Source organism: Pararhizobium gei (genome assembly GCF_029223885.1).
Lineage (GTDB): Bacteria > Pseudomonadota > Alphaproteobacteria > Rhizobiales > Rhizobiaceae > Pararhizobium > Pararhizobium gei.
Window position 1 is genome coordinate 1,806,791 of record NZ_CP119409.1, and the last position, 110,321, is coordinate 1,917,111.

The window sequence follows — 110,321 nt, forward strand, 5'->3', positions numbered from 1 at the left end:
GTGCAATTATTCTCAATGAAGCGGCGGCGCGACAGAAACCGCTGATCGTTGCCGCATTTGCCACGCCGAATGTCCGACCAGGGCCACAATCAACACCGCACCGCCGGCCAGCGTCTGCACGGTCGGAACTTCCATGAAGACGATCCAGACCCAGATTGGTGCCAGGATCGTTTCCAGCAGGTAGAACATGCCGACTTCCGGGGCCGAAAGATAACGAGGCCCGGTGGCGAGGCAGAAGAAGGCGAGTGGGATCATCACCAGCCCGTCGAAGATGATCCAGCCGGGGTGGGCGATCTCAAGCCCTGATCCGGGTGACAGGAGATAACCGATCACGCATGGAAAGATGGCTGTGGCCAGCGGCACCAGCCCCATGTCGCGGCCGGAGGCGCGGCTGACGGTAATCGCGGAGGCAAGCAGCAGCGCCGAGCAGACTGCCATGGCGTCGCCGGCAAAATTGCCGCTCGCCAGTCCGTCCTGAACGATGATGCCGACGCCGCCGACCATCGCCGCCATGGTAACAAGCGTTGCATTGGCAGGGCGTTCCGCGAGGAAAACCCAGGACAGCGCGGCTGCAAACATCGGCGTGAAGGCGACGATGAACACCACGTTGGCCGTTGCCGTGTTGAAGACTGACACAAGGAAGGTGATGGAGCCCAGTCCGTAAAACAGACCCGCGACAAGCCCCGCTCTGCCGGGCACCAGCGCAATCTTCTTGCCGAAAATCCGATTGAGCACCAGCCATGCGACAATCGCAACCGAAAAGGTGCAAAGGCTGCGCACGGCCAGCAGCGACCAGACCTCACCCTCCGCCGAGCGGATCAGCGGAATGTCGAACGACAGTGCAAGGCCGCCAATGCCGGTGATGAAAAGGCCGCGGCGGTGGGCGGCGGCGGAAACTGTCTGGATCAAGGTTCAATCCGATTCGGCAGAGGCGCTTTCCTCGGTATAGCGCTCCCAGCCGCGGGCCATAAGGTGCTCCTGCGGCAGAAACTTTGTTTTATAATCCATCTTGCGTGAACCCTTGACCCAATAGCCAAGATAGACATGTGGCAGGCCACGGTCCTGTGCCTTGCGGATATGGTCGAGGATCATGAAGGTGCCAAGTGAACGATGCGCCACGGCAGGGTCGAAATAGGAATAGACCATCGAGAGACCGTCGCCCATCGTGTCGGTCAGGGCCGCCGCGATCAGCGGCCCTCGCGCCGTTCCGATGCCATCGCCTTCCACCTTCAGGCGATACTCTATGATCTTCGTATTGACATGCGTGTCCTCCACCATCATCGCATAATCCAGCACGGACATGTCGGACATGCCGCCTTTCTGGTGGCGGTGATCGAGATAGCGGCGAAACAGGCTGTATTGCTCGCTGGAAGGCTCGGCCGGATATTCGGCCGAGACCACGTCGCTGTTCACGGCAAGAATGCGCCGCATGGAGCGGGTGGGCATGAACTCGCCGGCAACGATACGCACGGATATACAGGCACGGCACGTCTCGCAGGCAGGACGATAGGCAATGTTCTGCGACCGGCGGAAGCCGCCTTGCGTCAGGAGGTCATTGAGTTCCGGCGCCCGTTCGCCCACCATGTGGGTGAAGACCTTCCGTTCCATCTCCTGCGGCAGATAGGGACAGGTCGCCGGTGCAGTCAGATAGAATTGGGGAGCCGGTGTCGTTTGCGTGTTCATATGCTGCGGAAATCGCTCTTCGTGGCCGCGTCGAAACCGTTAGCATGGCGCAAGATTGAAAAAGGTCAATTGCGAGTTTCCCGCAATCTCGCTGCTGCGCAAAAATTTGGCCTTGCCGCCGGGTCAGACACGCGGCGGGCGGTGATACCACCCGCCGACAGCGCTGATCAATAGGCGTCCCGCCGAACCGTCACGGTGCCGATCAGAAGGTCGTGGAGCAGCCGGCCGCGGTCGGTAAACAGGCCGACGAGAAGAACAAGCGGCGTCAGCAGCGCATTGGCGATCCAGAAAATGACGAGGTGCACGATGGCCGTCAGGAAATCCATCGGCCTGCCATCCACACGGGCGATTGCCAGACCCATCATGTTCATGCCGGGCGAAGCCTGTTTCGCGCCGCCGACCGTCAGGCCGAAATACAGCATGGCAAGGCCGGCAAAAAGCACCGGATAGAGCATGAAGCCCAAGCCGAGCGTCAGGATGCCGAGGAAGAAAACGACGACGGCGGCCGGGATCCAGAGAAGAGCGACGATCGCATAGTCGATGACGAACGCAATCACGCGGCGGCTGAGCACGCCTTGATAGGCACGCCAGTCATTGCTCGGAATTCGCAAATTCTCGTCCTGTACACTCATCGACACTCTCCATGTTCAACAGTCTGGGATATGGGAAGTTCGGCCCGAAAATGCAAATGGTGCAGTGTCCCAGCTTCTGATCAACCCCGCTTTGACAGGATCCGAGCCACGTCCATGGCAAAATAGCTGAGGATCCCGTCGCAGCCGGCGCGCTTGAAGGAAAGCAGGGTTTCCAGCATGACGCGCTCCCCGTCGATCCAGCCATTCGCCGCCGCAGCCTTGATTTGCGAATATTCGCCGGAAACCTGGTATGCAAAGACGGGAAGGCCGAAATTTTCCTTCATGCGCCAGCAGATGTCGAGATAGGGCAGGCCGGGCTTTACCATCAGCATGTCGGCGCCTTCCTCGACATCCAGTGCAGCATCCCGCATCGCCTCGGTGCCGTTGGCGGGGTCGATATAATAGGTTTTCTTATCGCCCTTCAGCAGCCCGCCGGTGCCGATCGCTTCGCGGTAGGGACCGTAGAAGGCGGAGGCGAATTTGGTCGCATAGGCCATGATGCTGACATTCTGGTGGCCGGCCGCGTCCAGCGCCTGGCGAATGGCGCCGATGCGCCCGTCCATCATGTCGGACGGCGCGATGATGTCGGCGCCGGCATCAGCCTGAATGATGGCGGCGCGTGCGATCTGCGCGACCGTCTCGTCGTTGACGATGTCGCCATCGCGCAGAATGCCGTCATGGCCGTGGCTGGTGAACGGATCGAGTGCTACGTCGGTGATGACGCCGATATTCGGTACGGCTCGCCTGATCGCCCGTGTCGTCTCGTTAATCAGGTTGTTGGCGGCAAGGCTGTTGGAGCCGGTCTCGTCTCGCAAGGACATGTCGATGTTCGGGAAGGTCGCGATCGCGGGAATGCCGAGATCGGCTGCCTCTTTCGCTGCCTCCACGGCCCTGTCGATGCTCAGTCGGTTGACGCCGGGCATGGCCGCGATCGGCTCGACGATGTTGGATCCCGGAACGATAAAGATCGGCCAGATCAGGTCGTCCACTGTCAGCCGGTTCTCCTGCACCATGCGGCGCGTCCAATCGGCCTTCCGATTGCGGCGCATGCGCCGATGTCCGGTAATGATATCCACAAGGTCAGTCTTATCCGTCATGGCCGCCGTCTTCCGTCAGTTTGGTCGTCTGGTCGCGGTTTACCATGCGAGGCGGCCAAAGGAAAATAGTTGAGATGCGGCATGTTGCCTGCTGCCAGGGACGACATCCTGTGGGCGACGCCTTGTGCTTGCTCCCTCAACCAGCTGTCGGAGACGTGAGACACAATTGTCTTGTGGTTCGGCTGCAATGGGAGCATGCTCAATTCTTCGGCAGTATCTTGTGCGGGCGCTGCCGCTTCGGGGCATTTACCCTGGCCTCAAAAAAGGAGGACGTCTTGTCTTCCACGATTCATCAAGATTTCGTTCGCTCCATCCAACTGAGACCGATCGGTCGAACCGGTCGTCGCGGTTCCGGACGGATAGCGCTTCGCGCATCTTTCCTGGAGCCCAACGAAACGCTTTCCTTTCTGCATCGTCGCCTCAGGCTCTCGGTCAGGACCGACAGCGCACGTCTGCGGGGTATCGGCGTCGGCACGGATCAAGCGTTTTCAGCCATGGACACGCCGCGCCGCACGGCAGCGGGCATCGCAGTCTATAACTGGAAACCGGAGCCGAAGATGCCCCGACAGAGTGTCGTCCCACAATCGGAGGCCGACAGCGTCGTGCGCGACGATGTTTAGGGCTGGACCGCCGTCCATATCTGCCGTGGGGCTTTTCCTGATCCGGTCTTCACTGGTCGTTTCCCTGATTTTCATCGTCATTTTCGCCATGTCGTAACTGCGCGTGCCCACCAGATCGAAAGTACACCATGACCTTGTCCTTCCCGAACAATGCCCGCAGCTATGATGAAACCAAGAGGCGGGTTCGGTTCACCGGCTATGACGGTATGTTCGAAGTGAAATTCTTCGTAGCCGCCGACGTTCTGTCGAAGAATCTTGTTGCCCGCACCTCGGGCGAGCGGGACTATCTCGATGCTTTCGACCGGATGCGCGTCAAGATTCTTGACGTGGCGCAGCGGGCCTATAACAGCAAGCGCCAATCCACGGTGCTGCTGGACCTGTCGAATTTCAGATAGCGTGCCGATGGCGCTTGGCTGTCTTATCGACATTCGGGATCCCAGTCTGGCAAACCGCATCCGCGCCGCCTATCCTGTGCGTCATGGATTCTGATTCTGTAAAAATCCCGAAACTGTCGCTGGCCGAAATCGCTTTCAGTGTGCTGTTGCGTCTGGTGGCGGTCGCATGCTTCTGGTTCGGGTTGAACTATTGGGCTCTGTTAGTCGGCTTTTCGTTCGGGGGAAGCGGCCGTTTCGATCTTTTGTCCGTGCCGTGGCGGGTGGCGGCGACCGCGCTTGCCGTTGTTTATCCGGTTGCAGCCCTTGGACTTTGGCTTCTGGTCTCATGGGGCCCGGTCCTCTGGGTGGTCGCCGCTGCCGCGGAGATTGCCATGTTCGGGGCCTATCCGCAGGTGTTCGGGCAGAAGCCGCTGCTCATCATTTTGCACGGCGCGGTCGCAACGGTGTTCGTGATTTTTCGCGTCGTGATCGCCGTTCAAAAGGCAAGGCGGGCCAAGGCAGCAAGAATTGATTTACCTTGAGACAACGGCTGTGAATCGTAAGGCGCTGTTAAGGCTGTAGTTTAAGTCGAATTTTATACGTATTCGATAGTGTCTGTCTCAAGGCGGGAAGAGAACACACACCGCCAAACAAAACAGTGAGGCAGTCATCATGAACGCTAAAATGAAACCACAGGTCGTTTCCGTCAAAGAACCCCATGAAGATGCGATCCGCTCGCTCTACATGGAATCCCTTCATCTCGTCGAGCGTCTGCACCGTCGCCTGCTCGATGTCATCAAGGACGAATTCGATCGCCAGGGCCGTTCGGACGTCAATGCCGTCCAGGCGCTTCTCCTCTTCAACATCGGCAATTCCGAACTGACGGCAGGCGAACTGCGCTCGCGCGGTTACTATCTCGGCTCGAACGTATCCTACAATGTTAAAAAGCTGGTTGACCTCGGCTTCATCAATCACCAGCGCTCGCGCATCGACCGCCGCTCGGTCCGCATCAGCCTGACGGACGATGGCCAGGAGATCGCCGAAACGGTCGCCAAACTCTATGAGCGCCACATCGGCTCCATCCAGAAAGTCGGCGGTATCGGCACCGACGAGTTCGGCCAGATGAACAAGCTCCTGCAGCGCCTCGACCGCTTCTGGAACGATACCATGCTCTACAAGCTGTAATGTTCGCCATACAGTGCTGACGGGTGCGCGAGGCGCACCCGTCGCGTCCTCTGGTAGAGGAGGGGGCGATCGTCTATTGCACGCGCAATTCTTCGTCCTTGTTCACATATTGCTGGTTGGTAAGACCAGAACCTTCATGTTGCCAGATGAACTCGCCGCGCTCGTCGCCGTCATCGGCTGTGCCTAAGGCCTGCACCGCGACGCGGTCGTCATGTTCAATGATGCCCTCGAAGACATTTTTCGACTCGCTGTTATTGATGCGCTGAAACACGCGCACCGTTGCGGTGTCGCCCTCATTTTTCACGTAGATGGTAAATGCCATGGGTTTTCTCCTTGGTTGGTGATGTCGATCATCATGTCTTCGGATGAATGGGAACGGGCGGTGAAACGGCGACGATCCGGGCCTGCGCCTCGACCATCCTGTTCAGTCCGGAAGGGCTCACGTCGAGCGCCGGAGGAGAGCCCGAAGCGCTGGAGAACAGCCAGTTGAAGTCGAAGCTGTTATCGAGATTCGGGCGCGGCGCGTGGAGGAACGAGACGTCTGCCCAGAACTCGCCGCTGCCGCCGCTCGCCAGAATATCGAGGAAAAAGCCCGGATGGCTGTTGCCAGCGGCCCGCAGCCCCAGCGCGTTGGATGCGGGGACGGGATCCAGAACCCTGCTTTCACCGTCCGACAGGACAAGGACGGGCCGGTAGGCGATCAGGTCGTTGCCGGATGGCCGCTCCAGGAGAAGCTCGATGGCAACAACGTGCTGCGTGGCGCCGGCTGCTTTCAGATCGACGGGAATGACATGCTTTTCCGATCCATTTTCCGAAAAGCACAGGCTGATCGCCAAGGAAGCGAACCGGGCGACATGCGCAGGCGGCCCGGCAAAGCGGACCAACAGGCGGGCGCAGGCTGCTCCGTCCTCGCCCGGGGCAAAGCCGGTGGACACCAGATCGAAATAGGCCCGCTTATAGACATCCGGCACGGGTAAATCGCTGCCGCAGAGAATTGCGGCCGGGGTCTCGAATTCGACGATCCGCAGGCAGTTCTCGGCCGTGTCTGCAGTTCCATCGGAGTGCGGCAGCGTCACTGTCCTGCCCGTCAGCAGAGCTGCGCGCCGATATTGCTCCAGCGGACGCCCGGGACTGTCGAGAAAGCCCGTTGTCAGCACGGCAAGATGCCGATGAACGTGGAGCGGGACCGGTTTCTGAAATGTCGATGAGCAGATCCAGGTGCGACGGGCAACATTGCTTCGGTCGAAGGTCAGCGTGTTCGACGGCGCGTCGAGTTGTCCGAACAAGTCTCGCACTGGAATTTTGACTGGTGCGTCCGGGGTGCTGCCGGCATCCGGCGTGTGGACGAGATCGAAATTTCGCGCCGTCCGCGTCCAGGCGAGAAAGGTTGGTGCGCTCACCAGGGCGCTCAGCGCGGTGGCCCCCTTCGCATCGAGCGTCACAGGGCTCCCTCTGGCCGGAGACCAATCGGCACTGCACATGAGAAGCGGCGTGTTGCTGTTTCCCTGTGCGACGTTCGGTTTGCCGATTGGCCTGGCGAGGACGGAGAGGCAATAGCGGCCCGGGGTCGTCGGCTGGTGGAGAATGATCAAGCTGCGGACCTGATCTCCGCTCCAGCGGGTGACCGCTGCAACCTTTTCCGACGCACCGGCAATGCCGTCGACGGCCTCTTTCAGAATTGTCACCGTGTGGGTATCGCCGGTACTCTCCAGGGTCAGAAGCTCCGTCGCCGCTTCGCCGCTGCCATAGCTCAACATGACCTGTTTGCCGTCTTTCGCACCCGCCATGCGCCGTTCGATCCACCAGCACCGTTCTCCGTCCAGCCGCGCCGGATCTGAAACCGGTTGCGGCACTGTCCAGTTCGGGTCGATATAGCGGCGCATCGAGACGCCAAGAAAATGCTCTTCCAGATCCAGCGTCCGGCCTGTCAGACTGACGGGGGAAAGCCACAGCAGGGAATTCGGAAAAGCGGCACCCGGCGCGTTGGGAGCGTCGAAGGTAAGACCGGCCGGGCCTTCGGCATTGAGCGCCATTTCGAGGGCCACGTCGGCTGGCATGGGGCGATAGCTCAGCCTGGGATCAGGGCCGATTTCCTTCCTCGAATCGAGAATTTCCAAGGTGGCGTCGGCATCGCCGGAGGCAAAACCGTAGCTGAACCCGGTCTTGATTTCCGCTGCGATCCGGTCGGCCAGCCCCCCGCGGGAGAAAGGCGGTTCCTGCAGGATACTGAGCACCGGCGGCGCGGCCGGCGTGGCGTCGTTCGAAATGGCAGCGGCTGTCAACGGAATGAGCGCTCGCTGCTGGGGACGGGTGAGAACCAGACGTGACAACTCGGCCAGCATGGCGACGCGCAGCGTCCACGCCTGCGACGGCAAGGTCCGTTGCCTGGCATCCGTGACCCACGCCTTGACCTCGCGGCGGGAAGCGCTTGCAAGTGCGCCGGCATACCGCGATCGCAGGGTGAAGCGGTGACGAAAATAGGTGGCCGAAGGCGCGTCCCAGTTATGTTGCTCAAGCACGGTGCGGGCGGGCATCGGCGCAAGTCGCTGTGTTACGGTCTGGGCGTCGATGTCCGGGCGATCGAAAAATGCCTCCCGCTCGAAATGCAGGACATCGTCATCCGCACGAACCGGTACGGCCGCATGGGCGGCTTCGTCTGCCGAAAGGTCCGAAAGAGCTGCGATATCATGTGCTTCGGCGGGTGCGATATGATTGTAGATCGGCCTGCCGCTTGGCCGCCAGCGTTGCGTGGTAATGCCGATTTCACCCAGAAGCTGCCATTGCCGCCGCAGGGAATCCGTATTGAGTTCGTTCTTCCCCTTCGCTGTCAGAATATCGTAGCGCCGGGATTGGGCGATCGGCCTGACCTTGATCATCCTTTCAGCGAGCGCGATGGCCGGCTTTGTGGCTTCGCCAGTGGCATCGGGAGCAAGCTCCGGCATGCCGTCGAACATCGTTTCGATGCGCATCGCCGTGCAGGCATAGGCCATAAAGCCCTGCGCGGTCTCTCCCTTGATTGGAATGACGCGTCCGGCATGCTGCCTCAGACCTTCGTGAAGGACCGGTGGATGGTGTCCGTCCGGCTGGAAATGCCGGCCCGGAACCAGCGCGTCGACCGACAGCCGAGCTACCGTTCCGGCAGGAACCTGCACCGTCACCCCGTCGTCAAACATGCCGAACGGCCCAGGCTTGACAGAGAGCGTGATGCGGAACGCGGTCTCGATTTTTTGAAAGACGTGCGTCTTCAGAAGGTCGGGCGTCCAGATCACCCCGGCAGGAATGGACTTCGCTATATCAAGCAGTTTTCCGGAAAGGCTGATGGTGTTGAAGGCGCTGTGCTGCGCCGTAGAGGGGCCTGCCAGCTGATTCTGGATTGCAAGTTGGATCTGGATGGCCTCGACGGCCGGATCCGGCAGCCGGTCGAGAAAACGCGGCAGATTTTCATCGGTGTCTCGCAGCACATAGGCCGTCAGGAGAGCCCGCTTCAGATTGTTTGCCGCCGTCTCGTCGAGCGTGTCTTTCTTCCCGGGGAAACTGCGTTTCAGCAGGCTGCCATTGGAAAACCAGCGGTCGAAATCGAGATAGCCGATGCGCGGCGTATCGATCTGAACATCGACCGTCGAGGAAAGGCCCGCCTTCCAGACCGTATCGTCCGGCGCCAGCAGAAGCAGAGGGGCAGCGGGCTCATAAGGCTTCAGATCGTCCGCCGTCGCAAAGCCCAGCGTCGAGGCTGCGTCTGCCTCGAGAGCCAGGCGGATCCAGCCCTCCGAAATTTCCGTTCCTTGTGCCAACTGAAATGTTCCCGTCAGTTCGCCGCAGATGAAGGAAAAAAGCCGAACGATCTGGCCGGTGGCTGTTTCCCGGCTTTCCAGGCGGAAAGAGATCTCTTTAACGGCGGTGAAATCGAAACCGGACGGGCATTTCAGGCGAATTTTTCCAACACCTGTGTCCACCGGCCCGCTTGGGGCGGCGTTGAACAAACGGGCGACAAGACAAAGCGGTTTGCCCGTGAACGTGACATCCGCCAGCTTCCAGTCCAAAACAACCCCGGGACCGGACGACACGCTGATGCTCCCCCTGCCGTCCCGGTTGCGGAAGAGATCGCACACGCCGGGATGCCCCTCCGCTGCGAGAACCGTTCGCGGATAGTCGTCGCAAAGCGGCAACACCCCCGGAAGAGGCTCTGCTATGCGACGCGGCTGGCTGCCGGGTTCCGTCATCGCGATTTGCCCGATGGCCGTGCGGCGCTGATAGCGGGTCGTCAGGACGAGGCGCGGATCGGGTTTTCCGTCCAGGGCCGGTGCGCCGAAGGATGGTTTGGGCATCCAGGGCAAACCATCCTGCAGATCATCATCCTGCAGATCATAAGGCAGCGTTCCGGCATTCGTCGTTGCAAAGCTGAAGGTCTGGAACGTTCGCCCGTAGGCGAGACGCGGCACTTTGGCAAAACCGGGCAGCGGCAAAGCGCTCGGATCATGGGTTTCATGCGCGTAGAACGGTGTCTGTGCTGCAGGCGTTGCAGCTACAGCCTCGGCGGCGGTCTGCGCGAATGTCTCCGCCGCCAGCGGCAGCCCCTCGTATTCGATAAACATCGGCCCGCGGCCATCGCTGGTACCGGGCAGCAGCGGATGGATCGCAGCCGATGTCCTTTGCTGCGCTTTTGGCGGCGACGACGCGGGCCAGGCGAGATCGGCGAGGCTCGCATGCGCCCATCCATCCGCAGCCGCACCGGCTTCCGCATCCATCCTGCGGATAGCAATGCCGATGCCATTGAAGGCGCGGGCAAAACGCTCCATGTCCTGCCCGTCAATATTGGCCGCGATCTGGATCGGCAGGGGTGCGGGCGCACTGTCCGGGACAAAGCGCACCCCGCCGTGAACGAGATCGTCTATCTCGGCGACTGCGGCTTGATAGCCATCCCTCATGAAATCCGTCAGCTTCTCCCCGTCGACCGTTACAGGAAGCGGGATCGCGACTAGCCTCGTGATAATACCTGCGAAGATCGAGGGTGCGCCTTCGGCGGGGCCGAGCAGACGTTCACCGTAATAGTCCGACTGCCGCACGGCTTCGACCAACTGTCCGGCTTGCGTTGCGACCGACAAAAGCGCCTTGGTGAATTCGCTTGATGCGGCGCGGCGTATCGCCTCGGCTCCGTTGAAGGCGGTGTCCAGCAGGGTCCGATAGCTCTTCAAAGCCTGCAAAAATGCAAGCTCAACGGCGGCGGCGAGCGGCGCGTCGCCGGTGCGTCCGACATGGCCGGCGTAGAGACTGGCAAAAAGTCCGGCAATGGCGGTTTCTCTGGACCCTGCGTCCGCGGTCGCCTCCGTTTCGAAGAGCCGCAGGATGGTCGTCTCCGCCCCGGTCTCGTCCTGCAGCCTTTGCTCGACGTCAGCAAGCGCTTTGCGGAGAATCGATGCGCCGGCGCCCTTTTCGGTGAGGGCTGAAGCCAGCGGGGGACTCAATCTGGTTGGAATACCGTGCTGGAATGAATCCAGAAGCGTGTTCAGCAACTCCGTTTCCAGAGATGCGTTCGGCTTCGACGGGATTCCATGGAGGTGACGCAGGTTTCGGCACAGGCGCTCCCGATTCGCCGCGTCGCTCATATCCTGTCGCTGAAAAACGGCGTTTTGAGCGGAGATCGCGCCTCTCAACATACCGGCGAGGATGCTGATTTCATTGTCCTTATCGGCAAGGCTGTAGTCGATGCCAAGTCTGGCAGGAAGAGCATCGGCAAGGGCAAGAACGAGTGGTGCGAGAACCTCACCCATGGTCGCTGTTTCAGAAACGGGCTTCATGGTCCCGATGGCAAGCATATCGAGCGCCGCGCAAAGCCCGGTCACCGCAAGCCAGGCGGCGGCCGGCGCGTCCAGCACGTCGCCGTCGAGTGCCTCGCTCCATGAAAACAGCGCGTCGTACGCCTCGTCGCCCCAGCTGTTCGTACCGGCGCCGGGACCTGCAAGAACGGCAACCGGCGACATAAGGGATGCAGCGCGCGCTTCGAACCATGTCATGCTGCGCCAAAACGCTTCGGCCTGCGCATCAACCTTCAGGTAACCCTGGGCATCGAGGAACGGGCTTACCGTTTCCGGCGAAAGCGTGAAAGCACCCGGCGCTGGCAGGATCTCGGTGCGGCAAATGATTTCTCCAACGCCGCCGCCCGGGTCATAGGTGAAGTCGCAAAAAGCGCCGTCGGATGTTCGATTTTCTGGAAAAAGAACAGTTGCCGGATCGCCGAAGACCGGCAGGATCGCATAGGAGTGGCTTGGCTCCGTGCCGGCCACTTCGAGAATATGAGTGAGCCCCAGCCGATGAGAAACAGGTGCATTCCAGGAGTGTGCCGCGCGCAGCCTGTAGGTGGCCGGTGCGACGGTTGCTTCTATACTCGTCTCGGTGAGACTGGTGGCCGGTGTAGCCCAGTAGTGGCGGATGCCGGGGTCCGCAGGCGCCGCCATGTCAAGCCATCGTGATACATGTTCCGCTGCATCCGGTGCCGGGGCGTCGGATATCTGCCGCGCGATGGCGGCGGCTGTGTCCACCGCGGTAACGGACCGTGTTTCCCCCTCCGGCTTCACCTCGAAAATGGCGAACCGGACGGCCTGCACAGCCCCTGCAAAGGTCTTGAACAGACTTTTTGCAGCATCTTCGTCCTTTGCCAGTTCTCCCCTTTTTGCCGCCGCTGTTTCGCCGGCGCGGATATCCGCGAGCGTGATGTCGGTCTGGCATTCGAACCCCAGATTGACGGCCAGTCTTTTCAAGGATGGATCGACGGAATGGAAGCTCTCCGGTTCGGCATCGAAGAGGCAGTGAATGATGGGTGTCGTGAGCGCCATTTCAGTTGCTCGCTCTCTGGAGTTGGTCGACAGCTTGCCGGGCTTGTTCGATCCGGGCGTCGAGTTTCGGAGTGGTTGAGGCGCTGACCCCAGTGTTCACGGAGGTCTCGGATTTGCCGCCGCGCAGCTTGTAGTCGACATTGGCGCGGGCCGTGATCTTGAAAAAGCGGGAAATCCGGATGCTGACGGACAGCGTGCCCTGGCCGTTGATATCGCCATTGTCGCGGTAGCTCAGGCGCAACATCAGCGTGATGCCGATCGAGACCATGCCGCAAACCTGCACCTGCCCAGCGATGACCACCACCACGGCGATCGACAGCCCGCCGCCTGGCCCGCCGATCATCTTGCGATAGGTCATCACCCCCGACAGCGTGATGAAAACCTGGCCGACGAAAGGGCCAATGGCAAAGGCAAGGGCTGCAGAGCCGCCAGCGCCCGCCTCGACATTGACCGTCAACTGATTGTCGAAAGGCCGGTATTCCGTGTCGATCTGGATATATCCGGTGCCGCCGATGATGAAGATCGAAAAGATGAATGGACGCTCGAGGGTGGAGAGATTGAAGCGGTTGGCGAGGGCAAAATCGGGAAAGGCCAGCAGCTTGAAGTGATTTTCGATGGAGATGTTCGATATGCCGCTGGTGCCGAAATTGAGCGTCATCGGCGGTATGGCGAAGATATGTTCGATGCCAACGGGAATATTGTCCTGCTTGACGATCTTCAGCCCGCCGACCTCCCGCGGGAACAGGGACGATAGAAAATCCTGAATAAATTTAAAGGAAGGATTGAGGCGGATATCCTTCGGGTCGAATTCGGTCCTCAGCCCGCTTTCGCGGGTGAAGTTGAGGCCGAACTTTTCGAAGCGCACCATGGATTGGCCGGCTACCACCACGTCGATGATCGTGCCGATCCGGCTGAACCCGGTCTGCGTTATCTCTCTCTGATCCTTGGAGGCTTCAAGACGCACCCGGCCGGTAAGATGCATATCGACGAAATCGATCTGGAATATGCCGAGCGAAAAGAGCGTCCAACGCCCGGGCATGGGCACGTCGATATCGATCTGCACCCAGGCGCGGGCTTGTGCCTTGTCGAAATCATGGCTGATGCGGACGGCATCGCTTACGCCCTCGGGTATCTTGCAGGTCTTGAACAGATTTCCGAGATCGATGCCGCCGAGATTGCCGAAGACCTTGCCGATATCGAATCGCGTGAGGTCGGCAGGAACCAGCCGATCGCCGATCTGATTGAAAGGCAGCGTCAGACCCAGCGCCTTCAGGCCGTCGCCCCGGCGATCGAACAGGGCGCTTGCCTCGGTGGTCTGGATGGCATCCTGTATTTCGTCGAAACTGGCGCGAATGCGATCAATATCCGCCTTCATGGCGGCGAGTTCCGGCGCCGAGCTGGCTGCCGAATAGAGCCTGAGAATATTTGACGGGGCAGCCATCAGTCCGCCGTCTCCAAGACCGGCAGCGGCATCGAAAACACGATCGCCATACATGCGGGCGGTTTCCATCGTGCGCGAGAGATCGTTCTGCAGGCCCCGCACGGAATAATCGAAAGCCTTGACGGCCGTCGTCAGTCGGTCTGCCTGAGCGGCCAGATCGCCGCCTGCATTCAGAACCTCCTCGATCTGACGCGTCATGTCGCTGAAGGGCTTGGAGAGGCTTTTCAGTCTTTTAGCCAACAACGCCGCGGCGTCTGTGGAGACGCCTTTGATATAGCTGATGACACTGTCCGCACTTTCGAAAAGAACACCACAGATGTCCGAAATGAACGCGACGCCCTCCAGCGCCGTGTCGTCAAGTTTTCTGATCGCGTCGGCCGTTTCCTTGCCGAGCCCGTCCAACGCTTCGCCGATCTTGGCGACGTCATTCGAACCATTCTCGAACAGGGCCGCAAGCAGCTTTTCCATCGCGGGCCGGATGCACTTGTTGATAACGATGCTGTCGAGAAGCGCCTCGGGGCCGAGGGCCGCCTGCACGGCGCCGAAAACCCCCTTTATCTCATCGAAATAAACGGTCGACGTCTTCCGAAGCTCGGCAATCTGCTGCTGCATCGCCGGCATCCACGTTGCAAGCCACTCGACAGTGGCGCGAACGGTCGGATCGACCGCGTAGCCGATTTTCGTCAGTCCGCTGTCCACGCGATCCGCGAGCTTGGCACGATGGCCGTCGAGTTCCCTTTGGATACGCGCAATGTCGCTGCGAAGATCCTGTGCGGCAGTGTCAGCAAGAGCGGCGGCGAGGTCGAGCAGAGACTGCGCGGAACTGCCGAGGTTTTCGATGCCGGTGGCCAGCGCCGCCTTGAACGCTTTGACTTCCGTTTCAAGAGCGACGGCCCCGGCCTGCGCCAGTGTGTCGATCGTAGCAGCCGCGACCTCGGCCTCGGCAGCGGCGTCCCGAACCGTCGCGATTGCAGCCTCCAGCCCTTCGATTGTCGCCTGCGCCTTATCCTTCAGATCCTGGCTGATGTCGGCGTTGGCAATGTCCGCCCGCACCTTTGCCAATTCGCCGACGCCAGCGGAGGGAGCGAGCTTATCAAGCTCGACCCGTATCGGATCCATCAGGCGGGTGACGGCTGGGTTCAGGAGCATCAGGTCAGCGGGTATTGCAACATGACTGCCGGCGATCGCTCCGAGCGCCTTGGCGATGTGGCCGCCAGCGGCCTGGCTGGCATCGTCCAGTTCGATGGCAAGCCGCTGCCGCGCCTCGTCGACGGCTCCCGATATGTCGCGGCCGATATTGCCGATACAGGCTTGCAACCCCGCATGGAAATTGCTGCGCCTTTCGGCAGACCATGGCTTTTCCCGGTCATAGGCAGCGGCAAAGTCTTCGGTGCGCTTGCGGGCACGCTGAATGATGATGTCGAGGTCCTGCTCGAAATCGAGCAGGACAGCCCGCGCTTTCTCGACATTTTCGCCGAGCTTGCCGATGTCGGCCCCGGCATCCAGAAAAAGCGGCTTCAAATGGCGCTGGATATCCGCGCAGAGCGCATCGATCACCAGCGTCTTCGTAAGATCGGGGTCGTCCTGGATCGGCTTGAGAACAGCGTCGACACCCGCAATCCAGTCGCCAAGCGCCGTGCAGACCAGCATCTCTTTTCGCCGGATCGCCAGAACGGCATCCGACTTCAGTTTTTCGCAGGCGGATTTTTGTAATCCGATAGCCGGGGGCTCTATTTTACTCCAATCCCCGAGTTTCTCTGCAAGCGCGTTGCCTTGCGGCACCAGTATATCGACAACCTGTTTAAGAGCTGGCTCCCACGCCCCGCTCAAGGTTTGCAGTGCATCTTTGGTGCCCTTAGTATCTCCGGACTTGAGCGCCGCGAGAAGCGTTGCGACCTGGTCAGAGAAAGCTGCAGCCGCAGGCGTCGCTGCACCTGTTCCGTCCAGATTCCAGCGGGACAGAGATGTATCCTCGGTTGATTGAGGCGCGCCCAGCTTTTGGGCCTTTTCCAGGATCGTTTTCAGCGGGTTCGGCAATTCGGCATGCTTTGCGTCCGCCTGTGTCGCACGCATAAAACTGACGCTTTCAAGGCCGACATAGACAGGCTTGCCGAACCGTCCGGCATTGATCGCCGTCTTCTGAGCCGCTGGAGCAAGCCGCCAGGTAAAGCGGCGCAGACCCGGCAGGAAGCGACCGATCGATTTGCGACGCTCGCCGTTTTGCGGAGCCGCCGCGGGTGCATCCGCCACGGCAGCGAGCTGTGCTGCTGCCGGCATGTCGGCAAAGTCGATACCCGGCCGCGCATTCCAGGCATCGGTGTCGCCGCCGGCGCCGAAGTCGCAGAAGAAGAACAGGTTATCGGTATCGAGGCACTCCTGCGACACGACGGGTTTTTCGCCATCGCCCTCCGCCACCGTGACGAACGCGACATCGGGCATCGGATAGACTTGCGGGCGCTGTTTTGCACTATGGCGGTTCCACAGTGGAATTTTCCAGCCGTGCTCTCCGACCTCGCTCGCCCAGTTGCTGTCGACATTGATGGTTTTGGAATTGAAGCGCACCCGCTCGAGAAAGCCGGCATGGCGGGTCGTAGCCTTGCTGAAATCCGGATAGGTCCTCTCATGTTGCAGAAATTCGATATATTCGCGCACCTTGCGAAGAATGGGCCGGCGCGACCGCGAGCGATGCGGGTCATCGCCGAATTCAGGTGCGAACTGGGCGGGGATGTTCACGGTCCGCTCGTAGACGACGACGTGCTTGGCGCGGTGCCAGAATGCGCCGATCCTGCCGTTCACCTCCACCTTCTGCCGCTCGATGAAGCCGTTGCGCGTCTCGCTGATGATGGTGACCACGCCCTGAAGGAAACTGGCCTTCTGCACGGCATCACCACCGGTCGGAGACAGAGCAATCGATTCGATCGTTCCGCCAACGCATTCCGGGTTTTTCATCAGTGCATTGAAAAGGTTGACGGATTCCACAGGCCAAAGAGCGCCGCCGCTGATACCCTGCGGGTGGCTGCGCGGTTTGTTCCTATCAGCGCCGGGTTCGCCTCCGCCTGCTCTCGGCCAGAGCCTGCCGTCTTCCGGTTGTTCCAGTTTTTCAAGCGGAGGGCGGTGAAGCGCCGTGCCGCGCAGGGAAAAGGCGGCGCCGCTTGAAAAGCGCGCAGGTGTGAAATCGATTTTGGAACCGGGATCACGCGCCCAGATCTCCAGTCGTTCCGGACGGCGGCTGGCCGCCCGGGAGAGGGCGATCCACCGACTGGCGAGCTTCGACTCGGCTTTTGCGTCCCTTGCCGGCCCGGCGAGCCTGCCCGTCAGCGCCTCGATTTCAGCAACCCGTGCCTGACTGGAGACCGCACCTTCCTTCGATACGTCGATCCCGACGGGCAGACCGTAGAGAAATTCGGCCCGGAGAAAGGCGAGGGCGGCGCCCCGTCCGTATTCGCCCCTTTGCCGGAAAAGTTCGTAACTTGCCGATTCCGGCATGAAATAGCCGCGCTCGACATCGCTGGGACGGATCCAGATTTCGGCGGATGGCGTCAGCCTGAATTCGACGGCGCGCCGCCGCAGTCCGTCTGAGGGATTTTCCGGATCTTTTACATAGGGCCGCAGACTATCGCTCGGATCGTCCTTGCCGGCGGCAAGCAGATCGTGGAGTTCCAGCCGCCCTGGCTTGTCGGCGCTCTCTCCCACCGCCTGCGGCGGAAAGGTGAAATGGTAGTGATCGACGACCTTCCGATACTGCCAGATACGATCGTCGCCGGAATAATAGGCAACGGACGCCGATCCCGCGTCGCCGCGATCGCTGAGCGGCTTATGGACATAGCGAAAGATCGAAAACGGATCTTCAGACAAGACGACGTAAACGCGTTCCCCGGCTTCCGGGGCGCTTTCGTAAATATCCGCCTCGATCCGCCGGTCCTGCTGGTCACCGATGCTTTCCGTCACGGCAAGCCAGTAATTGGTGCCGGAGAGAGGTTTGCCGGCTTTGCCCTGCGCGATGAGAAGCGGAAGAGGGCGGTTCGTCCTGTCTGCACGCGCCACATCCAGGCCGGTCGGCTCTATGTCGCTGACAGGCAGAAAAAGACGAAGCGCGACTGCAACGGGCGCGTCGCCGGTGCGCGCCCGTCTGCCTGTTGCGGAGGTGCTTGCACCTATCCGCAGCCAGGCCGAGAAGTCGTCCGCAGGCTTGCTGTAGGCGTTTTTGCCTGCGTGCTTCTCAAGGTCGGGATCGTCCGCAGCAGCGTTCTGAAATCGTAGCGAGGAAAGACGCCCCGACCATGGTTGCTGCGGCTCGAACTGCTCGACGAGATAGGATGCGAGATGCGTCCGATCCTCGGTCCGCTTCGCCGCCTCCGCCCATTCGCCGTCCCGCGTGAGCACGATTGCCACATCGTTTTTACCTGAAAAGAAGTTCTGGCCACTGGCAATCAAGGCCATACTATTGTCGCCGAGGCCCTTCGTATCGTCCGAGGATGGAATGAGATCGGTAACCCGCGCCAGAGTGAGACGCAAGGGCGGGCGGACAAAGGGAATTTCGGGTTTCCGGTTGCCCCAGATCGCTTCGGCCGCCTCAAGGTCGTAGCCTGCGCGAAATTTCGGTCCGTAGAGCGTAAAGCATATTTTTTGTTTGCCGGCCGCACGCAGGTCGGGAAGAAAAGAGGCCGTGTGCGACGGCTCGTTGACCTGCAGTCCTTGCTGCGCCTGGCGGGATGAACGCGTCGCGGCGCGCAGCATACCAATGCCGCTGCCCGACGGCTTGACCGGTCGGTCGCGAAGGGCTTCGTCATCGGTGAGACTGTTGTGCCAGAGCAGAGTCAGGTCGACTTCAGGCGTCCAATTGCCGGACGTCCAGATATTCTTATCCTCTATGTCCCACGACAGCCGGCAATCGGCGCGCAGGGTATCGCCTGTTTCGACCCACCCGCCGGTCTCCTCGTGTAGCCTGAGGCTCAGCGTCTTTTCATCGCTTTTGATGTCGCCCGATCTGCCCGTCTGTCCGGAGACGGAGACGCGATAGACGAGGACTGGCTTTCGCGCATCGGGTGTTCTCTCGAAACGGAGGCTGAGATCGGTCGTCGAACCCTCCGTCTTCAGCGTCAGCCATGCCGTGGAAGCGGCATCGGCGGAAAACCCGAAACAGTGCAGCATATCCTGCGTGAAAACCCGGGAATCGTCGGGCCAGTACTGTTTGGCCGCTATCTTCACCTCCTTCTGCTGGCCATCGAAGACAGCGAAGTGTCCGTCTTGAACCCTTCCTCGAGCGGCAAATCCAAAGCTTCCGAGCCGTGTGTGGGGAAAACGGTCATCTGCGAAAACGAAGGACGTATCAAGATCTTCGGTCTTGACGGACGGGACTGCATCCCGTCCGATCCATCCACCGACCAGCGTGGTGAACTGCAGGATATCGTCCTTGCCGGGCTCGAAAACGGCGCCAAACGGAAAAGCCGCCGGGTTCGTTTCGTTCTTGCCAGGTCGCGTCGTTCGCCGTGCCGGCAGCGGCAGGTTCAGGTCCAAATAGTATCGCGGGCCTTTTGCCCTGCCGACGACGAGGCCCGAAAAGGTCGTTATATCCCGGAAATATTGGCAAGTGCGGACAAGCGGCCAGCGGAGATCGAGGATCGCGTCGCCGCCGGTCTCCGGAACCTTGTACTGGTCGATCAGAAAGGCGCCGCGAAAGGATACCCAATCCTGGTCAATATCCCCGCCGGCGTCGATCCAGATTGCACAGTCGTTTTCGGCGTTGTCAGCGAACCATTGAACCGCCTTCTTCGGCTCAATTTTGAAGAGGCTCTCATGAATGTCACCGGGCTTTCCCGGATCGCCCTTTGAACTGCCCGGGATCCAGCGGAGAAGCGGTCGCAATGCGCCACCCGCAATTTTTTCCTGGTAGCGAATTTCAACGGTGCCCCGACGCGTCTCCCCATCGAGATCAGAGACCTTGGCGTGGGGTGGCCAGTAAAAATCACCGTAAAGCCGAAAAGCCAGCACCATGCTGCAATCTCCCCAAGGTTGCGACGTAACGGATCACTCGTCATAATGCATATTCTTAATACAACGTAAAGTAAAATTTGATATGTAAAATACACTATAAAATTGCATTGTGCGTGTAATCGGTTGAGGCTGGCTGCAGGCCATCCGTCATGATGGGCGCAGCTTTATACGCATCTGGAAAAGTGCCGGAATCACACAGCCGCGGCGGCATGCGGCGGATTGCTCCGATGGCGCAGCGGTGCGACACGAATCGGCCATATTACTGTGACAGCCACGACGCTCAGATATTCGTCTTCCGGCCTCGGAATATGTCGTTACTCGATGAGCGGGAGCCGGCATTTTTGCCGGTGTAAATATATGGCGAAGCAGAACGACGGGCGCCGATTTGCGTTTGGTTAACCGTATATGTGGTAGCACTGCAGGTGCGTCGCAGGATTGAATGGTAGGGATTTATGTCGAAGAAAAACGGTATTGAAGCTTTGTCGCGCCGCGGCTTTCTGGCCTCGGCCGCAGCCTTTGGCGCAGCGACATGGGCGGGCGGTGCCCTGGCACAGGACGCATTGGATGAAATCATCAATGCACCCCGCCGCGGGATCTGGGACGACCAGTTCGATGCCAAAGCGTCGCGGACTGCCACTGCTGTCGTATCGAACAATCCGACCTTCAGCCCCGACACCGTCTACAATACCCAGGCGGCGATCAGCCAGTATCAGCGGATCGCGTCGGCCGGCGGCTGGCCGCAGGTCAATCCCGGCCAGACGCGTCTCGAACTCGGCATCTCCGACCCGTCCGTGCAGGCTCTTCGCCAGCGCCTGATGATTTCGGGCGATCTGCCGCAATCTGCAGGCATGTCGAACTCGTTCGACTCTTACGTGGATGGCGCGGTCAAGCGCTTCCAAGCCCGGCACGGCCTGCCGTCCGACGGCGTTCTTGGCGAATTTTCGCTGAAGGCCATGAATATTTCGGCCGATATCCGATTGATGCAGTTGAACACCAACCTTGTTCGCCTGCAGTCGATGTCGGGCGATCTTGGCCAGCGCTATGTCATGGTCAACATTCCGGCGGCCAACATCGAAGTGGTCGAGAACGGCCGCGTCGGCCAGCGCCACAAGGCCGTTGTCGGCCGTCTCAGCCGTCCGACCCACATCATCAACTCCAAGATCTACGAAGTTATTCTCAATCCATACTGGACCGCGCCGCGCTCGATCGTCGAGAAGGACATCGTGCCGCTGATGCGCAAGGATCCGGAATACCTCAAGAAGAACGCCATCCGCCTGATCGACGGTCAGGGCAACGAGGTCGCGCCGGAAACGATCGACTGGAACGCCGAGAAGGCGCCGAACCTGACCTTCCGGCAGGATCCGGGCAAGATCAACGCCATGGCCTCGACGAAGATCAACTTCCACAATCCCAACAACGAGTACATGCACGACACGCCGTCGCAGGGCCTATTCAACAAACTGGCACGGTTTGAATCCTCGGGCTGCGTCCGGGTGCAGAATGTACGAGACCTGACGACCTGGCTGCTTCGCGACACGCCCGGCTTTTCCCGCCAGCAGATCGAGGCGACAATTCGTTCGGGCACGAATACGCCGATCAAGCTGGCCGTCGAAGTGCCGGTCTACTTCAAGTACATCACGGCATGGTCTCCGATGGACGGGGTGGTCGAGTTCCGCGACGATATCTACGAGATGGATGGCGAACAGCAATTGGCATTGCAGACGACGTCGGCGATCGAGCCGGTGCAGGACGCCGTCCTGCCGCAGTAACCGCTTTCACGCAATTTGCGAAAGGCCGCGTATTCCTCCGGAGTACGCGGCCTTTCGCATGTCTGGCTGCCGCATTTGGACGGCGCTGACGGGGAAATGGCGCAAATCGCATAGCCCGTATTGCCCTTGCCATGCGAGGACGATAAACACCGTGCCACAGTCTCTCCAGGAGCTTTTGAAATGAGCGTTTCTTCCGCCGCCAACGATGTTTTCTTCAGCCGCAACCTTGCCGACAGTGATCCGGAAATCTTTGGCGCGATCGAAAAGGAGCTGGGCCGCCAGCGCCATGAAATCGAGTTGATCGCATCCGAAAACATCGTCTCGCGCGCCGTTCTCGAGGCGCAGGGCTCGATCATGACCAACAAATATGCCGAGGGCTATCCCGGCAAGCGCTATTACGGTGGCTGCCAGTTTGTTGACATCGCCGAGGAACTGGCCATCGAGCGCGCCAAAAAGCTGTTCGGCGTCAATTTCGCCAACGTCCAGCCGAACTCTGGCAGCCAGATGAACCAGGCGGTGTTTCTCGCGCTTCTGCAGCCGGGCGACACTTTCATGGGTCTCGACCTGAACTCCGGCGGTCACCTGACGCATGGATCGCCGGTCAACATGTCCGGCAAATGGTTCAACGTCGTGTCCTACGGCGTGCGCGAAGGCGACAACCTGCTCGACATGGAGGCGGTTGCCGAGAAGGCCCGCCAGCACAAGCCCAAGCTGATCATCGCCGGGGGCACCGCTTACTCCCGGATCTGGGACTGGAAGCGTTTCCGCGAAATCGCCGATGAAGTCGGCGCCTGGCTGATGGTCGATATGGCGCATATTGCAGGCCTCGTTGCCGGCAACCAGCATCCGTCGCCGTTCCCGCATTGCCATGTCGCCACCACCACGACCCACAAGTCTCTGCGCGGCCCGCGCGGCGGCATGATCCTCACCAATGACGAGGATCTGGCGAAGAAGTTCAACTCGGCCGTCTTCCCGGGCCTGCAGGGTGGTCCACTGATGCATGTGATCGCCGCCAAGGCCGTTGCCTTCGGCGAAGCCCTGAAGCCCGAATTTCAGGATTACGCAGCCCAGATCGTCAAGAACGCCAAGGCCCTGTCCGAAACGCTGGTCTCCGGCGGCCTCGACATCGTTTCCGGCGGCACCGACAATCACTTGATGCTGGTCGACCTGCGCAAGAAGAATGCGACCGGCAAGCGCGCCGAGGCGGCTCTTGGCCGAGCCTACGTCACCTGCAACAAGAACGGCATTCCCTTCGATCCGGAAAAGCCCTTTGTCACCTCCGGTATCCGTCTGGGCACGCCGGCCGGGACCACGCGCGGCTTCAAGGAAGCCGAGTTCAGGGAAATCGGCAATCTCATCGTCGAAGTTCTCGATGGCCTGAAGGTCGCCAATTCGGATGACGGCAATGCCGCTGTCGAATCGGCTGTCCGGCAAAAGGTCGTCGCCCTGACAGATCAGTTCCCGATGTATCCTTACCTGTAAGCGGAACCGCGGATGCGCTGCCCCTATTGCGGATCGGAAGACAGCCAGGTCAAGGACAGCCGCCCGGCCGAGGACGGCAGCGCCATTCGCCGCCGCCGTATCTGTCCCGATTGCGGCGGGCGCTTCACGACCTTCGAGCGGGTGCAGTTGCGGGATCTGATGATCCTCAAGAAGACCGGACGCAAGGCGCCCTTCGACCGGGACAAGCTGTTGCGGTCCTTCGAGATCGCCCTGCGCAAACGGCCGGTCGAGCGTGATCGCATCGAACGTGCGGTTTCCGGTATTGTCCGGAGGCTTGAAAGCTCCGGGGAAACCGAAATTCCGTCGGAAGAGATCGGCATCCAGGTGCTGGAGGCTTTGAAGGGATTGGATGACGTCGCCTTCGTCCGTTACGCTTCGGTTTATCGGGATTTTTCCCATGCCGAAGATTTCGAGAAGGTGATTGCAGAAATCAGCGCCAAGATCGCCAGGGATCCCGGGGTTTGATATCGGCAGAGTTCAGTGGCAAGGCAGCCTTTCTGTTTTCGGAACAAGACGGGGCATAATGACATGGCGGCCAGTGCGGATGACGAACGGTTCATGACCGAGGCGCTTGCCCTCGCGCGTGTCAATCTCGGGGCGACAGGTTCCAATCCCTCTGTCGGCTGCGTGGTTGTCCGTGACGACGGCGAAGGCCCGAAGGTCATTGCAAGCGCGGTTACCGCACCCGGCGGCCGGCCGCATGCGGAAACGCAGGCGCTCGCGCAGGCCGGAGACGCGGCCCGGGGCGCAACGGCCTATGTGACCCTGGAGCCTTGTTCCCACCACGGCAGGACGCCGCCCTGCGCCGAGGCCCTGATTGCCGCTGGCATCGCCCGCGTCGTCGTCTCGGTAACCGACCCGGACGAGCGCGTTTGCGGGCGGGGATTGCAGATGCTGGCCGATGCCGGGATCGAGGTCGTGACCGGCATTCTGGAAAAACAGGGAGAGCGCGCGCTTGAGGCCTACCTCATGCGCAAGCGCAACAACCGGCCCTATGTCACGCTGAAACTTGCCGTTTCCACCGATGGCATGATCGGCTTGAAGGGGCAGGGGCAGGTCGCCATCACCGGCGCGGAGGCCCGGAACGTCGTGCACCGGCTGCGGGCAGAGACGGACGCCATCCTCGTCGGGATCGGCACGGCGATCGCCGACGATCCGGAACTGACCGTGCGCATTGCGGGCCTGGAAGACCGCTCGCCGCTGCGCATCGTCATCGACAGTGATCTGGATCTGCCGCTGTCCTCAAAGCTGATCCAGGGAGCGCGAACGGTACCCGTGCTGCTGGTGAGCGGGACTGAGGACGGTTCCGTCTCCTTTGAAGGCCGCCGCGCAGCGCTGGAAGAGGCCGGGGCGGAGGTGGTGAATTGCAATCCGGCAGCACCCGGCGATCTCCTGACGGCGCTGGCGACGCGCGGCATTTCCTCGCTTCTTGTAGAAGGTGGCGCCCACACGGCGCAGATGTTCCTGAATGCAGGGCTGGTTGATCGCATTCTTCTTTTCACCGGTCAGGTCGCCCTTGGCAAGAACGGGGTGCAATCCCCACTTGACCGCAATCTGGTTCCGCTCGGCTTCGTTCACATGCGCACGGATACTGTCGGCAGCGACCTTCTCGACACCTATGAATATGAAAGAACTTCCTGATGTTTACCGGCATTGTCACGGATATTGGAACCATCGAGACAGTCACGCCGCTCGACGAAGGCGTCAAGCTGCGGATTGCGACGGCCTATGACCCGCAAACGATCGATATCGGCGCCTCCATCGCCTGCTCAGGCGTTTGCCTGACCGTGACGGCACTGCCCGACGGCGGTGCGAATGGTCGGTGGTTTGAGGTCGAGGCCTGGGAAGAGGCGCTGCGGCTCACCACAATCTCTGCCTGGCACCCCGGGCGTCCCGTCAATCTTGAGCGGTCGTTGAAGATCGGCGACGAACTTGGCGGTCACCTTGTGTCCGGTCACGTCGATGGCATGGCGGACATCCTGTCGGTGGAGGCCGAAGGCGAGGCAACCCGCTTCCGGCTGCGCGCGCCGGAGCATCTGGCGAAATTCGTCGCACCGAAAGGGTCCGTCGCTCTTGACGGCACATCATTGACGGTGAATGCGGTTCAGGGGTCGGAATTCGACGTGCTCCTCATCCGCCATTCCCTTGAGGTGACGACCTGGGGCGGACGAAAGGCGGGCGACAGGGTCAATTTCGAAGTTGACACAATGGCGCGCTATGCTGCGCGGCTTGCGGAGTTTCCGGCTCCAAAAGCCGAAATCTGAAGAGTGGCAATGACCGCCCTCCGACACCTGTACGAAAGGAATTTGCCATGAAACTTGTCCGCGATTTCAAGGCTGTGGTGAAAAACGGAAAGATCGCTTACACGTCCGGCCCGGTCGTTCCAATTCCTGTGAAGGTGAAGGCGATAAGACTGCTTCCGAAGGATGGGCCGAAGGGCGAAGACAAGCACATCCAGATCAGCCACAACGGCGATGTGGTTCTTTCCGGATCGGCCGCAGCGGGGGAGTGGGTTTCGTTCGAAAAGCCGCTGCGGCTCGCGGTCGGCAAGCAGATCTTCCGTCTCGTTTCAAAGCCATACAAGGATGGAGATCTGTACGAAGGCGCGGTCGAGATGGAACTGTCGGTTTTTTGATTGGCCGCACACATCGCCGGCCACTTTGCTCACGCCTTTTCTAATAGAATGACTTGCGCGCCGTGATAGACGGTTCGTCGTGCCTCCTTGAATTGCAGCTTTGAGGCCACGCGCAGCGAGGCGAGGTTGGCGGTGTCGATGATGCAGGTTTTCCGGAGAGCCGGAAACTGCTGGTCACCCCAGCGCAAGGCAGCGCCAACGGCCTCGGTGGCGAGCCCCCGGCCGTGCGAGCGGGGAGACAGCGCCCAGCCGGTTTCCATCGTGCCTTCGAGCGAGGGTGTGATGACGCGGTGCAGGTCGTGAAAGCCTGCCTCGCCGATGAACTGGCCCGTCTCCCGATCCTGGAGCGCAAAGAACCCGAAGCCGAAATAGTGCCACATGCCCACCTGCCGCAGAAAGCGCGTCCAGGCCTGCTCCCGTGAGAACGGCGCACCGCCGATGAAGCGTGTTACCTCGGGATCCGCAAAAAGTGCGCTGTAGGCTGTGAAGTCATCGCGGCGGTAGGGACGAAGAATCAGCCGGTCGGTCTCGATCGTTGGAACAGTCTGCATGGTCTGTTGTGTCTCTTATAAGCTCGATGGCACTATTCCATCAGATTCCCGGTTCGCCGTCCCAGTAATTGACTTCGCTTTCCCGTCGGCCAGCGAAACGAAAGCCCGGTACATCTCCTGCAGTGTTCGACTTTGCGAGAAACTTGCCTGAGTCCGGATATTCCACAATATCCGCCCTGGCCTTCGTGGAGATGCACAGATACTTCAACGGCAGGCTGCCTGTGTTGATGAGATGATGCGCGGTCTCTGGTCCGCCCGCCGGCGCGCCGAGCACATCTCCGGCCTTGACCGGGTAACGGTTCAGCCCGAACCGATATTCCCCTTCGCCGCTGACAATGAGGAACAGTTCCTCCTCGACATGGTGATTGTGAAACGGGCAGCCGGACTTGCCCGGCGGAACTTCGCTGTAGCTGATGCCGAGATCCTTGAGGCCGAGCCGCGCGCCGAAGGAGACGTCTTTGGACTCGAAGAACGTGCCTTCCCGCCAGTGGTCGAGCGTGAGCCCTGCCGGATCGACGACCGGTTTTGCAAGTTGTGTCATGTTCTCTCCCTCTTCGATCGGAGTTTGTACAGAGTACACCGCCGCTTGCAAAGGCAAGAGCATCCGGCCGCGAGATGCATTCCACAGGTCCGGCGCCCGCGGCAAATGCAGGCGGCATCGTGAAAAATGCTTGCCAACCGATCCTCGGCATGATTTGACCGCCGCCTGTGCCGGAGCGGTCCGGCCCCCAGTTTTCAGACAGGTGACGAATGTCCGATATCGAAAAGCCACATATCCTGATTGTGGAAGCGCGTTTCTATGACGACATGGCCGATGCGCTTCTCGAAGGCGCGACCTCTGCGCTCAAGGAAGCCGAAGCGACCTATGATGTCGTCACCGTTCCCGGCGCACTGGAGATTCCAGCCGCGATCGCCATGGCGCTCGACGGCGCCGACAATGGCGGCACCGATTATGACGGTTTCGTTGCGCTCGGCATGGTGATCCGGGGCGAAACCTATCATTTCGATATTGTTGCCAATGAGTCGTCACGCGCGCTTATGGATCTCGCCGTCAGCGAAAGCCTCGCGATCGGAAATGGCATTCTGACCGTCGAGAATGATGCGCAGGCCTGGGCGCGCGTCAGGAAGAGCGAGGGCGACAAGGGTGGCTTTGCAGCCCGCGCTGCCCTGACGATGATTGATCTGAAGACCAAGCTGGGCGGCGAACTGTGAGCGATACTCCTTCCAATCCGTCGGCCGAGCAGCCCGTCAAGCAGGCAAACCAGCGCGGTGCTGCCCGTCTCGCCGCCGTGCAGGCGCTCTATCAGATGGATGTCGGCGGCACCGGCGTGCTTGAAATCGTTGCCGAATACGAAACCCACCGGCTCGGTCAGGAAATCGACGGCGATACCTATCTGAAGGCCGATGCCTCTTGGTTTCGCTCGATCGTCGCCGGTGTCGTGCGCGACCAGCGCAAGCTCGATCCCCTGATCGGCACGGCCCTGCAGGACGACTGGGCGCTGTCGCGCATCGATTCCACCGTCCGGGCCATTCTGCGCGCCGGCACATTCGAATTGGTCGAGCGCAAGGATGTCCCCGTGGCCGTCATCGTCACGGAATATGTCGAGATCGCCAAGGCTTTCTTCGAAGACGACGAACCCAAGCTCGTCAACGCCGTTCTCGACAGGATAGCCCGCACGATCAGAACCGACGTCAAGAAATAGGTCTTCCGATGACACTGCAGGCGGGCCGGGCACAGGACATGGATCATGAACTGCGCGGCGCCCGCCGGGACGTCTATCTCCTGACGGCGGCGCAAGCGATCCTCGGAACGATCGGCCCGATCGTCTTTTCAGTCGGCGGCGTTGCCGGATATCAGCTTCTCGGTGCGGACAAATCCCTTGCAACGGCTCCCTTGACCGGCTTCAATGTCGGCGTGGCGCTTGGCGCCGTTTTTGTCGCTGCAGCATCCCGGTTTTTCGGCCGCAAACTGGCGTTCATCGCCGGTGCCGCCCTCGGTGCCGTGGGTGGTATTCTTGCGGCCTACGCACTCTTTCTCGCCGACTTCTGGCTCTTTGCGTTAGGCCTGTGCATTGCAGGCGTTGCCGGGGGTTTTACCCAGAAACTGCGCTTTGCCGCGGCCGACGTGTCTCCGTCCTTCTACAAGCCGCGTGCGATCTCCTGGATCCTCGCCGGCGGGATCGTCTCGGCGGTTCTTGGACCTCAACTGGTTATCCTGACGAAAGACATGCTCGCCCCCGTGCTTTTTGCCGGCGCGTTCCTGGCGCTCATTCCGACCTGCCTTGCCGCCATTCTAATTCTTGCCTTCCTGAAATTGCCCGATCAGCGCGCCGCTGCGTTTCAATCCCAGGCCGGGCCGGTGCGGCCCTTGAGCGAAATCGTCCTGACCCAGCGTTTCCTGACCGGCATGATCTGCGGGATCTCGACCTATGCCCTGATGACCTTCATGATGACCGGCGCCCCGATCGCCATGGTGATCGGCTGTGGTTTCCCGCAGGACCTGGCGACCCTTGGTATCCAATGGCATGTCCTTGCCATGTTTGCCCCGAGCTTTTTCACCGGCATGCTGGTGAGCCGTTTTGGCGCGGAAAAAGTCGTGGCCGCCGGGCTGGTGATTCTGATGGCTTGCGCAGTGGTCGCCCATGCCGGCATCGCCCTTTGGAATTTCTGGGGTTCGCTCATCCTGCTTGGCGCGGGATGGAATTTCGGTTTCATCGGCGCAACCGCGATCGTCGCGTCGAGCTACCGGCCGCAGGAAGCCGACAAGGTGCAGGGTTTTCACGACATCATCCTGTTTGCGACCGTCGCGTTTGCGTCTTTCGGGTCGGGCAAGGTGCTGACGGCCTATGGCTGGGATATGCTGAACGCCGCCGTCTGGCCCGTTGCGATACTTTGCCTGCTGCTCCTGTTTTTCCTGTTTGTCGCGGAAAAGCGACGCCTGGCCTGAGGTTTGCCGAAAACATGCCGGCTTTGCGCCCGTAAGCAACTGCCAACATACAGAAAAACGTGGATTTTTCGCTTTGGGGCGGCTTGACGATCCCGTTTCGCCACCGCACTCTGCCGCCACGTTTGCAGCCCTTGCTTGAGGAGGCAAGGTTTGCAGCGCGGTTTGGGGGCCTGCGAAGCCTGCAGGCTAAACGGAGGAAAGAGCGAAATGACCATATTACTGGGCGTTATTGCATGCGGGTTGCTATCGGTGGTCTATGCCGCCTGGGCAACACGGTCGGTGCTGTCGGCCGATCAGGGCAATGCCCGCATGCAGGAGATTGCAGGCTTCATACGCGAGGGGGCGCAGGCCTATCTCACACGTCAATACATGACCATTGCCATCGTCGGGGCCGTCGTCTTTGTCGGTGCCTGGCTGCTTCTTTCCGTCACGGCTGCACTAGGCTTCCTGATCGGCGCGGTGCTCTCGGGCGCGGCTGGCTTCATCGGCATGCATGTCTCGGTCCGCGCCAATGTGCGCACGGCGCAGGCCTCTTCCGTCAGCCTTGCGGCGGGCCTCGATATTGCCTTCAAGTCCGGCGCGATCACCGGCATGCTGGTCGCCGGTTTGGCGCTGCTGGGCGTCACGATCTACTATCTTGTGCTGACCGCTGGTCTTGGGCTTGCTGAGGGTTCGCGTGAGGTCATCGACGCGCTCGTCTCGCTCGGCTTTGGCGCCTCGCTCATCTCGATATTCGCCCGTCTCGGTGGCGGTATCTTCACAAAGGGTGCCGATGTCGGCGGCGATCTGGTCGGCAAGGTGGAAGCCGGCATTCCGGAAGATGATCCCCGCAACCCCGCCACGATCGCAGACAATGTCGGCGACAATGTCGGCGACTGCGCCGGCATGGCGGCCGACCTGTTCGAGACCTATGCCGTGTCGATCGTTGCCACGATGGTCCTTGCGGCTATCTTCTTCGCCGGCGGCGCCAATCTCGCGCTTGTCATGGCCTATCCGCTCGCCATCTGCGGCGCCTGCATCATCACGTCGATCATCGGTGCATTTTTCGTCAAGCTCGGCGCGAACGGCTCGATCATGGGCGCGCTTTACAAAGGTCTGATCGTCACGGGTCTGCTGTCGATCATCGGGCTTGGCGCTGCCACCTCGCTCACCATCGGCTGGGGCTCGATCGGCGCTGTCGAGGGCAAGGATATCACCGGCACCAACCTGTTCATCTGCGGCATTCTCGGCCTCGTGGTGACAGCGCTGATCGTCGTGATCACCGAATACTACACCGGCACCAACAAGCGGCCAGTGAACTCCATCGCCCAGGCCTCGGTCAGTGGCCATGGCACCAACGTCATCCAGGGGCTTGCGGTCTCGCTGGAGTCTACTGCACTGCCGGCCATCGTCATCGTCGGTGGCATCATCTCGACTTACCAGCTGGCAGGTTTGTTCGGCACCGGCATCGCCGTCACCGCCATGCTCGGCATTGCCGGCATGATCGTGGCGCTCGATGCTTTCGGGCCGGTCACCGACAATGCAGGCGGTATCGCGGAAATGGCCGGCCTTCCGCCGGAAGTCCGCAAATCGACCGACGCGCTGGATGCCGTGGGCAATACGACGAAAGCCGTGACCAAGGGCTACGCGATCGGTTCTGCCGGCCTTGGCGCCCTGGTGCTGTTTGCCGCCTATGCAAACGATCTCAAATATTTCGTCGCCAACGGCGACAAATATCCCTACTACGCCGATGTCGGAACAATCTCCTTCGATCTCTCCAACCCTTATGTCGTCGCCGGCCTGATCTTCGGCGGCCTCATTCCCTATCTTTTCGGCGGCATCGCCATGACAGCTGTTGGACGGGCCGCAAGCGCGGTCGTGGAGGAAGTCCGCCGCCAGTTCCGCGAAAAGCCGGGCATCATGGCGGGAACGGACCGGCCGGATTACGGCCGTGCCGTCGATATGCTGACCAAGGCGGCGATCCGCGAAATGATCGTGCCGTCATTGCTGCCGGTTCTGGCGCCGATCGTGGTCTATTTCGGCGTGCTCCTGATCTCCGGTTCCAAGGCTTCGGCCTTTGCAGCCCTCGGGGCCTCGCTTCTCGGTGTCATCGTCAACGGCATCTTCGTGGCAATATCCATGACCTCGGGCGGCGGCGCCTGGGACAATGCTAAGAAAAGCTTTGAGGATGGTTTTGTCGACAAGGACGGCACGCGTCATATGAAGGGCTCGGAAGCCCACAAGGCCTCCGTCACCGGCGACACGGTTGGCGACCCCTACAAGGACACCGCAGGTCCAGCCGTCAATCCAGCGATCAAGATCACCAATATCGTCGCCTTGCTGCTTTTGGCGGTTCTTGCCTGACAACGGGCCCGCCGGACGCATAGAAAACGAAAAAGCCGCGGGAGATCTGTTCCCGCGGCTTTCCTATGAGGCGAGGCTCGAAACCCTGATTATTTTCCGTAGTCCGAACCATCCGAGAGGATGGAGCGCGCCATGCTCTTGCCGATGCCATTGCCGGACAGCAACTGGCCGAGGAACGTCATCTCCTGGCCGCCTGTCGGTGTCGTCCGGGAGATCATGTCGAAGACCTTGCCGTCTTTCTGCGTGTAATGGGCAAGCTGCGACACGACACCGTCCTTGTCGAAATAGACGGCAAGCACGCTCTGATCGACGATCTGCGGATTCATGAAGGCGACGGGACGCCGACGCTTCTGGGAGATATAGTAAAAGACTTCATTGTCGAAGGTCGCGGTCGTGGACGGCGTTCCGAGCGACAGAAGAACCTGCTCGCGGCTCGATCCCACAGGGACCAGCGCCAGCGTTTCCTGATCGACGACATAACCCTGATTGATGGTCTGCCCGGTGTTCAGGACATCTGCGGTCTTGCAGCCGGTCAGTGCAGTTGCGGAAATAGCTGCAGTAAAAACGACTTTGCTCAGAAATTTCATGTCTGACTTGAAATACCGTCTCGTCAACGACATCTCCCCCAAGGTAACGCCGGCAGATGCGCCATTGCATTTCGTGCCTGCTTCGGTAAACCAGCTTCAGCGATCATGCAATAACAGGATGCGTTGCCTTTCGCATTTTGAAGCGATCAAACTTGGGCTTTATGATGATATTCGGGCTGTTCGGCAAAAAAAATGGCAATGCCGCAATTGTTGCGCGCCAGTACGATCTTTTGACCCGCGCCGCCCGCCGCCCTTTGTTCTACACCGAACTCGAAGTGCCCGACACCGTGATGGGCCGTTTCGAGATGCTGTCGGCCACGCTGATCCTCTATTTCCGCCGGACGCGAAGCGCGGGCAGGGCCGGCCAGGAGATCGCCCAGGAGATCATCGACGCCTTCTTCGAGGATGTGGATCACTCCATACGCGAGCTTGGTATCGGCGATGTCAGCGTCCCGAAGAAGATGAAGAAGCTGGCCTCGATGTTCTACGGCCGGCTGGAAAGCTATGCAGCCGCGCTCGACAGGCAGGATGCGGGCGAACTGGCGGCGGCGCTCCGTCGCAATTTTCATCCCAACGCCGGTGGTCCGTCGCCATCCATGCAGGGTCTTGCAACCTATATGCTGCACGCCGAGGCGGCGCTTGCGGAAAAGGCGGAGGATGTCGTAGAAACCGGCCGGATCGAACTGCCTGAACCGGCCGTTTGACCGGACGCGACGGCAAGAACGCCGCGAGACCAAACCACTTTCTTGGGCGGCGATGTCGCCCGAAAGGACGCTGACGATGAACCTCGATGAAAAACCCGCATTCTCCTTTCCGGTGAAAGTCGGCAATATCTCCGCCAATGCCGTGACGGTTCATCTGGAAGCCAACGCCGCCGAACTGAAGGCGTTGCGCGATCTCTGGAATGTGTCGGAGGTGGTTTCGCTGTCCTCCGATCTGCAGATCGCCCGATGGAAAAAGGATGGCGTCAGGATCAGGGGCAGGGTCGAGGCAACGATCGTACAGGCCTGTGTCGTTACGCTGGAGCCTGTCGAATCAAAGATCGACGAACCGGTCGAGGCGATTTTTGTGCCGGAGGGTTCGCGGTTGGCGCGGATTGCCGCCAATGACGGCGGCGAAATGATTCTCGATCCCGACGGCCCCGATCTTCCCGACATGTTCACCGGCGACACGATCGATGTCGGGGTCGCGGTCACCGAACATGCGGCGCTGGCGATCGATCCCTATCCACGCAAGCCGGGAGCCACATTTGGCGAGCGAATCGAAAGCACGGACAAGGACGATGCCCGCCCCAATCCCTTTGCGGCGCTTAAGGACTGGAAAAAGGACTGAGTGCGGAAATGCATGCCGCACAAATCGGTTGTCTCACCAGCGAAAAACGGTATTTTGCCGCATCCAGCCCGTGGGGGCGGGGTGCCGCTCAGGCTTCCTCTCCTCAAGCGTCATGAAAACACGTGTGTCCTCATCGCTGATCGTCATTGCGCCGGGACAAAACATGCGGTGTGGCAGGAATAAAGGAAAAGACACGCGTGGTCAGAATTTCTCTTGATGTTATGGGCGGCGACTTCGGTCCGCAGGTCGTTATCCCGGCTGCCGCGAAGGCGCTGGAACGGCATCCCGACATTCGCTTCGTCCTCTACGGACTTGAAGACCAATGCGTTCCTGTTCTGGATAAATTTCCAAAACTGAAAGCCGCAAGCAGCTTCCATTCGTCGGAACTGGCGATCGCCATGGACGAGAAGCCGAGCCAGGCTCTGCGCCGCGGCCGAGGCAAGGCGAGCATGTGGCAGGCCATCGATGCGGTCGGCAAGGGAGACGCCGACGTGATCGTGTCGGCGGGCAATACCGGCGCGCTGATGGCGATGTCCGTGATCTGCCTGCGCATGATGGCCGGTATCCAGCGACCGGCCATCGCCGCCATCTGGCCGACGCTGAAGGGTGAAAGCATCGTGCTCGATGTCGGCGCGACGATTGGCGCTGATGCACAGCAGCTGATGGACTTCGCGCTGATGGGCGGTGCCATGGCGCGCGCGCTGTTCGAGCTCGAGCGCCCGACGCTCGGGCTCCTCAATGTCGGCGTCGAAGAGGTCAAGGGCCAGGAAGAGGTCAAGGAGGCCGGGCGACTGATTCGCGAGGCGGGGCTGGACAGCATTGACTATCTCGGTTTCGTCGAGGGCGACGACATCGGTCGCGGCACGGTCGATGTCGTGGTCACCGAGGGGTTCTCCGGCAACATAGCGCTGAAGGCATCCGAAGGAACTGCCCGGCAAATCGCCGAATATCTGCGTGCTGCCATGTCGCGCACCTTGCTTGCGAAAATCGGCTATATTCTCGCCAAGGGGGCCTTCGACCGGCTGCGCGAGAAGATGGATCCCCGAAAAGTGAATGGCGGCGTCTTTCTTGGCCTCAATGGTGTCGTGATCAAGAGTCATGGAGGAGCGGACGCGGAAGGTTTCGCTGCTGCCATTGATGTCGGCTACGACATGGTCCGCAATGGCCTGAAGGCCAAGATTCAGAATGATTTGCAAAAATACCATGCATCGCATCCCTCCCAAGATGACGACAAGGGCATGGCTGACGAGGTTTGAATATCATGATCCGTTCTGTGGTTTGCGGCTTCGGAGCGTCGCTTCCGAAGCGCGTGATGACCAATAGCGAAATGGAAACCAAGGTCGATACATCCGACGAGTGGATTGTACAGCGCACGGGCATTCGCCAGCGCTATATCGCGGGCGAGGGTGAGACGACGGCGTCGCTGGGCGAGGCCGCTGCCCGTGTCGCTCTTCAACGGGCAGGGCTCACGCCGGCCGACCTCGACCTGATCATCGTCGGCACATCGACGCCGGACAACACGTTTCCGGCGACTGCGGTCAACATCCAGAACCGGTTGGGAATGCATCACGGCGCCGCCTTCGACCTTCAGGCGGTCTGTTCCGGCTTCATCTACGCAATGACGACCGCGGACGTCTATATTCGCGGCGGTCTCGCCAAGCGGGTGCTGGTCATCGGCGCGGAAACCTTCTCGCGCATTCTGGACTGGAGCGACCGCACCACGTGCGTTCTTTTCGGCGATGGTGCTGGCGCCGTCATTCTGGAGGCGCAGGAAGGCGAAGGCACGAACCAGGACCGTGGCATCCTGACGACGCATCTGCGCTCGGACGGCGCCCACCGCGAAAAGCTCTACGTCGATGGCGGCCCTTCGACCACGGGAACGGTCGGCCAGTTGCGCATGGAAGGCCGGGAAGTCTTCAAACACGCTGTCGGCATGATCACCGATGTCATTGAAGCAGCCTTTTCGGCCACGGGAACGTCGGCAGAGGATCTCGACTGGCTTGTCCCGCATCAGGCCAATCGCCGCATCATCGAGGGATCCGCAAGGAAGCTCGGCATACCCATGGAAAAAGTGGTGGTGACGGTCGATCTCCACGGCAATACCTCGGCCGCATCGATTCCCCTGGCTCTCGACACCGCAGCCGCTGATGGGCGTATCAAAAAGGGTGATCTGGTTCTTCTGGAGGCCATGGGTGGCGGCTTCACCTGGGGCTCCGTGCTGCTGCGCTGGTAAAGAAAAGCCAAACCAACGCAAACGCTTGACCCGAATGGGCAAGGGCAATACTCTTCCACGCTAATCGATATTTGACAAAATCGGTGGGGGAAGATGAGCGGAAAAACGGTGACACGAGCAGACTTGGCCGAATCGGTTTTCCGCAAGGTCGGGCTTTCGCGCACGGAATCGGCCGAACTGGTGGAAACTGTGATCGATGAAATTTGCAATGCGATCGTGCGCGGCGAAAGCGTCAAGCTCTCTTCTTTTGCAACCTTCCAGGTTCGGGACAAGAACGAGCGCATCGGTCGAAACCCGAAGACAGGCGAGGAAGTGCCTATTTCGCCTCGCAGAGTGATGACCTTCAAGGCATCGAACGTGCTCAAACAGCGCGTGCTGAAGGCGCATCTGCAACGCAAGGCCAAGCAGAAGCCGCCGGCGCCGTGATGCACCCCTGTTTTCATTAAAGCAGTTGAAAACTCTTCCATAAACCATTGAAATCGACATGATTCGTAAGTAATCATGCTTGGCATATGGCTGGCATAGCGCGCCGACTCGCGTGCAAATTCCGATGCTGTTGAGCGGGGAAGACATGGAAAAGAGCCCAGACGCGTTCCGGACGATCAGCGAAGTGGCAGACGATCTCGATCTGCCGCAGCATGTGCTGCGCTTCTGGGAAACCCGGTTCCTGCAGATCAAGCCGATGAAGCGCGGCGGTGGACGCCGCTATTATCGGCCGGAGGATGTTGATCTCCTAAAAGGCATCCGCCATCTGCTCTATGATCATGGCTACACGATCAAGGGCGTGCAGAAGCTCTTGAAAATGAACGGCAACAAGTTCGTCGCGGCGATCGCCAGCGGGGATCTTGCGACCGTTGAAGCGTTGGCGGCTGCCAATGTCGACGATCAGGTCCAGCCGAAGCTCGGCAATCCCGACGACGACCAGATCGTTGGCCGTGCCAAGGTGCCGACAAGCCGGCGCTTCTTTTCTTTTGGCGGTGGCGGCGACGACAACCCGGAAATCTCGATCGGTAAATCATCCGTCGGCAAGGAAGACCGGGCGTTGCTGCAGGAAGCGCTCTACGATTTGCTCGAGTGCAAGCGTTTGCTCGATCAGGTGCGCTAGGAGACAAGCTCCCGTCCGCCACTGGCCGGAACCTCCACGTGATCCGTCCGTTCTCCCTTCACAACAAGGAGAGAGCACCATGACCGACACAGGGCCCCGCAACGAAGAGCGCACGCAAACACCCCGCCGTCCCGCCGACGATCAAAGTGATCAGGGCAACAATGCCGAGACGCCAATTCCGCCGGTAATCAAACCGGGCGACCATCGCAGTCCGAATGATCCGCCGCTGCCTCTCGTGGATCCCATCGTTGACGGAGGCAACCTCTGAGATGGTTGAGAGCGGGCCGCCCGAGGCGCCGCTCTTTTTTGGGTGTGAAAAGCGAGTTTGACATCGTCGCAGAGACGGTGTCGTGGTAGGCAATGGGTAGTATCCCGATAAGGCGTGCCCATGCAAAAGAACTGGCAGAAAAGCGTTATCCTTGCTCTCGATGGCCCGGAAAATTTTGTAACGATCTCGAACACGACGCAGGCGTCCTGGGCGATGATTGAGGATTGGCCGTTGGAAGACGGACCAGCGCTGGACCGCGCGCTGGAGATTTGCGCGGCTGTAGCAGAGGGAAAGATGTCTGACGAGGATGCGCGCAAGGCGTTCCTTGCCGCTGTCGCCGAGGCGCAGATCCCAGTGCGTGACTAATCGCTCCTTTCCTGCGAACAAAATGAGCATATCAACATGAAATCCCTTCAAGCAGAGTTTCACAAGGACATGCTGGCGCTTTACGAGCACTGCGCGCAGATCGGCTTCCGCCCGGTGCTCTTCCGCCGTCTGGTGGTACTCAAGGGTGGCGTCTCTGCTGCGCGGGAACTGGTGTTCAAGCCGGGGACGACCGGGCTGGACCGGCTTGTTGCCGCCGGTAAGGCGGATCTGTCGATGGAGTCCTTGATGACGCGCCCACGATACAGCACGTTATTCACGCCCTTGGAAATCAAGGAGGCCACGGGGCGTCTCGCGGGTTTGGTGCCGCGAGAGCGCTCCAGAGGCCGCATCAACCCCGTCATCACCAACGTAAAACAGGCATCGTCATCATGACAAAAAAGCAGAAGATCGAGCATTCGGATTTCGCCGGGGAATTTACCGACGATGGCGTGACGGTACTCGTGGATATCTTCCGCCCCGCTGGCAGCACGGAAGGATGGACCTTGGAGGTGATAGACCAGGAGGAGGGGCTGACGGTGTGGGAAGAGCCCTTTGCAACGGACAAGGAAGCCTTCGAAGAGTTTCTCGCTACGATCGAACGCGATGGCATTCACTCCTTTCTGGAAGATCCTGGATCAGACACGTCGGTTCACTGAGATGGGGACACACAGGCGATTCGCATCTTTTATGCAGCAGGCTCGATCGGAACTACGACATCCGAGCGAGCCGACCAGCATCGAGCTGCGAGGGAACTTCACAACGGCCGCCGGAGCACCCTTCGTCTTCTCCCGAGGAGGGCGCCGTCCCGGCTAGGCCGGGAATGCGGGCCGAGAGCGCCATGGCGATCCGCGCTCCCACAGCGAGGTCTTCCTCTACCCCGAACATCTGGTGGGCAATGGAACCGTCACGGCCGATCAGGATCGACGACGGGGTGCCTCGTAAGGCGAAACGCTGCATCGTCGTCGGCGTATCGGAGCGCTCATCCGAGAGATCGACGCCCACGGGATGCTTGATGCGGTACTCGTGCAGGAACGCCTTCAGGGTGACCGGAGACATCGCCGCGTGGTGTTCGAATACCGTGTGGATGCCGATGACCTGGAGATCGGTATGGCCGAAAATACATTCAATGCGCTGGACCTGCGGAATGGATTCCGAAACGCATCCGGGGCAGAGAAGCTGGAAGCTGTGAATGAACACCGGGCGACCGCGCAGGGCGGCCAGCGTAAGAGGGGCAGGCGTGTTGAACCATTCGCTCACCGCCAGTTCGGGCGCGAGCGTCGTCGATGTCGTAGACATGATTTCCATCCTTGTGTTGCGGGGCGGACCGGAGGGGAGGTCGGTCCGCCCCCTTGGGCTTAAGCGGCGGCGCGCGTGAGTTTCAAACCCGGAAAGTCGACCGGCACGTCGAGGGCGACCTTCAGGTAGTTGGTGAACAGGTTGAGGGTGATGTGGGCGACGATTTTGACGATCTCCTCGTCGTCAAAGCCCGCCAAGCGCAGGGCGTCGATTTGTCGTCTCGATGATGTCGAACGGAGCCTGTATGGCTTCGGCGGGTTCAGCCTTGATCGACTGGGCGCTGGCGGCTGTCAGCCATAGCGAGGCCGTTCCGGCGAGAAGCGCGCCGGTTGCAAAGTTCCTGGTCATTTCTGCAGTCTCCTCTTTCTCCATAGCCTGGAGGGGTTGTGATATTATCCCTGTATAAACACGTCCCAGGTGGCTGCCCGTAACGCGGGATCGGCGGTCTCGTGCTCGCGGCAGTCGATGCGGATATCCCGCTGTCCGAATGCCGCGTCGACAAAATTACAATGATGCGGCTGTGCCGCATCGGGATGGGCGAATGGGGCGAAGTACCGACAACTGGCGCACATGCGCTGGATCGGTATCGCGTCCGTCTCCTGCAGATGCCTGATCATTTTGACCAGCGTGATCAGCAGGTCTTCCTGTTCATGCTGGGCTAGGGCATCGACCGTCTGTTCTGCGATACTTGCAGCCGCGTTGCCAACCTCTAGCGCCGAGAGTCCTTTGGACGTGATGCCGACGTTGACACCGCGCTTGTCGGTCCCGGCGCTGCGCTTCGCGACAAACCCTTTGCGCTCAAGCGCCGCGATGGAGTCCGTCGCCGTCGGCTGCGAGACCCCGAGGTTGGCGGCGATCTCCTTGACCCCCAGTCCGTCCTTTCGACCCTCCAGTAACTCCAGAATGGCGAGCTGGGTGGGGTTCAGTCCGCTGGTCTTGGCGCGGCTCCAGTCGTCGGCCCGCATGGCCATGGCAACCCGAGCAAGACCTTCCCGGATGCGGTGGTTGACAGACGTTGGGGTCTTCGGCGTTTCCATGAGATGAATATATATAGGAGTCCTATTAAACACAAGAGGATATCAAATTTCATTTGGTCGGCGGAGCCCCGATGCCCGTATCCGATATCGGCCCGTGTGGCTGCTCGGCATTGTGCGAATGCGTCGCCTTTTCCGCGGTAGCCGGTCCCGTAAACCCCTCGGCGCCATAGAACGCGAGATGCAGGCCCCAGTATCCCGTCGCGAACACGACGAGCGCGGTGGCGATCCCCGCCGGTATCGCGGGGAGGTGCACTTTGAGAGACGGCAGAAACCTGGTGACGCGGCATTGATCGCATGCCACCGCGACCAGGATGGCCATGATCAGTCCATGCCCGATGAGATCGACCCGTCCGAACGGCCACACCGCCGCCGTGAAGATGACGATAAGGGCGATCGCCGACAGCCGGCGGATCAACGGTGTCCACAGAAGCCCGAAACCCATGGTAAATTCGGCGACACCCGCCATGGGGATAAACACGTCCCTCGGCAGTCCGAACGTCAGGAACGGCTTTTCGAGAACGAGCGGATAAAACCAGTCTGGGTAGGCGAACTTCTCGAGGCTGGACCACATCAGGGCTATGGCGAGACCCCAGCGCAAGGCCTCGAAGCGGTGCGATCTCCAGGTCTCGTTCTTCGACGGCTCCAGGATCAGGTAGGCGGCGACACCCGCGCCGAGGGCAAGATAGTCGAACAGGTGGAACAGGTCGTAGTCACGGATCGCCAGAAACCAGAGCGCCAGGATACCGATTCCGGCCAGCGGCATTGTCTTGCGCGAGAAAATGCATGCGGCGATCAGGAGCTGAAGCCACGAGACCCACTCCGCCGGGGTCTTGAGATCGGGTGTCAGATAGACGCCGCCGACCGAAAAGACCGCCACGAAGAACGCGCCGACGGTCACGCGGACGTAGTCGTCAAGTCTCTTCCACAGCGGTCCGGTAACACGATCGAGGCCGTCGTGGACGCGCGCTCCAAACGGACTGATCTCGACCAGACGCGTCAAAACGAAGAAGATCACGACGAGGACGATCCCGATCCAGAACCACGGGTCGGTAAGCACGGTCGATATCGGTTGCGGCGGCGCGCCGACGATGTACGGCGCAAACCATTTGACATGGGCCTGGGCCGCCAGAGGCATTGCCATCGCGCAACCGAAAACGGCCGCTCCCAGAGATGATCGTCTCATCGGTTTAATCCTTCATTCCGCCGCTTGCGACACGACAAGGCTCACGGCGGCCGCGAAACTCGCACCGTATCGCGGATCGGCCCCCATGCAACTGGAGATATGTCGTTCCTTGATGTGGATGTCCGCTCTCGCAACGGCGCGGGGCGGTATTGTCGACCAGCGCCTGTTGCTGTTCCGGTGACATCATCCTGAACAGGTTACCCGGCCGCTCGATATGGTCGTCGTGGACCCGATGGTCGAAATGCGCCGCGTAGTCGCCCGCGGGCAGCGGCGGTTCGGTCAAGCCGGCCTTGTCTCCCATTCCGCCCGGGAATTCGGATAGTAGTGAGCCACGAAACCAAGGTTGCCGTCGATCCTCATCGCGCCGTCGCGATGGAAAGCATGATGATCGCCGTCCGGAACCATCAGGCGGCTTTCGCCGTCGATCCGAGATACTCGTCGGTCGACCGCATGCGCGCGTAGGCAAAGCCCAGCGCGGACATGAAAGCCGCGTGGGCGAGATTGGCAGGCACGGTGACACCGTTGAATTCGAGGTCACGCGAGGCGCATGCGTCGTGGACCACGGTGACGGGATAGCCGAAGTCCGCGGAGGCGCGCGTGACTGCGTCCACGCACATGTGGCTCATGTTGCCGCACACGACGACCTCGTCGATGCCGTTGTCGTCCAGATGCTGCTTGAGGTCGGTTTCCCGGTACGAGTTTATGTAGTGTTTCAGAACCACATGCTCGGTATCGAGGTTGATCACGCTCGGATGCAGCGCCGCACCCTCCGAGCCCGGCTGAAAGAACGGAGCGTTGGCGGTTGGAAACTCATGCCGGATATGGACGACGAGGTCGCCTGCCGACCGGGCGGCTGCTATCAGGCGCGCCGCGTTGCGGGCAGCGGCCTCCACGCCCGACAATGTCCATTTTCCGCCGGGAAAATAGTCGTTCTGGATATCGACAACGATCAATGCTGTCTTGCTCATGGCTTTTTCCTTTTTTCAAAGCACCGCCGTCCGCGCGGCGGGTGCCGCTCGTGGAAGCTGTTGCGAGTTTGACGACAGGAAGGGACGTATTCCCTCCTCACCAGTGGCCTGCCGGACGATGCCGAACGGCAGGGGATGCACTTCGCTTCCCAGGTTCAACTCATGAGGCTGACCGTAGGTCTCCGATAAGCGTAGGAACGAGTTCCGACACGGTCGGATGGATGGGCACCGACCATTGCAGGGTCGGGTAGGGGGTGCGGGCGTTCATTGCGTCGATGATGCCGTGGATGGCCTCGTCGCCTTCGATGCCCAGGATGGCCGCCCCGAGTATCTGCCGCGTTTCCGCGTCCGCGACGAGTTTCATGAACCCTTGCGTCTCGCCTTTCTCGACGGCTCGGCCGACACGGCTCATGGGTCTTGTCGATACGAGGATGGGTCGTCCCGATGCTCTCGCCTGGCGCTCGGTCATGCCGACGCGTCCAAGCGGCGGATCGATGTAGAGGGCGTAGGCGGGAATGCGGTCGCTGAGCTTGTGGTCGGCTCCGTCCAGCAGGTTGGCGGCGACGATCTCGAAGTCGTTGTAGGACGTATGCGTGAACGCCCCGTGCCCGTTGCAGTCGCCAAGTGCCCAGATGCCGGTGACATTCGTGGAGAGGCTGTCGTCAACGATGATAAACCCTTTGCCGTCCGTCTCTACACCCGCTGCTTCCAGTCCCAGGTCATCGGTGTTAGGCTGGCGGCCCGTGGCGATGAGGACATGGCTTGCGACGATGGTCCCGATGCCCGTCGTGACCTCGATGTCGTCTGAGGTCTTGCGGAATGACAATCCGGTCGCCTCCGTCTGGACCGCGATCCCTTCTGCATGAATGATATCGGCGATCGCGTCGGAAACGTCCTCATCTTCCCGGGAAGCAAGATGGCTACCACGCTCGACCACTGTGACTTCAGCACCGAAACGGCGGTACATCTGCGCGAATTCCAGCCCGATGTAGCTGCCGCCGATCACGACCAGATGGCGGGGGACCACGGTCAGATGGATGATCGAGGTGCTGGTCAGGTATGGCACGCTGGCCAGGCCCGGATAGTCGGGAATGGACGGACGCGCGCCGACGTTGATGAATATCTGCGGCGCAGTCAGACGCGCGCCGTTGACCACGACCGTATTGGGGTCTTCGAACTTGCCTTGTCCGTAGATCACCGACATGCTGTCGAGGCCGCTGAACCAGGTCTCAAGTCCCTTGCGGGCATCTAGGGTGACCTTTTCGGCACGGCCTTGCACGGTCTTCATGTCGATCCCGATCTCGCCGGGGATGACAACACCGTAGTCGGAGGCTCGTCTGGCGACGTGCGCGGTCCGGGCGCTGGCCACCAGGGCCTTCGTCGGCATGCACCCGGCGTTGACGCAGGTACCGCCGAGATATTTGCGCTCGATCAGCGCCACCTTGCGGCCGGTGGAGGCCATGCGGGCCGCCAGAAAAGGCCCTGCCTGTCCCGCACCAATAAAGATCGCGTCGAAAGCGCTCACGACACGGCCGCTACAATGAGCAGCGCTCCGCCGACCGCAACCGCATCCTCGATGAGGGCGGCGGGTAGGTCACGTCCGAAGGATGCCGCGAGTTTAGCCCGGACGGCTGCTCCGCCGTAGGTGCCGATAATCGCACCGACGATCCCAGCGACAAGCCCAAGCAAAAACGATCCACCCGCTGCTCCGACGACCGCGCCTGACAGGGCGCCCGTGACGATGCGTGTTGCGAACTGGATCGGTACCTTGCGTGATGGCGTGCTTGGGAGCTGGTCGGTGATCAGTTCGCCGACTGCCAGGACGGTCAAAATCCACGGTGTCCATCTGTACCCCATGAAGGCCAGCGGTGTCTGCGAGATATCGAGCCATCCGAGGCTGGCGGCCCAGGCGACGGCAGCCGGAGCTGTCATTGCCCGCAATCCTGCGACGATGCCGATCAGAAGTGCCAGAATTAAGATCATGATGTTCCCCTTTGTTGACCTGGAGCAGCATACCGTTTCCAGTGCGCTCCTCCAGCCCAGACGCACGATTAGCTCTTGATGAAGTCGAGAAGATCAGGATTGACGATCTCCGGATGGGTGGTGCACAGCCCGTGCGGAAGCCCGGGGTATGTCTTGAGCGTTCCGTTTTTCAGGAGCTTGACCGACAGCGGCGCCGAGTCGGCATAAGGAACGATCTGATCGTCGTCGCCGTGCATGACAAGCGTCGGGACGGTGATGGCCTTCAGGTCATCGGTAAAGTCGGTTTCCGAAAACGCCTTGATGCAGTCGTAATGCGCCTTCGCACCGCCCGCCATGCCCTGACGCCACCAGTTCTCGATAACCCCCTGGCTGACCTTCGCACCGGGCCTGTTATAGCCGTAGAACGGCCCAGTCGGGACATCGAGGAAGAACTGCGCCCGGTTGGCGACCAGCGCGGCGCGAAAACCGTCGAAGACTTCGATCGGCAGGCCGCCCGGGTTCTTGTCCGACTTCACCATGATCGGCGGGACCGCTCCGATAAGGACGGCTTTGCCCACGCGGCCGGGCTTGGCGCGGGCGACGTAATGAGCGACCTCACCGCCGCCTGTCGAGTGACCGATATGAACAGCATTCTTCAGGTCGAGGGCATCGGTAAGTACCGCCACGTCGGCAGCATAGGTATCCATCTCGTTTCCGGTCCAGGTCTGTGTGGAACGGCCATGGCCTCGGCGGTCGTGGGCGATGACGCGGTAGCCTTTCTCCAGAAAATACATCATCTGCCCGTCCCAGTCGTCGGCGCTGAGCGGCCAGCCGTGGTGGAAGACGATCGGCTGCGCGTCCTTTGGCCCCCAGTCCTTGTAGTAGATTTCCGTGCCGTCCTGCGTTTTGACGAATGACATGATCTGGTTCCCCGATGTGTTGAAAGAAGAATGAGAGACGGCCGAACTCTGTCTTGGAAGTGCCATTACCGCTACTGCCGCACCGCCAGCCAGGACCAAATCCCGACGGGTCAATCCCAATGCGGGCGCTGCTGTGACTTCGTTCATGGCATTCTCCTCTTGCGGCCTTCGATGGAAAGAGATTGCCCGACCTGCGTTCCATTGGCCAGTAAAGCGTCGTAAATCCGTGCAAACGGAAGTTTCGCCGGCAAACGCCTCAGACAACGCGGTCGCGGCGTTCCTTCACGATCGCCAGCAACGCATGCGCCGCCAGGACGGGCGCTTCACCGGTTTCGCCGAAAATCAGCAGACCGTCGTGTGCCGGGTGAGGCGCGACCGAAACCGTGTTAGCCGATATGACGGCAACGGGTTTCCCGTCACCCAGAAGCGAGGCGAGTATGGCCGCCACGTCGTCGCGTTCGTCCCCCCAAAGCGTTCCGGAGTACCCGAGGCAAAGAGCCGCGTCGAAATCGTCGTGGACAATCTGTCCGGCGGACAGAGTGTCGGCTAAATCGTCCCTTGCCGCTCTGTCGAGGAGAAAGCGGCGAACGCCTCCGTCCTGCGGCTCGGCATCCCTAAGGTCCGGCAGACTCGGATGCCCGCCCGCCACCGTGGCAAGGACCACCTCGGCGCCGCCGTCCTTGAATAGATAGTAGACTGGCGCGATACGTCCGAGAGTGACAGCGCCAGCCGATACGTCGCCTCCTTCTTCCGTTGACAATATGACCAGAAAACGGATTGGCTGGCTGCCTTCCATGGCGAACTCCTCTTCGTCCCTACAATACCGGTCTGAAAAGTCGTAGGCGAGTTCAGAGTTGTAAATCCGTGTAAATGCGGGCCGGTAGGCCGCCTCCGCGTGGGCTCACTCGCTCGGCGATTCGCGCAGCAGCCGTCCCCACGTCGACACCTCGTCCCGGAGCATCGGTCGCGATGAGCCGCGGCAACCCGAGCGCCGCGTACAGTTTCATTCGGCTGGCTTATTCGACATCCGGATTGAACCCTCCAGAGGACAGTCCACAACTGAAACTATCGATGCACATCGGACTTGAAATGAAAAGAGCGGCCCTGACCTTTGTCCGGAACCGCTCTTTCTGAAACTGTAAAACCCTAAGGTTTTGCTATAATTGATAAAACGTCGGAGTGGCGGGATTCGAACCCACGACCCCTTGACCCCCAGTCAAGTGCGCTACCGGGCTGCGCTACACTCCGTACGACGTTTTAGTTCGGTCGTTGAACACAAGCCACATATCCGTATGACGACCTACGCCCCTTGACCCGCAGTCAAGGGCGTACCGGGCTGTGCTAAGCTCCGAACCGTGGAAAGCCCTATATTCTCAACGCTTACGGTGCAAGGGCTATTTTCGAGGAAACGGGACAAAGTGGAAATTTCATTGCGCCGTGGTTGGTTTGGCTTTGATTGCTTATCAGCGAACTTATGCTGGTGTTCTCAAACTGTCTGGTTGCACACCCCAAGCCCGTTCAATAAGCTCTCTGCAACCTTATTGCGATTAATGCGATGATGATGGCGATTATGGTCCGCCGCGAGTTCATCGACTGGCTCCTTTGATGGGAGAAAACGAAGGGACCGCGAAGAAGTTGCATGGTGGCCGTTGGCCGTGGCGGGCCTTGCCGCACAATCATGTCGAGACGGCTCTTTCTTTCAGGACGGAAAGTTTTCGGAAACCCGTTGCGCGGATAATGGCGGCTTCGAACAGGGAGCCTCGACATGGCAAAGGCAGCGGCCCGCAAGGGGCAGAAACGGACAGCGGGCCGCAAGCAGGCCAAGGGCGGAATGTGGCCATGGTATCTGGCGGGAATTCTGTCCGTGGGCACTGTTTTTGCCTACGAGCATCGAGCAGACCTGTTGCCCATGACGCCGCCGCTTCACACGGCCTCCATTGCAAAGTTCCGGCCTGCCGAGCCGCAAGCCGAGACTTTGCCTGAGCGACGCAAGCCAGCGCTTGCATTGCCGACGCCCGGTGTGCGGCCGTACACGCAGCCGGACGAGCGAAGCGTGGAGCAGGCGGCCTTGACGCCACCGGCAGACCTGTCAGACGCAGCGCGCAAGCCGGGCAGCTTTTATTTCTGCACGCAAAATTTCGAAAACTGCGTCGTTGACGGTGGAACCTTCTGGTACGGGCGCCAGAAGGTGCGGCTTTCCGGCATAGAGACGCCGCGCATCAAGGAGGCGAAATGCGATAACGAGCGCAAGCTCGGTTCGCTCGCAAAGCGGCGCCTCTGGCAGGTCCTCAACGGCGGCGAGGTTCGCCTTGCTTCAGCCGGCATCGGTAAATCCGCGTCCGCAAGTGCAGTTGTGACGGTGGGGCAGGGGCGCTCTGTCAGCGATATACTGGTTGCCGAAGGCTTGGCTCTTCCAAGTTCGGGTGGCAAGCGCGGGTGGTGCGCCGGGTGACGGTAATCTCTGCCGGCACCCCTTGCATCGCAGTCATCTGCTAGGGGCTGGCGAAGCCCGGCACTTCAGCCTCTGGCGGCCAGTCGCCGATAGAGCGCCTCGGTCTTGGTCACCATGACATCCGCGGAAAAAAGAGCCATGCGCGCCTGCGCCGCCTCTGTCAGGGCCTGATGGCGGACGGGATCGGCACTTTCGATCATGGCTCTGGCAAGCTTGGCGGTATCGCCGTCATTGGCGACAATCAGCCCGGTTCTTCCCGACTCGATGGCTGACGATGCTCCACCGACATCGGTCGTCACGATTGGCTTGCCGGCGGCAGCCGCTTCGAGCATCACATAGGACATGGCTTCATAACGGCTGGACATCACCAGCACGTCGAAAGCGGGGATAGCCTGCGAACCGGTGAAGGCAGAAGTCAGGCGGATGCGTTTCTGCAGGCCACTTTCGGTAATCGCGGCGCGGACATCTCCCTCGCGTTCTCCGGATCCGACAATGATCAATTGTGCATCGGGCAGGCTTGAGGCGGCGGTGCGGAAGGCTTCGATCAGCCTTTCCGGTGCTTTCTGGTGGGAGAGACGGCCGACGAAACCAAAAACGAAGGTTTCCGGGGAGATGCCGAAACTGGCGCGCACTGTCTGGGCCATATCGAGCGGCAGCGGCTTGACGCCATTGACGATGGTCGACATCGCCCCGCTTCCGATGCCAAGACCCCGCGCATGGGCATATTCGTCGTCCGAAACACAGATAAGGTGATCGGTAAACAGATTGGCTAGGAGCGTCTCGATTGCGCCGTAGATCAACCTTCCGCCCTTGCCGAGCGTCGGGTCCATGGTGCGGAAAGCATGCGGCGTGTAGACGCGCGCAACGCTGCGCCCCGGCAGGCGGGCGCGGGTCAAGGCTCCGGCTTTGGAACTATGCCCGTGAACGATGTCGAACGCACCTCTTTTGATGATCCTCCGTAACGCCCGGAAGGCGGCGATATCCGACCATCCCGGCGCCCGTTGCATGGAGATGGCATGCAAGGCGGGCAGATTGAGTGACTTTAGTTCCCGCAGGAAGCCGTCTTCGGCACGAACCGGCGAGTAGACGGCCTCGACATGATGGCCGTTGGCCTTCAGGCCCCGGCACAAATCGAGAAAATGACGGCCGGAGCCGCCGCCACTTGGTTCCAGAACCTGGAGAATGCGCAGGCTGCCGCCAGCATTATTGATCGGGGGTGTTGTGTTCATTGCCGACAATCCGCCGCCGCCGCCGTGTGGAGGCGATCCGTCGGCCTGTGTAACACGCCGGCGTTAACGTCGTATTGGCAGCGCTGAAAATACCGTCGGCCGATGCCTCCGGCGGTAGCGGAATTCGAGCGCGCCGCAACCCCAGACAATGCCGAGCAGTAGGAAGAAGTGCCGCCAGTGGTCCGTGTCGATGACGTTTCCGATGCCGGCATGGCCGATGATGACGATCCAGGCAATCATCAGATAGGGTTGCCACGGCCGGTCGAGCAGCAGGAAACGGAAACCCATGACGATCGTCCAGATCATCAGCGTCACGTAACTGGCAAAACCGAGCCAGCCATAAGATGTCAGGGATTTCAGCCAGATATTGTGTTCGTCTTCCGGAAAGATCTTGCTGAACACCATAGGGCCGATGCCGAGCGGCTTTTCCATCGCCATGAGAAAGCCGATCTTGTGCCGGTCGAAACGTCCGAGATGGCCGCCATCATATTCCTGGACAAGCTGGGTCCGGCTGGAAAACAGGTTTGCCACCTGCGGTATCTGCAGGGCCACCACAAGCGCCCCGATCATCAGCAGCGCGCCGCCAAGCGCCAGCACGAGAATCTTCAAGCGGAAGGCGCCTGTCCGTTCCTTCAGCAGCATGACGAGAACCAGCGCGCAGGCTGAAAACAGATAAAGCGCCCAGGCCGCGCGCGAGAAGGACAGAAACAGGCCGAGCGCCATGATGAGCAGCGCGATTGCCTTGAGGGGCGCGGTCGTGATCCGGTCAGTCAGCAGGCGATACATCAGGTAGAGAGACGGCGCGACCAGAAAGGGACCGAAAACGTTCGGGTCCTGAAATGCGCCCTTGGCGCGATCGTAGAGCGTAAAGTTCGCGGCACCGGGAATGACGCCAAAATAGCCGAGAATGCCGAGCATCGAGGTGAGAACGCCCGCCATCACCCAGGCGTCGAAGATCAGCTTCAACCGCTCGTGACGATCCTCGATAATGGCGGCGTAGAAAACCGAGGTGAGCGCAAGGAAGCCCGAAACGGCCATGTACATCGGCCCTTCGTCGAGATCGCTCATGACAGTCAGGGAAAGGATGCCGCCGGTCATGAACAGGATGAGCAGCGACAGGAGCGGCGCTACGGCGCGTGAAATCCTCAACCCGAACAGGAACCACAGGCCGATTAATGCGGCCATGAAGACTTCGTAGGGCGCGGGCTCGGCGATGACGAAACCCGACAGGAAAACGCCGAAGGCAACCATCGCAGAGCCGATCAGCGCGACGGCGGCAAGCTGCGGTCTAAATGGCGCAGCAGACAGGACGGTCGGGCCAGTCAATAGGCATTTTCCGTGTTCAACAAGCGGAACGGCGTGAGGAACAGGATCTTAAGATCGAACCACAACGACCAGTTCTCGATGTAATAAAGGTCGAAAGCCGTGCGGAACCGAATCTTTTCGTCATTGTCGATCTCGCCGCGCCAGCCATTGATCTGTGCCCAGCCGGTCACGCCCGGCTTGACGCGGTGGCGTGCAAAATATCCTTCGACGACATCGGAGTAGGTTCTGTCTGCAGTCTGCGCGAGAACCGCGTGCGGGCGCGGGCCGACCAGCGACAATTGTCCCTTCAGGACATTGAAGATCTGCGGCAACTCGTCGATCGACGATTTGCGCAGAAAGCGGCCAAGCGGTGTCACGCGGGGATCGCCCTTGGTCACCGCATTGCGCGCCGTGGGGTCGCTCATATGGGTATACATCGAGCGGAACTTGTAGACGTCGATCGCCTCGTTGTTGAAGCCGTGGCGCTTCTGCTTGAAGATGACCGGGCCTGGTGAGGTGACCTTGACGGCAATGGCGGCGCCGAGGAAGACCGGCCAGAGCAGAACGAGCGCGACAAGGCTGAAAAACACGTCGAAAATCCGCTTTGCAACCGAGTCCCAGTCGGCGATCGGTTTGTCGAAGATGTCGAGCATCGGAACCTGGCCGATATGCGAATAGCTGCGCGGCCGGAAACGCAGGTTGTTGGCATGGGCCGCAAGACGGATGTCTGCGGGCAGGATCCACAGCTTCTTGAGAAGTTCGAGAATGCGCTTTTCCGCCGTCAAAGGCAGAGCGATGATCAGCATGTCGATGCGGGTCAAACGGGCGAAGTCGACCAGTTCGGCAACCGTGCCGAGCTTCGGATATCCGGCGACGATGACCGGGGAACGACGCTCGTCCCGATCGTCGAAAATGCCGCAGATCCGGATGTCGTTATCGGACTGCTGCTCGAGAGAGCGAATGAGATCCTTGACCGGCTGTCCGCCGCCGACGATGACCGCGCGGCGTTCCATGGTGCCGTTGCGCGCCCAGCGGCGGATCGAATAGGAGATGAAGATCCGCTCGGCGATAAGAAACATCAGGCCGAACACATACCATCCGCCAAAGGAGAGCCGCGAATAGGTGCTTCCGATCTTCAGCAGGAAAAACACGAGCGTCATGGAGGCAAAGGCCAGCGTCCAGCAGCCGACAATCCTGGGCAGGGTGCGTGCGGCGGCGCGCAGCATCGGCACCTGATAGCTGTCGCACAGTTGCATGAAGACGACCGTCAGCGCCGAGCCGCCGGCAATCAGCCCGCAATAACCAAGGATTTCGTCCAGTTTCGGTTCCACGTACAGCATGTGGATCGCGAAACCGATGGCAAACAGCGAGGTAAACTCGAACAGCCGCATGAGGCCGACGATCATGTTGGGCGAGTAGGTGTCGGCGCGGAACTGCATGGCGATGCGCCGTGCCAAGGGATTGAGCTCGCGAGCCGGCTCCAGAGCCGGCTTTTCGCCTGGCGCATAGGTGCGGATCTCGGAAATCTTTTTCCGAAGCGCCTCTGTATCGAGGGTTTCAGGCTTGTCGATGTGGTTCATAATTTCCGCCCGGCCGTTGGCATCCGATCCGGCATAGCAGATAGCCCCTAAGAAACGCTTACGCCGACCTGCTTGAGGGCTCCGGCGCGCTGTCCTGTTTTGACACAAGCTCACTGTACAGGCGCATGATATTGGCCGACATTGCGGAGGCCGAAAAGATTGCCTTGAACCGGACTTCATCCGGCATGACCTCTGCCGGCCAGTGTGCCTGCGTCAGAGCATCTGCCATGACGTGCGCCAGTGCGAGCGCATCGCCAGGGGTGGCAAGCGCCTTGCTATCCTCGCCCAGGACTTCCGGGATTCCGCCGACCCGGGAGGCGATGACCGGTTTGCGCGCAGCAAGGGCCTCAAGCACGATGTAAGGCATTGATTCAGCGCGGGAAGGAATCACAACATTGCGGGTACGGGCAAATGCCTCCCGGGCTTTCATTGCCGGCAGCATCTTGATGCGCCTCCCAAGCCCCAGCTTGACCATCGCCTGTTCATATTCGCCCTGCTGCGGCCCGTCGCCAATCATCATCGCCGACAGCGGCCGGCCGATGATTCTTTCGGTGCGGGCGAAGGCATCGATAAAGATATCGGGGCCTTTGAGATCGCGCATCATGCCGATATAAAGAAAATCCACGGCATCGGGGCGGGCTGCAACGATCTCGAAATCGCGATCGTCGATGCCGTTATAGACGATCTGGCTTCGCACACGGGGCATGCCGACTTTGGTTTCATAGGTCCGGCGCTCGAAATCGCAGACGAAGACGATGGCGTCCGTCAGATATTCCTGGAGGCGCTCCAGGAAAAACACCGCCTTTCCCGACAGCGTCCGTTCACTGTAGTGCAGGCTGCCGCCATGCGGCGAATAGAGGCGGGCGACGCAATACCTGTTGACCCGCAGGGCTGAGCCGATGATCCTGGAGAGTGCGCCGCCCTTGGCGCCATGTCCGTGCAGGATATCCGGCCGCAAACTTCTGATTTCCTTGTAGCTGTTCCACAGCGCCTTCAGATCGGCCGGGCCGATGGAACGGCGTATCGGCAGCCGGATGAGGCCGAGAGCGAGAAAGGGCCTGATCTCGTCGAAAAGCGCGTCTTCGTAGCTGCCTCCTGTGGTGCTGTCGCAGACGATGCCGATTTCGTGCCCCTGCCTGGCATGCGCTTCCGCCAGATCACGCACATGGCGGAAAATACCGCCAATCGGAGACCTGAAGCAGTGGATGATACGCAAGGGACGGGGTTCGGACATGGCCGTCAGAACAGCCGCTCGCGCACATAGATCGTATCTCCGGCCATGATCGGATCGGAAATCGTTACCCGTCCTGTCATGATGCGTCCGTTGATCTTGCGGGTCACATCGACATTTGCCTGGTTGGCGCGCGGTGTGTAGCCCCCGGCAACGGCAATGGCATTTTGCACGGTCATGCCGGGAACATAGGAATACTGGCCTGCCTGACCCACTTCGCCCATGATGAAGACCGAGCGGTAGCGATCGACCTCGATCGTGACATCAGGGTCGCGCAGATATCCCTCGCGCAGCTTGCTGGCGATCGTCTTCTCCAGCTCTGGCAGGGTGTGGCCGCGGGACGGCACGCCGCCGATCAAGGGAAAGGCGACATAGCCCGCCTGGTCGACGGTATAGGTGCCCGTGAGCCCGGCCTGTTCGAAAACGCTGACGCGCAGCCGATCGCCGCTATCGACACGATAAGGCTGGATCGTCGCCTCATGGAAAGCTTTCGGCGCCGGCTGATAGCTGCTGCACCCCGATAGTGCGAGGCACACAGAAAGAGTGGCCATCGACAGGCCTGTTTTCAATTGTGCGGACATCATTGGTTCACGCTCCGGAAACCATCACTTGACCTGTTATCGATCTGTTAGGGTTAATAGGCGGTAAAGACCGCCAAGAAATTGCACGCGGTGGCGGGTCCATCTTCTCAGCTTGCTCACAGCTTCATTAACGGTTGCGTTACCATGTTTGTTTACGGTGGCGCAGTGAGTGCAGGTTCGGAGCGAGCGTATGTCGGGCGTCAGAAACAGTCATCAGGACGTGGATATAGACCTCGGCGGTCTTTTCCGCGCCATATGGCGGCGGCGGGGCAGGGTGCTCATGGCAACTGCCGCCTGTGCGGGACTGGCCTTTGTGGCTGCAAATCTGTTGACGCCCGAATATCGGGGTGAGGCGAGGCTGCTGATCGAATCGCGCCAGCCGGAATTCAGCGGTGTGAACCAGACCCAGCCGCAAACCGCCGACAGCCCCTTCGATGAGTCCGGCATATCGAGCCAGGTGCAGGTGCTCCGCTCCGTAGACCTTATCAAGCAGGTTGCCCGCGACATGAAGCTGCACGAATTGCCGGAGTTCGACCCGACGGCCAATCCGTCGGCGATCTCCGATATTCTGGTCATGCTCGGCATCAGGAAAAACCCGTTCGATCTGCCACCCGAGGAGCGTGTTCTCAAGGAGTTTCAAGAGAAGCTGCAGGTCTACCAGGTCGAAAAGGCGCGCGTCATCGCCATCCAGTTCTCCTCAAAGGATCCGAAACTGGCGGCTGCCATTCCGAACGCCATGGCAAAGGTTTTCCTGTCGCTGCAGAGCGGCGCAAAGCTTGATTCGAACACCGAGGCCAGCCGTTGGCTGGAGCCTGAGATCGCCAATCTGAGAGAAAAAGTGCGGGCGGCGGAGGCGAAGGTCGCCGATTACCGGTCGTCTTCGGATTTGCTTTTGACCGGTGAGGCTGGTGGAACCTTCGCAACCAAGCAACTGAACGATATCTCGACCGAGCTCGCCCGCGTACGGGGTGAGCGGGCCAATGCGGAGGCGCGCGCCGAGGGCGTGCGCACGGCACTCGCCAATGGCCGCGCTGCGGATACCTTGAATGATGTCGTCGCGTCGCCAATGATCCAGCGGCTGAAGGAAACCGAATCCAATGTGCAGGGTCAGATTTCCGATCTGTCGACGAGCCTGCTCGATGGCCATCCGCGGATCAAGGCGCTGAAAGCGCAGCTGTCGGGCATCCGCCGGCAAATTCTCAGCGAAACCCAGAAAATCCTCAGCAGCCTGGAGAACGAGGCGAGCGTATCGCAGTTGCGGGAACGTCAGCTGATGGCGCAACTCAACAGCCTGAAGGCGACCTCCGCCAAGGCGGGTGAGGACGAGGTCGGTCTTAGGGCGCTGGAGCGGGAAGCAACGGCGCAGCGGCAACTGCTCGAGACGTATCTCGCCCGGTATCGCGAGGCGACGTCCCGTAGCGGCGAAAATTCGGCTCCGGCCGATGCCCGCATCATTTCAGGTGCCGTCGAGCCCACGGAAGCGAGCTTCCCGAAGGTTCTGCCGATCACCATCGTTGCGGCCTTCGCCTCGTTTCTCATCAGCTGCGTGGCCATCATGCTTTCGGAACTTTTCAGCGGGCGAGCCTTGCGCCCGGTCGGGACTGAGGACGTCTTTGAAGAGGAACGGCTCGCTGTCGCACCCGTGGTCGTGCCTGCCAAATCTCCGGCTGCCGAGGTTGCTGCAGTGGCACCGGAGCCGGCCTTCGAGGAGGCTGACGCGCCGTTGGAAGGCGACGATTTCTCGATCGAGACGGCCGCTGCCCATATTCTCGACAACGATGTCCGCCTGGCAATTTCGGTATCGCCCGCCGGCGACGAAGGGTCCATGAACGCGGTGATGCTGGCCCGTCTCGTCGCGGAAGAGGGACGCAAGGTCGTGCTGATCGATTTGACGGGGACAGCCTGCCCGACACGCCTGATGGCCCAATCTGGAGATCTCGCAGGGATCACCAATCTTCTGGCCGGCGAAATTGCCTTTACCGAAACGATCCATGCCGATCGCCTTTCCGACGCGCATATCATTCCCCAGGGAGATGCCGATGCCGGGATCGCAATGCGCGGGATAGAGAGGCTTCAGATGATCTTCGATGCGCTGGAAAACGCCTATGACACGGTGCTGGTGGAATGCGGTCCGGCCGATGCCCGTGCCGTCAGCAGGGTGACGCGGTCGAAAGTGACGGAGATCATCATTTCCGCTCCGAACATGTCCAACGAGGAGGTCGTGGAGACGATCGCCGATTTCGGCACCGAAGGTTTCAGCGACATTGTCCTGATGACAGGAACGGGCTATCCGCGGCCGGGTCGGCAGGCAGCCTGACCCTATTCTCCTGCATGATCCGGCGCGGGCGTCTGGTGTGCGCCCTGTCGCCGTTGTCGCAGGCGTTGCAGAAAGGCGTAGATGCGCCTCTTCTTTTTGATCGCCGTCTTCGATTCGACAACCATGCGGTGTGTCCATGCCGCAAGGCGACCGCGCACCGTTAGCGGCAGGACGATATCCCGCTGGACCGTCTCCAGCGTGCACCAGGACCGCTTGTAGCCCTGATCGCCGATGCCGAAATCAAACAGCGCGACGCCCTGCGTATCGAATTGCCTGATCATGAGATAGAACAGCAGTTCGCCGGGGCTGGCATCCGCGGCCATCTCCTCGTCGATCGATCCGAACTGGCAGATGACGTGATCGCCCTTGCGCGAAACACCGGCGATCGCAGCGATCCTGCCGTCGTGTTCTCCGGTTAGCCGGATGGCGTGAAGCGTCAACGGCTCGATGTCACTCGCAGTCTCGATGGCCGCAAGCGCGCGAAAGAATTCCTGCGTGTCTTGATGCCGAAACACGTTCGGCAGGCCAAGCGCCTTGAAGCGGGCCGCCTTCTGCTGGAAGAAAAGGTCCAGTATCCGCTGGAGATCTTCCGGCGTTTTGGCAATGACATGTTGATAGCCGCCCATCGCCGCGAGCCGCTTTTCCGAAAGACGGAATTTCTTGCGCCTCCTTTTGGCATTGATCTGCGCCAGCGTCGCCTCGAAATCTCCCAGGAGCGGTAACTGGAAGGAGGAATTCTGGTTGCGGACCGCCGGGAAGCTGGACAGAGGGTGGGCAACATTCCTCCACGTCAGCGGCAGTTTCTCCAAGGTCACGATATCGGCAACCCGCGACAGTTTGCGCGACAGTTCATCGATCAGCACCCCGGCCATCTCCCGGCAGACTGAGGGATCGAAGCTTGGGTCGAATAGCCCGGTATTGAGATTGCTGTGCGGTGCGCCGATAAAACGCGCCGTTCGGAAAAAGACGCCGCGAACGAGTTCGAGGGGCAGGATGAACACGGTCCTGATGCCAATCATGCCGCGGATCAAAAGAAGCTGATTATCGTGGGACGCGGCCCAGGCAGCACACCAGTCGAAGCTCTGATGAAGCGATGTCAGGTGTGAAGCTTCCAGCCGTCGCCAGTCTGCTTCGAGGGCCTGCATGCTGACATGGACCGTGATCTTCAAGCCATGCTCCGCCGTATGGACAGACGTGCTGTCCGGCCATTCCTGCCAGACATCATCATATGCCACATGGGCGGGCATCATGTTGAAATCCACATATGTCATGGGCGGTCGGTGTTCCGGAGCCAGAAAACATGCCATCTAGCCTGTCACCATACTGATTTTGGTTTAATCAGGGATGTTGGAGCATCACCGTCCCGCAATTTCGTAAAACGCGGTTAGTGAATTATAAAGGTTAGTCATCGATCCAGCCGGTCGCCAGGCCTTGGGCCCATTCGGTCCGGCCCCGGGAAAGAGCGAGCCGGGACATTGCGCGATGATCGTAGGAGGCGCGCCGGAAAGACACGCTCCAGTGTCCGGCTTCCCTTGAAAGAATGGCATAGGCGGCATCCGGCGAGCCGGTCTCGACCTTGTGACGAACCGGCCGGTCATCGTCATAGGCCGGACAACCCACGCTGCCGGGATTGACCAGCAGTCGTCTGTCGGACAGATGCACCGCGCGCGGTATATGGCTATGGCCGCACAGCAGGACAGGAAAATCGACACCTGCGGCGAAACGCTCGATTCTCTCCTTTGAGGCAAGATGGATGATGCCCTGCGGCGTGAGATCCTCAAGCCAGTAGGTTTCATCATGCCCCGGCGTCGCGTGGCACATGAAAATTTCGCCGCGATGAACGCGCGTCGCCGGCTGTGATGCAATCCAGTCGATATGTCGCTGATGCAATTGGTCATAGGCCGAGCGATCCGACGCCCCCATCGTTTCCCTTTGTTCGGTGATGAGAACGCGGTCATGATTTCCGCGGACCGACGGGTGGTCCCGCGCTATGAGGATGTCCGCTGTCCGCGCGGCGTTGAGTGGCCCGCTGACATGGTCGCCAAGGTTCACCACATCTGTGATTCCCTGGGCGTCGAGATCGGAAAGCACCGCTTCGAGGGCCAGATCATTGCCGTGTATATCGGCAATCACACCGATCTTCATCGCATTCTCCGGACCTTTACCGCGGCTTGGCGGGCTTTTCCATCCACTTGATGACGAGCATGGCCGGCAGAACCCAGAAAAGGCCGGTAAGGAAGAAATAGAGAAGATGCACCCACCACGGCGAGGTGCCGAGCAGAAGCGAGGCAAAGGTGGTGGCGACCAGCGCGTAAACGATAACGAGCACAACGATGATGATCATGCCGATCATTTTTCTCAAGCGGACGGGCATTTCAATTCTTTCAGCTTGGCATGAACATCGCCGAACGACGGGCCGCGACCGCATGCCGCAAAGGGTCAAGTCTTGTTTTGCATGCCGTCGTGGTGCAAATCAACGACTTTGATGCGCGGTCCATGGGTTCACAGCGCCCGACACTTCGGATCGTGCCGCAGTATATGGAGTCATTCATGGCGGGCAGCAGCTTGGCAATGCAGGAACGGCTGGGGCGAGCGGTCGACGGGATCGGCCGCAACCGGACCCAGATCAGGATATGGCTGGGCATGGTCGTGCTTACCCTTTTTGCCCTGGTGCTTGTCGGCGGGGCGACGCGGCTAACCGAATCCGGCCTGTCCATCACCGAGTGGAAGCCGATCCACGGAGTAATACCGCCGCTCAGCGCTGCCGAATGGCAGGAAGAGTTCGAGCTCTACAAGCGCATCCCGCAATATGAACAGCTGAACAGCGACATGACGGTCGAGGGGTTCAAGACGATTTTCTGGTGGGAATGGGCGCATCGTCTGCTGGCGCGCTCCATCGGCATCATATTTGCCGTGCCGCTCGCCTTTTTCTGGCTGCGGGGGCAGATCGAGCCGCGCTTGAAGCTGCCGCTTGTCGGTCTTCTGGCGCTCGGTGGATTCCAGGGATTCATCGGCTGGTGGATGGTCTCGTCAGGCCTTGCCGGTCGCACCGATGTCAGCCAATACCGGCTGGCGACCCATCTTGTCATCGCCTGTGTGATCTTCATGTCCTGTATCTGGATCGCGCGCGGGCTTTCGCCGCATTCTGACGATCCGCCACCCACGGACCGTTCGAGGAAGATGGCGGCCATCATCGCCTGCATGGCGCTTTTCCAGATCTATCTCGGTGCGCTGGTCGCGGGGCTGGATGCAGGCCTCACCTACAACACCTGGCCGCTGATGGACGGCTCGCTCGTACCTGGCGATCTTTTCGTGCAGCAGCCCTTCTGGCTCAACCTGTTCGAAAACCCCAAGACAGTCCAGTTCGTGCACCGCATCGGCGCCTACGTCCTGTTCGCCTTCGTGCTGATGCATATGATCGCGTCACTGCGCCGCGCGCCGGAAACCACGCATGCGCGGCGCTCGGTCCTGCTTTTCGTGCTGGTGACGATACAGGCCGTCATCGGCATCATGACGCTGTTGCTACAGGTGCCGGTCGGCTGGGGTGTGGCGCATCAGGGCGGAGCGCTGATCGTGCTGGGCTTTGCTGTCGCCCACTGGCGTGCTTTCCTTGGCGAATATCCGCGGAAGACAGAGGTCACGGTGTAAGGCTGATGCCGTCGCACCGTGCATCTCATCGAGAATTGACCGTTATGCCGAAAGCATCAGGTCCATGTTCTGGACGGCGGCACCGGACGCGCCTTTTCCGAGATTGTCGAGAAGCGCCACCAGATTGATCTGATCGCCACCTTCGGAACCAAAGACGAAAAGCTTCATCGTATCCTTGCCGGCCAGTTCGACGGCATCGACACGCGGCATCGCCTGGCTTGATTCAAGCGGTACGACCTCGACGATGGACTGCCCGGCATAATGCGCTTCAAGCGCCTCATGCACCGACTTCAGGCTTGCGCCGTCCGCCAAATCCTGAAGAAACAGCGGTACCTGTACGATCATCCCCTGCGGGAAGCGGCCGACGGATGGCGAGAAGATCGGCGCGCGGTCGAGCAGCCCGTGGATCTTCATCTCCGGGACGTGCTTGTGCTGCAGCGTCAGGCCATAGAGGAAGTTGGGCGAGGCAATGTGACCCGGATTGGCGGGATCTTCCATCTGCGCGATCATCTGCTTGCCGCCGCCGGTATAGCCTGAGACCGCGTTGACGGTGACCGGATAGTCCTGCGGCAGAATGCCAGCCTGCCGCAACGGTCGGACCAGACCGATCGCGCCGGTCGGATAGCAGCCGGGATTGGCGACCAAGCGGGCGTCCCGGATCTTTTCGGCTTGATCTCCGTCCAGTTCGGCGAAGCCATAGGCCCAGTCCGTCGCGACACGGTGCGCCGTCGAGGTGTCGATGATGCGAACGGCATTATTGCCTTCGAGCATCTTCACCGCCTGCTTGGACGCGTCGTCCGGCAGGCAGAGAATGGCAACGTCGGCGCTGTTCAGAAGATCTTCCCGGATCGCGGCATTGCGGCGCTCGGCTTCCGGAATCGACAGGAGCTCCACATCCGAACGATCGGCCATCCGGGTGCGGATCTGCAGCCCGGTGGTGCCGTGCTCGCCATCGATGAAGATCTTCGGTTTCATGGTTTTTCCTGTCCTGCCAATCGATTAGCCGTTCTTTTGGAATCATTTTGGCATGCAATTGAATCAGTTTGACAACAGTCGCCGGATACTGTCACCCGCGTCGTTCCGCCAGCTGCCCGGCATGCAGGCCGAGCATATACATGGCGATGGTTGAGGCGGCAATGGCGGTAATGTCGGCATGATCATAGGCAGGCGCCACCTCGACGACGTCGGCGCCCTTGATGGTCAGCGCCGCCAGTTTGCGGATCACCGACAGGATCTTGGCGCTGGAAGGCCCACCGGACACGGGCGTGCCGGTTCCCGGCGCATGGGCCGGGTCGAGGCAGTCGATATCGAAGGTCAGATAGGCGGGGCGGTCGCCGACATGGTGAAGAATAAGGTCGGCAATCTCTACAGCCGTCAAATCCTCGACCTCGTAGCCAAAAAGCACACGAATGCCGAAATCCTCCGGCGCATGGGTGCGGATGCCGACCTGGATGGATGCGGCCGGATCGATCAGTCCTTCCTCAACAGCACGGCCGACAAACGATCCATGGTCGATGCGGCCTTTCTCATCCGGCCAGGTATCCTGATGGGCATCGAACTGGACAAGAGCAAGGGGACCGTGCAGGGCGGCATGGGCGCGCAGCAGCGGCAGGGTGATGAAATGATCGCCGCCCAGTGTCAGCAGAAAAGCGCCGCTTGAGAGGATCGTCTCCGCCTGGCTGCGAATCGTTTCGGGCGTGGCCGCGTGATTGCCGTAGTCGAGCAGGCAGTCGCCGTAATCGATCGTCGCCATCCCTTCAAAGAGATCACGTTCAAAAGGGTATTGCGGGTCGTTGTCGAAAATCGCCGAGGCACGGCGGATTGCCTGCGGCCCGAAACGGGCGCCGGGACGGTTGGACGTCGCCGCATCGAAGGGAATGCCCCAAACGACGGCATCGACGTCCGTCAGGCTTTTCGTATATTTCCGCCGCATGAACGAGAGAATACCGGCATGGGTGGGGTCGGAGGCGGCGCTCGTCAGGGAGGGAGCGGTTATCGCGTGGTCGATACTCTTGTTGGCCATGATCTGTCCTTGGATTTGGCAGCAAGGTGGACAATCATGAGAGCATTGGCAAGACGGCCGTGCCAACTCGAAGAAAAGACGGGCCAAAGAAAAAGGCGGGAGAGCCCGCCTTTTCCAGATCCAGAATTTTGGAAACGATTAACGCTTCGAGAACTGGAACGAACGGCGTGCCTTGGCCTTGCCGTACTTCTTGCGCTCGACGACGCGGCTGTCGCGGGTCAGGAAGCCGCCCTTTTTCAGAACGCCGCGCAGGCCCGGCTCGAAGTAGGTCAGCGCCTTGGAGATGCCGTGACGAACGGCACCGGCCTGGCCGGACAAGCCGCCACCAGCAACCGTTGCGTCGATGTCGAACTGACCGTCGCGGGCAGCCGCGAAGATCGGCTGACGCAGGATCATCTGCAGAACCGGACGGGCGAAGTAGGTCGCGAATTCGCGGCCGTTGATCGTGATCTTGCCGGAGCCCGGCTTGACCCAGACGCGGGCAACGGCGTTCTTGCGCTTGCCGGTCGCGTAGGAGCGGCCCTGGGCGTCAACCTTGCGGACGTGAACCGGAGCCGAAGCTTTCGTTTCAGTCGCGGTGCCGAGGTCTTTCAGAGAAGAGAGATCAGCCACGATTAGGCGCTCCTTACGTTCTTGCTGTTCAGCTTGGCGACGTCGAGGACGGCCGGCTGCTGTGCTTCATGCGGATGATTTGTACCGGCGTATACGCGCAAGTTCTTCATCTGGCGACGGCCAAGCGGACCGCGGGGAACCATGCGCTCGACAGCCTTCTCGAGAACGCGCTCCGGAAAGCGGCCTTCGATGATCTGGCGCGCTGTGCGCTCCTTGATGCCGCCCGGATAACCGGTGTGCCAGTAGTACGTCTTGTCGGAGTACTTCTTGCCGGTCAGGACTGCCTTTTCGGCGTTGATCACGATGACATTGTCACCATCGTCAACGTGAGGCGTATAGGTGACTTTATGCTTGCCGCGCAGGATGTTGGCGATGATGGAAGCGACGCGACCGACAACGAGGCCTTCGGCGTCGATGAGGATCCACTTCTTCTCCACCTCTGCAGGCTTCTGAACGAAGGTTGACATGGTAAAACTCTTTCGCTTGAGACCCGATGCGTTGCCGCCCGGGCGTTTTTTGTTGCTTGATTTGGCAGGCATGCGCGCACCAAAAATGAAAGCGGCCCCGAAGGACCGCGATCTGGAGTGGCTTATACGCAAGAGGTGAAATTCCGTCAAGCGCGCGGATTTTGTGACATGGAAAAATAACATAATAAAAACAATTATTTAAATGTGAGGTATTAAAATACCACAATTTTAACCGAAGGTTTCTGCCCGTCGACAATGGTGAAGTGCGGTTTTGGGGCCTCACGCTTGAAACCATCGACGCCCCGGCGTAGCAAGCGTGACGATTCATCGGACTGAGGAGTTGGAATATGGCCGACGTGGTTTCGCTGCACCGCCAAGAGCCGCAGGGGCTGGTCTTGAGGGAATTGTCCGGCAGGGTACTGAGGCTGACGCTGAACAATCCCCCGGCCAATGTTCTGTCCATCGCGCTCATGCAGGCGCTGATGGCCGAACTGGACGAGGTCGCGCAATCCAGCGACATTCGGGTGGTCATCCTGGCTGCCTCCGGCGCGCTGTTTTCAGCCGGTCATGATCTCAAGGAATTGACCGGGCATCGCGCCGACGGTGACAAGGGCCGGGCTTTTTTCGACGAAACGCTGCGTCTCGGCGCCGATCTCATGCTGAAGATCAACCGGTTGTCCCAGCCTGTGATCGCCGAGATCGACGGGCTGGCCACGGCCGCCGGCTGCCAGTTGGTGGCAAGTTGCGATCTGGCGATCTGCACCGACAGCTCGACCTTCTGCACGCCCGGCGTCAATATCGGCCTGTTCTGCTCGACGCCGATGGTTGCGGTTTCCCGCGCTGCCCATCGCAAGCAGGCCATGGAAATGCTGCTGACGGGCGAAACCATCGATGCGTCCACCGCCAAGGACTTCGGCCTGGTCAACAGGATCGTGCCCAAACAGTATCTCCAGCAGGTGGTCAACAAATACGCCGCCATTATCGCCTCGAAGTCGCCGCAGGCACTGAAGATCGGCAAGCAGGCCTTTTACAGGCAGGCGGACATGGGCATTGCCGAAGCCTATGACTATACCGTCGGCGTCATGGTCGACAACATGCTGGCGCCGGATGCAGTGGAGGGGATGGGCGCGGTGATCGAGAAGCGAACGCCGGAGTGGAAGGATGAATGAGGATTTATTTATAGTGGTAGCGGCAGGCGACCAGCTCGATGGTCTGCGTTTCGCCTTTTCCGGAGACACGGTAAACCAAACGGTCTTCTTCATTGATACGCCGTGACCAAAGGCCCTTCAACTCACCACGAAGGGGCTCAGGTTTGCCAAGGCCGGAAAATGGTGTGCGACGACAATCTTCAATCAGCATATTGATCCGGAGCAAAGTTGTCCTGTCTGCTTCAGCCCAGGAGCGGTAGTGATCCCAGCTTTTTCCGGTAAAAAGAACTTTCACGGATCGATCAACGCATGCTCAATGCCGAGACCTGCATCCAATTCCGCGATGGACGCGCGCAACATTCTCGCGTTTGCGGGATTGCTCAGAAGATACATTGTCTCCTTCCAGCTCTCGAAATCGCTGAGCGACATTACGACCATCGGCTCGCGGTTCTGCCGTGTTACGATAAGCTCATCGTGATCCTCTTCGACCTTATCGAAGTGTTTGGCCATGTTGGCGCGCAGTTCGGAAAAGCTGATGACGTTCATGGGGGGCATCCTCTGTACGTGTTTCTGTACATTCGCATGGTTCGATTCAAATCTCAAGCCAGCTTCAGCATCAGTGCTCCCAGCGCGATCAGGCAGCCGGCAGCGATGCGGAAGGGGCTTATCCGTTCCTTGAGGAAGACGATTGAGATGACGATGGCGAAGAGGATCGACGTTTCGCGGAGAGCCGCGACCGTTGCGACGGGCGCTTTCGTCATGGCCCAAAGCGCCAGGCCATAGGCGCCGATCGAGCCGGCGCCGCCGACAAGGCCACGCCACCACTGCTGTCGCACATGGAAAAGCACGGGCGCGACGCCGCGCTGTGAAAAGGCCCAGGCAAAGAGGAGCACCGGCGGCAAAAGCGCCATCCAGAGGGTGTAGGAAACCGGGTTCAGCGACAGCCGCGCCCCGATGCCGTCGATATAGGTGTAGCCGGCGATGACGAAGGCGTTGGCAAGCGCCAAAAGGATGGCGCGGGCGCCACCATTGCGGGCCTCGAAAGCAAGCGTCAGAACGCCGGCCGAGATCGTCGCCACCCCGGCGAGAGCGCCGGCTGACAGACGCTCACCAAGGATGACGCCGCTTGATGCGGCCACCAGAAGCGGAGCCACGCCGCGCATCAAGGGATAGACGAGACCGATGTCGCCGGCACGGTAGGAGGCTGCGACGAGTTGGAAATACACGAACTGGAACAGTGCGGACGCCAGGATGAAGAGCCACGCATCCGGATCTGGCAAGGGCATGAAGGGCAGGACGGGAACAGCGACGATCGCGGCGCCCAGCGCGATCATTGCGGCGTCAAGGGATTTGTCCGACCCTGCCTTGACGAGGGCATTCCATACGGCATGGAGAAGTGCGCCGAGGAGCACGAGAGCGGTAACGTCGAGGGGCAAGATAAACCTTCGGATTGGACCAGATGTTGATATCCTAACCGCAGAGTTGCTGCGGAAGGAAGTTACCGGATTGGTCAGATGCATCAACCGTTTGGTCCCGCGCGGTTGACAGGCAAGGCAGATGTACCAAATTATCGCGGCAAAGTGAGTTGCCTGAAGGTTATTCCATGATTCACGACCATTATCCCGATTGTTACCTCGCCGATATTCTGAAATCGACCAGGACCATAGCTCTCGTCGGGGCTTCGCCCAATCCCGAACGTCCAAGCTATCGCGTCATGGCTTTCCTGCTGCGCAAGGGCTATAGCGTGTATCCGGTCAATCCGGGGCAGGCCGGCAAGAGCATTCACGGTCAGACCGTCTATGCGCGTCTCGCCGATATTCCCGAGCCCATCGACATGGTGGATGTCTTTCGCGCGGCCGCCGCGCTTCCGGCACTGGTCGATGAAATCCTCACCCTCCAGACACGCCCGAAAATTATCTGGGGCCAACTTGCTGTTCGCGACGACCTGGCGGCTGCCAAAGCGGAAGAGCGGGGCATCAAGGTTGTCATGGACCGTTGCCCGGCAATCGAGTATCCGCGCTTGGTCGGTTGATGCCGGCAGTGGTCGACAGTCTGCTGAAGGCGGATCTTTTGGCGGATATGCGCTATATGGGAAAACAGTCTCTTTGGGGCGGATGCTGTTTGGAACAGCACGGCCCCATTGATCACGGGAGGACATCGTCATGAAAAACAATCCAGGGTTTGCGACGCTTGCCATTCACGCCGGCGCTGCGCCCGATCCGACCACCGGCGCAAGGGTAACGCCCATCCACCAGACCACCAGCTTCGTCTTCAACGATGCGGATCATGCCGCCGCGCTGTTCGGTCTCCAGGCTTTCGGCAATATTTATACGCGTATCATGAACCCGACGACTGCCGTGCTCGAGGAGCGTGTCGCGGCTCTCGAAGGCGGCACGGCCGCTTTGGCCGTTGCATCCGGACATGCCGCCCAGCTTTTGATCTTCCATACGCTGATGAGCCCAGGTGATAATTTCCTCGCCGCGCGACAGCTCTATGGCGGTTCCGTCAACCAGTTCGGCAATGCCTTCAAGTCCTTCGACTGGCAGGTTCGCTGGGTCGATACGGCGGATGTGGCTGCCTTCGAAAGCCAGATCGACGACCGCACGAAGGCGATTTTCATTGAAAGCCTTGCCAACCCGGGCGGGACCTTCGTCGATATCGAAGGGATTTCGGCGATAGCCAGGAAGCACGGCCTGCCTTTGATCGTCGATAACACGATGGCGACGCCCTATCTGCTGCGCCCGATAGAGCACGGCGCAGATATCGTCGTGCATTCGCTGACGAAATTCATGGGCGGCCACGGCAATTCCATGGGCGGGGTGATCGTTGACGGCGGCACATTCGATTGGTCCAGATCTGGCAAATATCCCATGCTGTCGGAACCGCGTCCGGAATATGCCGGCATGGTGCTGCACGCCACCTTCGGCAATTTCGCGTTTGCCATTGCCTGCCGTGTTTTAGGCCTGCGCGATTTCGGGCCGGCGATCTCGCCTTTCAACGCCTTTCTTCTCCTGACCGGTATCGAAACCTTGCCGCTGCGCATGCAGCGCCATTGCGACAATGCAATGGCGGTGGCCACATGGCTCGGCACGCAGGAGACAGTATCCTGGGTGAATTATGCGGGTCTCGAAAGCAGTGCCAATCATCGGCTGCAGCAACGCTATTCGCCCAAGGGGGCCGGCGCCGTGTTCACCTTCGGCCTCAAGGGCGGCTACGAGGCCGGCAAGCGTTTCGTCGAAGAACTCGAGATGTTTTCGCATCTGGCCAATATCGGCGACACCCGATCGCTGGTCATACACCCGGCCTCGACAACGCATCGCCAGTTGACCGAGGAGCAGCAGACGGCGGCAGGTGCGGGACCTGAAGTAATCCGTCTTTCGGTGGGTATCGAGGATGTCGGCGATATCATCGCGGATATCGAGCAGGCGCTCGCCAAGATCTGACGGATTGAGGACTGGTCGTTCGTGAGCGGGTAGCTGATTCCGGCGAAACCGTGATTTTTTATAAGTGGTCGGTGTTTTCAGGCCCAGTCCCCTGCGCCGGTTTCTTGGGAGGGAAAACAAGTGATGGATCAGCTTGCTGCGATCGGCATAACGTTCAACATCGTGCCGCATCTCGGCGCCCTGCTCGTGGCCTATATCCTGGCGCTGCCGATCGGCTGGGACAGGGAAAAGAGCGAAAGGAGTGCGGGTTTGCGCACCTTTCCTCTCGTGGCGATCGCAAGCTGCGGCTTTATCCAGGCGACGGAAAACCTGACGGCGGGCAACCCGGAGGCGACGGCCAGGATCGTCGAAGGCCTCATCACCGGGATGGGCTTCATCGGCGGTGGTGCTATTCTCGTCGTGAGGAACAGCGTCAGGGGCACCGCGACAGCCGCAAGTCTGTGGGCAACGGGCGCCATCGGCACAGCGGTCGGGCTTGGCGCCTATGACATTGCCCTGGTCCTGTCGATTATGACCTTTCTGACGCTCCGCATCATGACGAATTTTAAGCCCGATGGCGAAGACAAACCGGAAGGATCGTAGTTCGTGCCGCTGCCGTCTCGGCACTTTGATTGGTGAGGAATCTGTCGGCATCTAGCGATCAGAAGGTGCCTGCTATCGGCACGATACAAAATAGACTGAGGTAAAATAATGGCCTACGCGACTGTCTTCGATCATTTGACTACCGAACCAGAAATCGGCGCGCCTGCGGCCGACCGGTTGATCTCGGGAAATCCGCAGTTTCGCACCTGGAATATCGAAGAGGCAAGTGGTGGCCTCTATGCCGGGATCTGGGAGGCGACACCGGGAAAATGGCGAATTGCCTATGATGAATGGGAGTATTTTCACATTCTCTCGGGTCGTTCCGTTGTTTCTGAGGATGGTGGCGCCGAGACGCACCTGAAGGCCGGCGACAGCATGATTCTCAGGCCCGGCTTCAAGGGAAGCTGGGAAGTGATTGAAACGACTCGCAAGGATTATGTGATACGGGTTTAACCCAAGGGCGATGACTAGCGCTCACCAGGTCAGATCCAGTCTTTCCAATCCGTGAAAATGATAGTTGTCGCTCACTTTAGGCTCTGTCTTGAAGCGCAGGCCGGGCAGGCGCTCGAACAGGATCGGCAGCGACAGTTTCAACTCCAGCCTCGCCAGCGGCGCGCCGATGCAGAAATGCAGTCCGGCACCGAAGGACAGATGCGGACCTTCGTTGCGGTCGGGGCGAAAGGCGAGCGGATCCGAGAACTTCTTCGGATCGACATTGGCGGCGGCGAGCATCAGACCGACCTGATCTCCCTTTTTAAGCTTGATGCCGTCCTCCAGCTCGATATCCGATAGGGCATAGCGCTGAAAAATGTGCAACGGGGCGGCATGGCGCATGCATTCCTCGATCGTTCGCTCAATGTCTGCATCGCTCGCAAAGGCGGTCGCGGCGGGCGTTCCGGTTTCCAGAAGCACGCGCACGGCGTTGCCAAGTTGATGAACCGTCGCTTCATGGCCGGCATTGAGCAGCAGCACGGCGGTCGAGATCAGTTCGTCATCGGAAAGCCGCTCGCCGTCCTTTTCCGTGACGATCATGTGCGTGAGCAGGTCGTCGCCCGGATTGGCCCGTTTCCAGCCGATCAGGCTCTTGAGATAATCGCCGAACTCCGAGGATGCCCGATTGGCATCAAGCTCGGTCTCGAGCGTCGGCTGGAACATGTACATTTTGACCATGCGATGCGACCAGTCCAGCAGTTTCGGCGCCATATCCGTGGGCACGCCGAGCATCCGGGCAATCACTGTCACAGGCACGATTTCGGCATAGGCCTTGAGAAGCTCCACTTCGCCGTCCTTCTCGAATCCGTCGATCAGGCGATTTGCCAGTGCGGTGATGTCCGGTCTCAGTTGCTCAATCTGGCGCGAGACGAAAGCGCGGTTGACCAGTGTGCGCAGCCGGGTATGGGCCGGCGGTTCGAGTTCGAGAAGGGAATTGGCTTCGAGACGGTCGAAGTCCGCAAGATGCGGCTTCGGCGCGGACATTCCCAGTTCGTCGCGTGTCGCGACATGCAGGATCTGCCGCCCGAAGCGCCGGTCCCGCAAAAGTCCGTTCACCTGGTCATAGCCTGCGAAATACCATTGCTGCCTTTCCTCCCAGAAAAAAGCCGGGCAGTGCGCATGCAGCGCGGCATAGGTCCAATGTGGGTTTTGGAAGAAGGCCGGGTTTCGCACATCGATGCTAACGGTTCTGCTGGGCGCGTGGACGGTAAGGGCAGGGGCGGCTGGCATCGTCGTTCTCTCTGATGGAAGCTGTGTTCGTTCTACGGATCAAGTCGCGGTAACGACAAGCAGATTGTCGTGGCCGGTGCCAGATATCGCTACAAGCCTCGGGATTGCTTCACCCTCGGCCCGCCATTTCAAGCCCATGTCTTGCCTTGCTGCGTCATATGTCTATTTCTTGGCGAATGAACAACGATGACCGGAAAAACACATTGCCGCACACCAGCCTGTCCGCCGGTATCCTGGCCGCGATCCGCAGCAAGCGCGTGGTACTGGCCGGCCGCGAAACCCCCGGTGAGCGCGGCGATACCGTCATTGCATCCTACAATATCCACAAATGCGTCGGCACCGACGGCCGCTTCGATCCCGGCCGGACCACTGAAGTCATCAGTGAGATCGGTGCCGACATCATAGCGCTTCAGGAAGCCGACCAACGGTTCGGCGAAAGGGCCGGGCTCCTTGATCTCGAGCGGCTGCACCGGGACTGTCACCTGATTTCAGTGCCGATCTCGGCATTTTCCTCCAAGGGGCATGGATGGCACGGAAATGTTCTCCTGTTGCGGGAGGGCGTCGTCGCCAGGGTGCACCAGTTGACATTGCCGGGTGTCGAGCCACGCGGCGCGCTGGTCGTCGATCTCGACCTGAAGGCCGGGCCGCTGCGCATTATCGCCGCCCATTTCGGCCTCCTGCGCCACTCTCGGGCGCGGCAGGCCGAGGCCATTCTCAAGGCGATCAGCGAAGCGGAGGAGCGGCCGACCCTGTTGATCGGCGATCTCAACGAGTGGCGACTCGGTCGCCGTTCGGCCCTCAGTTCGCTCAGCCCGGTCTTCGATCATGCCGCGACGGCAGTGCCGAGCTTTCCCTCCCGCTTTCCGCTTCTTGCGCTCGACCGGGTGATGGGCAGCCCGCACAGCCTGGTGACGGGTGTCGAGGTGCACAACACGCCGCTGGCCCGCATCGCTTCCGATCATCTGCCGATCAGGGCGTATATCGATCTGAAGAGCGCGATGGACAGCTTGGCTGCGGCTGCTCCGGCCACAGAATCGTAAGGCGGTCTGGTTCATGAGCGCGCCCCTCGTTATCTTAAGCGTTGTCATGCTCGCTTTGGCCCTGGTCTATGCCTATGGCCGGTTTGGCCGGCGCCTGCACGGGGAGGCGGGTTTGGCGCTTAAGCCGGAGCCCGAGCAGACGGCGCTGGACAGGATGGCCGCGCCGCTGCTCAAGGCGCATCCGGGGCAGAACGGTGTTTCCCTGATTTCGGACAATATGGCGGCGTTTGCGCTGCGTGCCCTGTCGGCACGTCTTGCCGGCCGCAGCCTCGATCTCCAGTATTACTACTGGAAAAACGATCTGACAGGACGGTTGCTGACCCGCGAAATTCTCGCAGCTGCCGATCGGGGCGTACAGATCCGCTTGCTGCTCGACGATATCAATGCCGGGCTGCACGACCGGATGTGCCTGGCGCTCGACGCACATCCCAATATTCAGGTTCGCCTGTTCAATCCCAGCCGCGCTCGCGCCGACCGCTTCCGGCGAGGCCTGGAAATGGTGTTGCGGCCGTTCCGGGCGACACGGCGCATGCACAACAAGCAATGGATCGCCGACGGCCGCATCGTGATCGCCGGCGGACGCAACATCGGCGATGCCTATTTCGACGCGGCCGAGGAGGCGAACTTTCGCGATCTCGACGTCTGGGCGCTCGGCCCGGTGGCCTGGGAAGCCTCTGCCGTTTTCGACCGCTACTGGAACAGCGCAGTTGTCGTCCCCATCGGCCTGTTGCGTACGCCGCGAAAGCACTATCTTCCCGCTCTTCGGTACAAGGTCCAGACGGCGGCCCAGACGTCCGGCGGTCGCCATTATCTGCTCCAGACAGACGAGGCGGCCCGCAGCGATGGCGCGATGCCACGCGCAGAGCACTTGCATTGGACCGCCGACGTGAAGCTCGTTGCCGACCCACCTGAAAAGGCATTCCTTCAGAAGCGCAACAACTGGATCATGAACGAACTGCTTCCGGTGCTGACATCGGCGACGCAAACCGTCCGGATTATTTCGCCCTATTTCATCCCCGGCGCCGCCGGAACGACGACATTTGCTGAACTGGCGCAACGCAATGTCCAAGTCGCGGTGCTGACCAATTCTCTGGCGGCCACCGACGTCGCTGCGGTTCACGGGGCCTATGCCAATTACCGCAAGGCCCTGCTGCGCGGCGGTGCCGTGCTGTTCGAACTGAAGGCAATACACGAAACGTCGGACCCGCAGCGCATGTCTCTGTTTGGATCCCGCAACGCCAGCCTGCACACCAAGGCTTTCGCCGTCGATGGCAAGACGGCGTTTGTCGGTTCGTTGAATTTCGATCCACGCTCGGCCTCCCTGAACACGGAGATGGGCGTGGTGTTCACGCATGCGGCGCTCGTCGACGCGGTGGTGGCGGTTTTCGATGAGGAAACACGCCCGGCCAACAGCTTCCGGCTGACGCTGGAAAGCGGCAGGCTGCGTTGGCACGACAGCACCGGGGGGGAAGCGCGGATCCTTCGCCGCGAGCCTGAGGCTGGATTTCTCCGCCGTGTCACTGCCGGCATCATCGGTATCCTGCCGATCGAATCGCAGCTCTGAGCGCTTTTCCCTCGCTTCTGCAAATCCTGCGGCGCAATGAAAATGCCCGGCCGTGTTTTCGCGTGTCGCCAAACGCGTCCGGCGAGAGGCGCGACACGGGCCGGTGTGCTGCTGTCCCGGCCGCGGGCCGCCTGTTAACGTTATGCAGAGTTCGCGACTTGAAGTCGGGTACTCCCACACTCTATGTAAGAGAAGAGATATTCCAGATGATTCCCGGCACGCGAGAGGCTTGTGTGCCAGACAGACAAAGGTTTGACATGAGAAATCCCGTTGATACCGCCATGGCTTTGGTGCCGATGGTCGTCGAGCAGACCAATCGCGGCGAACGTTCCTACGACATCTTCTCGCGCCTCCTGAAAGAACGCATCATCTTCCTGACGGGACCGGTGGAAGACCACATGGCGACGCTGATTTGCGCGCAGCTGCTGTTCCTCGAGGCCGAGAACCCGAAAAAGGAAATTGCGCTTTACATCAATTCCCCAGGCGGCGTCGTCACGGCGGGAATGGCCATTTACGATACGATGCAGTTCATCAAGCCCGCCGTATCGACGCTTTGCATCGGCCAGGCCGCATCCATGGGCTCGTTGCTTCTCGCCGCCGGCCACAAGGACATGCGTTTCGCCACGCCGAACGCCCGGATCATGGTTCATCAGCCCTCGGGCGGATTTCAGGGGCAGGCCTCGGATATCGAGCGTCATGCCCGCGATATTCTGAAAATGAAACGTCGTCTCAACGAAGTTTACGTCAAACACACCGGCCGGACCTTGGAAGAGGTTGAACAAACGCTGGATCGTGACCACTTTATGACCGCAGACGAAGCTCTGAGCTGGGGTGTCGTGGACAAGGTCATCACATCGCGTGAGGCCATGGAAGCGGCGGTTTAAACCCTGCTTTCAAGCTTTTTTGTGCGGATAGATGCATTTGTGACACATTTGTAACCTCTTGGGGGTTTATCCGCAGGCTAAAGCCGTTAATATCGACCGTTAATGCTATGGTGAAGTTGAAGTCCTAGTATTCGGTATTTGGTAGGAGATTCGTTGCTGCCGGAGGTCGGACAGAGTTGTCTGGGGCCGGCTCGTACTCCTGGAAGTGCCGTCTTTCGCCAACCGGGCGTGAGGTTGCGGTGCGGGTTGAGTGGTCCGTTTCCTCTTTTGAGGTGTGCGGCGTGCTGGAAGGAAAGTGATATGAGCAAAGTCAGCGGCAGCAACGGCGGTGACTCGAAGAATACCCTGTACTGCTCCTTCTGCGGCAAGAGCCAGCATGAGGTTCGCAAGCTGATCGCCGGACCGACCGTGTTCATCTGCGATGAATGCGTCGAGCTCTGCATGGACATCATCCGCGAAGAGAACAAGACGTCGATGGTCAAATCCCGTGACGGCGTTCCGACGCCCCAGGAGATCATCAAGGTTCTCGACGAATATGTGATCGGCCAACAGCAGGCCAAACGTATTCTGTCGGTTGCAGTCCACAACCATTACAAACGCTTGGCCCACGCAGCCAAGGGTACCGATGTCGAGTTGGCGAAATCCAATATCATGCTCGTCGGCCCTACAGGCTGTGGCAAGACATATCTCGCGCAGACCTTGGCGCGTATCATCGACGTGCCGTTCACCATGGCTGATGCGACGACTCTGACCGAGGCCGGCTATGTCGGTGAAGACGTCGAAAACATCATCCTGAAGCTGCTTCAGTCGGCCGACTACAATGTCGAGCGGGCGCAACGCGGCATCGTCTATATTGACGAAGTCGATAAAATCTCGCGCAAGTCCGACAATCCTTCGATCACCAGGGACGTTTCGGGCGAGGGGGTGCAGCAGGCGCTGCTGAAGATCATGGAAGGCACGGTCGCATCGGTGCCACCGCAGGGCGGACGCAAGCACCCGCAGCAGGAATTCCTGCAGGTCGATACGACCAACATCCTGTTCATCTGCGGCGGGGCCTTTGCCGGTCTTGACAAGATCATCTCGGCGCGTGGCGAGAAGACCTCGATTGGCTTTGGTGCTTCGGTAAAATCGCCGGAAGATCGCCGCGTCGGCGAAGTCCTGCGCGAACTGGAGCCGGAAGATCTGGTAAAGTTCGGCCTCATCCCGGAATTCATCGGCCGTCTGCCTGTCCTGGCGACGCTTGAGGATCTGGACGAACCGGCACTGATCCAGATTCTGTCGGAGCCGAAGAACGCGCTGATCAAGCAGTACCAGCGCCTGTTCGAGATGGAAGATGTGGAGTTGACATTCCACGAGGATGCGCTGCGCGAAATCGCAAAGCGCGCCATCATCCGCAAGACCGGTGCCCGTGGCCTGCGTTCGATCATGGAAAAGATTCTGCTCGACACCATGTTCGAACTGCCGACGCTGGAGGGCGTCCGCGAAGTCGTGATCTCGGACGAGGTGGTCAAGGGGTCCGCCCGCCCATTGTATATCTATTCGGAACGTGCGGAAGAAAAAGCCAACGTTTCGGCTTGATCTCCTCTTCAATAAGTCAAATGAGGGCCCGCCATGTGCGGGCCTTTTTCATGAGGCAGCTTGTGATTCGTGCACCTTCCAGGCCATTGAGGCGTCCGAAGATCGGCCGGAAAACGAATGTTTCCCTTGCGCGAGGCGACACGGGGGAATCCGGATCAAGACATGAAATCTGCGATTGCTAAACGCAGCCAACAACGCGATTATAATACGATTCCACGGTTGGAGCGGCAATGTTTTCGCGTCCGCCGCAAGGTACGCGACAGTCTGGGGGCGTCTACTGCGCGCATGCCGATACGCTCGCATGTCTATCGTCGGCAAAGGGTTGAAAACAGACGTTACGCACTCCACCTGACAGTGGAAGAAATGATGGCCGGAAGCGCCCTTGAACGCTTCGGGTAACGCGCCCGGCAACGGGACGGAAAGGAAATGACATGACGAATAAAACGTCTCCGGCGATCGAGAGCGCGACATACCCAGTGTTGCCGCTGCGCGACATCGTGGTGTTCCCGCATATGATCGTGCCGCTGTTCGTCGGCCGTGAAAAATCGATCCGCGCGCTTGAAGAGGTCATGGGGACCGACAAGCAGATCATGCTTGCGACCCAGATCAATGCAAGTGATGACGATCCCGATCCATCCGCGATCTACCAGATCGGGACGATCGCCAATGTGCTTCAGCTCCTGAAATTGCCGGACGGGACAGTGAAGGTTCTGGTCGAAGGCCGTTCACGCGCCGAAATCGACGGCTATACGCCGCGTAGCGATTTCTACGAGGCCATGGCCCATGCCCTTGCAGAGCCGGAGGAAGATCCTGTCGAGATCGAGGCGTTGAGCCGCTCGGTGGTTTCCGAATTCGAGAGCTATGTGAAGCTCAACAAGAAGATTTCGCCTGAGGTCGTCGGTGCTGCCAGCCAGATCGAGGACTATTCGAAGCTGGCCGATACCGTTGCGTCGCATCTCTCCATCAAGATCGTTGAAAAGCAGGAAATGCTGGAAACGACCAGCGTCAAGTTGCGCCTTGAAAAGGCGCTCGGCTTTATGGAAGGCGAAATCTCCGTTCTCCAGGTCGAAAAGCGCATCCGGTCGCGCGTCAAGCGCCAGATGGAAAAGACCCAGCGCGAGTACTACCTCAACGAACAGATGAAGGCGATCCAGAAGGAACTCGGCGATGGTGAGGAAGGCCGCGACGAGATGGCCGAACTTGAAGATCGCATCGCCAAAACCAAGCTTTCCAAGGAAGCCCGTGAAAAGGCTGACGCGGAAGTCAAGAAGCTGCGCCAGATGAGCCCGATGTCGGCGGAAGCCACCGTCGTTCGCAACTATCTGGATTGGCTGCTTGGCATTCCCTGGTCGAAGAAGTCCAAGGTCAAGACTGATCTTCACCACGCGGAACAGGTTCTCGAACTCGATCACTTTGGCCTCGACAAGGTCAAGGAGCGGATCATCGAGTATCTGGCGGTTCAGGCGCGCTCGCAGAAGATCAAGGGCCCGATCCTGTGCCTCGTCGGTCCTCCGGGCGTCGGCAAGACCTCGCTTGCCAAATCGATCGCCAAGGCGACCGGCCGCGAATATATCCGCATGGCGCTTGGCGGCGTTCGCGACGAAGCCGAAATCCGTGGTCACCGCCGCACCTATATCGGTTCGATGCCCGGCAAGGTCATCCAGTCGATGAAGAAGGCAAAGAAGTCCAATCCGCTCTTCCTGCTCGACGAGATCGACAAGATGGGCCAGGATTTCCGTGGCGATCCGTCCTCGGCTCTCTTGGAGGTGCTGGATCCGGAACAGAACTCGACCTTCATGGACCACTATCTGGAGGTCGAATACGACCTCTCGAACGTGATGTTCATCACCACGGCGAATACGCTGAATATCCCGGCGCCGCTGATGGACCGCATGGAAGTGATCCGGATTGCGGGATACACGGAGGAAGAAAAGCTGGAGATCGCCAAGCGGCATCTGCTGCCGAAGGCGATCGCCGACCACGCGCTGCAGCCGAAGGAGTTCTCGATCACCGACGGTGCTTTGTCGACCATCATCCAGACTTACACCCGCGAAGCTGGTGTGCGTAGCCTTGAGCGAGAACTGATGAAGGTTGCCCGCAAGGCCGTGACCGAAATCCTGAAAGGTCGCACCGACAAGGTCGAAGTCACCGCTGAGAACATCAACGACTATCTCGGTGTTCCACGCTACCGCCACGGCGAAGCGGAACGCACCGACCAGGTCGGTGTTGTTACGGGCCTTGCCTGGACGGAAGTCGGCGGCGAACTGCTGACGATCGAAGGTGTCATGATGCCTGGCAAGGGCAAGATGACGGTGACCGGCAATCTGCGTGACGTGATGAAGGAATCGATTTCCGCGGCTGCGTCTTACGTCCGTTCGCGGGCGATCGACTTCGGCATCGAGCCGCCGCTGTTCGACACGAGCGACATCCATGTGCACGTGCCGGAAGGTGCGACGCCCAAGGACGGTCCTTCGGCCGGTGTCGCCATGGCGACAGCGATCGTCTCGATCATGACCGGAATCCCGGTCGACAGGAATGTGGCAATGACGGGTGAAATCACTCTGCGTGGCCGCGTGCTGCCGATCGGCGGTCTCAAGGAAAAGCTGCTCGCGGCGCTTCGCGGCGGCATCAAGAAGGTGCTCATCCCGGAAGAAAACGCCAAGGATCTGGCGGATATTCCGGACAACGTGAAGAACAATATGGAGATCATTCCGGTTTCGCATATTGGCGAGGTCCTGAGCCATGCCCTGACGCGCGTTCCCGTCGCCATCGAATGGGATCCGTCCAAGCATAAGGTTCCGGTTGCTGCGGTCGATGCGGTTGACGACACGGGAACGTCGATCGCGCACTAGGCTTTGACGTGCACGTCAATCGGTAGCATCGCCGGCATAACGGGCGGTGTGAAAGATAAACAGTGGAAGACCGGCAGTGTTGCCGGTCTTTTTTTTGAAAAATGACCCGCAAAGCCTTGCATTCCATGGCATTCGGCGCAATTGGGTTGGTCAAGGCGGAGGTGGCGTCTATGTTGCCCCCGGCTTGAAGATTTGAGTCGTTTCAAACCAATATGAAAGGGTGGAAACATGAACAAGAATGAGCTCGTATCAGCCGTTGCTGAAAAGGCCAACATCACCAACAAAGAGGCATCGACTGCAGTTGATGCCATTTTCGAAGTGATCCAGAGCGAATTGAAGAACGGCGGCGATGTGCGCCTCGTGGGCTTCGGCAATTTCTCCGTCAGCCACCGCGAAGCCTCGAAGGGCCGTAATCCTTCCACCGGCGCCGAAGTCGACATTCCGGCGCGCAATGTGCCGAAGTTCTCTGCGGGCAAGGGTTTGAAGGACGCTGTCAACTAAAGATCGCGGCCCATCAACGCTAGCCGCAATGCCGGCGCTTTATGGACGTGCAATCGAGGCCCGGTTTTCTGGGCCTCTTTTTTTGTTCCGCAGTTTGGCTTCGCGCTCTCGACGCAGTGGCTGTCACGCGGCTGTTACACTGCAGGACCACAACGCCTCCGTATTCATTTTCCCCGGAGGATTCCCGTGAAGACCTTTTCATTGACCGCAACGCTCGCGGCGCTGCTTGCTGCATCGACGGCCACAACCGCCGGCGCAGAGCCTGTTTTCAACCGTATCGCCTCCTTCGCGGTTGCGGACAATCTGCCGGCCACAGCCGGCAAATCGACCGTTACATCGGCGGAGATCATCACCGCCAGCGAAGACGGCAACACCCTCGTCTATTCCGATAGCCCCAACAAGGCGATCGGCTTCATCGACATCACCGACGCGAAAGTCCCCAGGGCTGGCGGTTCCGTCAGCTTTCAGGGTGAGCCGACATCGGTAACGATTGCCGGTGGCAAGGCGCTTGTCGCCGTCAACACCCGCGAAAGTTTCGTCAAGCCCTCGGGTATCGTCGCTCAGGTCGATCTTGCTGCGAAGACCATCGACACGACCTGCGATCTTGGCGGTCAGCCGGATTCGATTGCGCTCAACAAGGACAAGACGATCGCCGCGATCGCCATCGAAAACGAGCGCGACGAGGAGGTCAATGACGGGGACATTCCCCAGATGCCTGCGGGCGACCTCGTTCTTCTGTCTCTCAAGGATGGCGTTATCGACTGCGGTTCGCTCAAGCATGTTGTCCTCACCGGTCTTGCCGATGTCGCTGGCGACGATCCGGAGCCGGAATTCGTCGCCTTCAACGGTCAGGACGAGGTCGCTCTGACGCTTCAGGAAAACAACTACATCGTCATCATCGACGCCAAGACGGGCACCGTGAAAACTCACTTTTCGGCCGGCAGCGTCGATCTTGAAGGCGTTGACACCAAAAAAGACGGCGCCCTCAAGTTTACCGGCGAGATGAAAGACGTCGCCCGCGAGCCTGACGCCGTCAAGTGGCTGGACGATAACCGCCTCGTCGTTGCCAACGAAGGCGACTGGAAGGGCGGCTCCCGCGGCTTCACCATCTTCGACAAGACAGGCAAGGTACAGTACGAAAGCGGCGCAAGCTTCGAGCGCGAGATTGCCAGGATCGGACACTATCCGGACAAGCGCAACAAGAAGGGCGTCGAGCCGGAAGGCCTGGAAGCCGCCAGGTTCGGCGACGATAACCTGTTCTTCGTGATGGCCGAGCGTGCCTCGGTCGTCGGCGTCTACAAGGATACAGGCGCGGAACCGCAACTGCTGCAGATCCTGCCCTCGGGCATTTCACCGGAAGGCGCCGTGGCCATTCCCGGTCGCAATCTGTTTGCCACGGCCAACGAAGCCGATCTGGTCGAAGATGGCGGCGCCCGTTCGCATGTCATGATTTATGAGCGTGCGGAAGGCGAAGCGGCCTATCCGCAGATCGTTTCCACCGAAAAGGACGGCGAACTGATCGGCTTTGGCGCACTGTCGGGTCTCGCAGCGGTCAAGGACAAGCCGGGCATTCTCTATGCGGTCAACGATTCGGTCTATGCGTCGCAGCCGACGATCTTCACGATCGATGCGACGGCGAAGCCAGTCAGGATCACCGACGCCCTGCGCGTCACGCGCAATGGCGCGCCTGCCCAGAAGCTCGATATCGAAGGCCTGACGCCGGATGGCGATGGCGGTTTCTGGCTCGCCTCAGAAGGTGACGCCGACAAGCTTTACAGCCATGCCATCGTGCAGGTGAACGGCAAGGGCGAGATCCAGAAGGAAGTTGCCATTCCCGCCGAGCTGCGTGCCGGCGAGAAGCGTTTCGGTTTCGAAGGAATAACCAGCATTGGCGAAGGCGATGAGCAGGTGCTGTGGATGGCCGTTCAGCGCGAATGGGGCGATGATGAAAAGGGCTTCGTGAAGCTCGTTTCCTACAAGCCCTCGTCGAAAGAGTGGGGCGCCGTGCGCTATCCGCTCGAAAAGACGGAGAGCGGCTGGGTCGGCCTGTCGGAAATCACCGTTTACGGCGATTATGCCTATGTCATCGAGCGAGACAATCTGATCGGCAAGGCTGCAAAGCTAAAGAAGATCTATCGCGTGGCACTGGCTGATCTGAAGTCCGCCAAGCTTGGCGGCGACCTGCCTGTCGTCAAAAAGGAAGAGGTCCGCGACCTGATCCCCGACCTGACGTCGTTTGGCGGCTTCGTGGTTGACAAGGTTGAAGGCTTTGCGGTCGATGCCGCCGGCACCGGCTATGTCGTCACCGACAATGACGGTGTCGATGATTCCTCCGGGGAAACGCTGTTCTTCCAGATCGGTACGATGAACGCGATGTAATTTTGCGCTGTGCCGGTAACGGAAAAGGCCGGGGCATGATGCTCCGGCCTTTTCCATGAACTTTTAAGGGATGAAGCACGTGTTACTCGGCGGCAATCTTTTCGCCGGCGCTGTCTCTGCGCAACCGGATATCATCGACCTTGGCGACGAGGCGACTGGCGATATCCTGAAGCTGGTCGAGCTGCTCGTCATCCAGAACCGAAAAAATTTCGTCGATCAATTGCTTGCGGGGGTGTTCTGCAGCCTCCAGAACTACGCGCCCGACATCCGTGATGGACACGATCTTTGCCCGGCGATCGACGGGATCCGGCCTGCGCAGAACCAGCTTGTCGCGCTCCAGACCGTCGATCGCTTCCGTGACGGTGCGTGGCGCGAAATTCAGCGCGTCGGCGATGTCCGTCGAGCGGCAGGGGCCGAGCTTGCTGAGAAAACAGAGAAACTTGCTGCGTGCCAGAGATACGCCTTCCTCCGTCATCGTCTCGTTGATGAGCCGGTGGACGCGGTGGTAAAGCTCGAAAAGCTTGTCGGAGACTTCGCAGGGCTGCTTCATGAATCTCATATGTATATAATGAGGGGCCATGTCAAATGCCTGGGGCGAGCCGATTGACAAAAGTCGCCGATTGGCCATACCGGTGCGCCGAGCTGAACTTTCCATGCGGGAAAACGCTGATGAGGCGGCACTTCCGCCGTCGAGCGGCATTGACGCGGATGTCAAAGAGAGGCCATGTTCGGCCCATGCCTTTCCGCTTCGTTCATACTGCCGACCTTCACCTCGATTCCCCCTTGCGCAGTCTCGCCTTGAAGAACGCCGATCTGGCCGAACTGGTTCGAGGCGCGACGCGCACGGCGCTGTCGCGGATTGTCGATCTCTGCCTGTCCGAAAATGTCGATGCGCTGCTGATTGCCGGCGATCTCTATGACGGTTCCCAGACCTCGATGAACACCGCGCTGTATCTGGCATCTGAACTCAGGAGGCTTGAGGCGGCCAGCATCCGCGTGTTCGTCATCCGAGGCAATCACGATTCCCAGTCCTCCATCAAGAAGGAGTTGACGCTTCCATCCAATGTTCATCTCTTTTCGGGTCGGGTGAAGCCGATAGCTGCAAAGACGCTCGGGAATGGCCGCGAGGTTTACATCCACGGCGTCGGCTTCGACAATCATCACGCGCCCGATAGCCTGCTTCCGTCTTTCAGCGCAGGAGTCGCCGACGCCATCAATATCGGCATGCTGCATACGAGCCTTGCCGGCAGCGCCGGCCACGACCCTTATGCACCCTGCAGTATCAGCGACCTTATCGGTCACGGCTTCGACTACTGGGCCCTTGGCCATGTGCATCTACGGCAGGTGCATTCCGAAAAGCCGTTGATCGTCATGCCGGGCATGCCGCAGGGACGCGACATCAACGAGGCAGGTGCAAAGTCGGTGACAATGGTGACCATTGCCGATGACGGAGCCTTTGCGCATGAGGAGCGGGTGATCGGGCAGGCGATGTTCCAGCGCGTCGAGGTCGATCTCACCGGCGTCGAGGACTGGCGTCAGATGACCGACAGGGTGCGGGAAAGCCTGTCTGTGTTGCGCGCCGCCGCAGATACGGATCATCTGATCCTGCGGATGACCGTGTCAGGATCGACACCGCTCGCCTGGAAACTGCGGCGCGACGCTGATTTTCTGCTTGCGGAAATCTGCAATGTCGCCGCCGGCTTCGATGGCTGCTGGATCGAGAAAGTCGATATCGAGTGTCGTAGCCCGGGAACGGATACCGCACTGGCCGGGCCTGACCCGGTCGAGGAACTGGCCGCATTGATACGCTCGGACGTGCTTTTGTCCCACGCCTTTCGGCAGGAAGCGGCAGCGGTCCTCAACGAGCTTCTGCTACAAATGCCGCGAGAGGTGCGGGACAGATTGGCAGGCGACGAAGCTGCTGCGATCGACTTGCTGCAATCGGCGGCTTCGGGGGGCAGCGATGATGTGCTGGCTTATCTGCATGGCAGCGATGCGGAGGCTGCCCGCTGATGCGTCTGAGCCGCCTGGACCTCGTTCGCTACGGTAAATTTACCGGGCGCAGCCTCGATTTCGGCGCGCTTCACCCCGGTCGGCCGGATTTTCATCTCGTTTACGGACCGAACGAAGCCGGAAAATCGACGCTGTTTTCCGGCTTTCTCGACCTTCTGTTCGGAATCGAGCGGCTCAGCAGTTACGGATTTCTGCACCCTTATCCAACAATGCGGATCGGCGGCATCGTCGAGACAGGGGGCCGGGCGCACGAGGTCTTTCGCGTCAAGAAAACCCAGAATTCGCTGCTCGGCTCCGATGAGCAACCGCTGCCGGACAATTTGTTTTCCGCAGCGCTCGGCTCGATCGACCGCGCCACCTACAGGATGATGTTTTCGCTGGACGATGAAAGCATCGAAAAGGGCGGCGAAAGCATCCTGAAAAGCGAGGGGGAGCTCGGCACGCTGCTGTTTTCTGCCAGTTCCGGCCTTCCCGACAGCAGTTCCGTCCTGGCGGGCCTGAAAACACAGGCCGACGCCTTCTACAAGCCGCAGGGACGCAAGCATCGTCTTTCGGAACTGAAAAGCGCGCTGGAAGCCCTGAAGGACGAAAAGACCGCGCTCGACGTGAATGCGCGTGAATTCGCGGCGTTGCGCAAGGCTCGCGACGCAGCTGCCGAGCGTCACGAGGCGGCCATCCGGACGCGGGCCGAACTGCGCGTCTCGCTCGATCTGGTTCGCGACCGCATGGACGGCCTGCCGCTCCTGGCGCGGCTGCGCGGCCTGCGCTCGGAACTGGCATCCCTTGGGGACCTGCCGGAACCGCCGGCGGACTGGCACGCTCTCCTGCCGCAATTACAGCGCGAGGAGACCGAGATCGGCGTGCGGATCGCGCAGTTGCAGGCGGATGTGGAGCGGCGCACAGCCGAGATCGCCGCCATCGGCCGCGATCCGGCAGGACTGGCACTTGCTTCCGCGATTGACGAACTGGAAAACTCCGAGCTTGAGGCGCGCTACAGAACCGCTGCCAAGGATATGCCGGCACGGCTGGATGAGCGTGAGAAGATCGTCGCCGATATCGTTCTTCGCCTGGGGCGGCTCGACCGGACGGAGACACGTGAGCCTGAGGCGCTGATCCTGCCGGCAGCCGTGTCCGGCCGCATCCTCGATCTCGCTCAGAAGCAATCCGCCCTGGAAGAGCGTCTTGGTGCGGCAGCGCAGGAACACAAACTTGCAGCGCAAGCCTGTGCGGACGCCCTGCGCGGGCAGGCGGCCCTGCCCGGCGACGGGGGAGCCACGGACGGGGCGGGGCTTGCCAGGCTGGTTCAGAGCCTTCGCCAAAATGATTGCCTGATGCGGCAGCAGACAGCCTCCCGGCAGATATCGGCGCTCGAGCACGCGCTCGGCGAAAAGCTTGCCGTACTGGCTTCCGGTCATTCGGATGCCGATGCGCTTGCCGCGCTTCCCGTACCCGATGAAATGGAGATGGCTGAATTTGCGGCGCGGCGGACGGCGCTGGGCGAGCAGTTGAAACGGCTGGATGAACGCATAGCGGAGGATGCTGCACAACTGGCGGCGGAAGAGGCTCGGCTGGATTCGCTGAAACGCAGGGTCGGGTTCGCCGGCGACGATGCGGCACTGTCCTTGCGGGCGGAGCGCGACCGCGCCTGGCAGGCTCATATGGCACGACTGGACCGGGACAGTGCGACGGGCTTTGCGGATGCCTTGCGGCGGGACGATGAGGCGACAGTGCTTAGGCTGGCGCAGTCGCAGGAGGTTGCCGAGGCACGGGCTCTTTCCCTTTCGATTGCCGAGCGCCAGGGCAAGCTTTCGGTTCTGCGCCATCAGCAAGCGGCCGTGTTTTCGCAGGTAGACGAGCTTCGGGCTGATATCTCGGCTGTTGCTCTCGCGGCCGGACTGACGGCAGATACCAAGCTCAACCAGTTGACAGCCTGGCTTGCCCGGCGCTCGGCGGTTCTGGACCTTCGCGGCCAGCTTCGCGCCGCGCAGCAGGATTTGGCGCAGGCGCAACTGGATGAAGGAAAGGCGCTAACCCGGCTGCGGCGGTCGCTGGCGGAGGCCGGCTTTGAAAAAACGATGCCGGAGCGTCTGGACGATGCGCTGGTGTTTGCCGAGGGACTGATCGATAAGCTGCAATCGCAGGTGAGAGACCGTGCTGCTTCTGCCGCGGCAGTCGAGCAAGCCGAGGTCGCCTTGCGGATGCGGGAGGCCGCTGTGGAAGCGGCGCGAACGGCCATGGCGGATTGGCAGGAGGCGTGGCAGGAGACGGTTGCGCCGACTTGGCTGGCGCGGAACGGCGCGGCTCTGTTGCCGCAGGAAGTACGCCCCGTCCTGGCGGTGCTTCAGGATCTGGAAATGTTGCTGCAACGCAAGGCCGATCTCGATCACCGGATCGAAGGCATGCGGAAGGATCAGATTGCCTTCACGCGGTCCGTCCATGCCCTTGCCATCGAAAGTTCTCACCCGCTATCCGACCGGCCGCTTGGCGACTTCGATGCAATCCGCGCCCGCTTTGTCGAGGCGGAGCGAAGGGAATCCTTGTTTGTGCGCCTCTCTGCCGAAAACCGCGAGCGCAATACCGAGCTTGAGACCCTGAGGGAGGACCAGCGTCGGCATGAGGTTCAGAAATCGGCGATCCTGGATTTGTTCGGCTGCATGAACCTGTCTGCTGCGGCGGAGTGCCTGGAGCGCGTCAAGGTCCGGCTGCGTTTGCGCGAGCGCATTTCGGAAGCCGAGGGCGATCTCGCGCAGCGTCTCGGTGTCGGCAACGCCGGGGATGCGGAATTGATGCTTGCCTCTGTCGATGCCGACGGCCTGAAGCTGGAAGGCGCGGAACTCCAGGCAAAATGGGAGCAATGCGATATCGAGACCAGCGAACTGCACGCCATGAGACGCGATGCGGAGAAGACGTTGTCGGCGATCGGTGGAAGTGATGCCGCGGCTCATGTCGAGGAACGTCGCCGGACGGTTCTGGCCGAAATCGAGGAGGGGGCTATCGCCTATCTCCGGCTGAGAACCGGCATACTGGCCGGGGAAACAGCGTTGCGGCTCTATCGCGAGCGCCACCGCAGCGCCATGATGCGGCGCGCGTCGGCGGCCTTCAGTGCCATTAGCGGCGGGGATTACGAGGGACTGGCGACGCAGGCCGAGAACGGCCGGGAATTCCTGATCGCCAAGGCCGCGGGCGGCGGATCGAAGCTTGCTGATGATCTGTCCAAGGGAACGAGATTTCAGCTTTACCTCGCTTTGCGCATTGCCGGCTATCATGAGGTAGCGACGACCCGCGAATCGCTCCCTTTCATCGCCGATGACATCATGGAAACATTCGACGACGGGCGGGCTGAGCACGCGTTCCGGCTGATGGCCGGCATGGCCGGAGCAGGGCAGGTCATTTATCTTACGCACCACGAGCATTTGTGCGAAATTGCCCGCAAGGCCTGCCCACAGGTCAGTATCCACACGCTGTAACGGCGTTCCGGCCGACGATCGAAAAGACATAGAGGAGTTTCCAATGGACGTAAAACCCTGTGGCTCGCGGCCGTCAGTTATCCCGCCTGCTGATTATTTCACCGGGAGTGTCCGGCAGGATCCTATTATGGACACACCGGAGCCGGCACGGGTGAGAAGCGTTTCGGTGACCTTCGAACCCGGCGCCCGCACCGCCTGGCACACGCATCCGCTCGGACAGACGCTGATCGTCACCGCAGGGAGCGGACTTGTGCAGGCGTGGGGTGAGCCGGTCCGCGACATCAGGGCCGGCGATGTCGTGTGGTTTTCGCCGGGCGAGAAGCATTGGCACGGCGCTTCACCGGCAACGGCTATGACCCATATCGCCATACAGGAAACACTTGACGGCAGGGCCGTGGACTGGCTGGAGCAGGTCTCCGATGCCCAATATCCGGGAATTTAGGCGCACATTCGCGCCGTGCCGACGAAGACGGTTGCAAAGCATCGTGAGCCGGCGCTATGCAACGGCATCAGAATGGCCGCAACGGCGGACCGGAGGGTGATCCATGAACAATTTTCACGTCGGTCAGAAGGTCGTCTGCATCGACGACAAATTCAAGCATGTCTCGATCGACCAGGGCATCCGCAAGGGCGAGATCTACACGATCCGCTGGGTCGGCCCTTACGCGCATTATATCGACGGTGAATTCATCGGCGTCAAACTGGCCGAAATTCATCGCGGCAACGACGACGGTCCGGAGGGGTACGGAGCGGCCGACATGCCGTATCGGGCAACCCGTTTCCGTCCGCTTCTGAAAGATAGGCTTTCCGCGCTTAAGAATTTGCTTGCGCCAGCGCCGAAAGGCGAAACGCCTTACCTTCCGGAGGCGCCAGAGGAACCCAGGCGCAAGGCGCCACAGCGCAAGAAAGAAGATGTCTAGCCTCGGGCGGACCTGTGGCCAGCCCCTATGACTTGTCTGAAACAAGCTCCCGGCGCACAAGCCGTAGCGTGCCGCCGGCCTCAACGACATAGGTCTCTTCGCTGGGGTTGCCATATTGGTCGTTCAAGCGATGCTTGACGGTGCTTCCGACAGGCGCCTTGACCAGAGCAGTCTTGGGCTGGCCGCCGTAAGTGATGCTGCCGGGAATCGGAGCCAATTCCGGCAGGCTTGTGCACGCGCTCAGCACCATGGCAGCAGTCGCAATCATCAATGCGTTTTTCAAGCGGGATACTCCGGCAAAAAAGGCGCGGCGATCGGAGGATGGATGCCTGCCTGATACGGATGTGTCGGTCTTTAAGGGACACTAATGTGCGTAATCGGAACGGAAAAGAGCTTTTAGAAAACGACAACCCGAAAAACTCAGAAAATGGTGGGCGATGACGGCCCACCACTTCACTTTTTCGCCGTTGTATTCTTTATCTTTTTCGGTTTCAATCCCTCACCCGGATTAAGGTGAGGGATTTTCATGTTCTCTATCTGATCCGCGACGATACGGCTAGCCTCAATTCCAAGGCGTTTTCTGTCGATGCCCTTCGTGTAGATTTCGGCCGTCGCGATGTTAGACCAGCCGTATTGCGCAAGCAGCTGATGCGTTGCCGCGCCGCCTTCCGCCGCCAGTGTCGCGCTAAGCTTCCGCAGTCCGTGCGCCGATTTCGTCACGCCGGCCTCGGTGCATTTCCCCCTGAACCAGTTCCCGAAACTTTCCTTCGTGAACGGCCGGCCTATGCTGCTTTCGACCAGATGAAGCCCCTTGCGGGGTGTGGCCTCGATAATACCGATGAGATCGTCCGACAGCTCAACCGATATCCTTGCGCCGGTCTTCGCCGTGTCGATCGACAGGACGCGCCCTGCGATGTGCTGGCGCCCGACAACGACGACATCGGATCGCCGGAGACCGGCCAGCAGCATGAGTTCCATCGAAAGTCGCTCTGGCGTTCCGATCGGATGTTTGGCGCGAAACGCCATGACGTCCTCGACCGTCCATGGCGGAAAGCCGTCCGTCTTATATCCGGGCGGAGTAACGCCGACGGTCGGATCAACAGCGACCAGCCGCATTTTCTTTCCCCACCAAAACATTCCGCGCATCGTCTTCAGGAAGTTCCCTGCGGCTGCCGGCGTCTCGTGACGCTTGTCCACGCCCTCCTGAATGACATCCTGGGTAAACGCCGCCAGCGCGTGGCGGGCATTGTTCTTCAACACCTGGGCCATGATGAGCCGCTGTTGCTTTTGCGTTGCCGGACTATAACCGGCCCACTTCGCGCTTTCGGTCGTATAGCGGTCCCACAGCCACTGCAGCGTGCCTTCGTAGACTACTTTGGGCACCTCAACCGGCGAACCGATCAGAGCGGCCCTGTACGCGGCCTTGAACGCTGGATCGTTCGGGTTCGGAAGGCGTAGGCGCTTCCCCTTGCCGACACGGAAATAGAAGACCCACTTGTCATGGCGGGTCTTTTGCTTGTGGACATGAAGGGGGAGCTTTCTCGGCATCCCCGAGTCATCACAGGGTAGGGCGGGAATAGTCAATTCCGGCTTCCTTCTGCGATCCACCGTCCGGGTACGCGATAAACACCGCTTCCCCGAGACGGATTTTGACCCTGCAGCCCGTTTCCTTGGCGACTTCGGCGGCGCGGAGCATGTCCGGCTTGCGGATCAGGGATGGTGCCGTCATCGCGGTTTCTCCCCGATATCCCCGTTATCCACAGGACCGAACGCCTCCGGGTATTTCGCCCGTGCTGCGGTGACATAGGCGTCCACGGCCGCTTCCCCGATGTCGTCAAGGATCACGTCAAGCAGGATCTGCCGACGGTCTCGACGCTTGGCAGAGCTCGCCATTGCAACGGCAGTCGGAAGCCCGACTTGGTGCGCCCGCACGGCCTTCAGAACACGCTTCTTCCATCTCAATGCACTTTGTGCCCGTGTCCGCCAGCCGGCCGGCCTGATCCCCGGCGTTTCTTCGGCGGTCGCGATCTGCGCGCAGATCTTGTCCCGGTCCCTCTCGATGATGATGATAGAGGCTTCGCAGTCCTCGGTCGTAGTCAGGTCGCGGACGCGAATGCCGGGCTCGATCTCGATATCCATGGGATCGATCGCGGCGAGCTGTTCCGCGAAAACGCGGGTGAACTTTTCCTTCGTCATAGCCCGCTCCCTCCCGCGATCTTGCCCATGCAGAACCAGCCGCCGCCCAGCATATCGTCTTCGATATGCATGCAGTCGGCTTCGTCGTTGTTCTGGTCGGTTTCTTCCGGCTCCCGATCGTCGTCTTCGAAGTCGGGATCACCGTCGATCGCGTCGAGGCGGTCGATAGCGGCGTCAATCAGGCATTCGATCTGCCGGCGGGAGAGTGTGTCGAGAATGCGCTTTTCCATCACGCGTCCTCCTCGATTTTCAGCGAAACCGTGAGAAGATGGCCTTCGGTTTCGCTGAAGCCATATCGCGCTCTGCCATCGCCACCCAAGCGGATCTCAACGCAGCGGCCGAACAAGGTGCTGATCGGTAGCGGCAGCTTGTTGCACTCGTCCAGAAGTTCGCGCAGGAGCCTGCTGCATTTTTGCTCCTGAGTTTCCAGATTAATGGTCGCTGCTGCAAAAACTGCCGTTGGCGGCACGGACGCTGCGGCCATGAAACCGAGCGCTGTTCGGCGGGAAATACGCGTCATGACCGCGCCTCCGGCTTCTTCGCTTCGGCAATCTGACGTTCCAGCAGCAGGCCGGCGTCTTCTGCCAACAGCGCTCCCATTTCGAGAACCAGCTTTACGTCTTGGGTGACGCTCTTCCGAATTTCATCGCTCCATTCGTCCACGTCGTTCAAGGCGAGGGCGCAAACGGTAAACAGCGAGGCGAGATTTGCGACCTGATAGGTGCCATCGTCTCTATGGTTTGATCCGGGCCGGCTCATGCTTCACCCCCAGCCGCCGACGCTAGGTTTTCTGCAATTGAGCCGGGGCCGTGGATGATCCGAGCCAGCCCCATAGCGTATCGGTTGACCTCGGCCATAAAGCCGATTTTCAGTCCGGTCGCCGGGTGCCCGTCCATATCAGCCACGATGCAGCCCAGCAGTGTGGCATTGCCGTTTGTGGGGTGCCTGCCGATGTAGGTAAGGAACTCGGTGCCGTACTGGCCGCCGAGCTTGCAGTCCTCGGTGTAACTGCCGGTTGTTTCGACGTTCCAGTAGATCATGCCGCAGCCAACCTTGCGTGGGCACATGAACGACAGATCAAGAGCGGGGTGTGGGGATTTGATCATTATCAGGCCCTCCCTGCGTTTGCGATGCTCTGAAGGGCGGACTTGACATCGTCGTCCTCGATATAAGAACCGCGCCTCTCACGGGCATCAAGAACCCAGGTGGCGAGTGCAACGGCCTCTGCCAGCGTCGTTGGAACAAAGCCGACAATCCGGCGCTCGATCTGCTTCACATCATCCGCGCTGCGGCCGGCAACCTCATCGGCGGCAGTGTAGCCGCATTCGCTTTCGATGCGTTTTACCTCCGCCTGCAGCGCCGCCAGTTCGTCAATCTTGGCCTGCATTCTTGCTTCGCTGCTGGCCGTGTATTTCTCCCTCCATGGAGCGCCGCGCTCGCCGGGGGCCATGCAAAGCTGGCTTTCCAAGTGGCGGCGGAAAACCTTCTCAATCTCTTCCGGTGAATAAGAATACATCGGCTCCCAAATATCGTTGCCGGCATCGTCGCGGCCGGTGAGCAACCGGCTGGTCTGAACGCGAACGCTTGGGCATGCCTCCATTGCTGCTGAACCTTCGATATCGGCCAAGGCGTTCCACGCGGCATCGTCTGCCACGGCAGCGGCTTTGTGGCGCTCCATGAGGTCACGCAAGGCCGTCATACTGCCGTCACCGGCAACGGACGGCGCAACACCGACAACGGCGAAGGGTGGCAGGCTGACGGCGGCTATCAGTCCCAAGGTCTTGCGGCGGGAGATTGGAGGCATGGCTTCGCCAGGGGCAGTGGCGCGCTCATGCCGTAGTCGTTCAATCTGTATTGAGCTTTCGGGCACAGTTGTGCTATTGGACTGCTTGTCCATTTTTGACATCCTCATTGTTGAAGTGGCTTGCAGCGGCGGGGTCCGCCTCAGAAACTTTCCCCGCCTGCTGCTACTCTCCGGCCGAGACCGGCATTTCCTTTTCCAAGCCCAGTTTGACCAGCTTGCGGATTGCTTCTCCGCGAGACCAAACCTTGTGGGCGATGCGGTACCCGTCGATTTCGTCGAGCAAGCTCGTTTCCATCATCAGGGGAACTCGCTCGTCTTTCGGCTCACTTTTCACCGAACTCTCCTTCGCAACAGTTTCGTTATTATGTTGCGTAAGAAAACTTTTAACCATGTTTCTCGATCCGGTCAACGGTTTTCTTGCGTAACTTAATAAGTGTTGTATAAACGCGGATATGGCTAGACCGAAAAAACCCGATGGCGAGAGAAAAGACCAGCGTGTTCCGATAGTTATGTCGGAGACAGAGTTGGCGCTTCTTGATGAATGGAGCTTCAACAACCGTATTCGGTCGCGTGGCGATGCGATACGTCGCTTGTGCCGGATGGCGATTGTCGCAGACGATGACTGGCCGGTCATGTGGCGGCGCATTCTTTCAATAAGCGAGATGGGGGGCCGGGCGATTGATCTGCTGATACAGGAAAATCCTGACCAGTCATGGCTTTTACGAGTAAAGGCCAATCTTCTGGACCTGAAGATGGATGCCTTGGAACTCAATGCGCAACTAACGCAATTGAAAGAAGGCGATACTGCAGAAAAGGCATTCGTTACAGCGCGCTTGGCGAGAGAGCAGTTGCGATCTGAATTACTCGATGAAAATGCGCTGTATGCCATTGAGTTTCCCGATGAAGATGACGAAGCTGAAAGCAAAGACTGACCCATCACACCCTCTCAATCCGCAGGCCAAGTACCTTCAGGCCATGAACGAGATTGTCCGCAACCGATCGGGCCGCGATAGCCACGGCTGACACGGCATAACCGTCCGCGCCGCCGATCCCGTCCCCGATTTTGTCCAGGGCGTGCAGAAGGTCACGGACCTCCTCGGCATCATCGATCGCCGCCTGAAGCTTCATGTCGTGTTCGGCAGCCAGCGCGCCGGCAACAGCGGCATCCAGCTCGGGATCCTCGGCAGAAAAATAATTCTTGTTCATCTCCGCGTCGAGCGCGTCGAGGACATCGCCGGCTGCGGCGTCGGCAAGGGCTACGTCGTCATCGAACGGTGCGGAAATTGTTGCCACACCGGCGTGATTTTGGGCGGCAAAGACGGTATCGTCAGCCGGATATCGGGGAACGAGGCGGGTAGGGGCGGTCATTGGATGCCACCCGCTTGCTGCTTTTCCCATTGAAGATATTCCAAGGCGAGCGGGTCGCCGTTTTTCGCCTTTGCCAGGGCACATTCCCCCAACGTCATGCCTTCCGGCATTCCATCGAACAGAGGCGCCAACCGATCAAGCGCGGCGGCTTCCGCCAAGCCAGCATCTGCGCGACGGCGCAAGCCCTCGATCGCTTCTTCGAAGCAAGCAAAAACATCATTCTCGGTAGCGGCAGGAAACCGCTTCAGAAGGTCGGCCATCACTGCCGGGATGTTACCGGCAAGATCAGGCGGGAAGTCTATGATCGCTTCTACGATCTGGCTTCGAAGGACATCGTTCATCGTCATCTCCTTGGATTTGTTGGGCCTTTGCGGCGGGCCCTGCGCCGTTACTTCGACGTGCGGCCGGCCACGAAGCCGACAGCAACGAGCGCGATGCTCGTCACGAAATCCAGCGCCGCCGCCAGCAGTGTGAACTGCAGAAGGACGAGGACACCGGCGACCGTCGCCAGGACGATCGCTTTGCCGGACTTGGCAAAATCAGACATCGTAGTTCGCCAGATTGAGGCCGAGCTTCGACGCGATCTTGCCGAGGACTTCCTTTTCCTTGGCGTCGATGCCGCCATGGTCGGCCACGTCCAGCGCCGAAAGCAGGACTGTTTCCGCCATGTCGTGATCGGACGCGATCTGCTCGATTTCGGTGTAGAGACCGGAGCGGCCAACACGGCCTCCCTGGGCACGCTTCAGCATGACATCGGCAGTGCGCTCGATTTCGGCGCCCTTGAAGGCCGCAGACAGGTTGGCGTTGGAAGAGATGGCCTTGACGGTCTGATCGACTTCGGCGTCGGAGACATCGCCATCGGCGGCGGCGACCAGTGCGGACGCGGCGCAAACGGCTTCAAGGAAGTCCTTGCGTCCGGAATACTTGTTGAGATTTCCAGACAGTTTTGATTTCAGCGCGGCAAACATTCAAGATCCTCATCGGTTGGGTTTGAACCAGTCGATAAGGCCAGCCCCATCGATCTGATGAGGCGATTGATAGCAACAAGCTATCTTGTAATCAACAATTAAATGTGTGGTTAGATGCCGATCAGCTCAATAAGAGGCACAACTCGGTGCATGGAAACGATGTCATCCCGTTCATATTCAATTGTTTTTGCCGGGTTGAACTGCTCGACAATTATTTTGCTTCCGTTGCGGCGAACCAGGCGCTTTATGTAGCTGTCCGGTGCTGAACCCTCGTCGCGCTGGCGAAGCTGGATGACGACGTAATCACCGATCGCGGGCAGGCGGGACGGGCTCGCATAGATCGGTTCACCATCTTCAAACCGAGGCCACATGCTGGTGCCGGTCACGAACAATCCATAAATGTCGCGCATGTTCGCGGCTCCCGGTGGTCTCCGGAAGTAGTCTATCGTTTGCCCGTTGAAGAAAAAGTTACCGTCGTCGCCGCCGACAGTCTGACCTAAGACTGGCACGTCTTTCGGCAGGTCATTGAAGTGAATGATGGTCGGCTCGACACTTGCTGCTTGTTTCGGAACAGAACTATCGCCATCGAGCAGATAGTCAACTGTCGTATCCAGCGCCCTTGCCAGTTCAGCAATATAGCGCGATTTGTTTGTCTGTCCGCCTTCAAGGTTGTTGATGGCCTGCTGGCTTACGCCGACGCGCCGGGCGAGGTCCATTTGCGACCACCCCATTTCCAAACGTTTTGCTTTCACTCTTGCGCCAAGTGACATCGAATTTTCCTGTCAAGTTGATTCGTGCCTTATCTACAAGTAATTTTGTCGGGTGTCTCAACAAGATTTCGCTTGTTAAAAACAAAATGACTTGTTAGTTAATGGGCATGAAACACGAAGCACTTAACAAGGCCTTAGAGGCCGCTGGCGGTCAAACCGCCCTTGCAGCACTTTTGGAAGTCTCTCAACAGCGCGTTTGGGGGTGGGTTCACAAAAGCAGCAAGGGCCTTCCTGCAGAGTATGTCCTCGCAGTTGAAAAGGCGACGGGGGTCTCTCGTCACGACCTGCGGCCTGACGTCTATCCTCTGGAGATGTCCGCGTGACGGCTCCCGACGCCTGCGAGCCAACATCGTCCGAAATCCAGACGATGCCGCCAGGGTCCGTCCGCCGTGAAATTCCCGCTGACCCTGGCATAATCCGCGCCGCGCAATGGCTAGCCGAGCTTTCCCGCAAGATGCAGTTGAACCGGAGGATCTACGGATGACCGGAACTCCCCGTTCAACCGAATTTGTCGATATCAATGTCGTCGAGATCCATGACCGTCTCCGGGCGGTTAACGACGCAGACGTCAAGCGCGTCGCAGAGTCCATGGCCTCGATAGGCCAACGGACGCCGATTTCCGTGAGATACTATGAGGCGAGGCCGGAAGGGTTCCCGCCTTCCGATATGTCCGACGCCATGGTTCTCTGGACAGGCGCTACCCGTCTGGCGGCTGCGAAGCTTCTTGATTGGGAGAAGATCGAATGCTTCGTCTACGACGGGGGAGAAGACATCGACGCCCGGTTGTGGGAGATCGCTGAGAACCTCCACCGCTCGGAACTGACGGCACTCGAACGTGATGAGCACGTTGCCCTTTGGGTGGTGCTGAACGAGGAACGAATTTCGGCGCAGGTTGCGCCGAAAATGGATAGGGGCCGGCCCGAAGGCGGCATCAATGCGGCCTCCCGAGAACTTGGCATCGAGCGCACCGATGCGCAACGCGCCGTTAAGGTCGCTTCTCTTTCTGACGAGGCAAAGCAGGCGGCGAAGGAGGCTGGCCTTGAAGATAATCGCACTGCGCTCCTCGAAGCCGCAAAACATACCGATGCCGCTGCGCAGGTAAAAGCCTTGCAAGACCGGCAGGCCAAGCAGGCAGAAGACAAAGCACAGCGAGAGATCAACGATGCCCACAGGCAAACTATCAAGGATGCTCTTCCGCAGGCGATCAAGGATCGTGCGGATTATGCCAAAACGACTGCCGTGCCGACATATGACGGTCTGACGGCCGACCAGCGCATAGCCGAATTGGAAGAGCAAGTCCGCGTTCTCGAGGCGGACTACGCCGCGGCCATTGCCGAGATCAAGACGTTCTCTGAAATGCGGGCCGAATACGAGCTTGGTGGTTTCGAAAAAGTCATTGCTGGCAAGGACGAAACCATCCGGGGTTTGCGCACAAGAGTGTCCAGCGAAAGCGAGGAGAAGGCCCGCAACTTCCGCGCCATGGAATACTGGAAAAAGCAGGCGCAGCTTTTGGGGTGGAGGTCCAACCGCGCCGAGTCCGAAACCGGCCCATCCGAGACTGAGCAGTTCAATCAGATCGATGGTGCGGCCGAAGAATGAGCATCATCGAAAGCCAACTGCAGCTTTATGATTTTCAGGTCGATGCCGTCGAAAAGCTTCGCGGCTCGTTTGCCTCCGGTATGCGCAAGGTCATTCTTGCAGCGCCGACCGGCTTCGGAAAGACGGAAGTCGGCATTGACATCATCACGCGAAATCAACTGAAGGGTTCGTCGGCCTGGTTCATTGTCGATCGCGTGACGCTGGTCGGACAGACGAGCGACCGCTTTCATTCCTACGGCATCCGGCATGGCGTCATTCAGGGCAAACACGATCTGACCGACTATAACCGGCCGGTGCAGATCGTCAGCGCTCAAACGCTGGCCCGACGGACGATGATCGACCTGCCGGACCTGATCATCGTTGACGAGGCGCATTGCCGTTATCAGTCCGTCATCGACCTGATCGCAGAGGCTTCCCATTCCCGCGTCATTGGACTGACGGCCACACCGTTTTCGGCGGGCATGGCGGAGGACTGGGATGGTGTCGTCAACGGCACGACTGTCAACGAGCTGCTGCGGCGTGGCTATCTGACGCCCCTCAAGATCAAAGCTTGCGTCACGCCGGACATGAGGAACGCCAAAAAGAAATTCGACGGCGAATATGACGAGGAAGACGCGGGCCAGCGCGGCATCATCATTGTTGGCGATGTCGTCGCGACATGGATTGAGCAAACGGCAAAATTCTTTGGCGGGCCGGTCAAGACCATCGTGTTTTCACCGTCGGTCAAGCATGGTGAGGAGCTTTGCCGCCAGTTCGCGGAGGCGGGCTTCAATTTCCAGCAGATCAGCTATCTGGATAAATCCGACGCCGACCGCGACGCAAAAATCCGAGAGTTTCGCAAACCGGACAGCGTGATAGACGGCCTGGTATCCTGCGCGATCCTCACCAAAGGTTTTGACGTCAAGGACGTTCTCTGCGGCGTTTCCTGCCGGCCCTACGCGAAATCCTTCAGTTCACACATTCAGGAACTGGGCCGCGTAATGCGCGTGGCGCCAGGGAAAGAGTTCGGCTTGTGGCTCGATCACTCCGGCAATTGCGTTTCCTTCGCGGATGATACCGCATGGCTGTACGAATATGGCGTCGAAAGCCTGTCTGCTGCGCAGCGCAAGGACAGCGAAGCGCGGGAACCGACCGAAAAGAAAAAGCAGGAATATTTCTGCGGCCAATGCGGACTTCAGATTGCCCCCGCTGCAATGGCCTGTGTCGCATGTGGATGGCAGCGCCCGGCCTATGGCGCAATCGAGGTTGTCGAGGGCAGCCTTATCGATGTCGATCTTTCCGCCAAGGTTTCATTCAAACCGCGTTCGGGCCTTCGCGCCGCGTGTCTCGGTGACCCGAAGGCCGTCTGGAACGCCTCGCTCGCCTACTGCATGTCGAATACCCGCAAGGGTGAGGATGTGGCCCGGAAGTGGGCGCTGGGAGTCTGGCGCGGCATCTATCCCGACAGCAGACTTCCCACAGGCCTCTACGATGTGCAGTGCCGCCCGAATGATGTCGAACCGAACGCATGGAGCCTGATCGAGCGTGAAGTTCAACGCTTCCGCAAGAATTCCGCGAGGAAGGCAGCATGACGGAAGAGGAGGCAATCAGCAAGGCATGCGCGGATGTAGGTATCATCGCCCCAAAGGGCCGCGCCGCCGGCCGCTGGCTGAAGACGGATACCTTGTCCGGCCGCAATGGCAAGGGCGATGGCCGCGTTATGATCAACGACGCCTGTGTGACCGGCTTCAATTGGCAAACAGGCGAGACGGTCACCGTATGGCTTCAGGATCAGAAATCGCCGGTCGTTCGCCGGCAGATGCGCGAACAGATCGCCAAGCATGGTGCCGAGCAGAAAAAGCGGGCGGATCGGGCCGCGAAAATCGCAGGAGCGCTTGTCGCTGTCGCCGTCCAGCAGACGCATTCCTATCTCGAAGGAAAAGGTTTCCCTGACGAGAAAGTGCTCGTCGTCGGTGCCGACGCTGTAGCGGAGATTGCCGGGCGATATCTGGTCCCCGACGGCGGCAAGAGCGCCATTGTCGTGCCCGCGCGTGTCGGCACCGATATTCGCAACGCGCAACTCATCTGGGAATGCGGCGAAAAGAAATTCCTTTACGGCGGCCAAATGGAGGGCGCCAGCCACCGGATTTCCACCGGGCGTGACTGTTGGCACTGCGAGGGGCTTTCAACCGGCCTTTCTCTTCGCGCCGCCTTCCAAGCCCTCAGGGCGAACGTAACGATCCTGTGCTGCTTCTCTGCAAGCAATGTCGAGGCCGTCACCCGCTTTCCATCCGGGCGGCCATTCATAGCCACCGACAACGACAAGCCGCTTCCGCAATACGACGGAATGGGTGCGGGCGAATACTTCGCCAAGCGCAGCGGTGTCCCCTTCCTGATGCCGCCACAGATTGGCGACGACTTCAATGACCTCCATCAGCGCGAGGGCGTCTTTGTCGTCCAGCGCCTGATCTGCGATTTCCTGAAAGGCATTCGAACATGATCGAGCGTGACGGCTTCTTTTCCATACCGTTGCTGCCGGCAGAAATGCGCGAGCAGAAGCAGCGACTTCCTGAAGACAAAAGCGAGTGGCCGAAGAGGTTTCTGGAGGAATACCGGCGATTGCACGCTGCGTTCACCGCCGGGAAGGGCACCTTCGTTGCGTGGGCTAGAAAGGACAGAGACCCGCGGATGACGCGGACGGCCAAGCTGGTTCTTGCCTATCTCGTGGACTGCTTGAATTTCAATACCGGGCGCTGTGATCCGTCGCAACGAACGATCGCAGACGAAATCGGTGTGAGCGTCCGAACAGTCGAGCGTGCCATCAAGCAGGTCATGGAAGCCGGCTGGATGGACGTATCGAGACGGGGAAAGACTGTCACGAATTTCTATCGGTTTCGGGTTCCGAAGGCCAAGATCGATGCCCTTATTGGGGCCGCTGACGTCCTCCGGCAGTTGCGGATCGAGGCGCGAAACACCCGTCTCTCCCTCAATAGTGACCCGTCACCAATGTCGGATCACCCGGCAAGTGACCCGACACCAGTGACGGCTCATGATCCGACATCCATGACGGTTCGTGACCCGACACCAGTGACGGGTAAACCTATGAAGAGAACCTTTGAAGATGAACCTCTGAACGAGAAGGTAACATCCGTAGAAAAGGTAATGGAGGATACAGGGGGTGACCCCTTCCTTCCTTACGACCGGCATGTCTCTCCGAATGAGGGGCGCTTCTTCCTGACTGAGCTTGGTGTTGCCCGTTCCGACATGGACGACTGCCTGCGTCGGCTTCTCGGCGGCAATCTCACTCCCTACGACATCGAAATGACGCGGCAGAAGCGAGGTGCGGCATGAACCAGCTTGATCTTTTCGAGTGGGCAGACAATCGGCCGACGGCCAAGGTCATCGACATCATGCCAGCACTTATCAGCAAGATCGCCCGCGAGCCTTATCCGGTGCCGCCGAAGAACGGCGACGTCGTACCGCTGAAAAGGAGTGCGTCATGACAGAACCGACATTCACGACCCCATGGGACAACGATCCGCTGATGCTTCCGGCTTTCGTCGGCTGCGTCTCCTGGGCGCTCGGCAACGATGAGATCGTGGCCCGCTACAAGATGGAAACAGGCGACACGCTGTTCGGCATTCCCGGCGCTGGAGAGCCTGCACACTTCGTCCAGCGGTTTTCCGATTGGGTTGCCGAGAACATCTTCGGCACGCCCGACGATGTCTACAGCGATGGCAAGAAGGGGGCGGTTCATTGAATGCTCCCGTAAATCACGCAATGCAGCCGATCTTCAAGCCGCGTCAGGATTTTGGACCAACCGCAGATTTTGTGGCTGGCTGGCATAATTGGACACAGGAGACCGGAAGGCCTGAAGACTATCCTGGGGTGACGAAGACCCGAGCCACCGACAGCACCGGCCTGCGGCTCCTGTCCGAGAAGATCAGGGTCCCTGTCGCAAGGCGTGCTGGTGGAGAACGGGTGCCTTGCCCGATTTGCTCGCCGAATAGGCCAAAGTTCGTCATCGGACTGATGGCATACTTCCCGGCTGACAGCGGGGTCCGTTTCATTGGCCATGATTGTGCGGACACGCATTTCACCGACGATTTCAGGCAGGCTGAAGTCCGCTTCCGTGCCGAGGTGCAGGCTGTCGAGATACAGGCTCTCTGGACTGAGCTTGCACCTCGGGGCGTAGAGATGGCGTCGAAGGCGGTCGGCTTGATGACGGTCACGCGACCGCTGCAAATGTGCCGTGACGCATTCGGCTATCACATCACCGACTTCGCGCAATTCCTTTACCGGAACCGGCCCGGCTCGATATCAAAACAAGATGAGAAGACACGCAAGGCGGTCTATAGCGTCGCCGGCCTGAGCTTCCTTTCCGATACGTTCCGGCCTCACGACAAGCTGCGGGAGATCGCATCGGGCATCAGGGAGCTGCACAGGCCGCTTCCCGACTGGAACAGTGACAGCGGCACGAGCGCGGCCTTGAAAGAGATCGGCCAGCGAGGACAGAAGCTTCAAGCGGCAATCAAGGCGCTGCCCAAGCTCGTCAGCGAGATCGGGGATGCGCGGCAATTCCTCACGCGCGAAAGCTTTCGTCGGATCGATCGCTGGCATCGCGGCGGATCCTCTCCCTTCGCGTCTCTTTTGATGGAATTGGAAGGCGGCTTCGTATCGGTTCAGGCCACCAGTTTCGAGCGCACCTATTCAATTCGTGCGGAAGTTTCCGCCGATATTTTCAAGGCGCTGCCGACACTGGCAGAGGTCACCTTCCGGACGAGCAAGGGCAATAAATGATGAGCGAGAAAATCACCACCTTGAGAACCAAGGAAGGCTATGTCGTCGTTGCTCCCGATCCGCACTCCGGCTGGAAGATCGACGGCAACGAGCTACGCACTGATCTGTCTCTGGCAAATGTGCGAGCGGCAGCCATCCCGAATGCCTGCGTCCTCACTGCTGCGGAACTGGAGCAACTTGTCGAGTGCGAGGGTAGCAAGGACCAGCGCCGAAAGGTCATGTTCGTTGACTGGCAAGGTTTGCTTCCGCGTGTTCGGGGAGGAGGCTGGTATGCGATCCGCGTTCAACCTGGCTTTCAGCGGATGGCGGCGCCGATAGCCGGCGCTCCTGAATATCGTCTAGGTGAGACCATCATCGAACGGCATCTTCGAGAAGCGGGGCTGGATGTCTACATGCCGGCCTTCTGGGTCGAGGTTAGAGTTCGCCGGAAGAAGCGTTTCCGCACGCGGCGTCTGCCTCTGCTGGTCGGTTATGCTTTCGTCCGACACGATCCGGGCAGGGGCTTCGAGGTGATCCGGGAAGTCGATGGCGTCAACAGCATCGTCTCGCTCCGCGACCGGTTCACGCCGTCGGCGTTCCGCGAGGAGGACATCGGGAACATCATGCTCGACATGTTCCGGCACCGCCTGTCACACGAATATAATCGCATCCACCGCATCGAGGAGGCGAAGGAGAAGCAGACTGCCCGGCTGATGACGAACCTCGGCCGCGCTGTAAAAGGCCGCAACCGGACGTCATCGCTCAAGGAGCACGCTGCTGCCTGTATGGAGAGCATGCCGACGACCGCTCGACAGCATGTTCAGGGGATAATAGACCATCTCGACGCGCTGCAAGATGATGAGGCGCTTGATGAATTTCGCGAACCGGTCTATATCTCACGGTGAAGGACGGCTGTTTGCGCCCCTCACGCTTCGCGCTGAGCTTTGGTGCCGGTCCCATGCCGATAAATTGCAATCGGCGCGATGGGGAAGTTGCATCCTTTTTTGTCAATCGTTCTCGATGCTCGTCCCCATTGGCCAAGGCACCCATCTATCGTCGGATGGGTTCAAAGTTGGCCAAACGACTCCACTGTCATCACTTTCCGCGATCTTTGGATTAGGGCCGACGATTACCTTTGTTGTGAGGACGCCTTGAGGGAGGACTGCCGTGAGCATCTGGAGCACCCTGAGAGGTCCAGTGCGCAGGGTTGGGAAGTCGACATATTGGTCCGGTACGATCCCTGAAACGTCAGGTAGATCAAGGGCTGCAAATGGCCGTGTTTGTCCGCTTTTGTAAAACTCGACTTTGTACATATGGATACCTCCTCTAGTTGCGTTCAGTATACACCTAGTGACAGTGGACGCGGCCTGTACTGCTGTCTTTATGGCAGCACTGCCCCGGCGGCGAACTCTTCCGGCAGCCGCCGCCATGGGCGCTGGCATAGGTAGACGACGCGGCAAGTAACGCCGCAATTGCGATAAATCTGATGATCATTTCCCCCTCCGTTCCCCGCAAAGATTGAAACACGGCGCAGGTTGAGAGTCGAATCATTTTCAACCATTGGGTCGGCTCGAAGTGATGCGATTAACAAATCAGGACAGCGGCGCTGAAGGAAGCGCAGGGGATCACCGCAGCTTGATTGAACGTGACGCGGCGATGCCAGATGCGTTCGCCCGCTGCCAGCCGGTATCAAGCCCGGCCCGTTCTGACTGAGTTGTTCGGAAAACCCGAATAACTGCCCTGCGGTCTTCCGTAGGCGATCACCATCAAAGCCTTGCTTCACAAGGTGTCAACCACTTCTAAGCGACCATTTGGCGATCACCTATTCCACCCCTTCACCGTAACCCGGTAGGCGGGTTTTTGCATTGGAGAGAGCGATGAAGTCGCAGTTCAATCAGAAGGTCCAGAAGCTTCGCGAACTCGAAGGCGGCTTCTGCAACCCGCTCAAGAACAAGTTTGCGGAGGAAACCCGCCAGGAACTTCATGAGGATCTGGAGCGCCGCGGCTTCGATAAGAACGACATCGCTGAAGCGGAACGGGACTGGTGATGTTCGAGCGCCTTCTCAAGATAGCCGTCGACACGGTTACGCTCCCTGTTTCCGTGGCGGCTGATGCTGTCACGCTTGGCGGCTCTCTCGTTGACCGAGATGAGCCGTATACCGTCAGCAAGGTTCGCCGCATCGGGTCAGAGGCCGGCAAGGCAATCGACAAGCTGGCCGAGTGAAACCGGATCAATAGCCCGGTTTTCTGGCCACTTCGTCATATTCCAAGGCATCCTTCAGGGTTTGTGATATATTTTCAGGTAGTTTGTAAACGTCGCGTCGGGTTGCTGCGAGTTGCACCATCGCCCATTTGGCCGCAGCAACGTGAGCGGGCCGACACTTTGAGCGGCCCGCCTCGATGTCTTCATAGGTTCGAATAGGGACACCCATTGCGGCCGCCATTTCCGCCTGTGTTACACCCATTTGATTGCGTGCTATTTTCAAGTCGAACATTGAATTATCGCCTTTCCCTTGCTATTCTTCGGGAACCGGAGAGGTAGCAGCCTCTCCGGCCCCCAGTTTACCGGCTTATGGTGATTGTGAGTCGCCACTTGCCGAACCGGACTTGGAAGCTGAGCTTTAGGCTCATGGTAGGCTCCTTTCGTCCGCCGAAGCTTGATCGCTTCGACATGCTTGTTATCCCACGGTTTTCGTGGTATTGCAAGCGATAACCACGGTTTTCGTGGGATTGTTTTAAGCCGTCCGGTTTATTTCCGGGCGGCTTTTTCTATGGGGTAAGCGATGAAACCGGAACTCTGGATTGACGTCACCAAGCCTGTAAGCCGCGCGCCTTATCCGGGAGAGCATACCGGCGTAGGCTTTGATGAGGCCGTAAACAGGATCAGTGCTTTGGTGATGGTGGCGGATCAGACAGGTGATAGCAGGCACCTCGTCTCGCACCTTCGACAGTTGGTCCCATGCCTCGCCTTGGGACGAGCTTACAGCCCAGTGAGGGCTACCTGCGCCCTGATAAAGGGCGGTTATACCCCGACCGCCGACAAAGGTGGTCAGCCGCCGCCACCCTCTACGGGCTCTGGTGGACATCGACCGAAACAATAGGGCGCTGCCATCGTCTGCACGAGCCAATTTTCGCTGACTCCATGATTGACGCGCTGTTCGCTCGTCTTACGCAACCGAGGTTCTCCATGATCGGCATGCATCTACACCACCCGCTGTCTGGCATTTCCGGCGTCATCGACGCTGAGTCCGTTCAACCCGACGCCATCGCTCTCGTCCGGATCAATGACCATTGGTTCGAGGCGCGGGAGCTGGTGAAGGCCCCAACCGCAGCAACCGAACGCGCAACGAAAACCTAATAGGAGTTTCAGCATGTCGAATAACATGAGCTTCACCCGTGGCCCGTGGCAGCCAACGAAACACACGGCCATAGTCCCGAACAACTCGACCAACCTGCCGACCGTGCCGAAAGCAATCTATTGCCAGGCTGCCGGCAACATCGTCGTCCGCGACAAGTCGGGCACCGACCTGACCTATGCCATGACCACCGGGCAGGTGCTTCACGTCCGCGCCGTCCGCGTTTTGGCAACTGGAACGACCGGCACCTATTACGCTTGGAACTGAGAAAGCGGCATCGTCCGGAATATCGGGCGCTCTACAAGCTTCCCCAGTGGGAGCCTCTTCGGCAGATCGTCTTCCTTCGCGACAACTACACATGCCAGTGGCCGGGATGCGGTCGCCTCCTGATCGGCAAGCGCAACGAGCCGAATAGCCCAGTCGCTCACCACAGGCAGGATCACAAGGGCGATCTGGCCCTGTTCCTCGATCCACTCAACGTCATGGCGGTTTGCAAGGAGTGCCACGACACGGGCGCGCAGCGGGCCGCGCACCGTGGCTACGTCTCCGGCCATGGTGAAGACGGCAGGCCGCTTGATCCCGACCATCCTTGGAACCGCAGGTGACACATGGAAGAACTCGCAATCGCTTACTGGAAGAGCTTGAAGGACCAGCCCAAGGCCCAGCTGTACGCCAAGGCCATCGCGGCCAAGGTCAAGGGCGATGATCCGGGCATCGAACATCACGAACTGATGAACGCCATCGATAGCGGCGCATCGTTCGCCAGGGCGCAAGGGATCAAGCCCGGGAAGGTGAAAGTCTGATGGCAAAACTCACACCTAAGACATCGAAGCTCGTATTCCGCCAGAACCAGAGCGGGCGCATCCGGGTATATCACGATGGCGTGCTGGTGGCCGGCGTCACGGATGTAACGATCAATCAGGGCCAGTACGGCGACAGGGCAAGGGCGACCATCGAACTTGCAGGTGTAGGCTTCCGTCTCGAGCAGGTGGAAGAGGAAGCCATCTTAGGTGAGAACATCATGGATTGTGAAAACCCATGACGCGAGATGCGGGCGAGATCGCGATCGACGGCAACGAATTGCTGAGAACCTTACGCATCGGCGTCAAGATGCCTCGCATGTTCGGTCCTCGTATGACTTTTGCAACATGGCTGTTAACGTTAGCGGGATGGGTGAGTGGCACCAACGTCGTGGTTGAGGTGGACGATGAAAGCGAGGGTGAGAAGCCAGTGCGCTTTCCTCCACCGGATTGGGATTGTCGCCTCAACTGAGGCCCCACCCCCCTCGATTTTAAGACCCCACCCCCTTTTCCCCGCACCCGCGTCCCCCCAACATTTGCACTGAAACCTGAATTGAAACCGGGGTACGGGAATGAGCAGCTCCATCACCATCAGACAGCCGCGCTATAGGGCCATATTCAGCGATGACGAGCAGCGGGCGGAACTGGCCGTCGTCCTATGGCAGGAAACTGTCGCCGCTCTGAAGGATGCTGGGGCGGTTTCCATGGCGAACCTCTCGAAAGCTGACCGGTATGTGCGGGCTCGGGTCGAGTATGAGAGCATCTATCCGCAGGCTGCCGCCGAAGGGCCGGTAAAGGTCGGGCCGAATGGCGGTGACGTTTTCAACTTCGCATGGTCGGCCTGCGAGAAGCTGAACGACCGCCTTTTGAAGCTCGAAGAATCCATGTTCGGCAAGTCTACGGCACAGCCATCGAAAAAGCCGGAAGCCGGGAGCGCGCCGAGTGACGAATTCCTTGGACCCGACAACGGCCTACGCCAGTAAGGTCGTCAAAGGGGAGATCATTGCAGGCCGGTATGTTCGGGCATCCTGCAAGCGGCATCTGAAAGACCTGAAAGAGGGCAGCAAGCGCGGACTGTACTTCGATGCCGACGAGGCGGGGAGGGCGTTCCGTTTCTTCCCGGCTATGTTCACGGTTACGGCCGGCGCGAAGCAGGGGCAGCCTTTTCATCTGCTTGATTGGATGACCTTCGTCGTCGGAAGCCTGTTCGGGTGGCGCAACGAGGATCGGACGCGGCGGTTCCGGCAAGCTTGGATCGAGACCGGGAAAGGACAGGCCAAGTCGCCGTTGATGGGGGCGATCGGGCTTTACATGACCGGATTTTGCGGCGTGCAGCGAGCGGAAGCCTATGCCATCGCAAACGACCGTGATCAGGCCAAAGTGCTGTTCTCGGATGCGGTCGCTCTCTGCCGGGCGGAGATACCGGGCAGAAACGGGGCGACCCTCGAAAGCCTGGGCAAGGTCATTATTCGCGGCGTCGGTGACAACGCGTGGAAGATAGAGCTTCCCGAAAGCCAATCGAAGTTTCTGCCGGTGGCATCGGGGGACAGTATTTCGGGACCGAAGCCGATCGCGGTTTTCGGTGACGAAATCCACGAAATGAAAACGGACAAGGCAATCCAGCTTTGGAAGGCCGCGATCGACAAGATGGACGGCGATCCATTGATGATCCTGGGGACGAACACCCCGGCCGTTGACCAGGCCGTCGCCACGGACCTTTCGGAGTTTTTTCAGCGCGTTGCCGAAGGGCTGATCGAAGACGACAGCGCGTTTTCATACATTGCCCGTGTCGATGAGACCGACGACCCGTTCAAGGACGAAAGCTGCTGGGTCAAGGCGCTGCCGGCGCTGGGGATAACGTACCCGATCGAGAACGTTCGGCGCCGGGTTGAGACCGCAAAGCATATGGCGTCCGAGCGTCTATCGACGGAACGCCTGTATTTCGGGATACCGGTCGGTTCTTCCGGCTTCTGGATGTCAGACGAGGACGCTTGGAGGGCATGTTTAGGGCCGGTAATCGAGGAAGATTACAGCGAATTTCCCTGTTTTCTTGCGCTGGATCTGTCCGAAAAGAACGATTTGACATCGCTTTCCGCATGCTGGCGCAGGCCTGACGACTTCCTCATCGCCAAGTCCTGGTACTGGACCACGAAAGGCGGTCTGGATCGGCGGGAAGCAGAAGACCGGACGCCTTATCGGGCCTACGCCAAAGACAAGCACATCACGATCTGCGACGGCGAGGTCATCGACTACACCTTCGTCGCCCAACAGGTGGCAATCCTGAAATCGCGGTTTCTGATCGACAGCCTGACGGTTGACCCTGCCTATGTGACGAAATTCATAGAGGCCTGTGACGAAGTCGGGCTGCATGTCTGGCGCTACAAGAAGCCGGACCAGCCGCAAGGCTCTGGGCTGAAGATCGTCACCCATTCGCAGGGAACGAAGATCGCTTTTGAGGATCGTCAGCTTTGCATGCCACATTCGATCAGCCGCATGACGGATAAAATCCTGACGCGGAAGATGCTGATCGAGGAAAACAAGGTCACCGACATCTGTGCGGCGAACGTCATTCTGGACAGCGACGGCACGGGCAACAAGGCGTTCAACAAACGCCGGTCGCGCGGTCGCATCGACGGCATGGTGTCTATCGCGATGGCGGTTGGAGCGTCCAAGTCCGAAGCGAAGGGCAAGCGCAGCTATATGGAAACCGGGGTACTGATCGCATGAAATGGTGGCCCTCGTTTTCGAAGAAGGATTTCGACCTCAACGGCAATCGCTTCTATCAGGAGTATATTGTCGAGCGAGAAATCATCGCCTCGGAGAGGCATCTGAAGGTAACCGCAGCGCTTGCTGCTGGGTTGCGGATCGCTGAAGGCGTTGCAGCCATGCCGATCATTACCGGCACGAAGAAGTACGACGACAATGGCCGGGCCATCAAGACACCGGTCATGTCCGGCGACCTGTTCGAACGGCTTTTGATTGACCCGAACGACTACATGACCCCGGTCGAATTTGTCGAGGCGGTGACGCTTCATGCCGTATTCGAGGGTGTCGGCCGGGCCTACATCGATCGCGGATATAAGGGCAGGATCAAGCGCCTTGTGCCGCTGCTCAACGGTGAAGTGACGCCTTACAAGGACACCGAAACGGGCAAGGTGACCTATCGTGGCACCATTCCAGGCATTGGGAACGTCGATAATCTTACCCGGCGCGACCTGATCGAGGTGACGTCGCCGCGGTGGCAGGACACCGAAGGCCTCGACATCAGCTCTGAAATCCAGAAGGTCTTGAAGCTTGCCCTTTCGCTCGAGGGGCGGCAGATCGAAGACGGGTTGAAGAAAGCCATTCCCGGCTACATCACGACCGACCAACAGCTGTCACCCGATGCGGCGAAAATGGTCCTTGAAGCGATCAAGGACAAAATGCCCGGCACGCCGGTCTTCGACAGTGGCTCCAACTACAAGAGTGTCGTTCCCACTCAGGTGGAAATGCAGCTTCTGGAAACCCGCCGGTTCATCATCGAAGAGGTTGCACGGGCCTACGGCATCCACCCGATCTTTCTCGCGCATGACGCGGCTGGCCAATCGCTGACCCGGATTGCGGATGCAATGGACTATCACAGCACGGTCACCCTCGGGCCATGGGTGAGGCGCTGGGAAAGCGCGCTGCAGTTCTCTTTGCTCAAGCCCACCGAATACGTCGATTTCGACGTGACGCAATACTACCGCGGCGACATCAAGACACAGGCCGAATACGGGGCGAAGGCGCTGGGCAACAACACAGCCTGGGAAACGCAGAACGATGTCCGCGCCCGGATGGGCAAGAACCCGATCGATGGCGGCGACGAACTTCCGAAAAACGAGGCGAGCAATGGAAATCGAAACCAAATACTCCCGGCTTGAGGCCGACGCCGTCGCGGATGACGGCACGATTTCGGGATACGCCTCGCGGTTCGGTGAAAAGGACATGGGCGGCGATATCGTCCTTCCCGGTGCCTACACGAAAAGCCTTGCCGACCGCCACCCGCTGATGCTGTGGAGCCACGATCTTCATCAGCCGATCGGCAAGTGGACGAAGGTTGCCGAAGACGCCACAGGGCTCCGGGTAGAGGGCAAATTGATGCTCACCTCCGGCAAGGGCAGGGAGGTCTACGATCTGCTCAAGATGGGCGCCATTAACGGCATGTCCATCGGTTACAAGGCGATCCGGACAGGCAGGGAGGGCGCTGCCCGCCTTCTCAAAGAGGTCGCGCTATTCGAGATTTCAATCACGCCGCTGCCGCTTCTGGCATCGGCCACCATCGACGCCGTGAAGGGGTTCGATGATGCATATCTTGCCGCGAAGTCAGGAGATTACGCGGCTCTGAAACGTGCGGTGGAAGGTGCCTTGCGAGACGCGGGCTTCCCGGCATGGATGGCGAAAGCGCAAGCAGCGCTCGCGCCACAAGCTCTGGGCGATGGATCGCGTGACGCGTCCGCATCGGAGATCGCCAAGCTGATCAAGAACAGCTTCGGCATCTGAAAACCTTCCATCGACACAGGAGATTATGATGGACCTCGAAATCAAGGAGGCGGTCGAAGCCGTCTCGAAGGATATCACTGCGCAGATCAAGGCGGTGACCGTCGAACAGAATTCGCTGGCCGAAAAGCTCGTCCTTCTCGAAGAAAAGAAGGCTGCCGGCGAAGATGTCACCGACATCAAGGGCAAGATCGAAGACAGCCGCAAGGAACTGACGGACCTGGGTGAGATCGTCACCGAGCTGACCAAGAAAATGGCTGCTCGCGGCCGCGAAGAAAAGTCTGTTGGCCGCATCATTGCCGAACAGAAGGACTTTGCCGCCAAGATCATGTCGAACGAGAAGATGGAAGTGAAGGACATCACGTCCGCTTCCTTCGGCACCGTTACGCTTCCGGCCGGCGTTCGTCGTCAGGATCGTGGGTTGATTGCCCCGGTCAATCAGACGCTCTTCCTGCGCGATGTCATCCCGGGCGGCACGACATCGGCTGCGGTCATCGAATACTTGCAGGAGACCGGCTACACCAACAACGCCGCGACCGTCGCGCCCGGCGCGCAGAAGCCACAGTCGGAACTCACCTTCGCGGCCAAGTCCAAGCCGATGGTGAAGATGGCCCACTTCTTCCGCGTCAACGAGGAAACCCTCGATGACGTTGACGGCATGGAAGCCTACATCAACCAGCGCGGCATGTACGGCCTTCTGTTGAAGGAAGAAGCTGAAGTCCTCTCCGGTACCGGCGCAGCAAACCGCGTCGATGGCCTCTTCGCCAACTCCACGGCCTACAACAATGCAATAGTGCCGGGCGTCACGCCTGAAAATGCAATGGATGACATTCGTGTCGCCATTGCTCAGGTCTCTCAGGCCGATCTGATGGCAAGCGCCGTCATCATGAACCACCTCGACGCTGCGGCGCTCGATCTGGCGAAGGATGCCGACGGTCGCTACCTGCACCCGGCTTTCGCTGGCAACACCGCCTGGGGCCTGCCTGTGGTTCGCACCAAGGGCCTCGCGCAGGGCAAGTTCATCGTCGGCGGCTTCGTCGGCAATACGCTTCTCTGGCACCGCAAGGGCATTGAACTCCGCCGTTCCACCGAAGACCGGGACAACTTCATCACCAACAAAGTCACCATTTTGCTGGAAGAACGTCTGCAGCTCGAAACGCTGCGCCCGGAAGGCATCGTCTACGGCGATCTGACGGTTTAAAACCTCGCGAGGGCAGGATGAAGATTGAACAGTCAGGCGAGCCGGTTGGAGAAGTCCTCTCGCTTGCCCTCGCAAAACAACACTGCAACGTTCGGCATTCGGAACAGGATGATCTGGTCAGGCAGTACGTCGCGGCGGCGGTCGAATGGGTCGAAGGCGCTTGCCAGACGGTGTTTCTCGAAACCGAGTTCACCGCGACCGGACGAGATTTCGTCCTCGACTTCAAGGGGTATCCGAACCCGAAAATCCAGTCGATTTCCTATGTAGATGCGCTTGGTGTGCCTGGCGCTATCAGTGATTTCGAAATCAGGGACGAGGCTTTGCATGTCGAAAACCAGCCCGAGGTTTCGAGCGTTTCCGTGGTTTTCAAGGCCGGACTGGGCGCGGGTAATGTCCCGTCGAAACTGGTTCAGGCTTCGTTGATGCTCATCGCCAGCTTCTATCTACAGCGCGCCGACATGACCAAAGACCCCGCCAGCAGCGTGCCGATGGGCGTCAAGGCCATGGTCGCCCACCACCGGAGCTTTGCATTCGCATGATCGACGCCGGGCAGATGATCTATTCAGTGGCGTTTGACCGGCCCC

At 59.8% G+C, this 110,321-nt stretch carries 122 protein-coding genes and 1 tRNA gene (1 of these 123 cut by a window edge); 68 read left to right on the forward strand and 55 right to left on the reverse strand.

What is annotated here, in order from left to right; genetic code table 11:
• Window positions 1-12 precede the first annotated feature (12 nt).
• The 4 genes from PY308_RS08750 to hemB all read right to left on the reverse strand — a co-directional run bounded on the left by PY308_RS08750 (window position 13) and on the right by hemB (window position 3,412).
• The gene (locus PY308_RS08750) at window positions 13-909 is read right to left on the reverse strand and encodes a DMT family transporter (RefSeq protein WP_434064217.1); all 897 of its coding nucleotides are present in this window, start codon (window positions 907-909) and stop codon (window positions 13-15) included.
• A 3-nt stretch (window positions 910-912) separates the two neighbouring features.
• Window positions 913-1,683 carry an arginyltransferase gene (locus tag PY308_RS08755; protein WP_275790275.1) on the reverse strand — a complete coding sequence of 257 codons (771 nt, stop codon included), beginning with the start codon at window positions 1,681-1,683 and terminating at the stop codon, window positions 913-915.
• Window positions 1,684-1,850: 167 nt separating this feature from the next.
• On the reverse strand, window positions 1,851-2,315 hold the full coding sequence (locus PY308_RS08760; RefSeq protein ID WP_275790277.1) for an RDD family protein: 465 nt from the start codon (window positions 2,313-2,315) through the stop codon (window positions 1,851-1,853).
• An 80-nt stretch (window positions 2,316-2,395) separates the two neighbouring features.
• A complete protein-coding gene (gene hemB / locus PY308_RS08765) occupies window positions 2,396-3,412 on the reverse strand; it encodes a porphobilinogen synthase (RefSeq protein WP_275790280.1) in 1,017 nt (338 codons plus the stop codon).
• Window positions 3,413-3,687: 275 nt separating this feature from the next.
• Here hemB and PY308_RS08770 point away from each other — a divergent pair, with 275 nt between their 5' ends.
• The 4 genes from PY308_RS08770 (at window position 3,688) to ldtR (ending at window position 5,591) form a co-directional block, all read left to right on the forward strand.
• The gene (locus PY308_RS08770; protein WP_275790282.1) at window positions 3,688-4,032 is read left to right on the forward strand and encodes a hypothetical protein; all 345 of its coding nucleotides are present in this window, start codon (window positions 3,688-3,690) and stop codon (window positions 4,030-4,032) included.
• Between the two features lie 128 nt (window positions 4,033-4,160).
• Window positions 4,161-4,427: a DUF1488 family protein gene (locus PY308_RS08775; RefSeq protein ID WP_275790284.1), complete on the forward strand. Its 267-nt coding sequence runs from the start codon at window positions 4,161-4,163 to the stop codon at window positions 4,425-4,427.
• An 83-nt stretch (window positions 4,428-4,510) separates the two neighbouring features.
• Window positions 4,511-4,948 carry a DUF6163 family protein gene (locus tag PY308_RS08780; protein ID WP_275790287.1) on the forward strand — a complete coding sequence of 146 codons (438 nt, stop codon included), beginning with the start codon at window positions 4,511-4,513 and terminating at the stop codon, window positions 4,946-4,948.
• 130 nt (window positions 4,949-5,078) lie between these two features.
• Entirely contained in the window at window positions 5,079-5,591 is a 513-nt protein-coding gene (ldtR, locus tag PY308_RS08785; protein WP_275790290.1) for a transcriptional regulator LdtR, read from the forward strand.
• A 73-nt stretch (window positions 5,592-5,664) separates the two neighbouring features.
• On the opposite strand, the gene PY308_RS08790 is transcribed toward ldtR, so the two are convergent.
• Genes PY308_RS08790 through PY308_RS08800 form a run of 3 tightly spaced genes read right to left on the reverse strand, consistent with a single transcriptional unit; the run spans window position 5,665 to window position 19,856 of the window.
• Window positions 5,665-5,913: a hypothetical protein gene (locus tag PY308_RS08790; protein WP_275790293.1), complete on the reverse strand. Its 249-nt coding sequence runs from the start codon at window positions 5,911-5,913 to the stop codon at window positions 5,665-5,667.
• A gap of 31 nt (window positions 5,914-5,944) precedes the next feature.
• A complete protein-coding gene (locus PY308_RS08795; protein ID WP_275790295.1) occupies window positions 5,945-12,421 on the reverse strand; it encodes a hypothetical protein in 6,477 nt (2,158 codons plus the stop codon).
• A 1-nt stretch (window position 12,422) separates the two neighbouring features.
• Window positions 12,423-19,856 carry a hypothetical protein gene (locus tag PY308_RS08800; protein WP_275790298.1) on the reverse strand — a complete coding sequence of 2,478 codons (7,434 nt, stop codon included), beginning with the start codon at window positions 19,854-19,856 and terminating at the stop codon, window positions 12,423-12,425.
• A 452-nt stretch (window positions 19,857-20,308) separates the two neighbouring features.
• Between PY308_RS08800 and PY308_RS08805 the strand changes: the two genes are divergently transcribed.
• The 6 genes from PY308_RS08805 to PY308_RS08830 all read left to right on the forward strand — a co-directional run bounded on the left by PY308_RS08805 (window position 20,309) and on the right by PY308_RS08830 (window position 25,763).
• Complete coding sequence (locus PY308_RS08805; RefSeq protein WP_275790301.1) at window positions 20,309-21,625, forward strand: L,D-transpeptidase family protein; 1,317 nt, start codon at window positions 20,309-20,311, stop codon at window positions 21,623-21,625.
• 180 nt (window positions 21,626-21,805) lie between these two features.
• Window positions 21,806-23,107, forward strand: coding sequence for a serine hydroxymethyltransferase (glyA, locus tag PY308_RS08810; RefSeq protein ID WP_275790303.1), 1,302 nt, complete (start codon window positions 21,806-21,808; stop codon window positions 23,105-23,107).
• 12 nt (window positions 23,108-23,119) lie between these two features.
• On the forward strand, window positions 23,120-23,593 hold the full coding sequence (gene nrdR / locus PY308_RS08815) for a transcriptional regulator NrdR (protein WP_275790305.1): 474 nt from the start codon (window positions 23,120-23,122) through the stop codon (window positions 23,591-23,593).
• Between the two features lie 63 nt (window positions 23,594-23,656).
• A complete protein-coding gene (gene ribD / locus PY308_RS08820; RefSeq protein WP_275790307.1) occupies window positions 23,657-24,769 on the forward strand; it encodes a bifunctional diaminohydroxyphosphoribosylaminopyrimidine deaminase/5-amino-6-(5-phosphoribosylamino)uracil reductase RibD in 1,113 nt (370 codons plus the stop codon).
• Complete coding sequence (locus PY308_RS08825) at window positions 24,769-25,392, forward strand: riboflavin synthase (RefSeq protein WP_275790310.1); 624 nt, start codon at window positions 24,769-24,771, stop codon at window positions 25,390-25,392. Before ribD ends, PY308_RS08825 begins: the two co-directional genes overlap by 1 nt.
• 47 nt (window positions 25,393-25,439) lie before the next feature.
• On the forward strand, window positions 25,440-25,763 hold the full coding sequence (locus PY308_RS08830) for a hypothetical protein (protein ID WP_275790313.1): 324 nt from the start codon (window positions 25,440-25,442) through the stop codon (window positions 25,761-25,763).
• Between the two features lie 29 nt (window positions 25,764-25,792).
• Here the strand turns inward: PY308_RS08830 and PY308_RS08835 are convergent, their stop codons facing one another.
• Both PY308_RS08835 and PY308_RS08840 read right to left on the reverse strand, forming a co-directional pair.
• Window positions 25,793-26,314 carry a GNAT family N-acetyltransferase gene (locus PY308_RS08835; RefSeq protein WP_275790314.1) on the reverse strand — a complete coding sequence of 174 codons (522 nt, stop codon included), beginning with the start codon at window positions 26,312-26,314 and terminating at the stop codon, window positions 25,793-25,795.
• Window positions 26,315-26,354: 40 nt separating this feature from the next.
• On the reverse strand, window positions 26,355-26,855 hold the full coding sequence (locus PY308_RS08840) for a cupin domain-containing protein (RefSeq protein WP_275790316.1): 501 nt from the start codon (window positions 26,853-26,855) through the stop codon (window positions 26,355-26,357).
• Between the two features lie 209 nt (window positions 26,856-27,064).
• On the opposite strand from PY308_RS08840, the gene ribH reads away from it, so the two are divergent.
• From ribH to PY308_RS08860, 4 genes are all read left to right on the forward strand, one after another.
• A complete protein-coding gene (gene ribH / locus PY308_RS08845) occupies window positions 27,065-27,526 on the forward strand; it encodes a 6,7-dimethyl-8-ribityllumazine synthase (RefSeq protein ID WP_275790319.1) in 462 nt (153 codons plus the stop codon).
• The gene (gene nusB, locus PY308_RS08850) at window positions 27,523-28,017 is read left to right on the forward strand and encodes a transcription antitermination factor NusB (protein ID WP_275790322.1); all 495 of its coding nucleotides are present in this window, start codon (window positions 27,523-27,525) and stop codon (window positions 28,015-28,017) included. Before ribH ends, nusB begins: the two co-directional genes overlap by 4 nt.
• A gap of 8 nt (window positions 28,018-28,025) precedes the next feature.
• On the forward strand, window positions 28,026-29,261 hold the full coding sequence (locus PY308_RS08855; protein ID WP_275790323.1) for an MFS transporter: 1,236 nt from the start codon (window positions 28,026-28,028) through the stop codon (window positions 29,259-29,261).
• 207 nt (window positions 29,262-29,468) lie between these two features.
• Window positions 29,469-31,604: a sodium-translocating pyrophosphatase gene (locus PY308_RS08860; RefSeq protein ID WP_275790326.1), complete on the forward strand. Its 2,136-nt coding sequence runs from the start codon at window positions 29,469-29,471 to the stop codon at window positions 31,602-31,604.
• Between the two features lie 89 nt (window positions 31,605-31,693).
• On the opposite strand, the gene PY308_RS08865 is transcribed toward PY308_RS08860, so the two are convergent.
• Window positions 31,694-32,224: an outer membrane protein assembly factor BamE gene (locus PY308_RS08865; protein ID WP_275790328.1), complete on the reverse strand. Its 531-nt coding sequence runs from the start codon at window positions 32,222-32,224 to the stop codon at window positions 31,694-31,696.
• A 131-nt stretch (window positions 32,225-32,355) separates the two neighbouring features.
• Here PY308_RS08865 and PY308_RS08870 point away from each other — a divergent pair, with 131 nt between their 5' ends.
• The 10 genes from PY308_RS08870 (at window position 32,356) to PY308_RS08915 (ending at window position 38,151) form a co-directional block, all read left to right on the forward strand.
• Window positions 32,356-32,895 (forward strand): ubiquinol-cytochrome C chaperone family protein, encoded by a 540-nt coding sequence (locus tag PY308_RS08870; protein WP_275791069.1) that lies wholly within the window; start codon window positions 32,356-32,358, stop codon window positions 32,893-32,895.
• Between the two features lie 76 nt (window positions 32,896-32,971).
• Entirely contained in the window at window positions 32,972-33,523 is a 552-nt protein-coding gene (locus PY308_RS08875; protein ID WP_275790331.1) for a YceD family protein, read from the forward strand.
• A 197-nt stretch (window positions 33,524-33,720) separates the two neighbouring features.
• Window positions 33,721-34,779 (forward strand): phosphate acyltransferase PlsX, encoded by a 1,059-nt coding sequence (gene plsX, locus PY308_RS08880; protein WP_275790333.1) that lies wholly within the window; start codon window positions 33,721-33,723, stop codon window positions 34,777-34,779.
• 5 nt (window positions 34,780-34,784) lie between these two features.
• The gene (locus PY308_RS08885) at window positions 34,785-35,756 is read left to right on the forward strand and encodes a beta-ketoacyl-ACP synthase III (protein ID WP_275790335.1); all 972 of its coding nucleotides are present in this window, start codon (window positions 34,785-34,787) and stop codon (window positions 35,754-35,756) included.
• A 93-nt stretch (window positions 35,757-35,849) separates the two neighbouring features.
• Window positions 35,850-36,182, forward strand: coding sequence for an integration host factor subunit alpha (locus PY308_RS08890; protein WP_275790336.1), 333 nt, complete (start codon window positions 35,850-35,852; stop codon window positions 36,180-36,182).
• A gap of 145 nt (window positions 36,183-36,327) precedes the next feature.
• Entirely contained in the window at window positions 36,328-36,861 is a 534-nt protein-coding gene (locus PY308_RS08895; RefSeq protein WP_275790338.1) for a MerR family transcriptional regulator, read from the forward strand.
• A gap of 79 nt (window positions 36,862-36,940) precedes the next feature.
• A complete protein-coding gene (locus tag PY308_RS08900; protein WP_275790340.1) occupies window positions 36,941-37,129 on the forward strand; it encodes a hypothetical protein in 189 nt (62 codons plus the stop codon).
• A 120-nt stretch (window positions 37,130-37,249) separates the two neighbouring features.
• Window positions 37,250-37,495 carry a DUF982 domain-containing protein gene (locus PY308_RS08905; protein ID WP_275790343.1) on the forward strand — a complete coding sequence of 82 codons (246 nt, stop codon included), beginning with the start codon at window positions 37,250-37,252 and terminating at the stop codon, window positions 37,493-37,495.
• A 36-nt stretch (window positions 37,496-37,531) separates the two neighbouring features.
• A complete protein-coding gene (locus tag PY308_RS08910; protein ID WP_275790345.1) occupies window positions 37,532-37,888 on the forward strand; it encodes a hypothetical protein in 357 nt (118 codons plus the stop codon).
• Window positions 37,885-38,151, forward strand: coding sequence for a hypothetical protein (locus PY308_RS08915; RefSeq protein ID WP_275790347.1), 267 nt, complete (start codon window positions 37,885-37,887; stop codon window positions 38,149-38,151). The genes PY308_RS08910 and PY308_RS08915 overlap by 4 nt, the downstream gene beginning before the upstream one ends.
• Before the next feature lie 52 nt (window positions 38,152-38,203).
• Here PY308_RS08915 and PY308_RS08920 read toward each other — a convergent pair whose 3' ends face one another.
• From PY308_RS08920 to PY308_RS08975, 12 genes are all read right to left on the reverse strand, one after another.
• A complete protein-coding gene (locus tag PY308_RS08920; protein WP_338051080.1) occupies window positions 38,204-38,791 on the reverse strand; it encodes a thioredoxin domain-containing protein in 588 nt (195 codons plus the stop codon).
• A 59-nt stretch (window positions 38,792-38,850) separates the two neighbouring features.
• Window positions 38,851-38,988 (reverse strand): carboxymuconolactone decarboxylase family protein, encoded by a 138-nt coding sequence (locus tag PY308_RS08925; protein ID WP_275790349.1) that lies wholly within the window; start codon window positions 38,986-38,988, stop codon window positions 38,851-38,853.
• Complete coding sequence (locus PY308_RS08930; RefSeq protein WP_275790351.1) at window positions 38,975-39,139, reverse strand: hypothetical protein; 165 nt, start codon at window positions 39,137-39,139, stop codon at window positions 38,975-38,977. Before PY308_RS08930 ends, PY308_RS08925 begins: the two co-directional genes overlap by 14 nt.
• Window positions 39,140-39,183: 44 nt before the next feature.
• Window positions 39,184-39,828: a MarR family winged helix-turn-helix transcriptional regulator gene (locus PY308_RS08935; protein WP_275790354.1), complete on the reverse strand. Its 645-nt coding sequence runs from the start codon at window positions 39,826-39,828 to the stop codon at window positions 39,184-39,186.
• A 49-nt stretch (window positions 39,829-39,877) separates the two neighbouring features.
• Complete coding sequence (locus tag PY308_RS08940) at window positions 39,878-41,011, reverse strand: hypothetical protein (RefSeq protein WP_275790356.1); 1,134 nt, start codon at window positions 41,009-41,011, stop codon at window positions 39,878-39,880.
• A gap of 4 nt (window positions 41,012-41,015) precedes the next feature.
• Window positions 41,016-41,294: a hypothetical protein gene (locus tag PY308_RS08945; protein WP_275790357.1), complete on the reverse strand. Its 279-nt coding sequence runs from the start codon at window positions 41,292-41,294 to the stop codon at window positions 41,016-41,018.
• Window positions 41,295-41,415: 121 nt separating this feature from the next.
• Complete coding sequence (locus PY308_RS08950) at window positions 41,416-41,979, reverse strand: cysteine hydrolase family protein (protein ID WP_275790361.1); 564 nt, start codon at window positions 41,977-41,979, stop codon at window positions 41,416-41,418.
• Window positions 41,980-42,139: 160 nt separating this feature from the next.
• Window positions 42,140-43,504, reverse strand: coding sequence for an FAD-containing oxidoreductase (locus tag PY308_RS08955; protein ID WP_275790363.1), 1,365 nt, complete (start codon window positions 43,502-43,504; stop codon window positions 42,140-42,142).
• Window positions 43,501-43,962 (reverse strand): DUF4126 family protein, encoded by a 462-nt coding sequence (locus PY308_RS08960; protein ID WP_275790365.1) that lies wholly within the window; start codon window positions 43,960-43,962, stop codon window positions 43,501-43,503. The genes PY308_RS08955 and PY308_RS08960 overlap by 4 nt, the downstream gene beginning before the upstream one ends.
• 68 nt (window positions 43,963-44,030) lie before the next feature.
• The gene (locus PY308_RS08965; RefSeq protein ID WP_275790368.1) at window positions 44,031-44,861 is read right to left on the reverse strand and encodes an alpha/beta fold hydrolase; all 831 of its coding nucleotides are present in this window, start codon (window positions 44,859-44,861) and stop codon (window positions 44,031-44,033) included.
• A 256-nt stretch (window positions 44,862-45,117) separates the two neighbouring features.
• Entirely contained in the window at window positions 45,118-45,657 is a 540-nt protein-coding gene (locus PY308_RS08970) for a type 1 glutamine amidotransferase family protein (RefSeq protein ID WP_275790371.1), read from the reverse strand.
• Window positions 45,658-46,035: 378 nt separating this feature from the next.
• Window positions 46,036-46,109 (reverse strand) — tRNA-Pro (locus PY308_RS08975).
• Between the two features lie 517 nt (window positions 46,110-46,626).
• Between PY308_RS08975 and PY308_RS08980 the strand changes: the two genes are divergently transcribed.
• Window positions 46,627-47,313, forward strand: a complete 687-nt coding sequence (locus PY308_RS08980) for a thermonuclease family protein (RefSeq protein ID WP_275790374.1) — start codon at window positions 46,627-46,629, stop codon at window positions 47,311-47,313.
• Between the two features lie 65 nt (window positions 47,314-47,378).
• Here PY308_RS08980 and PY308_RS08985 read toward each other — a convergent pair whose 3' ends face one another.
• The 5 genes from PY308_RS08985 to PY308_RS09005 form a co-directional block, all read right to left on the reverse strand.
• The gene (locus PY308_RS08985) at window positions 47,379-48,542 is read right to left on the reverse strand and encodes a glycosyltransferase (RefSeq protein ID WP_275790377.1); all 1,164 of its coding nucleotides are present in this window, start codon (window positions 48,540-48,542) and stop codon (window positions 47,379-47,381) included.
• A 63-nt stretch (window positions 48,543-48,605) separates the two neighbouring features.
• On the reverse strand, window positions 48,606-49,868 hold the full coding sequence (locus tag PY308_RS08990; protein WP_275790380.1) for an O-antigen ligase family protein: 1,263 nt from the start codon (window positions 49,866-49,868) through the stop codon (window positions 48,606-48,608).
• Window positions 49,865-51,427 (reverse strand): undecaprenyl-phosphate glucose phosphotransferase, encoded by a 1,563-nt coding sequence (locus PY308_RS08995; protein ID WP_275790382.1) that lies wholly within the window; start codon window positions 51,425-51,427, stop codon window positions 49,865-49,867. Before PY308_RS08995 ends, PY308_RS08990 begins: the two co-directional genes overlap by 4 nt.
• A 58-nt stretch (window positions 51,428-51,485) precedes the next feature.
• Complete coding sequence (locus PY308_RS09000; RefSeq protein WP_275790385.1) at window positions 51,486-52,661, reverse strand: glycosyltransferase family 4 protein; 1,176 nt, start codon at window positions 52,659-52,661, stop codon at window positions 51,486-51,488.
• A gap of 5 nt (window positions 52,662-52,666) precedes the next feature.
• Window positions 52,667-53,242, reverse strand: coding sequence for a polysaccharide biosynthesis/export family protein (locus tag PY308_RS09005; protein ID WP_434064218.1), 576 nt, complete (start codon window positions 53,240-53,242; stop codon window positions 52,667-52,669).
• A gap of 187 nt (window positions 53,243-53,429) precedes the next feature.
• On the opposite strand from PY308_RS09005, the gene PY308_RS09010 reads away from it, so the two are divergent.
• Window positions 53,430-55,556, forward strand: a complete 2,127-nt coding sequence (locus tag PY308_RS09010; RefSeq protein ID WP_275790387.1) for a GumC family protein — start codon at window positions 53,430-53,432, stop codon at window positions 55,554-55,556.
• A 2-nt stretch (window positions 55,557-55,558) separates the two neighbouring features.
• Here PY308_RS09010 and PY308_RS09015 read toward each other — a convergent pair whose 3' ends face one another.
• The 3 genes from PY308_RS09015 to PY308_RS09025 form a co-directional block, all read right to left on the reverse strand.
• Entirely contained in the window at window positions 55,559-56,827 is a 1,269-nt protein-coding gene (locus PY308_RS09015) for a GNAT family N-acetyltransferase (protein WP_275790389.1), read from the reverse strand.
• A gap of 130 nt (window positions 56,828-56,957) precedes the next feature.
• The gene (locus tag PY308_RS09020) at window positions 56,958-57,701 is read right to left on the reverse strand and encodes a metallophosphoesterase family protein (RefSeq protein ID WP_275790391.1); all 744 of its coding nucleotides are present in this window, start codon (window positions 57,699-57,701) and stop codon (window positions 56,958-56,960) included.
• A 16-nt stretch (window positions 57,702-57,717) separates the two neighbouring features.
• On the reverse strand, window positions 57,718-57,930 hold the full coding sequence (locus PY308_RS09025; protein WP_275790392.1) for a DUF2842 domain-containing protein: 213 nt from the start codon (window positions 57,928-57,930) through the stop codon (window positions 57,718-57,720).
• 197 nt (window positions 57,931-58,127) lie between these two features.
• On the opposite strand from PY308_RS09025, the gene PY308_RS09030 reads away from it, so the two are divergent.
• Window positions 58,128-59,204 (forward strand): COX15/CtaA family protein, encoded by a 1,077-nt coding sequence (locus tag PY308_RS09030; RefSeq protein ID WP_434064250.1) that lies wholly within the window; start codon window positions 58,128-58,130, stop codon window positions 59,202-59,204.
• A 42-nt stretch (window positions 59,205-59,246) separates the two neighbouring features.
• Here the strand turns inward: PY308_RS09030 and argC are convergent, their stop codons facing one another.
• The 4 genes from argC to rplM all read right to left on the reverse strand — a co-directional run bounded on the left by argC (window position 59,247) and on the right by rplM (window position 62,306).
• Entirely contained in the window at window positions 59,247-60,179 is a 933-nt protein-coding gene (gene argC / locus PY308_RS09035; RefSeq protein WP_275790395.1) for an N-acetyl-gamma-glutamyl-phosphate reductase, read from the reverse strand.
• 91 nt (window positions 60,180-60,270) lie between these two features.
• Window positions 60,271-61,227 (reverse strand): agmatinase, encoded by a 957-nt coding sequence (gene speB / locus PY308_RS09040; protein ID WP_275790398.1) that lies wholly within the window; start codon window positions 61,225-61,227, stop codon window positions 60,271-60,273.
• Between the two features lie 138 nt (window positions 61,228-61,365).
• Window positions 61,366-61,839, reverse strand: a complete 474-nt coding sequence (gene rpsI, locus PY308_RS09045) for a 30S ribosomal protein S9 (RefSeq protein WP_275790401.1) — start codon at window positions 61,837-61,839, stop codon at window positions 61,366-61,368.
• A gap of 2 nt (window positions 61,840-61,841) precedes the next feature.
• Window positions 61,842-62,306, reverse strand: coding sequence for a 50S ribosomal protein L13 (rplM, locus tag PY308_RS09050; RefSeq protein WP_275790403.1), 465 nt, complete (start codon window positions 62,304-62,306; stop codon window positions 61,842-61,844).
• Between the two features lie 347 nt (window positions 62,307-62,653).
• On the opposite strand from rplM, the gene PY308_RS09055 reads away from it, so the two are divergent.
• Window positions 62,654-63,475: an enoyl-CoA hydratase gene (locus PY308_RS09055; RefSeq protein ID WP_275790404.1), complete on the forward strand. Its 822-nt coding sequence runs from the start codon at window positions 62,654-62,656 to the stop codon at window positions 63,473-63,475.
• A 4-nt stretch (window positions 63,476-63,479) separates the two neighbouring features.
• On the opposite strand, the gene PY308_RS09060 is transcribed toward PY308_RS09055, so the two are convergent.
• The 3 genes from PY308_RS09060 to PY308_RS09070 are packed head-to-tail and all read right to left on the reverse strand — an operon-like array spanning window position 63,480 to window position 64,890.
• Window positions 63,480-63,749 carry a Txe/YoeB family addiction module toxin gene (locus PY308_RS09060; RefSeq protein ID WP_275790406.1) on the reverse strand — a complete coding sequence of 90 codons (270 nt, stop codon included), beginning with the start codon at window positions 63,747-63,749 and terminating at the stop codon, window positions 63,480-63,482.
• The gene (locus PY308_RS09065) at window positions 63,746-64,000 is read right to left on the reverse strand and encodes a type II toxin-antitoxin system Phd/YefM family antitoxin (RefSeq protein WP_275790409.1); all 255 of its coding nucleotides are present in this window, start codon (window positions 63,998-64,000) and stop codon (window positions 63,746-63,748) included. The genes PY308_RS09060 and PY308_RS09065 overlap by 4 nt, the downstream gene beginning before the upstream one ends.
• A 53-nt stretch (window positions 64,001-64,053) precedes the next feature.
• A complete protein-coding gene (locus PY308_RS09070) occupies window positions 64,054-64,890 on the reverse strand; it encodes a DMT family transporter (RefSeq protein ID WP_275790412.1) in 837 nt (278 codons plus the stop codon).
• 167 nt (window positions 64,891-65,057) lie between these two features.
• On the opposite strand from PY308_RS09070, the gene PY308_RS09075 reads away from it, so the two are divergent.
• The 4 genes from PY308_RS09075 to PY308_RS09090 all read left to right on the forward strand — a co-directional run bounded on the left by PY308_RS09075 (window position 65,058) and on the right by PY308_RS09090 (window position 67,932).
• On the forward strand, window positions 65,058-65,486 hold the full coding sequence (locus PY308_RS09075; RefSeq protein ID WP_275790413.1) for a CoA-binding protein: 429 nt from the start codon (window positions 65,058-65,060) through the stop codon (window positions 65,484-65,486).
• Window positions 65,487-65,616: 130 nt separating this feature from the next.
• Window positions 65,617-66,897 (forward strand): O-acetylhomoserine aminocarboxypropyltransferase, encoded by a 1,281-nt coding sequence (locus PY308_RS09080; RefSeq protein ID WP_275790416.1) that lies wholly within the window; start codon window positions 65,617-65,619, stop codon window positions 66,895-66,897.
• Window positions 66,898-67,020: 123 nt separating this feature from the next.
• Window positions 67,021-67,479, forward strand: coding sequence for an MgtC/SapB family protein (locus tag PY308_RS09085; RefSeq protein ID WP_275790419.1), 459 nt, complete (start codon window positions 67,021-67,023; stop codon window positions 67,477-67,479).
• Between the two features lie 108 nt (window positions 67,480-67,587).
• Window positions 67,588-67,932 carry a cupin domain-containing protein gene (locus tag PY308_RS09090; RefSeq protein ID WP_275790421.1) on the forward strand — a complete coding sequence of 115 codons (345 nt, stop codon included), beginning with the start codon at window positions 67,588-67,590 and terminating at the stop codon, window positions 67,930-67,932.
• A 21-nt stretch (window positions 67,933-67,953) separates the two neighbouring features.
• Here PY308_RS09090 and PY308_RS09095 read toward each other — a convergent pair whose 3' ends face one another.
• Window positions 67,954-69,201 carry a cytochrome P450 gene (locus PY308_RS09095; protein ID WP_275790424.1) on the reverse strand — a complete coding sequence of 416 codons (1,248 nt, stop codon included), beginning with the start codon at window positions 69,199-69,201 and terminating at the stop codon, window positions 67,954-67,956.
• Window positions 69,202-69,377: 176 nt separating this feature from the next.
• On the opposite strand from PY308_RS09095, the gene PY308_RS09100 reads away from it, so the two are divergent.
• From PY308_RS09100 to PY308_RS09130, 7 genes are all read left to right on the forward strand, one after another.
• Entirely contained in the window at window positions 69,378-70,241 is an 864-nt protein-coding gene (locus PY308_RS09100) for an endonuclease/exonuclease/phosphatase family protein (protein ID WP_434064219.1), read from the forward strand.
• Between the two features lie 13 nt (window positions 70,242-70,254).
• Window positions 70,255-71,805, forward strand: a complete 1,551-nt coding sequence (locus tag PY308_RS09105; RefSeq protein ID WP_275790427.1) for a phospholipase D family protein — start codon at window positions 70,255-70,257, stop codon at window positions 71,803-71,805.
• A gap of 257 nt (window positions 71,806-72,062) precedes the next feature.
• Complete coding sequence (clpP, locus tag PY308_RS09110; protein WP_275790430.1) at window positions 72,063-72,689, forward strand: ATP-dependent Clp endopeptidase proteolytic subunit ClpP; 627 nt, start codon at window positions 72,063-72,065, stop codon at window positions 72,687-72,689.
• Window positions 72,690-72,989: 300 nt separating this feature from the next.
• Entirely contained in the window at window positions 72,990-74,267 is a 1,278-nt protein-coding gene (clpX, locus tag PY308_RS09115) for an ATP-dependent Clp protease ATP-binding subunit ClpX (RefSeq protein ID WP_275790432.1), read from the forward strand.
• 431 nt (window positions 74,268-74,698) lie between these two features.
• Window positions 74,699-77,119 carry an endopeptidase La gene (lon, locus tag PY308_RS09120; protein WP_275790434.1) on the forward strand — a complete coding sequence of 807 codons (2,421 nt, stop codon included), beginning with the start codon at window positions 74,699-74,701 and terminating at the stop codon, window positions 77,117-77,119.
• Between the two features lie 228 nt (window positions 77,120-77,347).
• Entirely contained in the window at window positions 77,348-77,620 is a 273-nt protein-coding gene (gene hupB, locus PY308_RS09125) for a DNA-binding protein HupB (RefSeq protein ID WP_275790437.1), read from the forward strand.
• A 186-nt stretch (window positions 77,621-77,806) separates the two neighbouring features.
• Window positions 77,807-79,999 (forward strand): esterase-like activity of phytase family protein, encoded by a 2,193-nt coding sequence (locus PY308_RS09130; protein ID WP_275790440.1) that lies wholly within the window; start codon window positions 77,807-77,809, stop codon window positions 79,997-79,999.
• An 82-nt stretch (window positions 80,000-80,081) separates the two neighbouring features.
• On the opposite strand, the gene PY308_RS09135 is transcribed toward PY308_RS09130, so the two are convergent.
• Complete coding sequence (locus PY308_RS09135; protein WP_275790442.1) at window positions 80,082-80,549, reverse strand: MarR family winged helix-turn-helix transcriptional regulator; 468 nt, start codon at window positions 80,547-80,549, stop codon at window positions 80,082-80,084.
• A 185-nt stretch (window positions 80,550-80,734) separates the two neighbouring features.
• Between PY308_RS09135 and PY308_RS09140 the strand changes: the two genes are divergently transcribed.
• The 4 genes from PY308_RS09140 to PY308_RS09155 all read left to right on the forward strand — a co-directional run bounded on the left by PY308_RS09140 (window position 80,735) and on the right by PY308_RS09155 (window position 86,399).
• Window positions 80,735-82,012: a metallophosphoesterase family protein gene (locus PY308_RS09140; protein WP_275790444.1), complete on the forward strand. Its 1,278-nt coding sequence runs from the start codon at window positions 80,735-80,737 to the stop codon at window positions 82,010-82,012.
• Complete coding sequence (locus PY308_RS09145) at window positions 82,012-85,479, forward strand: ATP-binding protein (RefSeq protein WP_275790446.1); 3,468 nt, start codon at window positions 82,012-82,014, stop codon at window positions 85,477-85,479. The genes PY308_RS09140 and PY308_RS09145 overlap by 1 nt, the downstream gene beginning before the upstream one ends.
• A 43-nt stretch (window positions 85,480-85,522) precedes the next feature.
• Window positions 85,523-85,921, forward strand: coding sequence for a (R)-mandelonitrile lyase (locus PY308_RS09150; RefSeq protein WP_275790448.1), 399 nt, complete (start codon window positions 85,523-85,525; stop codon window positions 85,919-85,921).
• Between the two features lie 103 nt (window positions 85,922-86,024).
• Window positions 86,025-86,399 carry a CAP-Gly domain-containing protein gene (locus tag PY308_RS09155; RefSeq protein ID WP_275790450.1) on the forward strand — a complete coding sequence of 125 codons (375 nt, stop codon included), beginning with the start codon at window positions 86,025-86,027 and terminating at the stop codon, window positions 86,397-86,399.
• A 25-nt stretch (window positions 86,400-86,424) separates the two neighbouring features.
• Here the strand turns inward: PY308_RS09155 and PY308_RS09160 are convergent, their stop codons facing one another.
• The 10 genes from PY308_RS09160 to PY308_RS09205 form a co-directional block, all read right to left on the reverse strand.
• Window positions 86,425-86,682: a hypothetical protein gene (locus tag PY308_RS09160; RefSeq protein ID WP_275790453.1), complete on the reverse strand. Its 258-nt coding sequence runs from the start codon at window positions 86,680-86,682 to the stop codon at window positions 86,425-86,427.
• 170 nt (window positions 86,683-86,852) lie between these two features.
• Complete coding sequence (locus tag PY308_RS09165; RefSeq protein ID WP_275790455.1) at window positions 86,853-87,947, reverse strand: tyrosine-type recombinase/integrase; 1,095 nt, start codon at window positions 87,945-87,947, stop codon at window positions 86,853-86,855.
• Window positions 87,948-87,957: 10 nt separating this feature from the next.
• Window positions 87,958-88,128 carry a hypothetical protein gene (locus PY308_RS09170; protein WP_275790457.1) on the reverse strand — a complete coding sequence of 57 codons (171 nt, stop codon included), beginning with the start codon at window positions 88,126-88,128 and terminating at the stop codon, window positions 87,958-87,960.
• The gene (locus PY308_RS09175; protein WP_275790461.1) at window positions 88,125-88,595 is read right to left on the reverse strand and encodes a hypothetical protein; all 471 of its coding nucleotides are present in this window, start codon (window positions 88,593-88,595) and stop codon (window positions 88,125-88,127) included. Before PY308_RS09175 ends, PY308_RS09170 begins: the two co-directional genes overlap by 4 nt.
• Window positions 88,592-88,825, reverse strand: coding sequence for a hypothetical protein (locus PY308_RS09180; protein WP_275790463.1), 234 nt, complete (start codon window positions 88,823-88,825; stop codon window positions 88,592-88,594). The genes PY308_RS09175 and PY308_RS09180 overlap by 4 nt, the downstream gene beginning before the upstream one ends.
• Entirely contained in the window at window positions 88,825-89,115 is a 291-nt protein-coding gene (locus tag PY308_RS09185; protein WP_275790464.1) for a hypothetical protein, read from the reverse strand. The genes PY308_RS09180 and PY308_RS09185 overlap by 1 nt, the downstream gene beginning before the upstream one ends.
• A complete protein-coding gene (locus PY308_RS09190; protein WP_275790467.1) occupies window positions 89,112-89,354 on the reverse strand; it encodes a hypothetical protein in 243 nt (80 codons plus the stop codon). Before PY308_RS09190 ends, PY308_RS09185 begins: the two co-directional genes overlap by 4 nt.
• Window positions 89,351-89,701, reverse strand: coding sequence for a hypothetical protein (locus PY308_RS09195; protein ID WP_275790469.1), 351 nt, complete (start codon window positions 89,699-89,701; stop codon window positions 89,351-89,353). Before PY308_RS09195 ends, PY308_RS09190 begins: the two co-directional genes overlap by 4 nt.
• Before the next feature lie 2 nt (window positions 89,702-89,703).
• Window positions 89,704-90,399, reverse strand: coding sequence for a hypothetical protein (locus PY308_RS09200; protein ID WP_275790471.1), 696 nt, complete (start codon window positions 90,397-90,399; stop codon window positions 89,704-89,706).
• 163 nt (window positions 90,400-90,562) lie between these two features.
• Complete coding sequence (locus PY308_RS09205; protein WP_275790474.1) at window positions 90,563-90,790, reverse strand: hypothetical protein; 228 nt, start codon at window positions 90,788-90,790, stop codon at window positions 90,563-90,565.
• A 133-nt stretch (window positions 90,791-90,923) separates the two neighbouring features.
• Here PY308_RS09205 and PY308_RS09210 point away from each other — a divergent pair, with 133 nt between their 5' ends.
• Window positions 90,924-91,331 carry a hypothetical protein gene (locus tag PY308_RS09210; protein ID WP_275790475.1) on the forward strand — a complete coding sequence of 136 codons (408 nt, stop codon included), beginning with the start codon at window positions 90,924-90,926 and terminating at the stop codon, window positions 91,329-91,331.
• A 4-nt stretch (window positions 91,332-91,335) separates the two neighbouring features.
• On the opposite strand, the gene PY308_RS09215 is transcribed toward PY308_RS09210, so the two are convergent.
• From PY308_RS09215 to PY308_RS09235, 5 genes are all read right to left on the reverse strand, one after another.
• Entirely contained in the window at window positions 91,336-91,767 is a 432-nt protein-coding gene (locus PY308_RS09215; RefSeq protein WP_275790478.1) for a hypothetical protein, read from the reverse strand.
• Window positions 91,764-92,108 (reverse strand): hypothetical protein, encoded by a 345-nt coding sequence (locus PY308_RS09220; protein WP_275790482.1) that lies wholly within the window; start codon window positions 92,106-92,108, stop codon window positions 91,764-91,766. The genes PY308_RS09215 and PY308_RS09220 overlap by 4 nt, the downstream gene beginning before the upstream one ends.
• Window positions 92,109-92,155: 47 nt before the next feature.
• Window positions 92,156-92,314: a hypothetical protein gene (locus tag PY308_RS09225; protein ID WP_275790485.1), complete on the reverse strand. Its 159-nt coding sequence runs from the start codon at window positions 92,312-92,314 to the stop codon at window positions 92,156-92,158.
• Window positions 92,307-92,735, reverse strand: coding sequence for a TerB family tellurite resistance protein (locus tag PY308_RS09230; protein WP_275790487.1), 429 nt, complete (start codon window positions 92,733-92,735; stop codon window positions 92,307-92,309). The genes PY308_RS09225 and PY308_RS09230 overlap by 8 nt, the downstream gene beginning before the upstream one ends.
• 110 nt (window positions 92,736-92,845) lie before the next feature.
• Window positions 92,846-93,505, reverse strand: coding sequence for an XRE family transcriptional regulator (locus tag PY308_RS09235; protein WP_275790490.1), 660 nt, complete (start codon window positions 93,503-93,505; stop codon window positions 92,846-92,848).
• Window positions 93,506-93,612: 107 nt separating this feature from the next.
• On the opposite strand from PY308_RS09235, the gene PY308_RS09240 reads away from it, so the two are divergent.
• From PY308_RS09240 to PY308_RS09290, 11 genes are all read left to right on the forward strand, one after another.
• A complete protein-coding gene (locus PY308_RS09240; RefSeq protein ID WP_275790493.1) occupies window positions 93,613-93,828 on the forward strand; it encodes a helix-turn-helix domain-containing protein in 216 nt (71 codons plus the stop codon).
• 157 nt (window positions 93,829-93,985) lie between these two features.
• A complete protein-coding gene (locus tag PY308_RS09245) occupies window positions 93,986-95,104 on the forward strand; it encodes a ParB/RepB/Spo0J family partition protein (protein WP_275790498.1) in 1,119 nt (372 codons plus the stop codon).
• The gene (locus PY308_RS09250) at window positions 95,101-96,675 is read left to right on the forward strand and encodes a DEAD/DEAH box helicase (protein ID WP_275790500.1); all 1,575 of its coding nucleotides are present in this window, start codon (window positions 95,101-95,103) and stop codon (window positions 96,673-96,675) included. The genes PY308_RS09245 and PY308_RS09250 overlap by 4 nt, the downstream gene beginning before the upstream one ends.
• Entirely contained in the window at window positions 96,672-97,583 is a 912-nt protein-coding gene (locus PY308_RS09255) for a toprim domain-containing protein (RefSeq protein ID WP_275790503.1), read from the forward strand. Before PY308_RS09250 ends, PY308_RS09255 begins: the two co-directional genes overlap by 4 nt.
• On the forward strand, window positions 97,580-98,434 hold the full coding sequence (locus PY308_RS09260; protein WP_275790506.1) for a helix-turn-helix domain-containing protein: 855 nt from the start codon (window positions 97,580-97,582) through the stop codon (window positions 98,432-98,434). The genes PY308_RS09255 and PY308_RS09260 overlap by 4 nt, the downstream gene beginning before the upstream one ends.
• Window positions 98,431-98,586: a hypothetical protein gene (locus PY308_RS09265; protein ID WP_275790507.1), complete on the forward strand. Its 156-nt coding sequence runs from the start codon at window positions 98,431-98,433 to the stop codon at window positions 98,584-98,586. The genes PY308_RS09260 and PY308_RS09265 overlap by 4 nt, the downstream gene beginning before the upstream one ends.
• Window positions 98,583-98,843: a hypothetical protein gene (locus PY308_RS09270; protein ID WP_275790510.1), complete on the forward strand. Its 261-nt coding sequence runs from the start codon at window positions 98,583-98,585 to the stop codon at window positions 98,841-98,843. Before PY308_RS09265 ends, PY308_RS09270 begins: the two co-directional genes overlap by 4 nt.
• Window positions 98,844-98,971: 128 nt before the next feature.
• Entirely contained in the window at window positions 98,972-99,883 is a 912-nt protein-coding gene (locus tag PY308_RS09275; RefSeq protein WP_275790512.1) for a hypothetical protein, read from the forward strand.
• Window positions 99,883-100,767 carry a transcription termination/antitermination NusG family protein gene (locus tag PY308_RS09280; protein ID WP_275790515.1) on the forward strand — a complete coding sequence of 295 codons (885 nt, stop codon included), beginning with the start codon at window positions 99,883-99,885 and terminating at the stop codon, window positions 100,765-100,767. Before PY308_RS09275 ends, PY308_RS09280 begins: the two co-directional genes overlap by 1 nt.
• A 972-nt stretch (window positions 100,768-101,739) precedes the next feature.
• A complete protein-coding gene (locus PY308_RS09285; protein WP_275790518.1) occupies window positions 101,740-101,910 on the forward strand; it encodes a hypothetical protein in 171 nt (56 codons plus the stop codon).
• Window positions 101,910-102,086 (forward strand): hypothetical protein, encoded by a 177-nt coding sequence (locus PY308_RS09290; protein ID WP_275790521.1) that lies wholly within the window; start codon window positions 101,910-101,912, stop codon window positions 102,084-102,086. The genes PY308_RS09285 and PY308_RS09290 overlap by 1 nt, the downstream gene beginning before the upstream one ends.
• A 7-nt stretch (window positions 102,087-102,093) precedes the next feature.
• On the opposite strand, the gene PY308_RS09295 is transcribed toward PY308_RS09290, so the two are convergent.
• Window positions 102,094-102,357: a helix-turn-helix domain-containing protein gene (locus tag PY308_RS09295; protein WP_275790523.1), complete on the reverse strand. Its 264-nt coding sequence runs from the start codon at window positions 102,355-102,357 to the stop codon at window positions 102,094-102,096.
• A gap of 692 nt (window positions 102,358-103,049) precedes the next feature.
• Here PY308_RS09295 and PY308_RS09300 point away from each other — a divergent pair.
• The 13 genes from PY308_RS09300 to PY308_RS09360 form a co-directional block, all read left to right on the forward strand.
• Entirely contained in the window at window positions 103,050-103,220 is a 171-nt protein-coding gene (locus tag PY308_RS09300; protein ID WP_275790526.1) for a hypothetical protein, read from the forward strand.
• A gap of 13 nt (window positions 103,221-103,233) precedes the next feature.
• Window positions 103,234-103,485, forward strand: coding sequence for a spike base protein, RCAP_Rcc01079 family (locus PY308_RS09305; RefSeq protein WP_275790528.1), 252 nt, complete (start codon window positions 103,234-103,236; stop codon window positions 103,483-103,485).
• Window positions 103,476-103,823, forward strand: a complete 348-nt coding sequence (locus tag PY308_RS09310) for an HNH endonuclease (protein WP_275790530.1) — start codon at window positions 103,476-103,478, stop codon at window positions 103,821-103,823. Before PY308_RS09305 ends, PY308_RS09310 begins: the two co-directional genes overlap by 10 nt.
• A gap of 3 nt (window positions 103,824-103,826) precedes the next feature.
• Entirely contained in the window at window positions 103,827-104,021 is a 195-nt protein-coding gene (locus PY308_RS09315) for a hypothetical protein (protein WP_275790533.1), read from the forward strand.
• Window positions 104,021-104,260, forward strand: a complete 240-nt coding sequence (locus PY308_RS09320; protein WP_275790535.1) for a hypothetical protein — start codon at window positions 104,021-104,023, stop codon at window positions 104,258-104,260. Before PY308_RS09315 ends, PY308_RS09320 begins: the two co-directional genes overlap by 1 nt.
• On the forward strand, window positions 104,257-104,490 hold the full coding sequence (locus PY308_RS09325; RefSeq protein ID WP_275790537.1) for a hypothetical protein: 234 nt from the start codon (window positions 104,257-104,259) through the stop codon (window positions 104,488-104,490). The genes PY308_RS09320 and PY308_RS09325 overlap by 4 nt, the downstream gene beginning before the upstream one ends.
• Before the next feature lie 100 nt (window positions 104,491-104,590).
• Window positions 104,591-105,001, forward strand: a complete 411-nt coding sequence (locus PY308_RS09330; protein WP_275790538.1) for a hypothetical protein — start codon at window positions 104,591-104,593, stop codon at window positions 104,999-105,001.
• Window positions 104,961-106,745 (forward strand): terminase large subunit, encoded by a 1,785-nt coding sequence (locus PY308_RS09335; RefSeq protein WP_275790539.1) that lies wholly within the window; start codon window positions 104,961-104,963, stop codon window positions 106,743-106,745. Before PY308_RS09330 ends, PY308_RS09335 begins: the two co-directional genes overlap by 41 nt.
• Window positions 106,742-107,920, forward strand: a complete 1,179-nt coding sequence (locus PY308_RS09340) for a phage portal protein (protein WP_275790541.1) — start codon at window positions 106,742-106,744, stop codon at window positions 107,918-107,920. The genes PY308_RS09335 and PY308_RS09340 overlap by 4 nt, the downstream gene beginning before the upstream one ends.
• Entirely contained in the window at window positions 107,889-108,539 is a 651-nt protein-coding gene (locus PY308_RS09345; RefSeq protein WP_275790543.1) for an HK97 family phage prohead protease, read from the forward strand. The genes PY308_RS09340 and PY308_RS09345 overlap by 32 nt, the downstream gene beginning before the upstream one ends.
• Before the next feature lie 28 nt (window positions 108,540-108,567).
• Window positions 108,568-109,737, forward strand: a complete 1,170-nt coding sequence (locus PY308_RS09350; protein ID WP_275790545.1) for a phage major capsid protein — start codon at window positions 108,568-108,570, stop codon at window positions 109,735-109,737.
• A gap of 17 nt (window positions 109,738-109,754) precedes the next feature.
• The gene (locus tag PY308_RS09355; RefSeq protein ID WP_275790547.1) at window positions 109,755-110,276 is read left to right on the forward strand and encodes a head-tail connector protein; all 522 of its coding nucleotides are present in this window, start codon (window positions 109,755-109,757) and stop codon (window positions 110,274-110,276) included.
• On the forward strand, window positions 110,273-110,321 hold the beginning of the coding sequence (locus tag PY308_RS09360; protein WP_275790549.1) for a phage head completion protein. It continues 329 nt past the right edge of the window; the window shows 49 of its 378 coding nt (coding positions 1-49); its start codon is at window positions 110,273-110,275; its stop codon lies beyond the right edge, outside the window. Before PY308_RS09355 ends, PY308_RS09360 begins: the two co-directional genes overlap by 4 nt.

What these genes read in the sequence shown, in the direction of transcription:
- PY308_RS08980 (WP_275790374.1), top strand. Translation starts at nt 46,627, where the DNA reads ATGGCAAAGGCAGCGGCCCGCAAGGGGCAGAAACGGACAGCGGGCCGC.
- ldtR (WP_275790290.1), top strand. Translation starts at nt 5,079, where the DNA reads ATGAACGCTAAAATGAAACCACAGGTCGTTTCCGTCAAAGAACCCCAT.
- PY308_RS09215 (WP_275790478.1), bottom strand. Translation starts at nt 91,767, where the DNA reads ATGACCGCCCCTACCCGCCTCGTTCCCCGATATCCGGCTGACGATACC.
- ribD (WP_275790307.1), top strand. Translation starts at nt 23,657, where the DNA reads ATGGCGGCCAGTGCGGATGACGAACGGTTCATGACCGAGGCGCTTGCC.
- lon (WP_275790434.1), top strand. Translation starts at nt 74,699, where the DNA reads ATGACGAATAAAACGTCTCCGGCGATCGAGAGCGCGACATACCCAGTG.
- speB (WP_275790398.1), bottom strand. Translation starts at nt 61,227, where the DNA reads ATGGCCAACAAGAGTATCGACCACGCGATAACCGCTCCCTCCCTGACG.
- PY308_RS09065 (WP_275790409.1), bottom strand. Translation starts at nt 64,000, where the DNA reads ATGAACGTCATCAGCTTTTCCGAACTGCGCGCCAACATGGCCAAACAC.
- PY308_RS08790 (WP_275790293.1), bottom strand. Translation starts at nt 5,913, where the DNA reads ATGGCATTTACCATCTACGTGAAAAATGAGGGCGACACCGCAACGGTG.
- PY308_RS09290 (WP_275790521.1), top strand. Translation starts at nt 101,910, where the DNA reads ATGTTCGAGCGCCTTCTCAAGATAGCCGTCGACACGGTTACGCTCCCT.
- PY308_RS08890 (WP_275790336.1), top strand. Translation starts at nt 35,850, where the DNA reads ATGAGCGGAAAAACGGTGACACGAGCAGACTTGGCCGAATCGGTTTTC.
- PY308_RS09010 (WP_275790387.1), top strand. Translation starts at nt 53,430, where the DNA reads ATGTCGGGCGTCAGAAACAGTCATCAGGACGTGGATATAGACCTCGGC.
- PY308_RS09055 (WP_275790404.1), top strand. Translation starts at nt 62,654, where the DNA reads ATGGCCGACGTGGTTTCGCTGCACCGCCAAGAGCCGCAGGGGCTGGTC.
- PY308_RS09250 (WP_275790500.1), top strand. Translation starts at nt 95,101, where the DNA reads ATGAGCATCATCGAAAGCCAACTGCAGCTTTATGATTTTCAGGTCGAT.
- PY308_RS08960 (WP_275790365.1), bottom strand. Translation starts at nt 43,962, where the DNA reads ATGATCTTAATTCTGGCACTTCTGATCGGCATCGTCGCAGGATTGCGG.
- PY308_RS09185 (WP_275790464.1), bottom strand. Translation starts at nt 89,115, where the DNA reads ATGACGCGTATTTCCCGCCGAACAGCGCTCGGTTTCATGGCCGCAGCG.
- PY308_RS09105 (WP_275790427.1), top strand. Translation starts at nt 70,255, where the DNA reads ATGAGCGCGCCCCTCGTTATCTTAAGCGTTGTCATGCTCGCTTTGGCC.
- PY308_RS09295 (WP_275790523.1), bottom strand. Translation starts at nt 102,357, where the DNA reads ATGTTCGACTTGAAAATAGCACGCAATCAAATGGGTGTAACACAGGCG.
- PY308_RS08900 (WP_275790340.1), top strand. Translation starts at nt 36,941, where the DNA reads ATGACCGACACAGGGCCCCGCAACGAAGAGCGCACGCAAACACCCCGC.
- PY308_RS08970 (WP_275790371.1), bottom strand. Translation starts at nt 45,657, where the DNA reads ATGGAAGGCAGCCAGCCAATCCGTTTTCTGGTCATATTGTCAACGGAA.
- PY308_RS08910 (WP_275790345.1), top strand. Translation starts at nt 37,532, where the DNA reads ATGAAATCCCTTCAAGCAGAGTTTCACAAGGACATGCTGGCGCTTTAC.
- PY308_RS09340 (WP_275790541.1), top strand. Translation starts at nt 106,742, where the DNA reads ATGAAATGGTGGCCCTCGTTTTCGAAGAAGGATTTCGACCTCAACGGC.
- PY308_RS09270 (WP_275790510.1), top strand. Translation starts at nt 98,583, where the DNA reads ATGACAGAACCGACATTCACGACCCCATGGGACAACGATCCGCTGATG.
- PY308_RS09075 (WP_275790413.1), top strand. Translation starts at nt 65,058, where the DNA reads ATGATTCACGACCATTATCCCGATTGTTACCTCGCCGATATTCTGAAA.
- PY308_RS09280 (WP_275790515.1), top strand. Translation starts at nt 99,883, where the DNA reads ATGAGCGAGAAAATCACCACCTTGAGAACCAAGGAAGGCTATGTCGTC.
- PY308_RS08875 (WP_275790331.1), top strand. Translation starts at nt 32,972, where the DNA reads ATGAACCTCGATGAAAAACCCGCATTCTCCTTTCCGGTGAAAGTCGGC.
- PY308_RS08825 (WP_275790310.1), top strand. Translation starts at nt 24,769, where the DNA reads ATGTTTACCGGCATTGTCACGGATATTGGAACCATCGAGACAGTCACG.
- PY308_RS09085 (WP_275790419.1), top strand. Translation starts at nt 67,021, where the DNA reads ATGGATCAGCTTGCTGCGATCGGCATAACGTTCAACATCGTGCCGCAT.
- PY308_RS09235 (WP_275790490.1), bottom strand. Translation starts at nt 93,505, where the DNA reads ATGTCACTTGGCGCAAGAGTGAAAGCAAAACGTTTGGAAATGGGGTGG.
- PY308_RS08835 (WP_275790314.1), bottom strand. Translation starts at nt 26,314, where the DNA reads ATGCAGACTGTTCCAACGATCGAGACCGACCGGCTGATTCTTCGTCCC.
- PY308_RS08795 (WP_275790295.1), bottom strand. Translation starts at nt 12,421, where the DNA reads ATGGCGCTCACGACACCCATCATTCACTGCCTCTTCGATGCCGAACCG.
- PY308_RS09015 (WP_275790389.1), bottom strand. Translation starts at nt 56,827, where the DNA reads ATGACATATGTGGATTTCAACATGATGCCCGCCCATGTGGCATATGAT.
- PY308_RS09135 (WP_275790442.1), bottom strand. Translation starts at nt 80,549, where the DNA reads ATGAAGCAGCCCTGCGAAGTCTCCGACAAGCTTTTCGAGCTTTACCAC.
- PY308_RS08950 (WP_275790361.1), bottom strand. Translation starts at nt 41,979, where the DNA reads ATGAGCAAGACAGCATTGATCGTTGTCGATATCCAGAACGACTATTTT.
- PY308_RS08935 (WP_275790354.1), bottom strand. Translation starts at nt 39,828, where the DNA reads ATGGAAACGCCGAAGACCCCAACGTCTGTCAACCACCGCATCCGGGAA.
- hemB (WP_275790280.1), bottom strand. Translation starts at nt 3,412, where the DNA reads ATGACGGATAAGACTGACCTTGTGGATATCATTACCGGACATCGGCGC.
- PY308_RS08755 (WP_275790275.1), bottom strand. Translation starts at nt 1,683, where the DNA reads ATGAACACGCAAACGACACCGGCTCCCCAATTCTATCTGACTGCACCG.
- PY308_RS08985 (WP_275790377.1), bottom strand. Translation starts at nt 48,542, where the DNA reads ATGAACACAACACCCCCGATCAATAATGCTGGCGGCAGCCTGCGCATT.
- PY308_RS09315 (WP_275790533.1), top strand. Translation starts at nt 103,827, where the DNA reads ATGGAAGAACTCGCAATCGCTTACTGGAAGAGCTTGAAGGACCAGCCC.
- PY308_RS08895 (WP_275790338.1), top strand. Translation starts at nt 36,328, where the DNA reads ATGGAAAAGAGCCCAGACGCGTTCCGGACGATCAGCGAAGTGGCAGAC.
- PY308_RS08965 (WP_275790368.1), bottom strand. Translation starts at nt 44,861, where the DNA reads ATGTCATTCGTCAAAACGCAGGACGGCACGGAAATCTACTACAAGGAC.
- PY308_RS09200 (WP_275790471.1), bottom strand. Translation starts at nt 90,399, where the DNA reads ATGCCTCCAATCTCCCGCCGCAAGACCTTGGGACTGATAGCCGCCGTC.
- PY308_RS09240 (WP_275790493.1), top strand. Translation starts at nt 93,613, where the DNA reads ATGAAACACGAAGCACTTAACAAGGCCTTAGAGGCCGCTGGCGGTCAA.
- PY308_RS09220 (WP_275790482.1), bottom strand. Translation starts at nt 92,108, where the DNA reads ATGAACGATGTCCTTCGAAGCCAGATCGTAGAAGCGATCATAGACTTC.
- PY308_RS08800 (WP_275790298.1), bottom strand. Translation starts at nt 19,856, where the DNA reads ATGGTGCTGGCTTTTCGGCTTTACGGTGATTTTTACTGGCCACCCCAC.
- PY308_RS08905 (WP_275790343.1), top strand. Translation starts at nt 37,250, where the DNA reads ATGCAAAAGAACTGGCAGAAAAGCGTTATCCTTGCTCTCGATGGCCCG.
- PY308_RS09230 (WP_275790487.1), bottom strand. Translation starts at nt 92,735, where the DNA reads ATGTTTGCCGCGCTGAAATCAAAACTGTCTGGAAATCTCAACAAGTAT.
- PY308_RS09145 (WP_275790446.1), top strand. Translation starts at nt 82,012, where the DNA reads ATGCGTCTGAGCCGCCTGGACCTCGTTCGCTACGGTAAATTTACCGGG.
- PY308_RS09345 (WP_275790543.1), top strand. Translation starts at nt 107,889, where the DNA reads ATGGAAATCGAAACCAAATACTCCCGGCTTGAGGCCGACGCCGTCGCG.
- PY308_RS09180 (WP_275790463.1), bottom strand. Translation starts at nt 88,825, where the DNA reads ATGGAAAAGCGCATTCTCGACACACTCTCCCGCCGGCAGATCGAATGC.
- PY308_RS09155 (WP_275790450.1), top strand. Translation starts at nt 86,025, where the DNA reads ATGAACAATTTTCACGTCGGTCAGAAGGTCGTCTGCATCGACGACAAA.
- PY308_RS09140 (WP_275790444.1), top strand. Translation starts at nt 80,735, where the DNA reads ATGCCTTTCCGCTTCGTTCATACTGCCGACCTTCACCTCGATTCCCCC.
- PY308_RS08870 (WP_275791069.1), top strand. Translation starts at nt 32,356, where the DNA reads ATGATATTCGGGCTGTTCGGCAAAAAAAATGGCAATGCCGCAATTGTT.
- PY308_RS08915 (WP_275790347.1), top strand. Translation starts at nt 37,885, where the DNA reads ATGACAAAAAAGCAGAAGATCGAGCATTCGGATTTCGCCGGGGAATTT.
- PY308_RS09260 (WP_275790506.1), top strand. Translation starts at nt 97,580, where the DNA reads ATGATCGAGCGTGACGGCTTCTTTTCCATACCGTTGCTGCCGGCAGAA.
- PY308_RS09285 (WP_275790518.1), top strand. Translation starts at nt 101,740, where the DNA reads ATGAAGTCGCAGTTCAATCAGAAGGTCCAGAAGCTTCGCGAACTCGAA.
- PY308_RS09080 (WP_275790416.1), top strand. Translation starts at nt 65,617, where the DNA reads ATGAAAAACAATCCAGGGTTTGCGACGCTTGCCATTCACGCCGGCGCT.
- PY308_RS09350 (WP_275790545.1), top strand. Translation starts at nt 108,568, where the DNA reads ATGGACCTCGAAATCAAGGAGGCGGTCGAAGCCGTCTCGAAGGATATC.
- PY308_RS09025 (WP_275790392.1), bottom strand. Translation starts at nt 57,930, where the DNA reads ATGCCCGTCCGCTTGAGAAAAATGATCGGCATGATCATCATCGTTGTG.
- PY308_RS09225 (WP_275790485.1), bottom strand. Translation starts at nt 92,314, where the DNA reads ATGTCTGATTTTGCCAAGTCCGGCAAAGCGATCGTCCTGGCGACGGTC.
- PY308_RS09355 (WP_275790547.1), top strand. Translation starts at nt 109,755, where the DNA reads ATGAAGATTGAACAGTCAGGCGAGCCGGTTGGAGAAGTCCTCTCGCTT.
- clpP (WP_275790430.1), top strand. Translation starts at nt 72,063, where the DNA reads ATGAGAAATCCCGTTGATACCGCCATGGCTTTGGTGCCGATGGTCGTC.
- PY308_RS09165 (WP_275790455.1), bottom strand. Translation starts at nt 87,947, where the DNA reads ATGCCGAGAAAGCTCCCCCTTCATGTCCACAAGCAAAAGACCCGCCAT.
- PY308_RS08860 (WP_275790326.1), top strand. Translation starts at nt 29,469, where the DNA reads ATGACCATATTACTGGGCGTTATTGCATGCGGGTTGCTATCGGTGGTC.
- PY308_RS09305 (WP_275790528.1), top strand. Translation starts at nt 103,234, where the DNA reads ATGTCGAATAACATGAGCTTCACCCGTGGCCCGTGGCAGCCAACGAAA.
- nrdR (WP_275790305.1), top strand. Translation starts at nt 23,120, where the DNA reads ATGCGCTGCCCCTATTGCGGATCGGAAGACAGCCAGGTCAAGGACAGC.
- PY308_RS08940 (WP_275790356.1), bottom strand. Translation starts at nt 41,011, where the DNA reads ATGAGACGATCATCTCTGGGAGCGGCCGTTTTCGGTTGCGCGATGGCA.
- PY308_RS09090 (WP_275790421.1), top strand. Translation starts at nt 67,588, where the DNA reads ATGGCCTACGCGACTGTCTTCGATCATTTGACTACCGAACCAGAAATC.
- PY308_RS09325 (WP_275790537.1), top strand. Translation starts at nt 104,257, where the DNA reads ATGACGCGAGATGCGGGCGAGATCGCGATCGACGGCAACGAATTGCTG.
- clpX (WP_275790432.1), top strand. Translation starts at nt 72,990, where the DNA reads ATGAGCAAAGTCAGCGGCAGCAACGGCGGTGACTCGAAGAATACCCTG.
- PY308_RS09205 (WP_275790474.1), bottom strand. Translation starts at nt 90,790, where the DNA reads ATGGTTAAAAGTTTTCTTACGCAACATAATAACGAAACTGTTGCGAAG.
- PY308_RS09175 (WP_275790461.1), bottom strand. Translation starts at nt 88,595, where the DNA reads ATGACGAAGGAAAAGTTCACCCGCGTTTTCGCGGAACAGCTCGCCGCG.
- PY308_RS09190 (WP_275790467.1), bottom strand. Translation starts at nt 89,354, where the DNA reads ATGAGCCGGCCCGGATCAAACCATAGAGACGATGGCACCTATCAGGTC.
- PY308_RS09330 (WP_275790538.1), top strand. Translation starts at nt 104,591, where the DNA reads ATGAGCAGCTCCATCACCATCAGACAGCCGCGCTATAGGGCCATATTC.
- PY308_RS08775 (WP_275790284.1), top strand. Translation starts at nt 4,161, where the DNA reads ATGACCTTGTCCTTCCCGAACAATGCCCGCAGCTATGATGAAACCAAG.
- PY308_RS09265 (WP_275790507.1), top strand. Translation starts at nt 98,431, where the DNA reads ATGAACCAGCTTGATCTTTTCGAGTGGGCAGACAATCGGCCGACGGCC.
- PY308_RS08930 (WP_275790351.1), bottom strand. Translation starts at nt 39,139, where the DNA reads ATGACCAGGAACTTTGCAACCGGCGCGCTTCTCGCCGGAACGGCCTCG.
- glyA (WP_275790303.1), top strand. Translation starts at nt 21,806, where the DNA reads ATGAGCGTTTCTTCCGCCGCCAACGATGTTTTCTTCAGCCGCAACCTT.
- PY308_RS09150 (WP_275790448.1), top strand. Translation starts at nt 85,523, where the DNA reads ATGGACGTAAAACCCTGTGGCTCGCGGCCGTCAGTTATCCCGCCTGCT.
- rplM (WP_275790403.1), bottom strand. Translation starts at nt 62,306, where the DNA reads ATGTCAACCTTCGTTCAGAAGCCTGCAGAGGTGGAGAAGAAGTGGATC.
- PY308_RS08840 (WP_275790316.1), bottom strand. Translation starts at nt 26,855, where the DNA reads ATGACACAACTTGCAAAACCGGTCGTCGATCCGGCAGGGCTCACGCTC.
- PY308_RS09030 (WP_434064250.1), top strand. Translation starts at nt 58,128, where the DNA reads ATGCAGGAACGGCTGGGGCGAGCGGTCGACGGGATCGGCCGCAACCGG.
- PY308_RS09100 (WP_434064219.1), top strand. Translation starts at nt 69,378, where the DNA reads ATGAACAACGATGACCGGAAAAACACATTGCCGCACACCAGCCTGTCC.
- PY308_RS09195 (WP_275790469.1), bottom strand. Translation starts at nt 89,701, where the DNA reads ATGATCAAATCCCCACACCCCGCTCTTGATCTGTCGTTCATGTGCCCA.
- PY308_RS08805 (WP_275790301.1), top strand. Translation starts at nt 20,309, where the DNA reads ATGTCGAAGAAAAACGGTATTGAAGCTTTGTCGCGCCGCGGCTTTCTG.
- PY308_RS09095 (WP_275790424.1), bottom strand. Translation starts at nt 69,201, where the DNA reads ATGCCAGCCGCCCCTGCCCTTACCGTCCACGCGCCCAGCAGAACCGTT.
- PY308_RS09320 (WP_275790535.1), top strand. Translation starts at nt 104,021, where the DNA reads ATGGCAAAACTCACACCTAAGACATCGAAGCTCGTATTCCGCCAGAAC.
- PY308_RS08760 (WP_275790277.1), bottom strand. Translation starts at nt 2,315, where the DNA reads ATGAGTGTACAGGACGAGAATTTGCGAATTCCGAGCAATGACTGGCGT.
- hupB (WP_275790437.1), top strand. Translation starts at nt 77,348, where the DNA reads ATGAACAAGAATGAGCTCGTATCAGCCGTTGCTGAAAAGGCCAACATC.
- PY308_RS09000 (WP_275790385.1), bottom strand. Translation starts at nt 52,661, where the DNA reads ATGTCCGAACCCCGTCCCTTGCGTATCATCCACTGCTTCAGGTCTCCG.
- PY308_RS08855 (WP_275790323.1), top strand. Translation starts at nt 28,026, where the DNA reads ATGACACTGCAGGCGGGCCGGGCACAGGACATGGATCATGAACTGCGC.
- PY308_RS08885 (WP_275790335.1), top strand. Translation starts at nt 34,785, where the DNA reads ATGATCCGTTCTGTGGTTTGCGGCTTCGGAGCGTCGCTTCCGAAGCGC.
- ribH (WP_275790319.1), top strand. Translation starts at nt 27,065, where the DNA reads ATGTCCGATATCGAAAAGCCACATATCCTGATTGTGGAAGCGCGTTTC.
- PY308_RS09020 (WP_275790391.1), bottom strand. Translation starts at nt 57,701, where the DNA reads ATGAAGATCGGTGTGATTGCCGATATACACGGCAATGATCTGGCCCTC.
- PY308_RS09245 (WP_275790498.1), top strand. Translation starts at nt 93,986, where the DNA reads ATGACCGGAACTCCCCGTTCAACCGAATTTGTCGATATCAATGTCGTC.
- PY308_RS09300 (WP_275790526.1), top strand. Translation starts at nt 103,050, where the DNA reads ATGATCGGCATGCATCTACACCACCCGCTGTCTGGCATTTCCGGCGTC.
- argC (WP_275790395.1), bottom strand. Translation starts at nt 60,179, where the DNA reads ATGAAACCGAAGATCTTCATCGATGGCGAGCACGGCACCACCGGGCTG.
- PY308_RS08780 (WP_275790287.1), top strand. Translation starts at nt 4,511, where the DNA reads ATGGATTCTGATTCTGTAAAAATCCCGAAACTGTCGCTGGCCGAAATC.
- PY308_RS08995 (WP_275790382.1), bottom strand. Translation starts at nt 51,427, where the DNA reads ATGAACCACATCGACAAGCCTGAAACCCTCGATACAGAGGCGCTTCGG.
- PY308_RS09170 (WP_275790457.1), bottom strand. Translation starts at nt 88,128, where the DNA reads ATGACGGCACCATCCCTGATCCGCAAGCCGGACATGCTCCGCGCCGCC.
- PY308_RS08830 (WP_275790313.1), top strand. Translation starts at nt 25,440, where the DNA reads ATGAAACTTGTCCGCGATTTCAAGGCTGTGGTGAAAAACGGAAAGATC.
- PY308_RS08865 (WP_275790328.1), bottom strand. Translation starts at nt 32,224, where the DNA reads ATGTCGTTGACGAGACGGTATTTCAAGTCAGACATGAAATTTCTGAGC.
- PY308_RS09255 (WP_275790503.1), top strand. Translation starts at nt 96,672, where the DNA reads ATGACGGAAGAGGAGGCAATCAGCAAGGCATGCGCGGATGTAGGTATC.
- PY308_RS08920 (WP_338051080.1), bottom strand. Translation starts at nt 38,791, where the DNA reads ATGTCTACGACATCGACGACGCTCGCGCCCGAACTGGCGGTGAGCGAA.
- PY308_RS09005 (WP_434064218.1), bottom strand. Translation starts at nt 53,242, where the DNA reads ATGATGTCCGCACAATTGAAAACAGGCCTGTCGATGGCCACTCTTTCT.